The 86309-nt window shown below is 39.9% G+C and carries 78 protein-coding genes, 2 tRNA genes and 1 other RNA gene; all 81 read left to right on the top strand.

The window, feature by feature from the left end; translation table 11 throughout:
- Positions 1-556, top strand: a 556-nt coding sequence (locus KKH91_07005; protein ID MBU0952549.1) for a phosphatidylserine decarboxylase, incomplete at its 5' end; no start/stop codon positions are given.
- Positions 557-619: 63 nt separating this feature from the next.
- Complete coding sequence (pssA, locus tag KKH91_07000; GenBank protein MBU0952548.1) at positions 620-1405, top strand: CDP-diacylglycerol--serine O-phosphatidyltransferase; 786 nt, start codon at positions 620-622, stop codon at positions 1403-1405.
- Positions 1406-1414: 9 nt separating this feature from the next.
- Positions 1415-2992: a 2-isopropylmalate synthase gene (locus KKH91_06995; GenBank protein MBU0952547.1), complete on the top strand. Its 1578-nt coding sequence runs from the start codon at positions 1415-1417 to the stop codon at positions 2990-2992.
- Positions 2989-4248 (top strand): 3-isopropylmalate dehydratase large subunit, encoded by a 1260-nt coding sequence (gene leuC, locus KKH91_06990; protein MBU0952546.1) that lies wholly within the window; start codon positions 2989-2991, stop codon positions 4246-4248. The genes KKH91_06995 and leuC overlap by 4 nt, the downstream gene beginning before the upstream one ends.
- Before the next feature lie 154 nt (positions 4249-4402).
- Positions 4403-4894, top strand: coding sequence for a 3-isopropylmalate dehydratase small subunit (gene leuD / locus KKH91_06985; protein ID MBU0952545.1), 492 nt, complete (start codon positions 4403-4405; stop codon positions 4892-4894).
- A gap of 32 nt (positions 4895-4926) precedes the next feature.
- Positions 4927-5985 carry a 3-isopropylmalate dehydrogenase gene (locus KKH91_06980; protein MBU0952544.1) on the top strand — a complete coding sequence of 353 codons (1059 nt, stop codon included), beginning with the start codon at positions 4927-4929 and terminating at the stop codon, positions 5983-5985.
- Positions 5986-6016: 31 nt separating this feature from the next.
- Positions 6017-7060, top strand: a complete 1044-nt coding sequence (locus KKH91_06975) for an aspartate-semialdehyde dehydrogenase (GenBank protein MBU0952543.1) — start codon at positions 6017-6019, stop codon at positions 7058-7060.
- An 88-nt stretch (positions 7061-7148) separates the two neighbouring features.
- Positions 7149-7847, top strand: a complete 699-nt coding sequence (locus KKH91_06970; GenBank protein ID MBU0952542.1) for a ChbG/HpnK family deacetylase — start codon at positions 7149-7151, stop codon at positions 7845-7847.
- 55 nt (positions 7848-7902) lie between these two features.
- The gene (locus KKH91_06965; protein MBU0952541.1) at positions 7903-8652 is read left to right on the top strand and encodes a hypothetical protein; all 750 of its coding nucleotides are present in this window, start codon (positions 7903-7905) and stop codon (positions 8650-8652) included.
- Positions 8652-9215: a sigma-70 family RNA polymerase sigma factor gene (locus KKH91_06960; GenBank protein MBU0952540.1), complete on the top strand. Its 564-nt coding sequence runs from the start codon at positions 8652-8654 to the stop codon at positions 9213-9215. The genes KKH91_06965 and KKH91_06960 overlap by 1 nt, the downstream gene beginning before the upstream one ends.
- An 89-nt stretch (positions 9216-9304) precedes the next feature.
- The gene (locus KKH91_06955) at positions 9305-9808 is read left to right on the top strand and encodes an isoamylase early set domain-containing protein (protein MBU0952539.1); all 504 of its coding nucleotides are present in this window, start codon (positions 9305-9307) and stop codon (positions 9806-9808) included.
- Positions 9809-9962: 154 nt separating this feature from the next.
- Positions 9963-16760, top strand: coding sequence for a carboxypeptidase regulatory-like domain-containing protein (locus KKH91_06950; protein ID MBU0952538.1), 6798 nt, complete (start codon positions 9963-9965; stop codon positions 16758-16760).
- A 42-nt stretch (positions 16761-16802) separates the two neighbouring features.
- The gene (locus tag KKH91_06945) at positions 16803-18227 is read left to right on the top strand and encodes a FecR family protein (GenBank protein ID MBU0952537.1); all 1425 of its coding nucleotides are present in this window, start codon (positions 16803-16805) and stop codon (positions 18225-18227) included.
- Between the two features lie 92 nt (positions 18228-18319).
- On the top strand, positions 18320-19540 hold the full coding sequence (locus KKH91_06940; GenBank protein MBU0952536.1) for a hypothetical protein: 1221 nt from the start codon (positions 18320-18322) through the stop codon (positions 19538-19540).
- Positions 19541-19577: 37 nt separating this feature from the next.
- A complete protein-coding gene (locus KKH91_06935; GenBank protein MBU0952535.1) occupies positions 19578-20516 on the top strand; it encodes a PorV/PorQ family protein in 939 nt (312 codons plus the stop codon).
- Between the two features lie 102 nt (positions 20517-20618).
- A complete protein-coding gene (locus tag KKH91_06930; GenBank protein ID MBU0952534.1) occupies positions 20619-21218 on the top strand; it encodes a hypothetical protein in 600 nt (199 codons plus the stop codon).
- Between the two features lie 45 nt (positions 21219-21263).
- Positions 21264-21336 (top strand) — tRNA-Ile (locus KKH91_06925).
- A 5-nt stretch (positions 21337-21341) separates the two neighbouring features.
- Positions 21342-21415: transfer RNA gene (locus KKH91_06920), tRNA-Val, on the top strand.
- Between the two features lie 21 nt (positions 21416-21436).
- Positions 21437-22162 carry a hypothetical protein gene (locus KKH91_06915; protein ID MBU0952533.1) on the top strand — a complete coding sequence of 242 codons (726 nt, stop codon included), beginning with the start codon at positions 21437-21439 and terminating at the stop codon, positions 22160-22162.
- A gap of 13 nt (positions 22163-22175) precedes the next feature.
- Positions 22176-22482: RNase P RNA component class A (rnpB, locus tag KKH91_06910), an RNA gene on the top strand.
- A gap of 119 nt (positions 22483-22601) precedes the next feature.
- Entirely contained in the window at positions 22602-23027 is a 426-nt protein-coding gene (mraZ, locus tag KKH91_06905; protein ID MBU0952532.1) for a division/cell wall cluster transcriptional repressor MraZ, read from the top strand.
- A 4-nt stretch (positions 23028-23031) separates the two neighbouring features.
- Positions 23032-23919 (top strand): 16S rRNA (cytosine(1402)-N(4))-methyltransferase RsmH, encoded by an 888-nt coding sequence (gene rsmH, locus KKH91_06900; protein ID MBU0952531.1) that lies wholly within the window; start codon positions 23032-23034, stop codon positions 23917-23919.
- A gap of 63 nt (positions 23920-23982) precedes the next feature.
- Positions 23983-24273, top strand: a complete 291-nt coding sequence (locus tag KKH91_06895; GenBank protein MBU0952530.1) for a hypothetical protein — start codon at positions 23983-23985, stop codon at positions 24271-24273.
- Positions 24257-25969 carry a penicillin-binding protein 2 gene (locus KKH91_06890; protein ID MBU0952529.1) on the top strand — a complete coding sequence of 571 codons (1713 nt, stop codon included), beginning with the start codon at positions 24257-24259 and terminating at the stop codon, positions 25967-25969. The genes KKH91_06895 and KKH91_06890 overlap by 17 nt, the downstream gene beginning before the upstream one ends.
- Positions 25944-27443 (top strand): UDP-N-acetylmuramoyl-L-alanyl-D-glutamate--2,6-diaminopimelate ligase, encoded by a 1500-nt coding sequence (locus KKH91_06885; GenBank protein ID MBU0952528.1) that lies wholly within the window; start codon positions 25944-25946, stop codon positions 27441-27443. Before KKH91_06890 ends, KKH91_06885 begins: the two co-directional genes overlap by 26 nt.
- Positions 27425-28801 carry a UDP-N-acetylmuramoyl-tripeptide--D-alanyl-D-alanine ligase gene (locus KKH91_06880; GenBank protein MBU0952527.1) on the top strand — a complete coding sequence of 459 codons (1377 nt, stop codon included), beginning with the start codon at positions 27425-27427 and terminating at the stop codon, positions 28799-28801. Before KKH91_06885 ends, KKH91_06880 begins: the two co-directional genes overlap by 19 nt.
- On the top strand, positions 28801-29886 hold the full coding sequence (gene mraY, locus KKH91_06875; GenBank protein MBU0952526.1) for a phospho-N-acetylmuramoyl-pentapeptide-transferase: 1086 nt from the start codon (positions 28801-28803) through the stop codon (positions 29884-29886). Before KKH91_06880 ends, mraY begins: the two co-directional genes overlap by 1 nt.
- A gap of 2 nt (positions 29887-29888) precedes the next feature.
- Positions 29889-31241: a UDP-N-acetylmuramoyl-L-alanine--D-glutamate ligase gene (murD, locus tag KKH91_06870; protein ID MBU0952525.1), complete on the top strand. Its 1353-nt coding sequence runs from the start codon at positions 29889-29891 to the stop codon at positions 31239-31241.
- 3 nt (positions 31242-31244) lie between these two features.
- Entirely contained in the window at positions 31245-32354 is a 1110-nt protein-coding gene (gene ftsW, locus KKH91_06865) for a putative lipid II flippase FtsW (GenBank protein ID MBU0952524.1), read from the top strand.
- A complete protein-coding gene (gene murG, locus KKH91_06860) occupies positions 32351-33451 on the top strand; it encodes an undecaprenyldiphospho-muramoylpentapeptide beta-N-acetylglucosaminyltransferase (GenBank protein MBU0952523.1) in 1101 nt (366 codons plus the stop codon). Before ftsW ends, murG begins: the two co-directional genes overlap by 4 nt.
- A gap of 92 nt (positions 33452-33543) precedes the next feature.
- Positions 33544-34923 (top strand): response regulator SirA, encoded by a 1380-nt coding sequence (locus KKH91_06855; protein MBU0952522.1) that lies wholly within the window; start codon positions 33544-33546, stop codon positions 34921-34923.
- A gap of 49 nt (positions 34924-34972) precedes the next feature.
- Positions 34973-35716, top strand: a complete 744-nt coding sequence (surE, locus tag KKH91_06850; GenBank protein MBU0952521.1) for a 5'/3'-nucleotidase SurE — start codon at positions 34973-34975, stop codon at positions 35714-35716.
- 17 nt (positions 35717-35733) lie between these two features.
- The gene (uvrB, locus tag KKH91_06845) at positions 35734-37764 is read left to right on the top strand and encodes an excinuclease ABC subunit UvrB (protein MBU0952520.1); all 2031 of its coding nucleotides are present in this window, start codon (positions 35734-35736) and stop codon (positions 37762-37764) included.
- Positions 37739-38599, top strand: a complete 861-nt coding sequence (nadC, locus tag KKH91_06840) for a carboxylating nicotinate-nucleotide diphosphorylase (protein ID MBU0952519.1) — start codon at positions 37739-37741, stop codon at positions 38597-38599. Before uvrB ends, nadC begins: the two co-directional genes overlap by 26 nt.
- Before the next feature lie 267 nt (positions 38600-38866).
- Positions 38867-39049 carry a hypothetical protein gene (locus tag KKH91_06835; protein ID MBU0952518.1) on the top strand — a complete coding sequence of 61 codons (183 nt, stop codon included), beginning with the start codon at positions 38867-38869 and terminating at the stop codon, positions 39047-39049.
- An 82-nt stretch (positions 39050-39131) separates the two neighbouring features.
- Positions 39132-40244 (top strand): 3-dehydroquinate synthase, encoded by a 1113-nt coding sequence (gene aroB / locus KKH91_06830; protein ID MBU0952517.1) that lies wholly within the window; start codon positions 39132-39134, stop codon positions 40242-40244.
- Positions 40245-40277: 33 nt separating this feature from the next.
- On the top strand, positions 40278-40379 hold the full coding sequence (locus tag KKH91_06825; protein ID MBU0952516.1) for a DUF433 domain-containing protein: 102 nt from the start codon (positions 40278-40280) through the stop codon (positions 40377-40379).
- A gap of 28 nt (positions 40380-40407) precedes the next feature.
- Complete coding sequence (gene rsxC, locus KKH91_06820) at positions 40408-41736, top strand: electron transport complex subunit RsxC (GenBank protein ID MBU0952515.1); 1329 nt, start codon at positions 40408-40410, stop codon at positions 41734-41736.
- Positions 41733-42608, top strand: a complete 876-nt coding sequence (locus KKH91_06815; GenBank protein ID MBU0952514.1) for an RnfABCDGE type electron transport complex subunit D — start codon at positions 41733-41735, stop codon at positions 42606-42608. The genes rsxC and KKH91_06815 overlap by 4 nt, the downstream gene beginning before the upstream one ends.
- On the top strand, positions 42586-43140 hold the full coding sequence (locus tag KKH91_06810) for an FMN-binding protein (GenBank protein MBU0952513.1): 555 nt from the start codon (positions 42586-42588) through the stop codon (positions 43138-43140). Before KKH91_06815 ends, KKH91_06810 begins: the two co-directional genes overlap by 23 nt.
- Positions 43124-43735, top strand: coding sequence for an electron transport complex subunit RsxE (gene rsxE / locus KKH91_06805; protein ID MBU0952512.1), 612 nt, complete (start codon positions 43124-43126; stop codon positions 43733-43735). Before KKH91_06810 ends, rsxE begins: the two co-directional genes overlap by 17 nt.
- Positions 43725-44318, top strand: coding sequence for an electron transport complex subunit RsxA (locus KKH91_06800; GenBank protein MBU0952511.1), 594 nt, complete (start codon positions 43725-43727; stop codon positions 44316-44318). Before rsxE ends, KKH91_06800 begins: the two co-directional genes overlap by 11 nt.
- Positions 44319-44332: 14 nt before the next feature.
- Positions 44333-44983 (top strand): 4Fe-4S binding protein, encoded by a 651-nt coding sequence (locus tag KKH91_06795; GenBank protein MBU0952510.1) that lies wholly within the window; start codon positions 44333-44335, stop codon positions 44981-44983.
- 51 nt (positions 44984-45034) lie between these two features.
- Entirely contained in the window at positions 45035-45814 is a 780-nt protein-coding gene (rpsB, locus tag KKH91_06790; protein MBU0952509.1) for a 30S ribosomal protein S2, read from the top strand.
- Positions 45815-45868: 54 nt separating this feature from the next.
- Positions 45869-46477, top strand: a complete 609-nt coding sequence (gene tsf, locus KKH91_06785) for a translation elongation factor Ts (protein MBU0952508.1) — start codon at positions 45869-45871, stop codon at positions 46475-46477.
- Positions 46474-47193, top strand: coding sequence for a UMP kinase (pyrH, locus tag KKH91_06780; GenBank protein MBU0952507.1), 720 nt, complete (start codon positions 46474-46476; stop codon positions 47191-47193). Before tsf ends, pyrH begins: the two co-directional genes overlap by 4 nt.
- Before the next feature lie 21 nt (positions 47194-47214).
- Positions 47215-47769, top strand: a complete 555-nt coding sequence (gene frr, locus KKH91_06775; GenBank protein ID MBU0952506.1) for a ribosome recycling factor — start codon at positions 47215-47217, stop codon at positions 47767-47769.
- A complete protein-coding gene (locus KKH91_06770) occupies positions 47769-48488 on the top strand; it encodes an isoprenyl transferase (GenBank protein MBU0952505.1) in 720 nt (239 codons plus the stop codon). The genes frr and KKH91_06770 overlap by 1 nt, the downstream gene beginning before the upstream one ends.
- A gap of 49 nt (positions 48489-48537) precedes the next feature.
- Complete coding sequence (locus tag KKH91_06765; GenBank protein ID MBU0952504.1) at positions 48538-49380, top strand: phosphatidate cytidylyltransferase; 843 nt, start codon at positions 48538-48540, stop codon at positions 49378-49380.
- Between the two features lie 8 nt (positions 49381-49388).
- On the top strand, positions 49389-50540 hold the full coding sequence (locus KKH91_06760) for a 1-deoxy-D-xylulose-5-phosphate reductoisomerase (protein ID MBU0952503.1): 1152 nt from the start codon (positions 49389-49391) through the stop codon (positions 50538-50540).
- Positions 50534-51595: an RIP metalloprotease RseP gene (gene rseP / locus KKH91_06755; GenBank protein ID MBU0952502.1), complete on the top strand. Its 1062-nt coding sequence runs from the start codon at positions 50534-50536 to the stop codon at positions 51593-51595. The genes KKH91_06760 and rseP overlap by 7 nt, the downstream gene beginning before the upstream one ends.
- Positions 51596-51613: 18 nt before the next feature.
- Positions 51614-52675, top strand: coding sequence for a flavodoxin-dependent (E)-4-hydroxy-3-methylbut-2-enyl-diphosphate synthase (ispG, locus tag KKH91_06750; protein MBU0952501.1), 1062 nt, complete (start codon positions 51614-51616; stop codon positions 52673-52675).
- A gap of 10 nt (positions 52676-52685) precedes the next feature.
- Positions 52686-54410: a proline--tRNA ligase gene (locus tag KKH91_06745; protein MBU0952500.1), complete on the top strand. Its 1725-nt coding sequence runs from the start codon at positions 52686-52688 to the stop codon at positions 54408-54410.
- A 132-nt stretch (positions 54411-54542) separates the two neighbouring features.
- Positions 54543-55892 carry a transcription termination factor NusA gene (gene nusA, locus KKH91_06740; GenBank protein ID MBU0952499.1) on the top strand — a complete coding sequence of 450 codons (1350 nt, stop codon included), beginning with the start codon at positions 54543-54545 and terminating at the stop codon, positions 55890-55892.
- Positions 55858-57918, top strand: coding sequence for a translation initiation factor IF-2 (infB, locus tag KKH91_06735; protein MBU0952498.1), 2061 nt, complete (start codon positions 55858-55860; stop codon positions 57916-57918). The genes nusA and infB overlap by 35 nt, the downstream gene beginning before the upstream one ends.
- Positions 57915-58301 carry a 30S ribosome-binding factor RbfA gene (gene rbfA, locus KKH91_06730; protein MBU0952497.1) on the top strand — a complete coding sequence of 129 codons (387 nt, stop codon included), beginning with the start codon at positions 57915-57917 and terminating at the stop codon, positions 58299-58301. The genes infB and rbfA overlap by 4 nt, the downstream gene beginning before the upstream one ends.
- On the top strand, positions 58280-59263 hold the full coding sequence (locus tag KKH91_06725) for a bifunctional oligoribonuclease/PAP phosphatase NrnA (GenBank protein ID MBU0952496.1): 984 nt from the start codon (positions 58280-58282) through the stop codon (positions 59261-59263). Before rbfA ends, KKH91_06725 begins: the two co-directional genes overlap by 22 nt.
- A 1-nt stretch (position 59264) precedes the next feature.
- Positions 59265-60155 carry a bifunctional riboflavin kinase/FAD synthetase gene (locus KKH91_06720; protein MBU0952495.1) on the top strand — a complete coding sequence of 297 codons (891 nt, stop codon included), beginning with the start codon at positions 59265-59267 and terminating at the stop codon, positions 60153-60155.
- A gap of 23 nt (positions 60156-60178) precedes the next feature.
- Entirely contained in the window at positions 60179-60412 is a 234-nt protein-coding gene (gene rpsO, locus KKH91_06715; GenBank protein MBU0952494.1) for a 30S ribosomal protein S15, read from the top strand.
- A 6-nt stretch (positions 60413-60418) separates the two neighbouring features.
- Entirely contained in the window at positions 60419-62479 is a 2061-nt protein-coding gene (locus tag KKH91_06710) for a polyribonucleotide nucleotidyltransferase (GenBank protein MBU0952493.1), read from the top strand.
- Positions 62476-62931, top strand: a complete 456-nt coding sequence (locus KKH91_06705) for an acetyl-CoA carboxylase, biotin carboxyl carrier protein (GenBank protein MBU0952492.1) — start codon at positions 62476-62478, stop codon at positions 62929-62931. The genes KKH91_06710 and KKH91_06705 overlap by 4 nt, the downstream gene beginning before the upstream one ends.
- Before the next feature lie 3 nt (positions 62932-62934).
- Complete coding sequence (locus KKH91_06700) at positions 62935-63135, top strand: winged helix-turn-helix domain-containing protein (protein ID MBU0952491.1); 201 nt, start codon at positions 62935-62937, stop codon at positions 63133-63135.
- Positions 63132-65351 (top strand): DNA translocase FtsK, encoded by a 2220-nt coding sequence (locus KKH91_06695; GenBank protein MBU0952490.1) that lies wholly within the window; start codon positions 63132-63134, stop codon positions 65349-65351. The genes KKH91_06700 and KKH91_06695 overlap by 4 nt, the downstream gene beginning before the upstream one ends.
- Positions 65348-66049, top strand: a complete 702-nt coding sequence (locus KKH91_06690) for an outer-membrane lipoprotein carrier protein LolA (protein ID MBU0952489.1) — start codon at positions 65348-65350, stop codon at positions 66047-66049. The genes KKH91_06695 and KKH91_06690 overlap by 4 nt, the downstream gene beginning before the upstream one ends.
- 5 nt (positions 66050-66054) lie before the next feature.
- On the top strand, positions 66055-66648 hold the full coding sequence (gene pgsA, locus KKH91_06685) for a CDP-diacylglycerol--glycerol-3-phosphate 3-phosphatidyltransferase (GenBank protein MBU0952488.1): 594 nt from the start codon (positions 66055-66057) through the stop codon (positions 66646-66648).
- Positions 66645-67100 carry a phosphatidylglycerophosphatase A gene (locus KKH91_06680; protein MBU0952487.1) on the top strand — a complete coding sequence of 152 codons (456 nt, stop codon included), beginning with the start codon at positions 66645-66647 and terminating at the stop codon, positions 67098-67100. The genes pgsA and KKH91_06680 overlap by 4 nt, the downstream gene beginning before the upstream one ends.
- A gap of 107 nt (positions 67101-67207) precedes the next feature.
- On the top strand, positions 67208-68281 hold the full coding sequence (gene recA / locus KKH91_06675) for a recombinase RecA (protein MBU0952486.1): 1074 nt from the start codon (positions 67208-67210) through the stop codon (positions 68279-68281).
- A complete protein-coding gene (locus tag KKH91_06670) occupies positions 68278-68904 on the top strand; it encodes an MBL fold metallo-hydrolase (GenBank protein ID MBU0952485.1) in 627 nt (208 codons plus the stop codon). The genes recA and KKH91_06670 overlap by 4 nt, the downstream gene beginning before the upstream one ends.
- Positions 68901-69791, top strand: a complete 891-nt coding sequence (gene xerD / locus KKH91_06665; protein MBU0952484.1) for a site-specific tyrosine recombinase XerD — start codon at positions 68901-68903, stop codon at positions 69789-69791. Before KKH91_06670 ends, xerD begins: the two co-directional genes overlap by 4 nt.
- A gap of 80 nt (positions 69792-69871) precedes the next feature.
- The gene (locus tag KKH91_06660) at positions 69872-70858 is read left to right on the top strand and encodes a MoxR family ATPase (protein MBU0952483.1); all 987 of its coding nucleotides are present in this window, start codon (positions 69872-69874) and stop codon (positions 70856-70858) included.
- On the top strand, positions 70859-71749 hold the full coding sequence (locus KKH91_06655) for a DUF58 domain-containing protein (GenBank protein MBU0952482.1): 891 nt from the start codon (positions 70859-70861) through the stop codon (positions 71747-71749). It abuts the gene before it with no gap.
- On the top strand, positions 71746-73824 hold the full coding sequence (locus tag KKH91_06650; protein MBU0952481.1) for a VWA domain-containing protein: 2079 nt from the start codon (positions 71746-71748) through the stop codon (positions 73822-73824). The genes KKH91_06655 and KKH91_06650 overlap by 4 nt, the downstream gene beginning before the upstream one ends.
- A gap of 1 nt (position 73825) precedes the next feature.
- On the top strand, positions 73826-74560 hold the full coding sequence (locus KKH91_06645; GenBank protein ID MBU0952480.1) for a DUF4159 domain-containing protein: 735 nt from the start codon (positions 73826-73828) through the stop codon (positions 74558-74560).
- 1 nt (position 74561) lies between these two features.
- Positions 74562-76727, top strand: a complete 2166-nt coding sequence (locus tag KKH91_06640; GenBank protein ID MBU0952479.1) for a hypothetical protein — start codon at positions 74562-74564, stop codon at positions 76725-76727.
- A 127-nt stretch (positions 76728-76854) separates the two neighbouring features.
- Complete coding sequence (locus tag KKH91_06635; GenBank protein MBU0952478.1) at positions 76855-77799, top strand: glycosyltransferase family 2 protein; 945 nt, start codon at positions 76855-76857, stop codon at positions 77797-77799.
- Positions 77800-77821: 22 nt separating this feature from the next.
- Positions 77822-78952: a glycosyltransferase gene (locus KKH91_06630; GenBank protein ID MBU0952477.1), complete on the top strand. Its 1131-nt coding sequence runs from the start codon at positions 77822-77824 to the stop codon at positions 78950-78952.
- Positions 78952-82293: a DUF4175 family protein gene (locus KKH91_06625; protein MBU0952476.1), complete on the top strand. Its 3342-nt coding sequence runs from the start codon at positions 78952-78954 to the stop codon at positions 82291-82293. Before KKH91_06630 ends, KKH91_06625 begins: the two co-directional genes overlap by 1 nt.
- Positions 82290-83561: a tetratricopeptide repeat protein gene (locus tag KKH91_06620; protein MBU0952475.1), complete on the top strand. Its 1272-nt coding sequence runs from the start codon at positions 82290-82292 to the stop codon at positions 83559-83561. Before KKH91_06625 ends, KKH91_06620 begins: the two co-directional genes overlap by 4 nt.
- 75 nt (positions 83562-83636) lie before the next feature.
- A complete protein-coding gene (locus tag KKH91_06615) occupies positions 83637-85235 on the top strand; it encodes a hybrid sensor histidine kinase/response regulator (GenBank protein ID MBU0952474.1) in 1599 nt (532 codons plus the stop codon).
- Positions 85236-85265: 30 nt separating this feature from the next.
- Positions 85266-85637, top strand: a complete 372-nt coding sequence (locus KKH91_06610) for a response regulator (GenBank protein MBU0952473.1) — start codon at positions 85266-85268, stop codon at positions 85635-85637.
- 6 nt (positions 85638-85643) lie between these two features.
- Complete coding sequence (locus KKH91_06605; GenBank protein ID MBU0952472.1) at positions 85644-86306, top strand: CpXC domain-containing protein; 663 nt, start codon at positions 85644-85646, stop codon at positions 86304-86306.
- Positions 86307-86309: the final 3 nt, after the last annotated feature.

The raw sequence follows: 86309 nt of genomic DNA, 5'->3' as shown, positions 1-86309 counted from the left end.
TATTTTGACAAGGTTACACTGGTTCTTTTATGTTGTTGCTGCAGTTTTTTTGTTTTTAACTATTTTCCTGCTTATATTTTTCCGCGACCCGGATAGAAATATAATCCAGGATGAAAAGCTGATACTTTCTCCTGCGGACGGTACAGTCCTGAATATAGTCAAAACCGGCGGCCTGCAAACTGTTGAAATATTTATGTCGCCGCTCAATGTTCATGTTCAGAGAGCCCCTGTTGATGGAACTGTCAGTTTGGTCAAGTACAAAAAGGGCGCTTTTCTTCCGGCATACGTTCCTAAAGCCTCAGATTTGAACGAACAGAACGTTATAACCATTAAAAACAACGTTTTAGCGTTAGATGTGAAACAAATAGCAGGAGTGATGGTCCGCCGTATTGTCAGTTATGTTAAAGAAGGCGATACGGTTGTTCAAGGGCAGCGCATTGGGATGATAAAATTCGGTTCTCAGGTTGATATAACCTTCCCTGAAAATGTAGATATTAAGGTAAAAGTAAAAGAGAAAGCAAAAGCAGGGATCACGATAATCGGAGAAATTAAATAGGAAGTACCCCATACACTTCTTAGCGTGTAGCATGGGGTATTAAATAGGACATAAGAGGTAATTATGGGTTTTGGAATTTATATAGCGAGTATCTTTACCGTAGGTAATCTTGGTATGGGTTTTTATTCGATTATCAGTTCAGCCCAGGGGAATTACTCTACAGCTGCCTGGCTGATAATGGCAGCCATGGTTTTTGACGGATTGGATGGAACTATTGCCAGGGTCACCAAAACAACCAGCTACCTTGGTATAGAACTTGATTCTTTTGCCGATATTACTTCTTTTTGTATAGCTCCGGCAGTGCTGATGTATTTCCTTGTCCTAAAAGACTATAAACTCCCTGGTCTTGCCGTGGCATTTCTGTTTGTCGTTTTTGGAGCTCTCAGGCTTGCAAGATATAATATTAAATCCTTTGAAGCGAAATCTTTAGTCACATATTTTGAAGGCTTGCCCAGCCCGGCGGCAGGCGGAATTCTAGCTTCAATTGTGCTTATATTTGGTGTTTTTCAAAAATTCGAACAAGGCGTAACTACGAAAACAATACCCCTGGTAACCGACAGGGTCCCTTATATATTCCAGTTTATGCCGTTAATTATGCTGGTGTTAGGCTTTCTTATGATTACTAAACTTCGTTATATAAGTTTTTCAAAATCAAAGATTTTCAAAAAAATATCACTGAGAACGTTCATTTTGATAGTAGTAGGAGCGCTGCTGATATTATCTTACCCGGAGAACATGATCTTCATAATCTTTTCGATCTATGTTCTTTCGGGGGTAATCGAATTTTTGTGGAGAATAAATAAAATGCAGCACGAAAAAAGGCGCGAGAAATTGAATGGGGATCAATAAGGAGAAAAAATGAAAAACAAAATTATAATATTTGATACTACACTCAGGGACGGGGAACAGTCTCCCGGAGCCAGCTTGAATGTAGAACAAAAAATCGAAATAGCTCACCAGCTTGCAAGGCTTGGTGTAGATGTAATGGAAGCAGGTTTTCCTATTTCCAGCCCGGGCGATTTTGAAGCTGTAAAAGCCGTAGCTAAAGAAGTAAAAGGGCCTATTATTGCAGGTTTGGCCAGGACTATAGAAAAAGATATTGAGGTTTGCGGTATGGCGATAAAGCCTGCCAAAAGAGGCAGAATCCATACGTTTATTGCGACCAGCGATATCCATCTTAGGTACAAACTTAAAAAGAGCCGCGAAGAAGTTCTTGAAATTGCAAAACGCGCGGTAAAATATGCCAGAAAGTTTACTGATGACGTAGAGTTTTCGGCTGAGGATGCGGGCAGAAGCGATTTTGACTATCTTTGCAAAATTGTTGAAGAAACAATTAATGCCGGCGCTACAACGATAAATATACCGGACACGGTAGGTTATGCGATTCCAAATGAATTCGGCAGCACAATTAGAAGACTTATCGAAAGAGTTCCTAACATTCATAAAGCTGTTTTGAGCGTGCACTGCCACAACGACCTCGGTCTTTCTACAGCAAATTCTATTTCAGCTGTGATAAATGGAGCCAGGCAGGTTGAGTGTACTATCAACGGAATTGGTGAGCGCGCAGGTAATTGCAGCCTTGAAGAAGTGGTAATGATTCTTAAAACGAGGCAGCAATTGCTAAAAAGCTACGGGATAATTCTTCCCGGTATAGACACTACCCAAATCTACAAGACAAGCAAGCTTGTTTCAAGCCTTACCGGCATTTCCGTACAGCCCAATAAGGCTATAGTGGGCTCTAACGCTTTTGCGCACGAAGCAGGAATACATCAGGACGGGGTACTTAAAAAAAGCCTTACTTATGAGATAATGACCCCTCATTCCGTCGGAGTTCCTTCAAATAATCTCGTCCTTGGCAAACATTCAGGCAGGCACGCTTTTTCCAAAAGGCTTGCCGAACTTGGTTTGAAAGTCGATTCAAAGAATATCGACTCTCTTTTTGCAAAGTTCAAAGAACTTACTGACAAGAAAAAATGCGTATTTGATGAAGATATAGCAGCCCTCGCTGAAGAAAAACTTGCCGGAGAAACGGAATTATTCAAACTTGAATATTTCCATACTTCATCCGGTTCAGGCGTAATACCTACAGCGACAGTTAAGTTGGGTTTTTGCGCGAATAAGAAAAATATAAGCCTGCAAGAAGCAGCTTACGGCGACGGCCCTGTAGATGCGGCTTATCATGCTATAGACAAAATCGTATCAAAAGAACTTAAATGGAAATCTGTTCCTAAGTTGATAGATTATACTATTCATGCGGTTTCAGGCGGAAAAGACGCTTTGGGCGAGGTTATAGTAAAAGCAAATTATTCCGGAATGACTTTTACGGGCAGAGGTTCTTCTACGGATATTATTGAAGCAAGTATAAAGTCGTACTTGAACGTGATAAACAAAATAGCACATGCAAAATTTAAAAAGGGAAGCGTGAAGCCTATATGAAACAAACTATAACGCAAAAAATATTGGCAAAACACTCAGGAAAAAAAGAAGTCCATCCGGGTGAATTTATCGATGCAAATGTGGATATTGCTCTTGGAAATGACATTACTGCGCCCCTGGCAATTAAGCAGTTCAGGGAAATCGGAGTGAAGAGTGTCTTTGACAAAAATAAAGTTGTAATAGTCCAGGATCATTTCACGCCGAACAAAGACATAAAATCCGCTGAACAATGCAAGTTCGTAAGAGAATTTGCGCATGAACAAAAATTGAAAAATTTCTTTGATTGCGGCTCAGTCGGGATAGAACATGTATTATTGCCGGAACAGGGCCTTGTCGGGCCCGGGCAGGTTGTAATAGGCGCGGACTCTCATACCTGCACTTATGGCGCATTAGGGGCATTTTCAACAGGCGTAGGTTCCACAGACCTGGCGGCCATCTGGTCCAGAGGAAAGGTATGGCTTAAGGTTCCGGAGACAATCAAGTTTGTCTATAAGGGTAAAAGGAAAAAATGGGTTTATGGCAAAGACCTGATTCTTTATACAATCGGAAAAATCGGTGTTGATGGAGCAAATTACAAATCAATGGAATTCACAGGCGAGGTAATAAGAAGCCTTCCCATGCCGGAAAGGCTTACCATGTCCAACATGGCTATCGAGGCTGGCGGGAAAAACGGTATTATCGAGCCTGATGAAATCACTTTGAAATATGAAAAATCAAGGTTTAAAGGCAGGATGGAACTTCACAAATCCGATGCTGATGCGCAATATTGCGACATCGTAGAAATAGATGTTTCTAAAATGGATCCTCAGGTCGCTTTACCGCATCTTCCTGAAAACTCAAAATCAGTTAAGGAAGTTAAGAATATTACAATAGACCAGTCAGTAATAGGTTCATGTACTAATGGCCATCTTGAAGATTTAGAGATAGCTGCAAAAATCCTTAAAGGAAAAAAAGTTCACCCTTATGTGCGCCTGCTTATTTTCCCGGCAACCCCGGCGATTTACATGCAGGCAATAAAAAAGGGATACATTGAAACTTTTATAAAAGCGGGGGGAATTGTTAATCCTCCGACGTGCGGGCCCTGCCTCGGCGGCCATCTTGGCATATTGACCAAAGGCGAAAGGTGTATTGCTACAACTAACAGGAATTTTGTCGGCAGAATGGGTGATCTTGAAAGCGAGGTTTATCTTTCAAACCCCGCTGTAGCTGCAGCAAGCGCTATAAAAGGCAAAATAGCAGGCCCGGAAGAGGTATAAAATGGCAGAAAGACAGGAAGCAAAAATAGTCAGAAAGCCCCTGAAGGTAGTTGTATACCTTTAAAATGAAATTTATGAACCTTAACAAAACGCGCATTTTGGCTATAAGCCCGGAATCAGAACAAGAGGAGTAAGCGAGTAGGGGGGGAATAATATGATAACTGGAAAAGCAATAAAATATCGTGACAATATCAACACTGATGAAATAATTCCTGCAAAATTTTTAAACCTTCGGGAAAATGATGAATTGGGCAGGCATTGCATGGAAGGGATAGATTTAGATTTTTCAAAAAAAGCTAAGAAAGGCGATATTATTGTAGCCGGAAGGAATTTTGGATGCGGATCTTCAAGAGAACATGCGCCTGTTGCCATTAAAGCTGCCGGAATTTCGTGTGTGATAGCAGAATCTTTTGCCAGAATTTTTTTCCGCAACTCAATAAATATCGGTCTGCCGATTATTGAATGTAAAAAAGCCGCACAAAACATAAGCGAAGGCGATAATATTGAAGTAGACCTTCAAAACGGGAAAATAAAGAACCTCACGAAAAATGAGGAATATGCTTTCATTGCTTTCCCTGAATTTTTGCAGAAGATTATTAATTCGGGCGGTTTAATACCTTACCTGAAGCGCGCTGTAAACGCATAAAAAATTTATCTTAAGAAAGAGAGGAAGAAAAGATGAAGACTTACAAGATTGGAGTATTGCCAGGAGATGGAGTAGGCCCGGAGATTATCCATGAAGGAATGAAAGTGCTGGAAGCTTCTTTAAAGAAAGAGAAGGTAACCTGCGAGTATGTTGATTATGATTTTGGCGCAGAAAGGTATTTAAAAACAAATGAAGTTTTGCCTGATTCAGCTCTGGATGAATTCAGAAAACTTGACGCGATATACCTCGGGGCTGTGGGAGACCCGCGGGTAAAACCGGGTTTGCTGGAAAAAGAACTGCTTCTGAGAATCAGGTTTACGCTGGATCAATATATAAATCTAAGACCCGTCATCAATTACCCGGGAGTATGGGTTCCTGTAAAAGACAAAACTGATAAGGAAATAGATTTCGTAGTAATCAGGGAAAATACAGAAGGCCTATATTGCGGCATCGGCGGCGTTTTTAAAAAAGGAACCACTGATGAAGTTTCTACCCAGATTGAGCTCAATACTTATAAAGGCGTTGAAAGATGTATCCGTTATGCTTTCGAGTACTGCAAAAAACGCAATAAAAGAAAAAAACTTACCATGGTTGATAAATCTAACGTGTTAACTTACGGCCACGATTTATGGATAAGGACCTTTGATACAGTTGGAAAAAAATATCCGGAAATAACAAAAGACCATGCTTATGTTGACGCTGCCTGCATGTGGATGATAAAAAATCCGGAATGGTTTGATGTTATTGTAACCAACAATATGTTCGGTGACATCATTACAGATCTGGGTGCCATGGTCCAGGGCGGGCTTGGTGTTGCTGCCGGCGGAAATATTAACCCGGAAGGTGTTTCAATGTTTGAACCAATCCACGGTTCTGCGCCTAAGTATACCGGAAAAAATGTAATCAACCCTATTGCCACAATAGCAGCCGGAGCGATGATGATGGAAACTCTCGGCGAAACAAAAGTTGCCGACAACATTGACCGCGCAATCAGAAAAGTGCTTGCCAGCGGCAAAGTTAAATCTATGGATGCAGGCAAGATGGGATTCTCGACTTCAGAAATTGGTGATTTAATAGCAAAGGAAATATAAAATGAGTCTGGGGTATTAAGAAGGTAATTAAATGGATAGAAAATACGGAGTTGGAGTGGTCGGCATAGGTTTAGTCGGCTCGGAAATGGTAAAAGTACTCGAGCAGCGTAACTTCCCTGCAAGGGAAATAAAGATATTTGCTACTCGCGAAAGAGAAGAAGAAATCAACGGAAAAAAATATAAAGTTGAAATAGCAAATGATAACTCTTTTAAGGGGCTTGATGTCGTGCTATTTGCAGGAACTGAAGGTTCAAAAGGCGCTTCAAAACAGTGGGGTTGGAAAGCTGTGGAATCCGGCGCCTATGTTATTGATAATGGCGACGATTTTAGAATGGATGGCCGCTGTCCGCTGGTAGTTCCTGAGGTTAATGCTCACCATTTAAGTAAAGACAAAAAATTTATTGCAAACCCAAATTGCTCTACCATACAAATGGTGGTTGCTTTAGCGCCGTTACATCGTTATAGCAAAATAAAAAGAATAGTTGTTTCGACATACCAATCTGTATCAGGTACCGGCAGAGCAGGTGTTCGGGAGCTTTATGAACAGTCCAAAGAAACCGCGGATTCGTATCCCGATATTAAAGTAGTGAAAACAAAACCCGCTGCCTATCCTCACCAGATTGCTTTTAATGTTATTCCTCAAATAAGCGGCATAAGCGAAGACCCTGCTTTTTCTAACTATTACAAAGAAGAAATTAAAATGGTGAAAGAAACCAGGAAAATACTTGATGCTCCGGGGCTGAAAATAACCGCCACTTGTGTAAGGGTTCCAGTTTTTTCAGCGCATTCAGAATCTATAAATGTAGAATTTGAGAAAAAAATTACTGCCGCGCAGGCCAGGGAAATCCTTTCGCAGGCTCCGGGAGTAGTGCTTATGGATTTGCCGGAAAAAAGCATATACCCAATGCCTCTTGCTATTGGCGGCAAGGATGAAACCTTTGTCGGTAGAATTAGGGAAGATGTTTCCTGCGCCAACGCGCTGGACTTATGGGTTGTAGCAGACAACGTCAGAAAAGGCGCTGCGCTTAACGCAGTTCAGATAGCAGAAACATTAATTTCAAAAAAACTATTGTAGTTTTTTGCTGTTACATGTTTTTAACAACAACAGTATTTTTAAAATAACACTTGAAGTTTTGCGGAACTCGATATATAATGAGATTGGCATGAAAAAGATAATAATAAACGCAGACGATTTCGGGTTAACAGCTAAAATCAATCAGGGGATAATCTCTGCTCATAAAAACGGTGTTGTTACCAGCACGAGTATAATAGCTTCTGATTACTCGTCTGCGTTTGATGACGCTATAAGATTAGCTAAAGAAAACCCAAATCTTGAAGTAGGTATCCATATAGAACTTGATAAGTTTTTCAATGTTGACCAGACAAAAGGAGTTGTTTACAATTGGGTAACCGAACCGGCTCCGGTTGAGCAAGTAAGAAATGAAATCAGAAGTCAGATTGCCAGGCTTAAAAATGCAGGAATTAACCCTCCTCACATAACAAGCCGCCATCATGTTCACTTAAGAAATGAACTTATTCCCGTTGTCGTTGACGTTGCCAGGGAACAAGGCATTAAAATAATCAGGTTTGCCAGGAGATTTTTCTCTCACAACGGCGATTTCAACAGGCATAAAGCGTTAATTGAGCAAAATCAGATTATATTTCCTGAACATTTTATTGAAGGCTGGTATTGGGGTAATATTGATGAAAATTTTTCCGTGGCAGAACTTGCCACTCATCCGGGTTATGGCGAGCTTTGGAGAGAATATGAACTCACGGCTTGCTGCAATCCCCAGCTGAAATCTTACCTTAACGAAAAAAATATCCAGTTAATAAAATTTCTAGATCTTCTTAACCAATAAACCTCGCTAATAAACCAATCTCAAAGGTAAAAAGTTGAATCTCTGGAGGAACACGATGAACAAAATAATGATTAGGGTCTTTTTATGGGTCGTTTTATTTTTTACGGCAATTCATGCAAATGCAAGTGCAAGTGAAATTAAGAATTTTCTATCCGAAAAATCCCAATTCACCCCGGGCCAAATAACCCAAATAGATTCGCTTATTAACCTCGCTATAAGCGAGAAATTACCTGAAGATTATTTGTCTTTAAGAACCCGGGAGGGGATAGCTAAGAATGTTCCTTTTGAAATTCTTTCAGAAGTGATAAAAGAAAAAACTCTTACGCTAAGAATTTCCAGGGAACTTTTAAACTCGCGTTTCGAAGCCAAATATGTAAATAAAGAAAAGATTAAATTGCTTGCGGAGTATCTTGACAGGGGGCTTACTATAAATAGTTTTAATGAGCTTACCAGGGAAGCAAAATATAAAAATGTGAACATTGATAAAACACTTGATTTGTTAAATTTGTTTATTCTGCTTAAAGAAAAAAATGTCGAGCGCAAATATGCCGCTGCAGTATTTGTGTCTTTGCTGGAAAAAGATTTTTCGATAAAACAAATTAATGAGGCTGCAGAATTATTTATTTTCGCATTTACAAAAAAAATTGAATTTGATGAAGCTCAGGAAATAATATTAAGCGGTATAAAATCAGGAAAGAGTCCGTCTGAAATAAAGGGCCAGTTCAGAAAAAAGATATTGAAGGAAATAAAAGAAGAAATGAAAGAATATGATAAGGATAAAAGGCTTTTGGAAGGAACTCATTGATGGATGAACAAAAGATAAAGGTATATATTAATGAAATCCTTTCAGGGAATCAGGATTCATATAAATTCCTGATAGAGGAATACAAGAATTCTGTTTACAATCTTGTATTTAAGTTTTGCGGTAATTGCAACGACGCAGAAGATATTACCAGCGAATCTTTTGTAAGGGCTTATAAAAATATAAAAGCGTACAATATTGAGCGGTCCTTTAAAAATTGGCTGTTTTCAATAGCAGTAAACGCTGCAAGAGATATGCTTCGGAAGAAAAAAAATCTGACCGCTTCAATTGATGCATCAATATTTTTAGAAGAATCTGAAATCAGGGTACAGTTTAGTGATGAGTCAGGGAACCCGGAAACTTTGCTCTTTGATAAGGAAGAAGCTGAAAGAATATTAGCCGCTATAAATGTTCTTCCTGAAAAATACCGGATTGTAATTATATTGAGATATCTGGAGAATCTTTCTTATGAAGAAATATCAAATATAATACAAAAACCGCTTGGTACCGTGAAGACCCGTATACATAGAGCGCAAAAAATATTATCAAAAAACCTTCCTGAATAGCTGTTACCTGCCTGTTACAAGCATTGCTAATTTATTCTTGGTGAAACTTTTATCGTTTTCAAACGTATATATAGGTGAAGGGAGGATGAATGACAAATCCAGAAATCGAAAAGAAACTAAGTATACTGCCTTCCTATCTAAAAAAACAAAACGCACCCGCATATTTAACCTCCAAAATTATTCAAAGGCTTTCACTTCTGGAAAAACCAAGACAAACAGAAGGGTTTTCTTTTTTTGTATTAAGATGGAGTTTGGCAATTGCAGCATTATGGATAATCGGCATATCGCTTTTCTTCAAAATGGATACTATAAATAAGGTAAAAGTGAAATTTGTCGTAATAAACCGGAATGCCGAAACAATTTCTATTGTAGGCGATTTTAATAAGTGGGATAAAAACGCAAATAAACTTATTAAAAATGGCGATAAGTGGTTGCTTGAAATGAACCTGCGGCCCGGAAGATACCAGTATATGTTTGTTGTAAATGGAAGTGACTGGGTGACTGACCAGAAAGCGCGGGAAATAATTGATGATGGTTTCGGGCAGTCCAATTCGATTCTTGATACAAATAGCGCGCAAACGGAAAAAATATAAAAGTGATTTTTGTCACACTGTGTTGACAGAATAAGAAAAGCAGGTTATAATAATGGCAGACATGATTAACAAAAACACACCGGTATTTAACTCGCAAAAAAACCAAACTAATCTATATCCTGGATTAAATCAATCTTATTTTAGGAGGGAAAAAATGTTTAAAAAACTATTTTCCGTAATGTCTGTCGTATTTTTCGTAGGTATCTTTTCAACAGCTATGGTGAATGCCGACCCGGTTACACTCGCAAGTGATAACCAGGCAGTAGATTTTGACACGCTTCCAGACATATTAACATTTCAGCCATGGTCGACAGCTTCATCTGATTTGCACTTGTTTTTCAATACAACTTACGATTTCTTGGAAGTAAAACATGAAGACGGTATTAAAGATTTGGGTATTGTCGCTTCGTCGGCAGCTTTTGAAGGCATAAACACTTATGATCCCTCAGGCGCAACTGCAACTGCGCAGCCTTTGCAGGGACATGCCTATACATTTAAAACCACAGATAATATCCCAGTTAAAATTCTTATTCAAAGCGCTACACCAACAAGCCATGGCGCTGTAACTTTTATTGCGGCATGGAATTATATGGCGGGCGGATTTACTATTTCCGGAACCATTTCAGGTGTTTCAGGTCCCTTGGCCGGTGTTCCAGTATCTTTGTCAGGCACTGTAAATAAATATGAAAAAACTGATGATGGCGGGGCGTATTCATTTACCGGGTTAGCAAATGGCCCATATATGATTACAGCGGCACTCGCGGGTTATAATTTTGAACCATATTCACACAATCCGGTTATTGCCGGTTATGACTTGTCTGGAATGAGTTTTTTTGGGACGGTTAATGGCGGCGATAATCAAACGGGCCCCAATAAGATTTTTGGTAATATAAATTTCAACGGCGCTTCGACCACAAAAATTTATGCAAGAGCAGGATTTGGAGACCTGAATGGTATTTACCAACAGATAGGCGCCGGATTCAATAGAAATGGCGCTGGATATTATGACCTGCTGAGTCTTCCTGATGGCAATGGATATTATGTAGAAGTATTTGCAGATTTAAATAATAACAATATGCCTGATATGGGCAGTGAACCCAGAATCATCCTGGGGCCGTATAACCTTAACAGCGGGAATATGCAGCAAAGAGTTGATGTTACCCTTCAGCAACAAGCCTCGCAGGATGTTCAGGCTAGTACTGTTATGGTTACCATTAAAGGAAGGGTGCACTTAAACACAGATATGGCTACTCCTTTTGGCGATGTTGCTATTTCTTTGATGGACCCGGGGGAATATGGCAATGGCGGAGATTTTAATAGTTATATATTCGTCGCAAGTGTTACCTCAAATGGTTCTTACTCCGGGACCACCCCTGAGGATTATAATTTTGAATTCGCCCCTATGAATGTTAAAGTTTCCTATGCAGGCAATCCGTACAACTATCAGTTAAAAGCAAATAAAGCCGGTTATAAAATATCCTACCAGGGGCAATCTTTTATAGGTTCGGATGCATCCACAGAAAAATATTTTGATATCAACCTGGCCCCGAAACCGGAAGTTTCAATTGCAAACCTAAAAATTTCTCCGACAATCATCAGCCCTGATAACGATGGAATAGACGATCGAACCCAGATTTCTTTCACTTACAAGGTTAAAACAAATATGCCGTCTGGTGAAAATGGCGCAATAATGAAGTTTGTTGTTGATACAAATGGTAAAGCCGGATTCCAGCCGATGAATAACAACATTTTTATTTACACAACAGACAACAGAAGGTTTATGAAGAAAAATCCTACTGATTTCATCGATATGCAGAGGCCTGATTATTCAAAATTAATCGGCCCTATCAGTCAAGAGCAATACGGTCAATTCGCGTCATTGTTTGATTCAACCCTGGATTTTTGGACTGATGGCTGGTCCATGACTTGGGATGGGACAGATTTCTTTACTCAGGATTTTCTTATGAGTTGGGAAGGAAGAGACAATGCAGGAAACCCCTTAAAGAATGACAACTTCGCCGCATCACTTATGGTTTTTGACCAACAGCAGGATGTAGACGCAGTACCAAATTTTTCAACAAGCATACAGATTACTATAAAAACTTCAGTGATCTATGGTTTAGTTACTGACGCAAATGATGCCCCTCTTCCAGGTGCTAGAATTCAGGCAAACGGCCCTATGGGCGGAAGCATGGCTTTTTCAGGCAAAGACGGAAGTTTTGTTGTTGCCGGATTAAGGCCCGGAGATTTTAATCTTGAAATTTCAAAAGATGGTTATATTATGGCGCAGTTGGGCAATTCACCTAACCCGGGAATCAAAGTAACTGCCGGTGGCGCAACCAATGCCGGGACAATTGAGCTTAGCCAGGGAATTACATTATCAGGGTTGGTTAATTTGCCAAATCCTCCAAAAGCCGGCGAAATGGCAAATCCTTATGGCGGTGGCGGGATGATTTTTGACCTTTGGGGAAACGTTGAAGTGTGGAATATGAACGGCCCCGGCTGGTACAGAAGTGATTTCAGAATACCTCTTTCTTCGACTCTATATTTATCAAGTATAACAGCTTCTTATAACATTTCTCTTGAACCCGGGATTTATAGCATGAAAATCAGAGTTCCCGGATATGCCTCACAAGATGAAACAGTAGAAATAAAAAGTGCGGGTGTTACAAAAGATATCAGTTTAGTGAAATCAGTTCAGGCAAGAGGTATTGTAAGCTTGCCGAGTCTCTTTCTTTCAACTGCATCAGCACAGGAGTTTCTTGATGAGACCGGAAGGAATAATCTCTGGATTAATCTTAGTGTTGAATCTTTTGACAGAAAAAGCAGAACCGGTACTTGTGTTGGTTTCCAGCAAAACGATCTGCTTAATGGGGCCACAGCCGCTGAATTTACTCTCGACGGCCTTCTGAAAAACACGTCTTACCATCTCTATGTAGAATCCGCAGGTACATTTGCGTGCAGTAAAATTGATTTTTATTCAGGCAACCCTGATTTGGGGACAATTAATCTTTCCTTCGGAGTTACTTTAACCGGCGCAATAATCATACAGGATGACATAACCGCCCTGATGTCTAATAACAACAATAACGGCGATAATAATGGCGGCTGGCCCAATGGCATGATGAACATGCCCCCGGCAGGTGTTCCTATACAGTTAGGGTTGAGGTCCATGCAAGATAATTCATGGAATTGGAATCAGGTTTACATAACAACCATCAGTTTCCCGTCAATTGCTAACTATAAGGTAAGAGGCCTTTCTTCCGGGACTTACGAAATTGACCTTGAGGGAATTGGTGATGTTGATGTAACTCCTGACGCTGAGCATAGAACAGTGTTTGTTGGATTAACTGATACAGTCAATCCTAGCACTATAACGCTTAAAAACCCAACAGGTACATTACGCGGCAAAATAATAAACAATTCGGGAAAGACCATAGTTATGAACAAGATTACTGTAATGATAGCTTACCCAAAGGCAGATGGCGGAAAGCCCAAGTTTGCAGTGCCTGATGCTAACGGAAATTTCACTGTAACAGATCTTCCTACTGGCCAAGCGGTTATTTGGACATCTGAATTTGCCACACCTCCTGGCGAAGGAAATCTATTTGGTATTCCATCAGGAAATTCCGGAACTTCGTGGATTTTACTGAATACCCAAAGCGGAACAACAACTTACCTGAATATTGACCTAAAACCCGCTTCAACTTTGTATATCAAGGTTTACGGGACTACAGCAATGCTCGATGATATTTATGCAAAAACTACCACATATACTGGTGTTCAGTCACAAAACCGTATGGGTTTTGGATTGGCGCGCGTCCAATCATTATTTATGAGAAAGGTTGCAGAAGACCTGGTTTCTTCAATGCAGCAAAAATATGGATTTATGCCGGAAGTTCAAATGAAAATGCCTGGCGTAAAAGAAATATCTGTTACGGCTGCATTTTCTGATAGGGGCTCTGATGCAAATGGTACTTTCATAAGGTTTGTAGCAAACGGCCTTGAACAAGGTGTTTACTACGCTTATCCTTTAGTTAACAGGGATCTCTATTCTAGCGGCAATGAGAAGGCAGTAAACTACCCTTATGCCTGTATTCCTTCGGAGACTTTCCAGCTCTTGGGAGCAAATGAAACGAAAGAAGTTGTTTTCACCATGTCTGCCGGTGTAAGTTTAACCGGTTCAATCAAAAGGCCTCAAGCTGGTGTTTCAGAAACTATATCAGTTTCACTCAGAAAACCTTCTACCGGTGAAACTATTGCAACAACTTCTGTTGATTTCTCATCCGCAAATAGTGTAAATCTTACTTCAAAATCCTTTGGTTTTGAAAAAGTATCTCCTGGGAAATTTATAATCGTTGTTCAGGCGCAAAATTATAAAGTTTACAGTAATAGCATCGAAGTTTCTGCTTCAGCGTTAGCCTTACCCCAGATTGAATTGAAAAAAGGCGCTTCAATTATCGGTTCTCTTTTTGATGAGACCGGTAAAGCCGTAAGCCAGAATGTGCTTGTGGAATGCTGGGCTTATCCTTTTGTTGATGGTTCTTACAGAGCTACAAATCAGCCAGGAGTTACGATTTCTTCAGAAACTTCCAGTTTGGGCCAGTTTACTCTGCCTAACCTTCCCGGCGGTACTTACATGTTAAAGATTACCCCTGAAATTGGCGCAAAAGTAAACTATATGGTTACCTCAAAAGCTGGTATTACGGTTCCCGAGAGCCAGTCTGATGTTGACGTTGGAACAATAAAACTTAAAAATGGAACTTCAATTTTAGGAAAAGTATTTGGCAAAGGAAATGTTGCCCTATCAGGAGTTCAAGTCAGGGCCTATCCTTCAAGTGTGCAAGACAAACAAGGCAATAAAATAAATGCAACTTCAGACGATAAGGGTATTTTTTCACTCAGAGGGTTAAATGCATCGATTAAAAGCTGGGAAGTTAAAGTAAATGTGCGCCCGGATGATCCTACAAAGTTCACCGATGTTCAGAAAAAATACGGTGTAAAAATATTGGTTGTAAAGGATATAACAACAGCTGCTTCGGTAATTAAAAGCGGTATTGCCTCAGTTTTCCTGGAAGAAACAAATGCAAAAGTTCAGGGTACAGTAGTTACTCCCGGTGGTGAAAAGCTTATTATGCCGTTCCAGATTGAAGGATTGCAGTTTGAAGATTATCCTGCGGCGCTGGTGTTACTGCAGTCGCAGTCAGACCTTTCCAGCGGCGACCCGATGTCAGGCATGAAGATAATAACAAATGTTGACGGTTCCTTTGAAATAAAAGGGCTTGTAGCAGGCAAATATTCAATAAAAGTATTTGCAAAAGGATTTGCAACCTACAGGCAGGACATTACTGTAGAAGCTAATAAAACATTGGATGTCGGTAATCTCGCTCTTACAGCCGGGTTATCAGTCGGCGGGACCATCAGGACCCAGGTAGGGACTAAAATATCGCAATCTGATGCTTCTATCGTAGTCGCTGCTACAAAAGATTTTTCAAAAATAGTATTCGGCGCGCTAACAATCAACCCTGTAACCTTAGAAGTTGACAGATATGATATTTACGGTGTAGAACCGGGCGTGCAGTATTATATTGTGCTTGTACAACCGGAGTTTAATAAAGTTTTTGTTGATCCGGGTATCGTTACCGTGGCTGTTTCTTCAGAAACAAAAAATGTTATTTACACGCAGTATGCTCCGAACTTTGAAACGAAGTCATTTAAATTAACTCTGCCTATCAAAGCATTCAAGGATATTGGTTTTACAAGAATAAATATTCCATTGGGTTCTAGCGAAGACTTGATAGATATTGCCAATCTTCCCAATGAAATTGATCTTTACTATATCTACGGTTATGCCACTGAGCCTTTAAAGGAAGAGAGCATCACTGAAGTAGTTACAACAATGACCACTTCAGGTGTTTTAAGGCCGCTTTCGACCGCAGAAGAAAAATTTGCTGACAACAGAAAAGAATTCCTTTTTGTTTACATTCCAAACGGTCAGGAAATTACTAATGGTTACTTTCAGCTTAAATTCACAGGTACAAGCTCTAAGGGTTTGACCGGCGAAGCGGAATATAAATTTTATCTTGGTGAAGACGGTAGAAGCGAAAAGATTATCAACCCGATGGTAGGAGGAAACCTTACTCTTGGTTCGGGTGATGAATCCGGTATAGATGTCCCTGCGGGTTCAATTGATGATGAAGTTGCGTTAACAAGCGGCACAAAAGCTTTCTGTGCCAAATACAATAATGAAACAGTTGGTGCAACCAAACTCGGCAAATATTCCAGAAAATCTTTCTCTTCTCCAATCACATGTTTCAGTGCGGATAAACCAGGTGTTCAGCTAAGCGACATTTATGAAATGCAGGTTCGTTTAGTGTCCGGGCCTTTGGCAACAATTTCACAAAATACTCCGATATCTGTCAAAATCCAGATTTCAACTTCGGCTCTAGACTATAATGAGGCAGACCTTAAGTTGTATAATTACAATGAAACAACTAAAAAATGGGATGCTGCAACAGGGACTCCTACAATTGACTGGTCCAAGTTTACATTAAGCTTGGGTGTAAAACATATGTCCAAGTTTGCAGTATTCTATGTTGCAGGCGGTGGTAATGGCGGTGGAAGTGCAGACGCAGCAGCCCTAACCATGAAAGATGCTTATGTGTACCCAAATCCTTTGAAGGGCGGGAGTTTAACTGCAGATGCAATCTATCAGGCCGTAGCTATTACTTTCAAAAAACTTACTGCTGAAGCAAGGCTTAAAATATTCAATATTGCCGGCGAATTGGTATTTGATAATGTAAAGGCAAATGACGCTGCCGTCGATACACTCATCTGGGATACAAAGAACAAGAGCGGTGAAAAGGTAGCCAGCGGCGTATACGTTTACCTGCTTACCAATCCAAAAGACAGTACTGATAAAAAAATAGGTAAGTTAGCGATAATTAGATAAGGAAAAACCCTGCATTGTCAGGGTACGCAAAGAGAGGGTATTATGAAAAACAAACTAATGGTTATTGCAGTCTGTTTATCAATGTGCGCAAGCTATGTATTCTCAGCCAAAATAGCAAAAGTTGTTGTCAGTGAATCGCGCGGCAAAGTAACGGTTAAAATTAATAAATCATCCGGCTGGATAAAGTGTTATCCAGGCATGCTTTTAGATGAAAATGCAACAATAAAAACTGATTCAAGGAGTAAAGCGACTATCATTCTTTATGATGGCAGCAGGATATCAGTAAACCCCAAATCAGAATTGTTATTAAAAACCTTGACCGACGGCCAAAAAGTCTTAGAACAAAAATCAGGCAAAATCAGGTTCAAAATAGCAAAACTCCTTCAAGGAAGGACTTTTGAGTGCAAAACTCCTACGGCTGTCTGCTCTATCCGGGGCACTGATTTTACACTTGATGTAAATGATAACAATGAAACGGAATTGAAGGTTTTTGAAGGCCTTGTAGCCGCAGCTAAATTGGACGGTACTGGCGGGGAATTCCATGTGGGAGCCAGCCAGAAAATGAGCTTTGTAAAAGACTTGCCGCCTAATGCGCCGACTTCTTTCAGCGGTGATGACAATAAAGATGAATCAAATTCCCGCAAGGAAGAGATGAAACTTGCTGTTAAAGCAGAAATCAATATGGACTTGTCCCAAGAAGCTGTTCAACAGATGGCAGCTCAGGAAATGAAGCTTGCACAATATCAAGAAGGTAAAACTGTTATTGATGTTTTTGGTAAAAGAGTAAGAATAGAAGAATACTTGGTTCGTGGCGATGAAGTAGGCCTGCAACCAAATCAAGTAAAGCTTGTGGTTGTCAATAGCAGAAAGGACAGGTTTGACTGGTATCAAAGAGTTGCAACATTCAATGATGTAGTGCCTGCAGATATGAAACTTGCAACAAAATGGATGGATTGGACAAAAGGCGCTACACTGCCAAGTTATTATACAGTTGCAAATGATATGGGTGCAAGCAATACAGTGGATAACATCAAATATGGCAATGCAGGTGGTTCTATTGTAGCTGGGGTGGATGATCCTTGGCAGCTTCAATACACTAATTTTTACTTCAAGATTAAAGATTCAACAATGTATAATGGAGCTCCTCTGGCACCAGTGAGAACTGTTTACCCGGATAAAATAGAGGATGTTGTTCCTGGTTTTGGAAGCGGCATGATAACAACCACCTTTCCTGACGGTGACAAAATGCATTCAAAACAAGATACTACTTTTTCCGGGATATCATATTCAGAGGATTATTACTCTTTGGATGATTATGGCAAAGTACCGGATTCGGAAACCTACTTAAAAGACCCTATGAAATATAACATGGAAGCTGTTTTTAAGTATGATAATTTTACCGGAAAAGATAAAAAGATAGATTTATGTGTTGCTCCTAAGCTATTTACAAGTGCTGGAATAAAGTAAAAAAACTTTGTATAATAATTTAGGCGATTACCAGTACGGACTGAACTGGTAAATTTAAGATTGGCTAATGTTTTTATAAAGGGGAATTTATAATGCTGAAAAGAATTGTTTTTTTTGTTGTTGCCGTGATTTGTTTTGTTTTGCCGTTATCTGCTTCAGATATTACCACTGTTTTCAATGTAAAAGCTCTTTTAGGGCAGTATGCTTTTGAAAAAGAATCAGGTTCGTATAATGGGAACTTGAATATTGATTTTGTTCCTGCTATCAAATTTAGTGATAAGTTTTCTCTTTTGCCTGCTTTTTATCTTGGATATAATGGCGTAAAAGATGTAACGGAATTAGTAGGTGGTGGTACTTTAGTCCAGCAATCAGCTGATTACAATATAGCGCTAAAACCGATTATCAATTTATCTAAAAATGTAAAATTAAGGGCAAAAGTCGGTTATATGAACCAACTATTTCAGGAAACAACTGACGAGACTTGGGGGAAGGGTTTGTTTGATTATAATAAAGTAACGGCAGGCGCGGATATTTCGCATAAGAACATTACAGCTGGATACAGTTGCTATACAATTGTTTTTCCTAATTACAACACTTTAGCTGAAACAGAAACCAAAGAAAAATACGGATCAGAACTCTCCAGTAGTTCTGTAGGGAAAAAGATTTTGGATTTTTCAGCGAGTGAAATTTCAGCTTACGGTAAGATTTATCCTTTGGATAGTTTTGTTATTGATTGGTCGTTCGGTTACAATTTAAAAAGTTTTGCTGATCAAAAAGTCATCACGGAAATAGTTAATGTTTATAAACCAGAAAATAGAGCTGATAATAGCATTGCGGTTAGCGTATTCCCTTCGATTGCGTTGATTCCTGCTGGACCGGTAACGTTATTAGGCGGGTTAAATGTGTCTATGATTAATTACAATTCCACTCAAAATCATTACAACGTAAAAGCCACTTCACAGGATAACCCTTATACGCCAAAATATTATGATTATTCAGAAACTCAGATAGCGCCAGTTGTTAGTTGTTCTTTTAATACAATTCCTCTTAAAGTTGACTTGTCCTATCAAATGGGTTCAAGAAAATACACAGAGCGGTTAGCGCAGGATTCAGCAGGCACCAATTTGGCGGATAAGACAAAAACTGACACAAATTATCTTTCTCTCGGTTTGACTTATCCATTATTTGAGAAAATGAGTCTTAAAATGTTGGTATCGCAATTTAATTCTGTTTCAAATATGAAATACGAACAGGTTTACAGATATAATTACACCACGAGTAATTATTTTGTAGGGGTAACGTACGAATATTGATAGAAGAACCTATAAATTTGGATAGGGGGTGTTAGAGATGTTTAAAAAACTGAGTTTAGGATTTTTAGCAGTGTGTTTTGTTGTAAGTATTTCTTTCGCAGGCGGGAAAGGTACTGCAGGAGGCCAGTTTTTAAAGATTATCGGCGGAGCCAGGCCGGCTGCTCTTGGCGGAGCTTTTGGCGCAGTTTCTGATGATGTCAACAGTATCGGCGCAAATCCAGCAGGTTTGGCTTATCTGCCTAAATCTGAAGCGGCTGCGACCTATACGGTTTGGTTTCAGGATATAAAATACAATTATTTGGCGTTTGGCATGCCTACAAAGATGGGTACGTTCGGGCTTGGGATTAATATGCTTTCAGTCACAGGCATTCCCAAAACTGATAATATCGGAGCTTATGTCGGCGGCTCTACTGCTGAAACCGCAACGAAATTCGGTGAAAGCGATACAGCCATAACACTTGCTTATTCGAAAGTTCTTTCGGACAGTTTAGGATTAGGTTTAAATTTGAAGATTATAAATATGTCCATTGATGACAAAAGCGCTTCAAGTTTTGCGGCAGACCTAGGCTGTTTGTGCAAAGTTTCACCAAAGCTGGATTTAGGTTTGGCTTTGCAGAATGCTGGCGGCACGATAAAGTTTATTGATGTTGCAGACCCGCTTCCTATGAATTTGAAAATTGGTTCAAAACTCCAGGCAACTGAGAAACTTATGGCTGCATTCGACGTTAATTATGGAATCAGCGACAGCGTTTCCACTGCAAATCTTGGAGTAGAATATGCCCTTGCACTTGGGGATAAAACCAAACTTCCTGTAAGAATTGGGTATAATTCAGGTTTAGCAGATGCTGGCGGCACCGCAGGTATTTCTGCCGGTGTCGGGTTTACTCTTAAGGATTCCTTCGGTTTTGATGCTACCTGGGCTCCTTATGGAGACCTTGGCGACACAATGAGAGTAGGATTAAAATATAGTTTCTAATACACCCAATTTATATATTATCCCATTATTACGTAATAATGGGACTTAGCACTGTGCCCAGAGATGACCTCCTACCAAATGGGGGTCATTTTTTAAATAATCATGAAAAAACACATAATCATTTTTTTAATTATTTTTATTTTCAGCAGTTGCCTGATTTACGGGCAAGATATTCTTATTACAAACATCAAAATTAGTAATACAAATGGCACTACCCAGGCTGAAATAGACTTGAATGACTTAATAAAAATCAAGGGAATCAACATTAAAAAAAATGAAGGTAAAACATTATTGGAATTCCCAAGTTACTCAACGAAAACCGGCAGGGTTTATGAACAAGTGAAAATATTAAGCAAGACTCTTTATAGCCAAATTATTGAAGCAATAAATAAACCGGCGGAGAAAGCCGCTAAAAATTCAAATCAGGAAATGGGTTTTGAAATCTCAAAATTTTATAAGTATAATAATTCTAAATCAAAACTTAAAGTATTTGCGGAAGTTGCTTTTGGTCAGGCAATATCAATAGAATGCAAGATATTTGAAGGCAAATCAGGCCCTTGGGTAGGCTGGCCTGAAAGAAAAGAAGGGAAGAATTGGGTAAAAATAGTATTGTTTAAGAAGGAATTTAAAGAAAAAATTGAAAATGTTCTTTTACAGCGGTATACTGCCTTAAAAGATGAGTCCAGCCAGGGTTGGGAATAATATTTGACAACAGGGTTTTTTTTGAATATAATTAAACTCGATTTTGGGCTCCTAGCTCAGCGGTCAGAGCGGTTGGCTCATAACCAATTGGTCGGGGGTTCAAATCCCTCGGAGCCCAGTTACGGACGACTAGCTCAATTGGTTAGAGCGTACGGTTCACATCCGTAAGGCCACAGGTTCAAGTCCTGTGTCGTCCAATTAAAATTATCGGGGAAAAAGTGAACGAAAAACTAAATCAGGATCTGGAATTACTAATTAAGCTTCAGGAAATTGACCTCGAATTAGATAGATACCAGGAAGAATGTATTTTTATTCCTGCGGAAATAGAGAAACAAAAAGAAGAAATTGGTGCCATAAAGCAGAGATTTGAAGAAAAAAAGAAAAACATCAAAGAAATGCAGGCCAAGTATAAAGTTCTTGAGCTGGATATTGCCTCCAAAGATGAAGCAATAAAAAAGCAGAAGACAGACCTTAATGTAGTAAAAACCAATGAGCAATACAAGGCCCTGCAATCACAGATTTCAAAAATCGAGCAGGAAAAAGGCCAGATAGAAGAAGAAATCCTTAAAGCCATGGATGAAATAGATACTTTTAATAAAAATGTAAAAGACGAAGAAAATAAAATAAAAATTGAAGAAGGCATAGTAAACGATAAAATTAAAATATTGGAAGAAAAAAAGAAGGAATTTGAAAATAAATTTACAGGTTTGGAACAGGAAAGAAAAACCATAGCGGATACTGTTTCACCGTCTAACCTTAAAAAGTATGAGCATATCCGCAGCAAGGGAAAAGACGGGCTGGCAATTACTTCTATCGAGAATGAAAATTGCGGCAGCTGCCATATAAAACTGACGGCTCAGATTATCAACGAAGTTGCAAAAAATCAGGCATTGATTATTTGCGACAATTGCTCCAGAATTCTCTACATACCTAAACCAATCTAATCCAAAAATATAAGGGGATGAACGAAGGGTTGCTCTGATCCCGCAAGGGCATTGGAGAGGAAAGTCCGGGCTCTCTTCTTTGTTCAATAGCAATATTGAACGAAAAAACAGGTAATGGGTAATACCCATACGCCGTAAGGCGCGAGGTGCGAACAGAAACGACCCGGTTAAGTCCGGCTGAAACGGCTAAATCCTTACTTGGGTGCAAGTCCAGAAGTAGTAGGACGCATGATCCGGGTGGCAACATCCGGACAAGAGAAATAACCCTTGTTTCCTCGAAAGAGGAGATACAGAACTCGGCTTACAGTTCATCCCTTTATTATTTTTGCCCGCCAAAAAATTATTAAAATCAAAACTCAAAAATTCCCCTTGATTTATTTAAAATCCTATAGTATAATAGTGGAGTGAAGTGGTTAATAGTGGATATTAATGGGGAGCTATGGCTTTTACCGGACAATACAAACACGCGATAGACAACAAAAACCGCTTATTCATTCCCGCAAAATTCCGCCAGGGAATTAAAAATTTTTATGTGACTATAGGCCTTGACGGCTGCCTCTATCTTTATCCTGAACAATCCTGGAATAAATTAATAAATAAGTTTGAAAACCTTTCATTGAAAAACAAAGCTCATGAGCGCGCTTTTAAACGCGCTTTTTTTTCGGTCGCAATAGACCTGCAGGCGGATAAAATGGGGAGAATTCTTATCCCTCAGGATTTAAAAAAACAGGCAAAAATAAATAATAAAGTTATTGTCGTAGGAGTGCGCGACAGGGTTGAAATCTGGTCGCAGGAATCCTGGAATAAATATTATAGCAAAGCCCAGGGTATATTTAATAAGTTGGCTCCTGAATTGGAAATATAATCCTATGGCGGAGCATGTTCCAGTTCTTTTAAACGAAGCAGTTGAATATTTGAACGTAAAGCCCGGAGGAATTTACGTAGATGCAACCCTGGGGTTAGGCGGATATGCTAAAGAAATCCTGAAAAAAATAGGCCCTGGGGGGCTGTTAATAGGGGTGGATAATGACAAAGAAACAATTGTGCTGGCAGAGAAAGAAATTCAGAAAACTGCTGAAAGGTATCAGGTCGTCAATGATAACTTTGGAAACCTTGAAGAGATACTAAAAAACACGGGATTTCCGAAAATTGACGGCATCGTTTTTGACCTGGGTGTTTCAAGTTATCAACTGTCAAAACCGGAGCGTGGTTTTAGCTTTAATTCAAAGGGCCCGCTCGACATGAGAATGAATACAATAGGCCATTTGACGGCGTTTGAGGTTGTTAATGGTTATCCACAAGAAAAGTTAACTGAAATATTTAAGGATTATGGCGAAGAAAGATGGGCAAAAAAAATCGCAGAAAACATAGCTCAAGCTAGGCAGGGGAAAAGCATAGAAGATACTTTAGAATTATCAGAAATAATAAAAAGCACAATTCCAAGGAGATTTTGGGAGAAACATTTACACCCTGCAACCCGGGTTTTTCAGGCCATTAGAATAGAGGTAAACTCAGAGCTGGAAAATCTCGAGAAAGCTTTAAATGCATCACTTGAATACTTAAAAAATGGGGGAAGAATAGTTGTTGTTTCCTTCCATTCGCTTGAAGACAGGATAGTTAAACGATTTTTTCAGGAAAATAGCGATAAATTCGAAATATTGACCAAAAAACCTGTTTTGCCGGCATCCGGCGAAATAGCGATTAATCCAAGAGCCCGCAGCGCAAAATTGCGCGCTGCTATTCTGAGGTTGTCCTGAAAAATGCAGAAAACCTGTTTATCGAATCACCTTCGATAAACAGGCCGCACCCTGGAACCTACTATGAAAAAAGGGCCTTATAACTATTTTGGGCTGACAGCGCTGATTTTTTTTGTGGCTATTATCTATGCGTGGGAACAAATAGAATCTGTAAGAATGCAGTACAAAATCAATAAACTCAACGAAGAAAAAATAAAGGAAAAGGAAACCCTTTCAGATTTGCAAATATTGTACTACAAAATGGAATCGCTTGAAAGACTCGACGATATAGCAAAAAAAATGAAATTCGCTACGCCGAAAAAAGAAAATACTATTTACTTGGATTCAACGGGCGCCAATGAAAATCATAAATAAAAGAATGGCAGCTGTATTCACAATCGTTTTAGCGGTTTATTCCGTGCTTTTTGTACGATTGTTTTATTTACAGGTATGGAACCATCAAAAACTGCAGCAATTAGTAGAACAGCAGGTGATTGAGAAGAAAATCCAGAATCCTTTCAGGGGAATAATTTACGACAGAAACAAACATACTCTTGCAATGAATGTAAAATCTTATTCTTTTTCAGCTAATCCCGGAGCGATACAGGACAAAAATGTTTTTTCCAGAGATGTGGCCCGGATGGCGGGAATCAGTTCAAATGAGGTTCTGAAAAAAATAAGCAAGGACAGTAATTTTGTCTGGATAAAGCGGCAGGTTCCGGCCGACGAATCTAAAAATGTCGAACAGGTTAAAATTGACGGGCTCGTGATACAAAAGGAAACAAAGAGGTACTATCCTTACAAGAATCTGACTTCACAAATAGTGGGTGTTGTTGGTATTGACGGGCAGGGTTTGTCCGGGATAGAATATTTGTATGATAATCTGGTCAAACAAAAAAAAGTGACCGAAATATTTAACCGTGATGGTTTGAAGCATGAATTAAGGCTTTCTTCCGAAAAAAATTTAAATTCGCCAAACATAGTTTTATCCATTGATACGACTTTACAATATATTGCCAGCAGGGAACTTGAAAACGCTGTTAAAAAATACAGGCCGGCCAATGCTTACGTAATTATTCAGGATCCTAAAAATGGAGAAATTTTAGCTGTTGCAAACTACCCTAATTTTGACCCGAATGTTGAAGGGTTTACGTCAGAAGACCTGATTATACCGCCGATTCATAAAGTATATGAACCCGGCTCGACATTTAAAGTGGTAACTGCGGCGGCAGCTTTAGCTGAAAATAAATTTAATATGAGTGATGTAGTATTTTGTGAAAATGGAAGCTATAAATATCAGGACATTGAAATAAATGATCATGAAAAATACGGGTATCTTTCTTTAGAAGGCATAATGGCCTACTCGTCAAACATAGGTTTTGCCAAAGTCGGCATTGAACTGGGAAGAGAGAAAATATATTACTGGATGAAACAGTTCGGTTTTGGCAATTATACAGGCAGCAGCATTCCGGGGGAGCAAAAAGGGCTGGTTTTCAATCCTTTCAGCTCCAGGTGGTCCATGGTTTCAGCTCTGACTATTTCTTTTGGCCAGGGGATAGGTGTTACCGGCTTGCAGCTTATAAACGCATATTCTTCAATTGCCAACGGCGGTATCCTTTATGAACCCCAGATAGTTAAATCGATCATCGATAATAACGATAAAGTTATGTGGTCAAACAAGCCGAGGGTAATAAGAGAAGTTTTGCCTGTAGAAATAACTGTAAAATTAAAAAAAATGCTTAGGGATGTTGTTGATTATGGTACCGGTAAATTGGCAGGTGTTGAAGGTTACACGGTTTGCGGAAAAACAGGCACGGCTCAAAAAATAGACCCAAAAACAAAAAAGTATTCGACTTCTAAATATGTTGCTTCCTTTTGCGGTTTTCTTCCTGCAGAAGACCCTCAGCTGACCATACTGGTAGTTTTGGACGAACCTAAATCAAATTATTGGGCAAGTGATGTAGCCTGCCCGGTTTTTTCACACATAGCCAAGGAATCAATAAACTACCTTAACATTCCAAAAATAGACGCCCAAGGGGCGCGTTATGACCTTACTAAGCTCACTTATTGAAGGTTCAGCCTATAAATTAACAGGCAGGGCCGATATTGATATCACCGGTATAACATACCATTCAAAAAAAGTCTGTTCGGGATATATTTTTGTCTGCCTGCAGGGCCAGCATACAGATGGTGCCAGGTTTGTCAGCGAAGCTGTTACAAATGGCGCTGCGGCAATAGTAACTGACAGAGAATTAGACGATATCAAAGATACCGTTCAAATCGTTGTTCCGAATGCTCTTAAAGCACTTTCTTTTTTATCTGCAAAATATTATGATTTTCCTTCGAAAAAACTGAATGTAATCGGTGTCACGGGAACAAACGGGAAAACAACCATAACTTACCTGCTTGAATCGATTTTTGAAACTGCCGGTATGCCCGCATCAGTAATCGGCACTATTAATTATAGGTTTGGAAAAGAAATAATTTCACCTGATACCACAACTCCCCTGTCTTCTGACCTGCAATTTTTACTTGATAAAGCAGTAAAGAAACAAATAAAAACTGTACTGATGGAAGTATCTTCCCATGCCCTCAGCCTTAATCGCGTTGATTTTGTTGAGTTTGATGCCGCAATTTTTACTAATCTAACCAGGGACCACCTGGATTTTCATAAAACTTTCGAAGAATATTTTGCCGCAAAACTGAAGCTTTTTAAACTTCTGGAAAAAGAGGGTGAAAAAGACCGGATAAAATTTGCTATAATCAACAACGACGATACCTGGGGCGAAAAAATCCCGGGATTAATAAAATGCAAAGCTATAACCTGCGGTCTTTCACAAAAATCTGATGTTTATCCTGCTGAAATAAGGTACGAGGCCTCCGGAACATCCTTCGATTTGCACAGCGGGGATTTGAAGCTTAGAATAAAGTCAGAATTAATCGGCAAGCATAATATTTATAATATTCTGGCGGCCTGTGCCTGCGCGCTGAATTTTGGCATAATGCCTGAATCAATAGTGAAGGGCATAGAAAATCTTAAATCAGTTCCGGGCAGGCTTGAAAAAGTTGATTGCGGGCAGCCGTTCACAATTGTCGTAGATTACGCACACACTGATGACGCGCTGAAAAATGTTTTAACAACTTTAAAAGAAATTGTAACAGGGAAAATAATTACCCTTTTTGGCTGCGGAGGCGACAGAGACAGGTCAAAGCGCCCCATCATGGGAGAAACGGCAGTTACACTCAGCGATTACGCAATAGTTACAAGTGACAATCCCCGTTCAGAAAATCCGGAAAAAATTGTTTTCGACATTGAAGTCGGCATAAGAAGAGCCGGTAAAGAAAATTACGAAATACAACTCGATAGAAAAGAAGCAATTAAAAGAGCTCTGCAAATTGCGAAAAAAAACGACATTGTTTTACTTGCGGGGAAAGGCCATGAGAATTATCAGATAATTGGCCAGCAAAAAATTCATTTTAGTGACAGAGAAGTTGTTGAAAATGAATTACTGAATGGTCTAAAAAAATGGAAAAAATTACATTAAAGGAGCTGATCAATGCTACTGGAGGAAAGTTCATTTTCGGCGATCCTGATTCTAATATATTAAATGTATCAACCGACACAAGACATGTCCATTCGGGAGACATTTTTTTTGCTTTAAAAGGCAAAAACTTTGATGCTCATACTTTTATTGGAAAAGCAATAGAAAAAGGCTCGTCCGGCCTGGTTCTGGCCAGGATGAGTGAAGAAATAAGCAAATATTTTCCAAAAATTCCCTCTGTTGTTATCGTAAAGGATACTTTAAAAGCGCTGGGTGATTTTGCCAGTTATTATAAGAAAAAAATTGCGCCTGTGACTATTGCAATAACAGGTTCAAGCGGTAAAACCACTACAAAAGAAATAATTTATTCAATTCTAAAAAATAAAGCCCCGACCCTGGCGAGTTTTAAAAATTACAATAACCTTATAGGTGTTCCTCTAACGCTGTTTAATCTTAAGCAAGAACACAAATATTGTATTCTTGAGCTTGGTGTTTCGGTTCCGGGTGAAATGGATAGGCTTGCTGATATAGCTTGTGCAGATGTTGGTATAATAACGAACATTGGAAAAACACATTTGGAGTATTTGGGCAGCCCTGAACAGGTTTTTCATGAAAAAAGCAAACTTTTTGCCTCATTGCCTGTGAAAGGTGTTGCCGTTATTAATATTGATGACCCTCTTTTAGTGGGTTTAAAATCGAGTTTAAAATGCAAAATGGTCACTTATGGATTGATTGACAGTGCAAATGTCAGCGCTTATGATATTCAGATCGGCGAAGGCCGTACGTTTTTCAAATTGAAGCTAAACAAAGAAATAATTGACATCAATCTTTCTTTACCCGGAAGGTTTAATGTTATGAATGCGCTGGCCGCTGCTGCAGCGTGTTTTTCGTTGGGTGTAGACAATAATATCATAAAAAGAGGGCTTGAAGAATTCACTGGAATCGACATGCGTATGGAAAAAATAGAATCTCCTTCAGGTTCTTTATTAATAAATGACGCTTATAACGCAAATCCTGATTCAATGCGCCAGGCTATTTCTTATTTTGTTGAAGGCTATCCGGGTAAGAAAAAGATTGTCGTGATAGGGGACATGCTTGAGTTAGGTAAATATGCAGAAAATGAACACAAACTCCTTGGAGATTTTTTAGCAGGGCTCCCTTTAGAAAATATATACCTTTATGGGAACATGATGAAGCAGGTAAAAGAAAACAGCAAATTAAAAAATGTCCGGCATTTTAACGACCAGGAAGGACTGCTATCTGTTTTGAAACGAAAATTAAATAAAAATACCGTAGTTTTATTCAAGGCCTCGCGCGGAATGGGGCTGGAAAAAACCATTGGTAAAATTTTGAGGCCGTAATGCTATATCATTTGTTATATCCGTTAAAAATATATTTTTCGCCCTTAAATGTTTTGGAATACATAACCTTTCGTTCAATATCTGCGATAATAACCTCGCTGTTAATAAGTTTTATTTTTGGGCCAAAAATCATCAATTACCTGAAAAACAAGCAATTTTTACAGTCGATAAGGACTGACGGACCTCAGACACACTTGAAAAAAAATGGCACTCCTACAATGGGGGGATTGATAATCCTTATTTCACTGGTAGTATCCACTATTCTTTGGGCTAAGCTTGATAACAGGTTTATTCTCTGGATTATTGCGGGAATGGTCTGGTTTGGTTTGCTGGGTTACATGGACGATTATACAAAAATAGTTAGAAAAGACAGCAAAGGATTAATAGCCCGATGGAAACTTGCAGGACAGTTTACTTTTGCGGCCGCTGTGTGTATTTACCTGTACTTTTATCCTGCTAATTACCAATATGCGACAAGCATCAACATTCCTTACCTTAAGGAAGTTTTTATAGATCTTAGAATTTTCTATTTACTGTTCGCTATGGTTGTTATTGTAGGCGCATCTAACGCTGTAAACCTTACAGACGGCCTGGATGGACTGGCTATCGGAAATATTATAATCGCAGGGATAGCTTACGCAATATTCGCTTATATAGCCGGCAATGCAAAGATGTCACAATATCTAAGAATAATTCCTGTGAGCGGAGCAGGTGAATTGACGGTATTTCTTTGCGCAATGATTGGTTCAGGGCTTGGATTCCTCTGGTTCAACGGCTATCCGGCTGAAGTTTTTATGGGAGATACAGGTTCCTTGTTTTTAGGAGGGGCTATAGGATTGGTAGCAGTTTTTATAAAGCAGGAATTAATATTTATTGTTGTCTGCGGTGTCTTTTTTGCGGAAATAATATCCGTGGTTTTGCAGGTTTTTAGTTACAAGAGATACAAGAAGAGAATATTTAAAATGGCCCCATTGCATCACCATTTTGAGCTTTCCGGATGGGTCGAGACAAAAGTTACCGTAAGGTTCTGGATTGCAGGCATCATACTGATGTTAATCGCAATGAGCTCTCTTAAATTGAGATAGTTATGTTTCCATACAAGAAAGCATCTATTTTGGGGTTAGGAAAAACAGGAATAGCAACAGCAAATTTCCTATACTCAAAAAAAGTTGAAGTATTTGTTTCGGAATCAGCGGACAAAGATAAAGCTGCAGGGAATTTAAGTCTCCTAAATGAAAAAATAAAATATGAAATTGGCGGGCATACAGAAAAAATATTCAACTCAGGGCTGATTATCAAAAGCCCGGGAATCCCTTCAGATCTGCCAATTCTTTTACGGGCCAAACAGAAAAACATCAGGATTTTAAGCGAAATAGAGCTGGCTGCCAGCCTTATTAAACCGAAACTGCTTGTAGCAATCACTGGAACAAACGGAAAAACAACCACAACCATGATGGTAGGGGAAGTATTCAAGTCTTCCGGTTTTAAAACAGTTGTAGCCGGCAATATAGGCATGCCTTTGATCAGTTTCGTCGATGATATAAATTCAGACACTGTAGTAGTTGTAGAAGTATCGAGTTATCAGCTTGAGGATACGGAAAAATTCAAACCGGGTATTGCCTGCATATTAAATATTACCCCGGACCATCTGGAACACCATAAAACGATGGAGAATTATATAAACGTTAAAGAAAATATATTCCGGAACCAGACGAAAGAGGATTATTGTATTCTGAATTATGATGACGAAAATTGCAGGAAAATGTCAGGAAAATACCATTCTACCGTTGTGTTTGTAAGCCAGAAGCAAAGGCTTAAAGCGGGTATTAGCTATGACAGCGTATCAAAAGAAGTTTTTATCAGCCTGCCGTTTTTAAAACCCAGTAACTATCATTTTTCTTTGAATTTAATCATCCCGGGCAGGCATAATATTGAAAATGCGCTTTTTACGCTTTCAGCTGGTATTTTGGCCGGGATAGAACCGGAGTTAATCAAAAAGACATTGGAAAGCTTCCAGGGTGTTGAACATAGGCTTGAATTGGTAAGAAAAATAAACGGAATAAAATACATTAATGACTCAAAATCGACAAATGTCGATTCCACTTTTGTTGCATTAGAGTCTTTCAGCGGAAATGTTATTCTTATTATGGGGGGCAGGCATAAGGGCGCTTCTTACACGCCCCTAAAAAACCTTGTCAAAGACAAAGTAAAAAAACTGTTATTGATTGGAGAAGCGGCAGAAATAATTGAAAAAGACCTTACGGAAACCTCGGAGATTATAGAAGTCAAAACATTAAAAAATGCAGTAAAAATTGCGTCGGAAACTGCTAAACCTGGGGATGTGGTTTTGTTATCGCCAGGGTGCAGTTCATTTGACCAGTTCGATAACTTTGAACAACGCGGTTCGGAATTCAAAAAACTGGTAAATTCTTTAAACTAAACTATGTTCGCAAAATTGCAGGAAGCTGATTATAAACTTTTATTTGTTGTGTTTCTGCTGGTATGTTTCGGCATTGTTATGATATATTCCTCAAGCGCTATCATGACAGGAGAAAAAAGAGCTGACCAGTTTTTTTTCCTGAAAAAACAAATTCTGTGGACGCTGATAAGCCTGGTTTTTTTTCTTTTTTTTGCTTCACTGAATTACAGGTATTTGCAGAAAGTATCCACTGCCGCAATAATTACCTCAATAATTCTTTTGATTGCCGTGTTAATAATAGGAAAATCGGTTAAAGGGGCCAGGAGATGGATTCATCTGGGTCTGATTGATTTCCAGCCTTCAGAATTTGCAAAATTTGCCGTAATACTATTCGTGGCTGATTTCATAGACAAAAATAAAAGCAAATTAAAGGATTTCGTTAAAGGTTTTTTGCCTCCTATAATCGTAGCTTGCGTTGCCTCTTTCCTGATAGCCCTGGAACCGGATATCGGGATTCCTTTTATCATCATTACTGTGACTATGATAGTGCTTTTTATCGGCGGCGCAAGAATTATGCACCTGCTGGCATTGTTTTTATTGGCTGTACCAGTGTTATATTTTGAAATTTTAAGTAAACCTTACAGGGTAGCGCGTTTTTTTGCTTTTATGGACCCATGGAAACATGCGCAATCATCAGCTTACCAATTATGCCAGTCACTAATGTCTTTGGGATCAGGCGGGATTTTCGGTAAAGGCCTTGGCGGCAGCGAGTTGAAAAAATTTTATCTGCCGGAAGCGCATACAGACTTTATTTTTTCAGTTATCGGCGAAGAGCTGGGGATATTAGGTACCATTGTTATAGTAGGGTTATTTGCGTATTTTTTGTATAGAGGAATAAAGATTGCTCAAAAGGCCAAGGATTTATTCGGGATGTTGTTGGCCTCCGGGATTACATTATTGATTGTTTTACAGGCTTTTTTTAATATGGCAGTCTGTTCAGGATTGCTGCCTACAAAAGGTATCGCATTGCCGTTTTTTTCCTATGGCGGCACTTCATTGATTCTTACAATGAGCGCAGTGGGCATTTTAGCAAATATCTCGCGCAACAGAGGGAAACTCACGGTGTTTAGATGAACAAGAACATATTAATCGTAGCTGGCGGGACTGGCGGGCATATCTACCCGGCTATAGCTCTTGCAAAAATATTGCAAAAAAGAGGTTTTTCAATCAGCTTTGTCATAGGCCAAAGAGATAAATGCGTAAATATCATAGAAAAAGAAAACTTTAATTATTACAGGTTGAATGTTTCGGGGATGCCCAGGAAATTTTCGTTTAAATTTGTGTTTTTTCTCTTCAAACTTTTTGTTTCAATATTAACTTCTTTCCTGCTTCTAAAGAAAACAAAACCAGCCCTGGTGCTTGGTTTGGGCAATTATTTATCTTTTCCGGTGTTATTTTCGGCAAAAATAGCCGGAATTCCTACCGTAATACATGAACAAAATTATCTCCCCGGAATTGCAAACAAAGTACTGTCGAAAATGGCAGCGAAAATAATGATCAGCTTCCCTGAATCAATAAAGTATTTTGACGAAAGTAAAACTGTTTTTACCGGAAATATAGTCAGGAAAGAAATTCTTGAAGGTTTAAATACTAATACTCCCGAAAGCTTCAATGCTGATGCCGGCAAATTTAAAATACTTATTTTTGGAGGCAGCCTGGGGGCTCATGCAATAAATCAGTTGATGGTTGATGCTCTGGGAGCGCTTGAAAAATATAAATCAAAACTGCAGTTTATGCATCTGGCCGGCGAAAAGGATATTATCCGGGTAGAAAATTCATACAAGGAAAAAGGGTTTGATGCAAAAGTAATGACTTATCTTCATAATATCGGAAGTGCTTATGCATTCTCTGACTTGGTTGTCTGCCGCGCAGGGGCAACAACTGTAGCGGAACTTATAGCTTTAAAGAAGCCGGCCATACTTATACCATTTCCTTATGCAACAGAAAACCACCAGAAGTTTAATGCTGATTATCTTGGGAACAATCATGCAGCCGTGGTAATAGAAGAAAAATCTTTAAGCCCGCAAAAACTTTCCATGCTTTTGTCGGAATTTGTAGAAAATCCCGGCAAGCTTCTTTCTTATAAAAAAGCATTCGATAACATTACCGCTTTCAAATCCCTGAACCCCGAAATAGTCATGGTTGATACAATCGTCAACCTGATAAAATAGGAACGCTTCCACAAAATTATGCTTACGTTATCAATACCTTTTCCTGCTTTTTGCTGGAATCTTTCTCCTAATTATTGTATAATTTCCGCACGATGCCAAAGCAGCAATTCCTCTTTCCTGAAACAAAAATAGAGAGTTACAAAATAAAAAAGATAATTAAAAGAAACGGGTCTATAGTGTCCTTTAACCGTGAAAGGATACTAAACTCGATTTTGAAAGCTGCGCTTGCTGTCGGCGGAGGCGATAAAGAACAGGCTAGTGAACTGGCTGACGAAGTAATAAAAATGATGAGTGAATTATACCCGCAGGCTTCTACGCCAAGCGTTGAAGAAATCTCAGACCTTACCGAAAAAGTGCTTGTAGAAGGCGGCCATTTCAGAACGGCAAAAGCATATATTCTTTACAGGCATAAACATAGTGAACTTCGCGAAAAAAAGGAATCTTCAATAATAATTGAGGATAATGTCCCTTATAAAAATCTCTTAAAGGTTTTCAGCTGGAATGTTGACCATAACTGCGATACAGTAAAAAAACTTAACAAGAGGGTTAAAAGCGCGAATTTCAGGACTTTAATCAGGGATTCTGAAAAAACCTACCAGGACGAAATAAATTCAGTAGCAAAAAAAATAATCAAAAATAAGAATAGAATCAGGATTGCTATTGTTGCAGGACCTTCCAGTTCGGGGAAAACAACCACTACCATAAAAATAGGCGAGATACTTCAAAAAGAAGGTGTAACTTTTTCGTTGATGAATCTGGATAACTATTTCAAAAATCTGGATGAACATCCAAAAGATGAATATGGCGATTATGACTTTGAGACTCCGCATGCCCTGGATTTGCTGTTGGTTAACAGGCATCTTGACCAATTGCTGGAAGGAAAAACAATAAAATCGCCTAAATATGATTTTAAAACAGGTCTACGGACACTAAATGCAGTAGAGTTCAGCCTTAAACCGGGTCAAATTCTTTTAATTGACAGCCTTCACGGTTTATACGACGAATTGTCTTCAAATATTCCAAAGGAACTGAAATTTAAACTTTATATAGAGGCTATGTGCCAGTTGAAAGATGACTCCGGGGAATTTGTGCGCTGGGCTGATTTGCGCATGTTGCGCCGGATGGTCCGTGATTCCTGGCACAGGGGTTATGACCCCGGTAAAACTGTAGGCCACTGGCATTATGTGCGCAGAAGCGAAATGAAATATATTGTGCCTTTCATAGGAAAAGTTGACCACGTTTTCAATAGCGCTCTTGCTTATGAGCTTCCTGTTTACAAAAAGTATCTTTTTAAATACTTTCCTTCAATAATCAGGGAATACGAATCCGACCCGAAAAAAGTGGACGCATTTATCCGGGCAAAACGTGTTTATGAGTTATTAATGCAGATTGAAGAGCTTAAAGACGATTCTGTAATACCAAGAAGATCGCTTTTGCGTGAATTTATTGGCGGCAGCACCTACAAGTATTGATGCAAGCATTAATGCTTGCATCAAATAATTTGCTATACTGAATTAAATCATGAAAAGAATACTTGTTTCAAATGATGACGGGATTTTTGGTATCGGGTTAAGCCCGTTGGTAAAAGAAATTTCCAAACTGGGAAAAGTTTTTGTTGTAGTCCCGGAAAAAGAACAATCTGCCGTAAGCCATTCTATGACTTTGCGCGGGCCTGTGCGCGCAAGGCAAATTTCTGGAAACACTTATGTGATGGACGGCACACCTGCAGATTGCGTAAGGTTCGGAATAATTCAAGTGGGTTCCAGAAATATAGACCTTGTTGTTTCTGGAATTAACTTTGGTTCAAATCTTGGTGTTGATATATTTTATTCCGGAACGGTAGGCGCTGCAAGAGAAGGAACATTTATGGGCATACCTTCGATAGCAGTGTCGCTAGTGAGCAGGACAGGAAAAAATTTCCAGACTGCGGCTAAATTTGCGGCCAAGCTGTCAAAAAATGTTTTAAACGGGGAATTTGAAAAAAACATCCTGCTGAACATAAATGTCCCCGATGTTTCTGCAGGCAGAATTAAAGGTATTGAAATAACCACGCTGGGCAAAAAAATATATGACGACACCATAGAAACCAGAAAGGACCCTTACGGCCTAAATTATTACTGGTTGAAAGGTAAGGTGGTTGCAAACGAAAACAAACCCGGCACGGACATCTATGCTGTGGAAAAAAATAAAATATCCGTGACACCTTTAACGCTAAACGGCACTGATTTTGAAGCCGTAGAAAAATTGAAGGAAATAAAAATTTAACTTTTCGAAGACAATAAATGTTCAAGCTAGTTTCTGATTTTAAACCGGCAGGCGACCAACCGGAAGCAATAAAACAGATTATTTACGAATATGAAAGATGCCGTAGGAACAGTCAGGTTCTTCTCGGCGTTACAGGGTCTGGTAAAACTTTTACCATGGCCAATGTTATTGAAAAACTGCAGAAACCAACCCTAATCATCTCGCACAATAAAGTCCTTGCCGCACAGCTTTATGCAGAATTCAAGCAATTCTTTCCTGAAAATGCCGTAGAATATTTCATATCCTATTACGACTATTACCAGCCTGAAGCCTACGTGCCCCAGACTGACACATATATTGACAAAGATGCTTCAATAAACCAGCATATCGACCGGTTAAGATTAAAAGCTACTGCCTCGCTTCTTGAAAAAAAAGACGTGGTGCTTGTTGCCTCCGTTTCCTGTATCTATAATATCGGTTCACCGTCAGACTTCGAGGAGTTATGCGTTTCCATTGATAAAGGCGCAGTTAAAAAACGGGAATTGCTGCTTAAAGAATTGGTAGAAATCCGTTATGAACGCAATGATATAGCTTTTGAAAGAAGCAAATTCAGGGTTAGAGGCAATGTTGTTGAAATTTGGCCTGCCTATCTTGAAACTGCTTTAAGAATAGAATATGACGAAAATGTTATAAAAAGCATTGTAGAAATAAACCCGGTGACCGGAAGAAAAATCCTGGAAAAAGACAAGACATTAATTTATCCGGCAAGCCACTTTGTAGTTACCCAGCCGAAATTTGAGGAAGCATTAAAAGCAATTGAAGAAGAATTGGGACAGAGGCTTGATTGGTTCAGAAAAGAAGGAAAATTATTGGAAGCGCAGCGGCTTGAGATGCGCACAAAGTATGACATGGAAATGATGCGTGAGACCGGTTTTTGCCATGGGATAGAAAACTATTCAAGGTATTTCGCCGGCAGGCGGCCGGGTGAACGGCCTTACTGCCTTATTGACTACTTCGGAAAAGATTTTCTTACTATAATTGACGAATCCCACGTTACTATACCCCAGGTTTATGGAATGTACGAAGGCGACCGTTCCCGTAAAAAAGTCCTAGTGGATTTTGGTTTCCGCCTTCCTTCAGCGATGGATAACAGGCCGCTGAAATTCGCTGAATTTGAAACTCTGTTGGATAAATCTCTTTATGTTTCTGCAACTCCCGGCAAATACGAGCTGAATAAAACAAAAGGCGTTATTGTAGAGCAAATAATCAGGCCGACAGGTCTCGTTGACCCGGAAGTTGTTATAAGGCCCGTAAGTACGCAGGTTGAAGACCTGATTAAAGAAGTTGAAAATTGCGCCAGGCTCAAAGAAAGGGTTCTTGTAACAACCCTGACAAAAGCTATGGCTGAAGACCTGGCTGAATATTTAGAAGAGAAAAACCTGAAAGTAAAATATCTTCACAGCGAAATTGACGCTTTGCAAAGAATAGAAATTTTGAGAGATTTAAGAAAAGGTGATTTTGATTGCCTGGTAGGGGTGAATCTTTTAAGAGAAGGTCTCGACCTGCCTGAGGTAGGGCTTGTGGCTGTATTGGATGCGGATAAGGAAGGTTTTTTACGCTCTGAAACCAGCCTTATACAGGTTTGCGGCAGGGCGGCCAGAAATATTTCAGGAAGAGTAATACTCTACGCAGATACCATAACCGGTTCTATAAAGAGGGCAACGGATGAAATGAACCGCAGAAGAAAAATACAGTCTCAATATAATATAGACCAGCACATAACGCCCAGATCTATTATCAAGGGAATACGGGAACTTGAAGAATTTCAGTATAAATCCAAAACTGAAGCTTTATCGCTGATAAGAGAAGATGGAATAGAATTTTCAAATAATAAACAGTTGCCGGTATTGATGAGGGAAATCGAAGAAAAAATGAAGCAGGCTGCAGATAGCCTGGATTTTGAGCTGGCTACGGCTTACCGCGATAAAATGTTTGAAATTAAAGAAATGATGGCTCATAAAAGGGCCGGAGGAGCTGGTATAAATGAAACTGGACTTAAAAAAGTGTAATCCTTTGATTAAAAGCGCGCTGGCTGAAGATATAGGTACCGGCGACATTACGGCCTTGAACCTTATTTCACCTACCTTAAGAATTTCGGCAAAAATTATTGCCAAGGACCAGGCAGTAGTTTCGGGGCTGGCTGTAGCCAGGCAGGTTTTTAAACTTCTCGATAAGAAATGTGTCTGGAGGGCAAAATTCAGCGACGGGGACACTATAAAAAAAGGCAGGACTCTCGCCGTTGTTTCAGGTTTGGCAAGAGCCATTCTTTCCGGCGAAAGGACTGCTCTTAATTTTTTAGCGCACCTGAGCGGCATAGCCACACATACAAATAAATATGCCAGAAAAATAAAAAAAACAACCGCGGAAATTTATGACACAAGGAAGACAACGCCCAATTTAAGAGTGCTTGAAAAATATGCTGTAATTTGCGGCGGCGGCGTAAATCACCGTATGGGCCTTTACGACATGGCCCTGGTAAAAGATAATTATATCAGTATTTACCGCTACGGCAGGATACCTTCCTACCAGCTTATTTCTTCCCTGAAGAGTAAATTGCCTTACGGCATGAAAATCGAATTTGAAGCGGATAATATGCGCGATGTGGAATTAGCGGCCGCAAATAATGTTAATATTATAATGCTTGATAATATGGACATTAAAACTCTGAAGAAAGCAATAAAGTTCATAAAGAAATCGAAAAAAAATATTGAAATAGAGGTTTCCGGCAGGGTGAACCTTAAGAATGTGGCCAGAATTGCAAAGCTGGGAGCAGATAGGATTTCTGTAGGTGAAATCACTCACTCATCTCCGGCCGTAGATTTTTCACTAGATATTGTAAAATAATCGCATGAAATACCTGAAACATTATGCGTAAAAAATTGTTAGTAATTTTCACAGCTTATTTGTTCATTCTTATTGCTTTCCAGCTGCAAAAGAAAAAAAATTTCCACTGAATGACGATTGGGTATACTCATATTCCGTAAGCCATTTTATAGATACCGGGAATATTAAAATAAGCGATTTGCAAAATTATTTCTTTTTTGCTAAAAAAAGCCACTAGATACAATTAAACCTATGTAGGTGAAACTAAAAAAAGGCTGGTGGAGAAACATGGCAGAGATTCTTGTTGTAGCAAGTAAAGTAAAAAAGCTGGTAAAAGAAAGCGGATTGCGCACAAGCCCGAGCTATCTTGATGTGCTTTCAAAAAAAGTTGAAGAGATGATCAAGGCTTCAACAGAGAAAGTAAAAGCAGACGGCAAAAAGAAAACCCTCGGTTCAGAAGATTTAATATAGGTTCAATACCTGATTTATAGGTTTAAATAAACAGCCGCTATCCTTTTGATTTTGTGGGTTTATTTTTTTATTGCAGGGACCAATGTCAAAAACCATTGTTTTAAAAACAAATTCCTCCAGCTATAAAATAGTTATTGGATCAAATCTAGCACACACTCTTGCCGCTGATATCAAAAAACTCAATATTGCAGAAAGTGTTTTCATAATAAGCAGCCCGAAAATATTCGGTTTATACGGCAAAGCCGTCAATTCAGAGCTGAAGCGTTCCGGTATTAACGATATTGGTTTTGGGATTTTTCCGGACGGTGAAAATAACAAATCCTGGCTTAATTACGAACAATTATTGGGAAAAGTTCTTGATTTTGATAACGGCAAAAAGAAAAAGATGACTGTTTTAGCGTTAGGCGGAGGAGTAGTGGGGGATATGGCGGGATTTGTTGCTTCTTCATACCGCAGAGGCGTGCCTTTCGTTCAAATGCCTACCACTTTGCTTTCTGCTGTAGATTCAAGCATTGGCGGAAAGACCGGTATTGATTTTAGAAGGAAAGGGAAAATAATAAAAAATATAGTAGGTTCTTTCTATCAACCCAGTCTAGTACTGACAGATATTTCATTTCTCAAAACATTGCCGAAAAAGGAATTACTAAACGGTTTGGCTGAAATTATAAAGTACGGTGTTATTAAAGAAGCGGAACTATTCCATTTTATTGATAAGAACATTGCGCAAATACTTGATTACGGGCCGGAAGCCCTGGGGTATATTATAGGAAAATCAACCAAAATAAAAAGGGATATAGTCCAGTTGGACGAAAAAGAAACAAAAAATATACGGATAATACTTAATTATGGCCATACTGTAGGGCATGCGATCGAAGGGGCGGGGAATTTCAAAACGAGCCATGGCGAAGCTGTCGCAATTGGAATGGTGTGCGAAGCGGAAATTTCTTTCAAGCTTGGATTGCTGGCTGAAAGTAAATGTTTGCAAATAGAAAGATTAATTGCAAAAGCCGGCCTTCCTGTCAAAATAAAGGGTTGTACCGTAAGTTCCTTAATGGAAATAATGAAATATGACAAGAAATTCCGGAAAGGCCAAAACAAGTTTGTCCTGCCGGTTGATATAGGAAAAGTGACCGTCAAAACCGGCATCCCAAACCAAATAATCCGTTCTGTCCTTGAAAAAAGATTAATAAAATAATGGAAAAATAGAATTGAATTCAATCCTAATATTATGGGCGGCAAGCCTGTTAGTAGGGGGACAAGAGTTCCCGTACAGGTTGAAGGATACCACCACCAAGACATGGTTAATGAACTCCTGTCTTCCTTGCATTAATAAGTATAAATTTATATAATTCTGAATTATGCCAAATCTTACCTTTAAGGGAGGAATTTTTCCACCTTTATTTAAAAAAACAACCGAAGATATAAGAGTAAAAGCAACAGCCCTTCCAAAGAAAGTTGTAATTCCTTTAAATCAGCATTTTGGAGAAACCGCGCTTGCTATAGTAAAAAACGGCGATTATGTACTAACCGGGCAAAAAATCGGGGAAGTACGTGGAAACATTTCTTCTACCATACACTCAAGCATTTCCGGCATTGTCAGGGACATCGGCCCCTACAACCATCCATTCATAAATGAGCCTGTATTATCCATTATTATAGAATCGGACAATAAGGATAACAAAATTGAAACAAAAAAAACTCACTGGGATTATTTCCGTTATTCGCACGACGAGCTTATTAAAATTATCCAGGAATCCGGAATTGTAGGCATGGGCGGAGAGGGTTATCTTTCAAACCTGAAGCTTGCCTTGTCAAAAGAAATTGATACTTGCATACTCAACGGCTGCGAATCTGAATCCTATATAACCTGTGACGACAGGCTTATGCGTGAAAATGCCGGGGAAATTGTTGAAGGTTTAAAAATATTGATGTACATCCTGGACGTCCACAAAGGGTTTATTGCAGTTGAAGAAAATAAAACAGAAGCGATAAAGGCCCTCAGAAAAGAAGTTTTTACCGTGCCGAATATAACTATAAAAATCTTAAAATCAAAATACCCGCAAGGGGCCCAAAAACAACTTATAAAAGCAGTCCTTAACCGTGAAGCGCCTTCAAATGTAACTTCTTTAGACACCGGCGCAGTTGTCTGGAACGTAGGCACAAGTTACGCTATCGAGCAGGCCGTAGTAAAAAATATGCCTCTGATTTCAAGAATCGTAACCGTGGCCGGGAACGATATTAAATTTCCCGGAAATTATAACGTCAGAATCGGTGCGCTTGTTTCGGATTTGCTCTCCCAAAGCGGCTACGTTGCTTCGTCCGCTGCCTTGCAGCGGCCGGTGAAACTGATTATCGGCGGGGCTATGAAAGGGACCGCTCAATTTACGGCTGATATTCCAATTGTCAAGAACACTTCCGGGATAATAGTAATTCAACAGGAAGAAAAAAACATACAATATGAATTTGATCCGTGCATAAGATGCGGCAGGTGTATTGACGTTTGTCCCATGAAATTAATGCCTAACTTTCTGAGCGTTTACTCGGAGAATTCTCTTTGGGGAGAGTGCGGAAAATTATTCCCTGAAGAATGTATAGAATGCGGCTGCTGTTCTTATGTTTGTGTAGCAAAAAGGCCCATGGTCCAGCAGATAAAACTGGCTAAAGGGAAAGTCCTGGGAAAACAATGAACCCGTTATTTGTTTCTGTTTCGCCACATATTAGATCTGAAAAAACAATCAGGCATGTGATGCTGGACGTACTCTTTGCATTGTTGCCTTCAGTTATAGCGGGCGTTATTTTTTTTGGAAAGGATTCTTTGTTGATTGTTTCAACCAGCGTGTTATTTTGCTGCTTGACTGAAATTGTATTTGAAAAAATAGCTAAAAGAAAAAACACTATTAATGACCTTTCTGCTGTAGTGACAGGAATTATTTTTTCCCTTACTCTGCCAGCGTCAGCTCCTTTGTGGATAGTCGCTTGCGGGGCAGTTTTTGCAATATTGATAGGTAAACAATTTTTTGGCGGTATTGGCCACAATCCATTTAACCCTGCGTTAATTGCAAGGGCTTTTGTCCAGCTTTCCTGGTCAAAAGAAATTGCCGGTATTCCGGCTTCTTTAGAGATAACTAAATTTAATATGTTCTTGGGGAATATGCCGGGAGCCCTGGGTGAAGTTTCAAAAATTGCAATTATAGCCGGTGCATTGTATTTAATTTTTCGCAGACAAATTACCTTACATGCGCCCTTGAGCTTGGTTGTGACAGTTGTTCTTTTATCAATAGTTACAAGAAATAATCCGCTTTTTCAGGTTTTAACCGGAGGACTGTTATTAGGCGCTGTTTTTATGGCAACGGACCCGGTAACAACGCCTGTTTCAGGAAACGGAAAGATTATTTTTGGTATCGGCTGCGGACTGCTGACAATGTTAATAAGATTGAAAGGCGCTTTTCCGGAAGGAATATATTATTCGATTTTAATAATGAATATGTTTACGCCTGTTATCGATAAAGTCACCAGAAAAAAAGGTTTGGGGTCTGATGAATTCAAAAATACTTATTAAAACAGCTGCCTCATCCTTAAAACTGGCTTTTCTTTGCATGATTTCAGCGTTACTAATATCACAGCTATATCTTGCAATTGAACCGGTAATAAAACAGAGAAAAACTGAAACTTTAATTTTGTTATACAGACAGGTTCTTCCTAATTCAGCTTGGTTTGAAAATAAAACAGCCGGTAACAGAGAATTTATTGCAGGGTTCGACAAACAGCATGTACAAAGAGGGAAAATCGTAAAGTTAAATGTGCGCGACTACAACGGCGATATTGAAATTTTATTCGGAGTGGACCAGGAAAATAGAATATTGGGAATAAAAATATTGAACGCAGATTTTAGAATTAACCTTGAAGATGATTCTTCAAAAAGTGATTTTTTCAAGAAATTTATAGGCTTAAAATTTCATGACCTGAAGCTTGAAAAAAACGGAAAAGATATCAGCATAATTCCGGGTGCAGACGTTTCTTCAAAGGCGTATATAAAAGCGCTTAAAAAAGCAGTGGAGGAAGTAGAATCAATCAATGCTACAGAACAGTAATTTAAATGCTTTTCTTTCAAGAATATGGCGGGCTAATCCTGTCGTTGTCCTGATGGTAGGCCTGTGCCCGGTATTGGCAATTACGACTACAGCTTATAACAGTATAGGCCTGGGCGCAGCTGTTTCCTTTGTTTTAATATGTTCAGGGTTAACGATTTCGCTTATTAGAAAATTTGTTCCCAATGAAATAAAAATACCTGCATCTATGGTAATAATAGCGTTTTATACGACGTTCGTTGATTATTTTATCCAGGCCTATTTTATTGAACTTTCGGCATATTTGGGTATTTTTATACCGCTTATTATGGCAAATTGTTTACTGCTGAACAGTTCTGAAATATTTTATTCTGTGAAAAATTCCACAACTCATTCTTTTCTGGATGCGGCCGGTTTCAGTATTGGATTCTCAATAGTAATCTTGCTGATCGGATCCCTGCGGGAAATATTAGGAAGCGGGGCTTTTATGGGCCAACAACTTTTTCAGGAGCCCGTGAATGTTATGGTTTTGCCTGCGGGAGGGTTTCTTCTCATCGGAATCCTGCTTGGTATCTTAAACTGGTTTCGTTCTAGGTTTTCAGAAAAAAATGATAAATAATACCACAAACCCAGTATTGATTTTTTTAAGTGCTTTTGTTGTAAATAACATAGTCCTCATAAGGACTATAGGCTTATGTTCTTTTTTTAGCATGTCGAATAGCCTTAAAAGTTCGTTGAACGCAGCCGTGCCGATAGTATGCGTTAATCTGGCAGCCACTATTTTATCCTGGCTGTTTTATAACTTAGCGCTTATTCCTTACAAACTTGAATACCTGAAATTGGTATCATTCGTACTCATCATAGTTTTATTGGTTCAAATTCAGGAATTTATATTAAAAAAAGTTCTGGCAAACTATTTTTCGACAGCCGGAAACAGCCTGTCCGTTATTACGGCAAATTGTATAATTCTGGCAGTTTTGTTGTTAAATACCGAATATAAGCTTGACCTGGTTAATAGCATTATTTACAGTTTGGGTATTGCTTTTGGGTATGTTCTTGCTATAATACTGTTTGCCGGAATGAAAGAACGGGTTGGATCCGCGCCGATTCCAAAAGCATTGAAGGGTTACCCGATTGAATTTATTCTTGCCGGGCTTATGTCAATTGCAATATTAGGTCTGCGCGGTTTGTTTGGGTTGTAAACAGGCGATTATTTATGGATTATTCTCCGATTTTGATTCTTGGTGCGTTAGGTTTTACGGTTGCATTAGTTTTGACGGGCATACATTGTTTTCCGGGTTTCGAGTCTGTGCATTCAGGGAACGGGGCCTGCGAAGATCCCAAACAGAATCCGGAAAATATTTCTGCTGTTATTTATTGCGCAGGGGGAAACAACTGTTCCGACAAGTATGCCTATCAGGGCGTAGAAACCTGTTTTGCAGCCAGCAAAATTTTCAGGGGCAAGAAGGAATGTATTTACGGATGTATAGGTTTTGGCGATTGCGCACAAGCCTGTGCCGAAGGCGCAATTTCGCACGTTAAAGGCGAAATACCCGCGGTAAACAAGAACACTTGTACCGGTTGCGGCCTTTGTGTTAGCGCCTGCCCAAAAAAAATAATTTCACTTGTTCCTTCTAAATATGATGTTCATATTAAATGTTCTTCCCTGAACGCCGGCAGGTATGTAAGGGAAATTTGCGCGACAGGTTGCATTTCATGCGGTATATGTGTTAAAATATGTCCTACAAAAGCCATAAAGATTGAAAATAACCTGGCGGTTGTAAACTATAATAAATGCAGCAATTGCGGTTTGTGTGTTGAACGATGCCCTGCAAATACGATTGAAAGAATTTTACCAGTAGTATGAACAATACTGATAAAAATAAAACTTAAGGGGAAAGAGGAGGAAGTAAAAAGTATGTCATCCATCACGATGAAGTCTTTGCTTGAAGCAGGAGTGCATTTTGGGCATCAAACCAGACAATGGAATCCCAAAATGAGCAAGTTTATTTTTTGTGAGCGCAATAAAATACATATTATTGACCTTCAAAAAACCGTAAAGGAACTAAAAAGAGCGTATAAATTTGTCAGAGATATGGTAGCTTTAGGCAAGCCGGTGCTTTTTGTCGGGACCAAGAAACAGTCAGCGGATGTTGTTGAAACGGAAGCAAAAAGATGCGGAGCTTTTTTTGTTTCAAAAAGGTGGCTTGGCGGAACCTTAACAAATTTTGCAACTATTCGAAAGTCCGTCAATAGGCTTAAAGAACTTGAAAAAATGAAAGAAGAAGGAATTTTTGAATTACTTTCGCCTAAGGAAAGAAGCAAAAGACAGAAAGAAATGATGAAACTGGAGAGTTCTCTCAGGGGAATAAAAAATATGGGGCAGCTTCCAGGGGTAATGTTTGTCGTAAGCCCGACCGACGAAGATGTTGCTGTCCAGGAATCGAAAAAAATGCATATACCCATTGTTGCCATCTGCGACACAAATTCCGACCCGGATATCGTAGATTACCCTATTCCGGGAAATGACGATGCGGTGCGCGCTATCAGCCTTTTCTGCTCAATAATTGCAGACGCTGTTATGGAAGGAAAGGGAACCCTGGACCAGGAAGGCCAGGCGGTAAAGCAGACAGGCGAATTTGGAATTCCGGATGAAGAGCTTGCAAAAGAAGTAGAACTAAACGAAACGAAAGGATAAATAATACCCAATACTCTTCCTAAGCGAGTGGCATTGGGTATGAAAGAGGAGACAATGGCAGAAATAAACGTTGAACTAATACAGAAGCTGCGTGCGACTTCCGGCGCAGGAATGGTAGATTGTAAAAAAGTGCTTACAGAAACGTGCGGTGATCTTGACAAGGCATTGCAGTTATTGCGCGAGAAAGGCATGACTCAGGCTTTAAAAAAAGCCAACAGGGAAACAAAGAACGGCTTAATTGCTTCTTATATTCATTCAGGCGACAGGATAGGCGTGCTGCTTGAAGTGAATTGTGAAACGGATTTTGTTGCGAAAACAGACGAATTTAAAAAACTGGTGAAAGAAATTGGCCTGCAGGTAGCTGCGGCAAATCCTTTCTTTGTTTCCAGAGAATCCATTCCACAGGATGTGATTGAAAAAGAAAAAGAAATATACCGTAAACAGGTATTGGCTGACGGAAAACCTGAAAAAATTGTTGATAAGATTGTCGAAGGAAAGCTTGAAAAATATTTCCAGCAAGTATGCCTGCTAGACCAGCCCTATATCAGGGATTGTTCGGGCAAAGAGAAAATAAAAGATATGGTTACCGCGGCAATCGCGAAAACCGGAGAAAATATTGTCGTAAGGAGATTTGCAAGGTTTCAATTGGGCGAAGAACTATGAAACAGCCCTGTTTGAAATTTAAAAGGGTTATTCTGAAACTTTCGGGTGAAATGCTTGCCGGAGACAAGAGATTTGGCATCGCCCCTGAAATGTTGGATAAAATTTCTAATGAAGTCAAACAGACAGCAAAATTGGGCGTTGAACTTGGGATTGTTATCGGCGGCGGCAATATCTGGCGCGGCGCTGAAGAAAGAATAAAAGGGCTGGACCGCGTTACCTCGGATTATATGGGAATGCTGGGAACTGTAATGAATGCCCTTGCGCTTCAGAACGCTTTTGAATCTGCAGGGGTGCCTGCAATAGTGCAGTCAGCGATCGAAATAGGAAAACTTTGTGAACCGTTTTCAGAAAAAGCCACAGTAAAATATTTCCAGATGGGAAAAGTAGTTGTTTTTGCCGGCGGAACAGGTAACCCTTACTTCACTACTGATACCACTGCCGCACTGCGGGCGGTAGAACTTAAAGCAGATATTCTTTTTAAAGCGACAAAAGTTGACGGGGTGTATACTTCCGACCCGATGAAAAACCCTTCCGCAAAAAAATATTCCGAAATATCATTCATGGAAGCCATAGAAAAGAAATTAAAAATAATGGATATAACCGCGTTTTCCCTTTGCATGGAAAATAAGGTTAAAATAATGGTATTCAACCTGCAGAAATGGGGGAATATCGTCCGTGCCCTGAAAGGCGAGAAAATAGGCACAATAGTGCATTGATTTTAAAAGGGGAACACAACAATGATTGACAGCGTAATAAGCCAGGCTGAAGATTTTATGAAAAAAACTATTGAAAGGTTCAAACAGGACACCTCAACCTTGAGAACCGGGCGCGCCAGCCCCACTTTAATTGACGGAGTAAAAGTTAACGCTTATAACTCCATAATGCCGCTTAACCAGGTGGCAGGTATTTCAGTACCCGATGCTAAAACAATAGAAATCAGGCCCTGGGACGCAACAGTGATACCGGCCATTGAAAAAGGAATAGCGCAGGCTGCCGTAGGCCTTAATCCGGTTAACGACGGGAAAGTAATCAGGCTGGTTATTCCGCCTTTAACGGAAGAGCGTAGAAAAGATTTTGTAAAACAATTAAATAAAATGGCGGAAGAATACAGGGTTTCTATAAGAAATGACCGCCATAAAGCGATAGAGCAGATTAAAAAAACTGAAAAAGAAAAAAAGATTACTGAAGACCAGAGATTCAAGGGTGAAGATAGGCTTCAAAAAACCACAGAATTTTACATCAAAAAAATTGACGAAATCCTTATTGCCAAAGAAAAAGAGATTATGTCTTAATGGATATAGCAAAAGAGTTATTTGACAAAATAGACAAAAAAAAGCTGCCCTTGCATATCGCTGTAATTATGGATGGCAACGGCAGATGGGCAAAAAAAAGAAGATTGCCAAGGGTTTTCGGGCATAAAGCCGGTGCAAAAACCGTTAAAGAGATAATTAAAGCTGCAGATAACATAGGAATAAAATACCTTTCCCTTTATGCTCTTTCCACTGAAAACTGGCTCGCGAGGCCTGTTCTTGAAGTGAAAGCCTTGATGAATATTTTGTATGATTACCTCAAACAGATAAGCGAGTTGAAAGAAAATGAGTTCCGGCTGGTTATAACCGGAGATACATCAAAATTTCCAGATAGGATACAGGAAGAAATAAGAAAATCCCAAAAATATACAGCCGGTTGCAAAAAAATGGTTTTGAACCTGTGTTTGAATTACGGTTCAAGGCAGGAAATAGTTGCTGCTTTTAATAAAATGGCGGAAGCCGGTATTAAAAAAACGGATGAAGAAACACTATCAAAATATTTATTTACCGGTAGTCTGCCCGATCCTGACCTGCTTATACGCACTTCAGGAGAACAGAGGGTTTCAAATTTTTTTCTCTGGCAGATAGCTTATTCTGAAATTTATTTTACAAAAGTGCTCTGGCCTGATTTTGATACAGCCGAGTTATATAAAGCAATTATTGATTACCAGTCGAGAGAAAGGCGTTTCGGAGGGATATAGTACCCCATACGCTTCCAAGCGCGTAGCATGGGGTATTAAATAGGAAAAAATGATTCTACCAAGGCTTTTGACAGCGATTATAGGGATACCCATTATACTGCTTGCCATACATTTCGGAGATGTTCCTTTTTTTATTCTTGTAATTATCATTGTTCTTTTTTCGCTTCAGGAATATTTTTTCATAATCGACAGGACGCAATTCAACCTGCAAAAAGCAAACGGTTATATTTTCGGTTTGCTGATTATGCTTGCCATATATTTTAACGGGTCAAAAATTCTTAGCCCGGCCCAGAGCCAGTTAACCTCTATAGTTTTCACGCTGGCTTTACTCGCTTTTTTTTGTTACGAAATACTGCGTATTGGATTTTCCAACAGGACTGAAGTAAACGGGTCTATTATAAGGATTGCACTTACTCTTTTCGGCCTTTTCATTATTTCCTGGACCTTTGGGCACATACTATTGTTAAGAGATATCAACCCTAACGGAAATAAGTATTCATTTTTCCTGTTTTTGCTGATTTGGATAGCTGATACAGGCGCTTATCTGGTTGGGAAAAGGTTTGGCAGGATGAAATTAGCAGAAAAAATCAGCCCGCAAAAAACGGTAGAAGGCGCTCTGGGCGGCATTGTAATAGGTATAATATTTGCCCTGGCAATGTGGAAAATATTTGCGCTTAAAGAATTAAAGTTAATAGAAGTTATCGTTGTAAGTTTTTTTATTATTGTAATCGGATTTATCTCCGATCTTTCCGAATCGCTTTTGAAAAGGGATGTGGGTTTAAAAGATTCCGATGTTCTTTTGCCGGGACATGGCGGAATGCTTGACAGGTTTGATTCCTTCATATTTGCCGCGCCGTTTTTTTATTATTATCTCACCATTTTTCACAAATGACCTCAATTATGAAAAATTTGGTTATTTTAGGTTCAACGGGTTCCATTGGCATTCAGGCGCTTAATGTCGCCAGGCACCTGAAAGATGAATATAAAGTTACGGGGCTTTCCACTTTTTCAAACATCGAGTTACTGGAAAGGCAAATTAAAGAGTTCAACCCGTCCGCAGTATGTGTAGGTTCGCCCGGTGATGCTGATCTACTTCGCGAAAAAATATCAAAAAAAATAGAAATATTTCACTCAAACAAAGGCCTGGAAACTCTCTCAGGAATGGATGAAGCGGACATTGTACTAATTTCTGTAGTGGGCGCTGTAGGCATATATCCCCTGGTTTCAGCAATCAAATCAAATAAAACAATCGCGCTGGCTAATAAGGAATCTCTCGTTATAGCTGGAAATTTAGTCAATGGATTGCTGAAGAAGCATTCGGCTACAATTATTCCTGTCGATAGCGAGCATTCAGCCATTTTTCAATGCCTTAAAAATGAAGACATAAAGAACGTTGATAAACTCATAGTTACCGGTTCAGGAGGGCCTTTCTATAAGAAAGATATTGATTTTGAACATATAAAAGTGGAACAAGCCCTTAACCATCCCCGATGGAAAATGGGGAGAAAGATTACGATTGATTCAGCCACGCTTATGAATAAAGGGCTTGAAATAATTGAAGCGCGCTATCTTTTTGATATATCTTTTGAAAAGATTAAATTACTGATTCATCCGCAATCAATTATCCACTCGCTGGTTGAATTTATAGACGGGTCAGTAATAGGGCTTTTTTCAGAACCAGATATGCGCCTTTCAATACAATACGCCATTACTTACCCTGAAAGGCATAAAACAAAAATTAAACCTTTGGACCTTGAAGTTATAAGGACACTGGAGTTCTATCCGCCTGATATAAAAAAATTCCCCTGCTTAAAACTGGCTCTTAATGCCGGAAAAATAGGCCATACCATGACCTCTGCCCTTAATGCTGCAAATGAATCGGCCGTAGAAGCATTTTTGAAAAAGAAAATAAAGTTTTCAGATATTCCCATAGTAATTGAAAAAGTTTTAAATAAGCATAAAATGATAAAAAATCCCGGGCTCGACGAGATTCTTGAAACCGACCGATGGGCACGGAGAGAAGCCGGAGTAAGGGGAGGAGTTCAATGTTAGGCGCTTTGGCGGTAATATTTACGTTTGGGATAATAATTTTTCTGCATGAATTAGGGCATTTTGTTTCCGCAAAAATGGTCGGGATGAAAGTGGAAAAATTTGCATTTGGTTTTGGCCCTGAAATTGTTGGGAAGACTGTGGGTGAAACCAGATACGCAATATGCTGGGTGCCTTTAGGCGGGATGGTAAAACTTGCCGGAGGAATGGATAATGAGTCAAAAGGCGATCCCGGGGAATTTTTTGCAAAACCCTGGTACAAAAGGGTGTTGGTTGTTGCTTCAGGGCCTTTAATGAATTATGTTCTGGCACTCGTATTCTTTTTTATTGCCATTTACTTTTGGGGACTAGGAGTTCCTACAGAAAAGCCGGTCATTGGCGAAGTAAGAGCAGGATATCCTGCTGCTAAAGCCGGCATTAAATCCGGGGATATGATAATCTCTATAAACGGACAGAAAATAAAACTTTGGCAGGACGCCGCGGAGATTATACATAAACAGGCGCAAAAGAAACTTGTTATAAAAATCCGCAGGCATAATGAAGTTTCGAGTTTTGAAATTACGCCGCAAATGGATAAGGATTTTAAAGTCGGGGTTATTGGAATTATGCCCGATGTTCAGATAGAAAAGGTCGGCATGGCAAAATCATTCCTGATATCAGCCGCTCATACAATTGAAATAAATATCGTATTTTTTGTTTATATGTGGGACAGGATAACAAAGATGGAAAAGCCCGAGGTTTCGGGCCCTATCGGTATTGCGCAAGTTATAGCCCAGACAGCAAAAGTGGGATTTTCAAACCTGTTGATATTAATAGGAAGAATTTCCGTAATGGTAGGATTGATGAATCTTCTGCCTATTCCGATTTTTGACGGCGGGCATATAATGTTTTTTACCATCGAGGGTTTGATAACCAAAAAACGCGCGAGTAATAAAGTTATTGAGACTACCAATTATATCGGATTGACAATTATCGTTTTATTGATGGTATTTGCATTTTACAGTGACTTCGAAAGAATCGGCTTGTTTACATTCACAAAAAAATTCTTCGGGTATTGATTATTAGCAAACGGAAAAATGTTTAAACATAAAAATACCAAAAAAGTAAAAATAGGCTGTGTTACGATCGGCGGCGGTCTGCCGGTTGCTGTGCAATCAATGGCTAATACTGATACCCGCGATGTCCGTTCTACTGTGAATCAGATAAAAAGATTGGAAAAAGCAGGGTGTGAAATAGCGCGCGTTGCTGTGCCTGATCTTGAATCAGCAAGGGCTATCAAAAAAATCAAGAAAAATATTAATATTCCCCTGGTTGCGGATATCCATTTCGATTATAAACTTGCTCTTGAGGCTGTCAATCAGGGTGCAGATAAAATACGTATAAACCCGGGCAATATCGGTTCAAATGGAAAAACGAAACAGGTTGTTTCTGCAGCCAAAAATGCAGGTATTCCCGTCAGGATAGGAATAAATTCAGGTTCAGTAAAGAGGATTACCGGTGTTCTAACTGATGATATGGTAACAACTGCGCTTGATTATGTAAAAATGTTTGAAGATTGGGATTTTAGGGATATTGTGCTCTCCTTAAAATCAAGCGATGTTCTCACTACAATTGCATCTTATAAGGCGCTTGCCGAAAAAACAAATTATCCTTTGCATTTAGGCCTGACTGAATCAGGCCCTCCGGGGGTTGGTACCGTTAAATCGTCATTGGGGATAGGTATTTTGCTTTACGAAAATATCGGCGACACAATCCGGGTTTCGCTTACGGGGGATCCTGTTGAAGAAGTCAAAGTGGCTTTCCAGATCTTGCAGACTTTAAACCTGCGCAATTACGGTATTGACCTTATATCCTGCCCAACCTGCGCCCGCTGTAAAATAAATCTTATTAAAGTTGTTAGAAGTTTTGAAAAAGAGTTTTCGAAATTATCCCCGCCCTGCAAAAATGGACGGGCTCCGCTGAAAGTTGCTATTATGGGTTGTGAAGTCAACGGGCCCGGCGAAGCAAAACACGCTGATATAGGTATTGCCGGCGGGAAAAATACCGGACTGCTTTTTAAAAATGGAAAAGCCATAAAAAAAGTCAAACCAGAAAATTGGGTAAGTACACTAATTAAAGAACTACAAAATTTAGTATGAGGACTAATAAATGAAACTATCAAAACTCTTTTTACCGACATTGAGGGAAGTTCCATCTGAAGCAGATACGATTTCAAGCAAATTAATGCTGCGATCAGGAATGATTCGCAAGCTTTCCAGCGGTATCTACGAATGGCTGCCTATCGGTTTGAGAACTTTAAAAAAAGTTGAACAGATTGTCCGCGAGGAGATGAATGCAATCGGCGGACAAGAAGTTTGGCTGCCTTTGCTTATGCCGAAAGAATTGTGGGAAGAAACCGGCAGGTGGAACATTTATGGCAAGGAGCTTTTTCGTTTGAAAGACAGAAAGGATTCGGAGTTTTGTTTAGGGCCTACGCACGAAGAAGTAATTACGGATATTGTACGCAAGGAAATTCGTTCCTATAAACAACTCCCCGCGATGTTTTACCAGTTTGGCGTGAAATTCAGGGATGAAATCCGCCCGCGTTTCGGAGTTATGCGCGCCAGGGAATTTTATATGAAGGATGCGTATTCCTTCCATGCGGACGAAACGGATGCTGAAAAATATTATCAGGAAGCTTTTGAAGCCTATAATAAAATCTGCAGGAGATGCGGGTTTAAATTCCGTGCAGTTGAAGCAACATCAGGAGCCATAGGGGGGAGTTTCTCCCACGAATTTATGGTTCTTGCGGAAACCGGTGAAGAAGAGATTGCCTGGTGCGAGTGCGGATATGCCGCAAACCTTGAAAAAGCGGAATGCGCAAAATCGGACGATGCAGCCCAGTCATCAGTCCCATTCTCTCTAGAAGAAGTCCACACGCCCAATATGAAGACTATTGATGATGTTGCCAGCTTTTTTAAAACCTCTCCACAAAACTTTATTAAGAGTATAATCTATCTGGCAGATAAAAAACCGGTAATGGTTTTAATACGCGGTGATTATGAAATAAACGAAAATAAAGTAAAGGAACACATTGGCTGTTCTGAATTATTTTTAGCCGACCCGGCAACAGTAGAAAAAGTCACCGGCGCCCAGGTAGGTTTTTCTGGTCCGGTTAACCTTCCAATTTCAAACTCCGCCGCGGAGAAATTTCAAATTGTGGCAGACTATTCGGTAGAATGCATGGTTAATTCCGTTGTGGGGGCAAATAAAAAGGATTTTCATTTCAAAAATGTCAATTTAAAGAGGGACTTTCAGCCTGAACGTTTCTACGATTTAAGAAAAGCAGCCAAAGGCGACAGCTGTCCCCGCTGCAAGAAATTAAAAATCGATTTTTCCCGCGGGATTGAAGTAGGACATACCTTTAAACTTGGCACGAAATACTCAAAATCAATGAAGGCAAATTTCCTGGATGCCCAGGGCAAAGAGCAATTGTTTATTATGGGTTGTTATGGTATAGGTGTTTCAAGAATAGTAGCCGCCTGCATTGAACAGATGAACGATGAAAACGGCATTATTTGGCCTGCAAATATAGCCCCGTTTCAGGTTATCCTGGTACCCATTGATTATAAGGAAGCAGCAACTAAGGAAGCAACCGATAAAATATATAAACAACTTGCAGATGAAGGCTATGAGGTGCTTTTGGATGACAGAGATGAGCGCGCCGGGGTCAAATTTAAAGATGCCGATCTTATAGGAATTCCTGTAAGGATAACTATAGGTGCCCGCAACCTGCCCGATAAAATCGAGTTTAAATTGCGTACCGGAAAAACTTCCGAGCTTATACCACTCAATGAAATTATGGCTAAAATCAAATCTTCAAGCTTCTATTGATATTCTTTTAAATATATAGTATCATTATTTATCTGAATGTCACTGAATATTAAAAAGTGGCTGATATGCATGCCACTTTTTTTATGCTTTATTCGCTTATATGAACCCAATTAATCCACATTAGGAGCAATCATGTCAGAATCAAAAGGTGAACTGTTGCCGGTACTGGAACAGATAGAAAAAGAAAAAGGCATTAAAAAAGAAGAAATTCTCAAAGTAATAGAAGGGGCGCTTGTTTCCGCTTATAAAAAACATGTAGGCAGGGATGTCAACGTCGAAGCAAGCGTTGACCAGGAAACTGCCCTCGTTAAGGCTAATGTTGTAAAAAAAGTTGTAGCTGCGACAACGAACCCAAATCAGGAAATTTCTCTCTCGGACGCAAAAAAAATTAATCCTGATATAAAGCTGGATGAGGAAGTCAGGATCCCTCTTGACACGCAGGAATTTTCAAGAATTGCCGCCCAGACAGCCAAACAGGTTATTATCCAAAAAATACGCGAATCGGAACGCGCCAGCCTGTATGATGAATTCAAGGCCAAGGAAGGAAGCATAATAAGCGGAGTAGTTTATAAAATCGTAGACAATAACATAATTATTGAAATCGGAAAATCCGAAGGCATACTTCCCGTGAGGGAACAGGTCCAGACCGAAAGATTCAGAGTCGGCGAGCACATGAAGATTATGATTGTAGCCGTGGAAAAGAGCCCGCGCGGGCCCAGAATTCTTCTTTCGAGAAACCGCCCAGAACTTGTAAAAAGGCTTTTTGAAAATGAAGTCCCTGAAATATATGAAAAAGTAGTTGAGATAGTCGCAGTAGCCCGGGAACCGGGGTTGCGGTCAAAAATAGTAGTAAAATCAAACAACCTGAAAGTTGACCCTGTCGGCGCATGTGTGGGAATAAAAGGTTCAAGAGTGAAACCGATTATTGACGAACTAAGGGGTGAAAGAATTGACCTCGTGCTTTATTCCAACGACTCTCAGGCTTTTATTGCATCGGCTTTTTCTCCGGCCAAAGTGCTGTTTGTCAATGTAACCGACAAAGAACACAAAAAAGCGGAAGTAATCGTTAAAGACGATATGCTTTCTTTGGCTATAGGCAAAAGAGGCGCAAATGTAAACCTTGTCTGTAAACTTACCGGCTGGAGAATAGATGTACGCTCTGAAAGCCAGAAAAAGGCAGCTGCCCAGGAAAAAGCGACCATTACTGTTGAGGAATTGAGCAAATTACCCGGCGTCGGCAAAAAGCTTGCTGATGTATTATTAAAGACAGGCTGGACCCAGATAGACAGAATAGCAAAAGCAAAAGTTGAAGATTTTACCGTCTTGCAGGGTGTAGGCGAAAAAACTGCTCAGAAGATAATTGATTCAGCTAAAGAGTTTCTTGAAAAAAAACAGGAAGCCCCTGTAGTTGAAAATAAAGAAGATACCAAACCAAAAGAGAAGGCAAATGACAGTAGAAAAGAAAAAAACAAAGACGAGTAAAGAAAAGCTTCCAAAAGAGCCAAAAAAGGCACCCAGCGAAAAGAAGCCTGCAAAAAAGGTTCCTGCGGTTGCGCCTGAACCTCTTAAAAAACGCGGCAGGCCAAAAAAAGCAACTCCTGTTGAACAACGCTCTCCGGAAAAGAAAGAAGAAAAAAAAGAAACTGAAAAAGTTGTCAAAAAAGAAATACCACAGGCTCCACCAAAACCGGCAGTTGTTGAGCAGCCAGTTGCGGTTGTGCCAAAACCGGTTGTTGTTCCGGTGAAACCTGTGCCCAAACCCATTCTTCCAAAAATAAAAATTAACGAACTCACTACTGTAAGAGAAATTGCCGAAAAAATAGCTAAACCGGCTTCCGAATTAATAAAGAAATTAATGTCGCTTAAAATAATGGCTACAATAAACCAGAAGCTTGACCAGGATATTGCAACTATCCTGGCAAACGAATTTGGTTATGATACGGAATTTGTTCCGTTATACTCGGAGGATTCAGTCGACGTAAAAGAGGATCCTGCAAAATTAAATCCCAGGGCTCCTATTGTTACGGTTATGGGACATGTAGACCACGGAAAGACAACATTGCTTGACACTATACGCAAAACAAAAGTGACTGAAAAAGAACATGGCGGAATTACACAGCATATCGGCGCTTACAGAGTACATAACCCGAAAGGTGATATAGTTTTCCTTGATACTCCCGGCCACGAAGCTTTCACTGCCATGAGGGCTCACGGTACAAAAATAACGGACATTGTGGTCCTTGTAGTAGCTGCAGATGACGGTATAATGCCCCAGACTATCGAAGCTATTGACCACGCGCGTTCAGCCAGCGTGCCGATAATTGTGGCTGTAAACAAAATAGACCTGGCAAAAGCAAATCCGCAGATAATTAAGCAGCAGTTGGCGCAGCATAATCTCGTCCCGGATGATTGGGGCGGCGACACCATGACTGTAGAAATATCTGCAAGGAATAATATAAATATTGACAAACTAATTGAGACCATTCTTTTTAAGGCCGAACTGATGGAGTTAAAAGCAAACCCGAACAAGCCTGCCCAGGGAATAATCATCGAATCTCAATTGAATCCTCAACGGGGACCGATCGCGACAGTGCTTGTACAGGGCGGGACGCTTTCAGTTGGGGACGCTTTTGTTTCAGGCATGACATCCGGAAAAGTAAGGGCTATGATAAATGAATTTGGAAGCAGGATTCAAAAAGTAGGCCCTAGTACGCCGGTTGAAATACTGGGTTTCAGCAGTTTGCCTCAGACCGGAGATAAATTTGTCGTTGTTAAGGACGAGCGCCTTGCTAAGGAGATAGCTGAAAAAAGACAGAACATGGTTACAAGGGGCAAGAGCGGCACTCAGAAAAAAGTTACCCTGGAAGACCTGGCTACAAAAAAAATAAAACAGCTTAACATAATTTTAAAAACTGATGTGCACGGCTCATACGAGGCCATACGCGATGCCTTGGCCAGGATAACTCATGAATCGGTAGAAATAAATATTGTTCACATGGGCGTCGGCGCTATAAATGAGTCTGATGTTAATCTGGCTATTGCTTCGGATGCGATAATTATTGGTTTTAATATCCGCCCTGACCCGAAAGCAGAAGCCTTTGCAGAAAAAGAAGGTATCGATATAAGGATTTATAGGATTATTTATGAGCTTATCAGCGACATAAAGAAAGCCCTTTCCGGCCTGCTTGAAGCCAAGATAAAAGAAGTTGTTGCCGGCCATGCTGAAGTTAGAAAAACATTTGTTGTCAGCAAAGTGGGCACGGTAGCCGGATGTATGGTAACCGACGGAAAAGCCCAGAGAATTGCAAGAATAAGGGTTTTAAGGGATAACGTGATTATTTGGGACGGCAACATGAATTCCTTGAAAAGGTTCAAGGATGACGTCAAGGAAGTTGAAAAAGGTTACGAGTGCGGTGTTTTTCTTGAAAATTACAACAATATAAAAGTGGGCGACATTTTTGAATTTTATGTTCAGGAAAAAGTAAAACAGGAATTAAGCCAGGAATGAACCAGCAATATAAACGCGCAGACAGATTAGGAAAATTAATACAGAGAGAAATTTCAAGAATAGTAACGGAAGAAATCAGGGACCCCCGTTTGGGGTTTGTAACTATAGCAGGCGTAGAACTTACTGATGATTTGTCCTTTGCCAAAGTGTTTTACTCGGTGCTTGGCGACAAAAAAGAGAAAGAACTTTCAACCAGGATACTTACCAATGCGACAAAATATGTCCGCAGGCGCGTAGGAGAGGAAGTGATAATGCGCAAGGTGCCTGAAATAAGGTTTGGTTTTGACGAGACCGTAGAAAAAGCGTCCAAAGTATACGAAATCTTAAACGTAATTGAAAGAGAAACGCAAACCGAAGAAAAATGCAAGAAGAAAAAAAAGTAATTGCAGATAAGATAATCAAGATATTTGAAAACAACCGGACATTTTTAATTTCAGGGCATATACACCCTGACGGCGATACGGTCGGCTCGGAGCTGGCTTTAGCTTCCTGGCTCAGGAAAAAAGGCAAAAAGGTTGACATTATCAGCACCGACCCGATTCCCAAAGAATTTAATTTTCTTTCGGGAATAAAGAGGATTCTCAGCAAAATAACCAAAAACAGAAGTTATGACGTAGGGGTATTGCTGGAATGCCCGGATGTTACCAGAGTCGGCAGCTTTGTGAATGATGTGAATTTTGGTAAAATGGTCAATATAGATCATCACCCGGAACCTGTTAAAAAGACGCTGAAAAGCGATTGTTCTCTGATAGACCCGAAAGTTTCTTCCTGCTGCGAACTTATTTACTTTATTATGAAATGCGCTTCCTACGTTCCTTCAAAAAAAGAAGCAGTTTGCTTATATACCGGAATTATCACAGACACTGGCCGTTTCCAGCAGGCAAACACAACTCCGGAAGCTCTTGAAACAGCCGCTGATTTATTTAGGCTAGGGGTAGACCCGGTTCAGGTTTACCGGAATGTTTATGCCGCTAAAACCGGCGCTAACCTGAAACTTTTGGGAAGCGCTTTGGGCACTTTGGAAATTGACGGGAATGTTTCTTATATGAAAATTACCTGTACAATGTATAAAAAAACGAATTCTTCGCCCATGGATTCCGAAGAAATAATTAATTACGCTGGCAAGGTTGCCGGGACAAAAGTATTCGGGCTTTTCCGCGAAGTATTAGGTAAAAAAAAATCGGTTAAGATAAGCCTTAGGTCTTTCGATAAAGCTGATGTGAATGCTGTTGCAAGAAAATATGGCGGCGGCGGGCATTTTCATGCTTCAGGTTTTGAAGTTAAAGGCGCGATACAAGAAGTTATAAAGAAAGTTCTGCCTTCGCTTAAAGCAGCTGCAAGATGATATGAAGAAATCAGTAATAACGATCGGTTTCTTTGACGGTGTCCACCTGGGACATAGGAAACTGATTGCAACTGCGATTGACGAAGCGAGAAGAAGTGGTTTTAAGGCAGTTTTGCTTACTTTTGACAGGCACACAAAAAAAAATATGTTGTTAACGCCTATAAATGAGAAACTTAAACTCTTAAAACTCTTTAAACTTGACGAAATAGATGTAGTTGAATTTACGCAGAAATTCGCAGACATGTCAGCTGAAAGTTTTGTTGAAAAGTATTTGGTAAAAAAACATAATATGGGCAAATTAATAACGGGCTACGATTTTAAGTTCGGGAAAGACAGGCAAGGCGATAAGCCGCTGCTCGGGAAGCTTGCAAAAAAATATGGCTATAACCTTATCTCTGTAGGGCCGGTTGCCGTAACTGACAGAAAAACAGGAAAAAAAATCATCGTATCGTCTTCGTATATCAGGGAATGTATTTCCCGGGGCAATATTAAATTTGCCAATGAGTTGCTTTGCGGCCATTATTCGACAGATGGCAAAATAGTTAAAGGCGGCGGAATAGGTGCAAAACTGGGGTTTCCTACTGCGAATATTGAAACACAGAACAATAAACTGCTTCCAATGGGTGTTTTTGCGGGTTATGTTTTAATTGATGGAAAACCGCATGCTGCTGCAGCGAATATAGGTTATAACCCGACAGTAACAGATAAACATGAAATCAGGTTTGAAGTTCACGTAATTAATTTTAAAGCTTCATTTAAGCCCGGTGATATTTTAAGGTTTTATTTTACGGATAAACTTCGGGACGAGAAAAAATTTAAGGATTTGGAAGAGTTAAAAAAACAAATTAAAAAGGATATCAAAAAACTTTTAAAGGAGGAAGAAAAGTGTTAAAAAAAGAAACTAAAAAAAACGTAATGGAGAAGTACAAAACGCATAAAACGGATACAGGTTCGTCAGCCGTGCAGATTGCAGTGCTTTCAGAAAGGATCACGGAACTGAATGAACATTTTAAAAAGAGCCCGAAAGATTACACGTCCCGCAGAGGGTTCCTGAAATTAATCGGGCAGAGAAGAAGATTAATGAATTATTTAAAAAAATCAAACCCGGCACAGTATAAAGAACTTACCGGAAAACTAGGAATTGGATAAAAGCTAATGAAAAAAGAAATTGAAATCGGCGGTAAAAAAGTAACTTTAGAAACTGGTACTGTTGCAAAACAGTCTGACGGTGCGGTAATAGCAAAGATGGGAGAAACCACTGTGCTTGTAACGGCGGTAATGAGCGAAAGAGAATTACCGTTTGACAGGCAGGGTGATTTTGTCCCTTTAACGGTAGATTACCGTGAAAGAACCTACGCCGGAGGCAAAATCCCCGGAGGTTTTTTCAAAAGAGAAGGGCGCCCGCGCGAAAAAGAAACATTGGCCTGCCGTTTAATAGACAGGTCTATCCGTTCTATTTTTCCTTTGGGATTCCAGAATGAACTGCAGGTAACGGTCATAGTCCTGTCCAGCGACACCATGAATGATACCGATGTAATATCGGTTATAGGCGCTTCAACTGCCCTTATGATCTCAGATATTCCGTTTGACGGACCTATTGCCTGTGTAAAAGTCGGCATGATCGACGGGCAGTACATTTTCAACCCGACTTACGAAGAACAGACTAAGAGTTCTCTCGATCTGGTAATTTCGGGAACAGGCGAAAAAGTCCTGATGCTTGAGATGGGAGCCAAGGAAGTTTCTGAAAAAGTTATTATCGATGCCCTGGAAGCGGCAAAACCTGTACTTAAGCAGCTTTGCGACTTGCAGAAAGACCTTCAAAAGTCAGAGGGCAAGCCAAAGAAAACCCTTAAGCCCGCACAGCCAAACCAGGAACTTTGCAGCGACGTAAAAAATATAGTCAAAGACAAAATAAAAGATTTTGTAAAATTCGAAGAAATATACAAACAGGCGCTTGAAGGTTTAAAGAAAAAATTCGGCAGTGAGCCAGAAATGGCGGCCCAGATAAAAGTCGTGTTCGAACGGATTTACAGGGACGAAATCAGAACCTTCATAATGGCCACGAAAAAACGCCCGGACGGAAGGAGTACTGAACAAATCAGGGACATCTCCTGTCTGGTAAGCTTTCTTCCAAGACTTCATGGTTCGGCTCTATTTACCAGGGGCCAGACCCAAGCACTTGCTACAGTAACTTTGGGAACGCCTTCAGATATGCAGATAATGGAAGAACTTGAAGGAGAATTTAAAGAAAGATTTTTACTCCACTACAATTTCCCGGGTTTTGCTACTGGGGAAACTAAAATGGACCGCGGCCCATCGCGCAGAGATATTGGCCATGGAGCTCTTGCAAAACGCGCGCTTTACCCCATTCTCCCAAACGATACAGATTTTCCTTACACAATCAGAGTTGTTTCGGATATTCTTGAATCAAACGGTTCTTCTTCAATGGCCTCGGTTTGCAGCGGCTCCCTTGCGCTTTTTGATGCAGGAGTGCCTATGAAATCAGCAGTCGCAGGCGTATCTATAGGTTTAATAACCGAAGGCGATAAGTACCTGCTTTTAACTGATATTCAGGGCCTCGAAGACCATATCGGCGACATGGATTTCAAAGTTGCCGGTACAAAAAACGGCATAACCGCTATTCAGCTGGATCTCAAATTAGCAGGAGTTGAAACCAGTATTCTTGCTGAAGCTCTTGAACGCTCAGCCGGAGCCAGGACAAAAATTCTTGAGATTATGAACAAAGAGCTGGATGCTCCAAGGTCAAACCTATCCGCTTATGCGCCTCGCATGCTGATATTGCAGATTCCTCAGTCAAAAATCGGCGGCCTTATCGGCCCCGGCGGGAAAAATATCAGGCAGATACTTGAAGAAACAGGGACCCAGATTGATATAGAAGACGACGGCAGAGTGTTTATTTCCAGCACCGATGAAAAAGGAATCGACCTTGCCCGCCAGAGAGTTGAAGCTTTGACGGCGGAAGTGGAAATCGGGAAAATCTATAAAGGCAAAGTAGTAAAAATAATGGATTTCGGCGCTTTTGTGGAAGTAATTCCAGGAAAAGAAGGCCTGGTTCACATCTCCCAGCTTGACGAACATCGTGTAAATAAGGTCACTGATATTTGCAAAGAAGGGGATGAAATGATAATCAAAGCCCTTGAGATAGATAACCAGGGCAGGCTTGTATTATCAAGAAAGGCGGCATTGAAAAAATGAAAAACACTGATCCTAAAAAAGAAATGATTGAAACTCTTTATCAGCTGGCCTTGCAGGAAAGGTTGGAAGAAATTGAATTCAAGGACAAGGATTTCTATGTTAGGATTAAAAGGCCGGGAAAAAAGATAAAAACCGTAGTCCAGCAGGTTGAAACGGTCCAAATATCCGAAACACCGCAGGCGCCTGCAGTACCAGCATCGTCGGCTGAGCCAGTTTATGACCAGACTATAAAATCGCCTTTAAATGGGGTTTTTTACCGCGCTCCTTCGCCGACATCTCCTACTTATGTTAAAGAAGGCGATGTGGTTGATCCCGGCGCTACTCTTTGCATCATAGAGGCTATGAAGGTTATGAATGAAATCAAATCAGAAAAGAGATGCAAAATAGTCAAAATATTAGTTGAAAACGGCAAATCCGTAAATTCAGGCCAGGATCTTTTTGTATTGGGGTAAACTATGGAAGAAACTATCGGTATACAAGCTGGAAAAATATGGCATTACCTTGCCAGCCATGAAAAAGTTGACGTGCTCAAATTGAAGTTCGACCTGAAACTTAATAATTCAATGCTTTTCATGGCTGTCGGCTGGCTTGCGCGCGAGAACAAAATAAGAATATCCCAGGAAAACGAAATATATTTCATCTCTCTGGCAAAATGAACAAACGCTACCGCAGCAAAATTCAAAACAGCATCTTCCAGGTAAAAGCAAAAACCAAGAATAATAAATCCAGTGTTTTAAAAGCAATAAACCTGCTCGTGCTGGGTGTTGCCATGCTTTATTGCGTGGTAATGCCTGAACAATCAGGTATTACCGGCAAGTGGTTTGCCAAGCAGCTTGGTTTTCTCTTCGGAAAAGCAGCCATAGTGTTGGCCGTATTTCTAATTGTTTTTTTCATTGAGCTTTTTAAGTTTAAAAAAATCAAAGCCCTGCGTCTTGTTGTGGGTTTTGCCATTTTTCTTGCCTCCTGTGCTTTATTGTCCATGATCGGTTTTTTTCAAAACACTAATTATGGCGGGAGGACAGGAGTAATAATTCGAGATTTTTTTATGAGATTGTTCGGGCCGGCCGGTGCTACAGTTGTTCTTTCGATTGTATTCATTTACACTTTATCTGTATTTTTCAATATTTCATTACTGGAAGTTTTTAGGTATATATTCAAAAGCATAGGCGCCGATCTAAAGGAATGGCAGTCAACCAAGGAAAAAGTTAAAAAAACGAAATCCGAAAGAGTGGTTGTTTCGCCGAAAAGATTAGTTCAGCCTGAAGCGACGTCTCAAATACCCCGCGTTGCGCCCAGAATAATAGAACAACCAAAATCAACTTTAGCGCCTCAAGAAACAACAAGAAGGGAAAAAAATGAAAAGCCAAAAGTTGAAAAAGCCGCATTGGATAAATCTCCTGCCGCGGCGGCAGTCGATCAAAAACAAATTGAGGCTTACAAACTTCCTCCATTAGACTTACTTGCAACTACGCCTCAGATCGACCAGGAATATAAACATGAAGTACTGATCCAGAAAGCCGCCATACTGGAGCAGACCCTTGCAAGTTTTGGCGTTTTGGCAAAAGTAAATGATATAGTCCCCGGCCCGACAGTAACACGTTTTGACCTGACACCGGATACGGGTGTAAAAATCCAGCAAATAACAATTTTAAATAATGATTTGGCAATGGCAATGAGAGTGCCAAGTATAAGGATGGTTGTTCCCGTGCCGGGAAAAGGCGCAGTAGGAGTAGAGATTCCTAATCCTAAAGGAAGGATAATCGGCATAAGGGAAATATTTGATTCCAATGAATTTCAGTCCGCAGGTTCAAAATTAAGTATAGGTTTGGGAAAAACTTCCGACGGAAGGCCTGTTGTGGCAGATATCATACCAATGCCTCATTTATTGATTGCAGGCGCTACAGGTTCGGGTAAAAGCATTTGCATACATTCAATCCTCACTTCTATTCTGTATAAAGCGCGTCCGGATGAAGTAAAATTCATGTTAATAGACCCGAAACGCCTTGAACTGTCGGCTTATAACGGATTACCGCATATATATGACCCTACAGTGTCTCCAGATAAAGCGCAGGTAATAACAAACCCGAAACACGCGGCTAAAGCTTTAAGTTCCCTAGTCAGGATTATGGAACAAAGGTACGAAAAATTCGCCAAGGCTAATGTAAGAAACATAGACGGTTATAATGAATACGCCAAGAAAAATAATGAAGTAAAAGAGTTTTACATTGTTGTTATTATTGACGAACTTGCTGACCTTATGCTTATGATGGCAAAAGAAGTTGAAGATAATATCCAGCGCCTGGCGCAAATGGCACGTGCCGTGGGTATTCACGTATTGCTTGCCACGCAGCGCCCTTCCGTTGATGTTATTACCGGTGTTATAAAAGCAAATTTGTCTTCCAGGATTGCATTCCAGGTTCTTTCAAAAGTTGATTCAAGAGTTATTTTAGACAGCATGGGAGCGGAAGAGTTGTTGGGCAGGGGGGATATGCTTTTTCTTCCCACCGGCGCCCCGAAACCGGAGCGTATCCAGGGTTCCTATGTTTCTGAAAATGAAGTTGAGTCCATAGTTACATTTATCAAGAAACAGGGCCTGCGGCCTTCCTATGATGAAATTATTAAAAAAGAAACTGAAGGAGCCGGCGCGAAAGATGAAAAACTTGAAGATTATATAAAAGAAGCTTTAAAATTGGTGCAGGAAAGAAAAAGAGTGTCGCAGGATTTATTGAAAGCGCACTTCGGATCTTCTGCCCGCGCTACAGATATCTTGAGCCGGCTCGAGATGAACGGGTTTATTTTCAAGCCCGAAGGCACAAACAAATGGCAGATTAATTTTGATAAAATAGAAGAGTATTTTACCAGCGACAAATGAAAAAGTTATTAGTTATATTATTTTTGTTTAGTGCCGCATTATCCGTGGTGAACGCTGCCTGGCAAAAACCTGTTTTGGATACTATTACCGCTAAAATGGCGGAAAATGAAGCCAATCTTAAATCAATCCAGATAGAATTTTCCCAGGAAATGGACCTCAAAATCGTAAACGAAAAAAATGTTTTTTCAGGACAGTTATTTTTTAAAAGCCCGGATAAAATATATTACCAGACTTTCACTTCCACTGCCAATGACCGGGCAAAACAGATCATTGTTTCAAACGGCGATAAGTTATGGTTTTATAACATCGAAGGCAATCAGGTTTTTGTCGACAAATGGAAAAACTGGAAGGGAATAGGCTATTTTCTTCCCGGGCTCTATAACCCCAAGGGGAAGATAACGGACCTTAAGAAACAATATGGTTTTACTCTTGATTCTGAAGATGAAAAAAATTATGTCCTGCTGCTTATGCCGAAAAAGAAACTCAAAACTGCCCTTGAACCGCAATTAGGCGGTAATTTCAGGTTTTATTTGTGGATTTCAAAAACAGATTATTTCCCTGTGAAAAGCAGGTTCGAAGCAGAAAATATTACTGCAACTACGGAAATAACTTCATATAAAATTAATCCTGAAGTGTCTAACTATAAATTTGATTTCAAAATCCCGGCAGGCGCAGAGGTTTTAAGGTTATTTAAGTGAAAAGAATAAATTTGGCTACTAGGTTTACTTTACTGCGCATTCTACTCATCCCGTTTTTTATGGTCTTTATGTTCGTTGATAACGCATGGACCCGCGCTTTCGCACTGGTAATTTTCATTATTGCCGGGCTTACCGATGCGTTTGACGGCATGTTAGCAAGAAAGTTCAAGCTTGTAACGAAATTCGGTATTTTTCTTGACCCGCTGGCTGACAAACTTATTATTTCTGCTGCGCTTATTTCCTTTGTCAGTCTGAAGGAATTGCACATTCCTGCCTGGATGGTGGTGTTTATTATTTCTCGGGATTTTATTATTACCGGTTTAAGGTTGCTGGCTCTTTCGCATGACAGGGTTATAGCCGCAGATAAAACAGGGAAATTTAAAACAACATCCCAGATTATAGGTATCATTGTTATTCTTTTAATTTTAATATTGAATTCTTTCAAGAAACATGTATTAATGACCTATCCTTTTATGGCTGAAATTCTTTCACATGCGCCGTTTTGGATTATGGCTTACGTAACTGCCCTGACAATTTATTCAGGAATATCCTATCTTTACAAAAACCGCGACATCCTTGTTTTAGACATGCAGAAATGAGAAAAAAAATATTAATTGCGCTTTCTTCTGGGCTCGGTACAGGCTATAGCCCCGTAGCTCCGGGAACTTTTGGAACGCTTCTTGCGTCTATATTGTACCTGCTGGTTATGCCTCGAAATATTTACGCCTATTGCACGGTTGTGGTAATACTGGGTTTTGCAGCAGTTTTTATTTCAGCCGAAGCGGATAAGATTTATGAATCTGAGGACAATCCCAGGATAGTTATTGATGAGATAGCCGGGCTTTGGGTAACAATGGCGTTTATTCCAAAAACTGTTGAGTTTCTTGTTATAGGTTTTGTTCTTTTCAGGTTTTTTGATGTTGTTAAGCCTCTCTATATCAGGCAAATTCAGAAACTTAACGGCGGGTGGGGAATTGTAGCGGATGATGTTTTGGCGGGTATTTACAGCAATATAATTTTACAGGTGTTATTGAGAACGTGGCTGAAGTAAATTTCTTGACTTTAAGAGTTTAAAAGGGTAGAATTTAAGTAATAAAAATTTATAGCCCCGTTTTTTCCTTTAAGGGGAAACGGGATCGCTACACGGGAGAGTGTGTTATGGCTAAGGACGAAAAATTAAAAGCACTTGAATCTGCAATCACGCAGATTGAGAAAGATTTCGGCAAAGAAGCAATAATGAAATTGGGCGAGAAGTCGCCAAGAATGATGGTAGAAGTGATTCCAACCGGCGCTCTTCCTTTAGACGTGGCAATAGGTGTAGGCGGAGTTCCCAGAGGCCGTGTAGTTGAAATATTCGGGCCGGAATCGGGTGGAAAATCAACGCTGGCAATGATTATAGCCGCCCAGGCGCAGAAGCTTGGCGGTATATCGGCTTATATTGACGCTGAACACGCTTTTGACCCTACTTATGCTAAAAATCTCGGGCTTGATGTAGAGAACCTTTACATTTCCCAGCCGGATTCCGGAGAACAGGCGCTTGAAATTACGGAACGTTTAGTCCGTTCAGGCGCAGTTGATGTTATAGTTATAGATTCTGTTGCGGCTTTAGTGCCAAAAGCTGAAATCGAAGGGGAAATGGGCCAGGCGTCCATCGGGCTTCAGGCGCGCTTGATGTCCCATGCATTGCGGAAACTTACTTCCTGTATATCAAAATCAAAAGCAGTCGTGATTTTTATTAACCAGATCAGGCATAAAATCGGCATAATGTTCGGCAACCCGGAAACAACTCCGGGAGGCCTGGCATTGAAGTTTTACTCCTCTATTCGCCTGGACATCCGCTCAATAGAAAAGATCAAAAGGGGCGATGAAATAATAGGAAATAGAGTCCGCGTAAAAGTTGTTAAAAATAAAGTTGCGCCGCCGTTTCGGCAGGCGGAGTTTGAAATAATCTTCGGCCTTGGAATTCCGCGCGAAGGGTTCCTTATCGATATGGGCCTTGATAACCAGGTTCTGGAAAAAACAGGTTCCTGGATTATATTTAAAGGCGAAAAAATTGCACAGGGTTATGACCAGGCAAAAATTTATCTTAAAGAAAACCCCGCAATCTGCGATGAGTTGGAAGCCGCGATAAAAGCAGTGGTGTTTCCTTCAAGTATCGCAAAAGAAGAAGCTAAGGAAGAAAAATCCAAAGAAGAAAAACAGGGGAAAGAAAACCCCAAGAAACATAAATGAGCAGCCTGCTCATAAAATCTATCACGGTCGGCCCGATACAGACCAATTGTTATTTGTTGATAGATGAAAAATCAAAGCAGTGCCTTGTAATAGACCCCGGCGATGAGCCGGAAAGAATAATCCAAGAGATTCAAGCCAGTAAGCTCATCCCGGTTGGAATAGTAAATACCCACGGCCATTACGACCATATCGGCGCCAATTCTCAAATAAAGCAACTCTATAAAGTACCTATCTATATTCATAAACTTGATGCAGATTGCCTTACCAACCCGTCAAAAAATCTATCTGGATTGTTGGGATTGCCGGAAAAATCGCCTTCGGCTGATGTTATCCTTGAAGAAGGCAGTGTTATTGATTTTGAAGGCAGCCAGTTAAAAGTAATTCATACTCCGGGCCATACAAAAGGCGGTATCTGCATAATCGGGGACGGTTTTGTGTTCACGGGAGATACCCTTTTTTGCGAATTTGTCGGCAGGTGGGACCTGCCCGGTGGGGATGAACAAGTTTTGAGAAATTCTCTGGAAAAACTGAAAGTGCTTCCAGAGAATTATAAAATTTACCCGGGGCATGATAACCAATGCACTATCGGCGGCGAACTAAAGCATAACCCTTATTTAAAATGACAAACCAGGAACTTTTAGAATCCTTTCTGCAATACCTTTCTGTTGAAAAAAACCTCGCTAAAAATACCGTTCTTGCCTATGGCAGTGATTTGAAAATATTCCTCCAGCACCTGGCGACAATTAAAAAACACGTATTTGAAGTTCATCAGGATGATATTGTCAGCTACATAATGGAAAGGAAATTTGAAAAGGATGCGCCCTTAAGGGAAAAATCGATTTTCCGTTTGATAGAATCACTGCGGCATTTTTATAAATTTCTTATTATCGACGAACATATCAACATAGACCCTACCATAAACGTAAGGCTGCCAAAAATTCCTTCACGGCTACCTCAGGTGTTGAGTATCGATGAAATGAAACAATTGCTTAATACTATGCCTGATAAAAACGAACGGGACCTGAGGTATAAAGCGATGTTTGAACTGCTTTATGCATCCGGGCTAAGGGTTTCGGAGCTGGTAGGTCTGCAGATGGGGGATATTGATTTGAAGGTTGGGTATGTGCGGGTTACGGGCAAGGGGGGCAAAGAGCGGATTGTTCCCGTGAGTAAAAGAGCGATTTACTCTATTGAAAAATATCTTGAGTTCAGGCAAAAGAAATATCCTGCGGCAAAAGCGATGTTTGTGAGTAAGTTGGGCAAGAGTTTGAGCAGGATTGAGTTTTGGGAGCAGATTAAGAAGTACGCGCTAAACGCAGGGATTACGCGTAAAATTTCACCGCACAGTATCAGGCACGCTTTTGCAACGCATTTGCTTACAGGAGGGGCTGATTTGCGTTCCTTACAGGAAATGTTGGGGCATTCAAGCATTTCTACTACGCAGATTTATACCCATGTTGACCGTGAACATTTAAAGGAACTCCATAAAAAGTACCACCCAAGGGGATAGAAGTTATTTATGATTTTAAAAAGCCGAACAGCAAAAATACTATTTGTAATCTTATTAAATCAAATCATCAGGAGTTAACAATGCCAACGCAAAAAAAAGATTTGGAACTTGTGGAGAAGCTGGTTAATGGTCACCGGATGATTGTTGAACAGCTCAAAAAAGTAATAATCGGGCAGGAGCAGGTAATTGACGAACTGCTCATCGCGCTTTTTGCGCGCGGGCACTGCATGATCGTCGGCGTGCCGGGCCTGGCAAAAACACTGTTAATATCAACATTGTCGGAAATTCTTGACCTGCAATTTAAAAGAATCCAGTTCACCCCTGATTTGATGCCCTCGGACATCACTGGCACAGAAGTAATCGAACAGGATGACTCTGGAAAAAGAAACTACAGGTTTATCAAAGGCCCGATTTTTGCAAATATCATTCTTGCCGATGAAATAAACCGCACACCGCCCAAAACCCAGAGCGCGCTTTTACAGGCCATGCAGGAATACAAAGTAACCTCAGCCGGGCAGACTTATTCGGTGCCTCTGCCTTTTTACGTTCTTGCCACGCAAAACCCGATAGAACAGGAGGGGACTTATCCTCTTCCTGAAGCGCAGTTAGACAGATTCTTCTTCCAAATAAATATAGATTACCCGCAGGAAAACGACGAAAAACAGATACTCGTCCAGACAACAGGTTTAATAAAACCTCAATTAAAAAAAGTGCTTGACGCAGACGAAATCCTTGCCTTGCAGGACATTGTCCGCAAAGTTCCCGTAAGCGATAACGTAATTGATTACACAACAAAATTTGTCCGCTCAACAAGGCCTAAAGACGAAGCATCACCTGATTTTATAAAAAAATGGGTAAACTGGGGCGCAGGGCCGCGCGCAGGCCAGACATTGATTCTCGGCGCAAAAGCCAGGGCAATTCTTGACGGAAGATACGCAGTGTCCATTGAAGACGTCCAGGCGCTGGTTTATCCTGCGCTAAGGCACAGAATTATCCTGAACTTCCAGGCCGAAGCCGAAGGCGTAACTGTAAACGAAGTCATTAAAAAATTGCTTGAATTGAAATAGATGGCAACAAAACTAAAATACTTAGATCCGGCAACTTTATTAAAACTGGGAAAACTGCCGTTAAGGGCGAAATATGTTGTTGAAGGCGTAATTTCCGGCATGCATAAAAGCCCTTCAAAGGGCTATTCCCTTGAGTTCGCCCAGCACAGGGAATACAGCCAGGGCGATGAACTGCGCCACATAGACTGGAAAGTTTTCGGAAGAACTGATAGGTTTTTTGTAAAGCAATACGAAGAAGAAACCAACCTCCGCGCCTATATCCTGCTGGACACTTCTAACTCCATGGCATTCAAATCTGAAAATAATATTGACAAATTTACCTATGGCATCAATTTAGCCGCGTGTCTTTCCTATCTGCTCCTGCGGCAGGAAGATTCTGTCGGTTTAACTGTCTTTGACGAAAAAATCGGTAAATTCATAACACCCAGGGCGCAATTTGACCAGTTTTCAAATATAGTTAAGACGCTTGAAAATATCTCTCCAAGCTCAACAACAGGGATTTCGAAAGTTTTAAATGAATTCTCCAGCCACCTGAAGCGCAGGGGTTTGATAATGCTTATTTCGGATTTATTTGATTCTCCGCAAGAGGTTATCCGCTCACTCAAGCAGCTGAGGTTTAAACATCACGACGTGGTTGTATTCCAGTTATTAGACCCCCAGGAGTCAAATTTTGATTATTCCGGGCCCGTAATTTTTGAAGGTTTGGAGACTCCCGATTCAGTCCAGACTGAAACCGACGATATCCATACCCAGTATAAAAACCTTTTTGACCGGTTTATTGATGAATACAAAACCGGTTTTCGCAGTTCGGGAATTGACTATTACCCAATAATGACGAATACGCCTATTGAATTGGCTCTATGGTCATTCCTCGCAGGCCGTAAAAAATGAACTTATCTTTTCTCAGCACGGGTTTTTTATATTTACTGCCTTTATCTCTGCTCCCAATAGTTATCCATCTGTTTTTCCGCAGAAAACCCAAACATATAAAATTCAGCTACCTCAAGTTCATAAAACTCGCTGCCAATAATGTAACCCCGAGAAAAAAACTCCAGCAGTGGCTCCTTCTTTTAATCAGGTGCCTCATATTGTTGTTCCTAGGCCTTGCCTTTGCCAAACCCATAGGTTACATTGGGGGAGTAAAACAGGAAAATAAAAACAAAAATATATTCATTTTAATTGACACGTCGTATTCGATGAGCCTTAATTCATCCGGCCAATCTACTTTTAATTCTTCAAAGGACCTGGCAATCTCAATAATCGACAAGTTGATCCCGCCAAAGCAGAGAGCAATTAATAAGCAAATAGGCGTTATACTCTTTTCAAACTATGTAGAACAATACACCGGCCTAACAAATGACACTGAATACTTAAAGAAGTTCATTTTACAGGCCCAGCAAAGTTATAATCCTACGGATTTAGTTCCTGCGTTTAAATACGCTTACGAGCTTTTTTATGAACAGCCCGATACAAACCGGGCCATTATCGTTATTACAGATATGGCAAAGCACATTGTTGCCGAAGACAATGCCCTTATATCAGACGGCGTTGAAAAATATAATTCAAATATCCAGGTTATTTTTGTCGACGCCCAGAATAATACGGTTGATAACATTGCCGCAGAAAAAACAACCCTGCTTGAAGAACCGCTGAGGTTAAATGTGGATATAGAAAACTTTTCAGGTTCTCAACAGTTAATACCCGTAAATTTGTCGATCAGGGACAAAAAGGTCTGCGACAGCACTGTCAGGCTGGATCCTAAAAAAGTAACAAGCTATGAAATCAATTTCACTGAAAAACAACAGGATGAGATTTACGGCAATGTAACAATACAGGAAGACGCTTTAAATATAGATGACGCCTGCTATTTTGTTTATCCGATCAAAACCCAGAAAAGAGTTTTAGTAGTAGACGGCGACCCTAAATTTGGTTTTGGCGTCAACAGCGAATCTTATTATGTTAACACGTCATTAAGCGGAATAGAAAACGACAGGTTTTCAGTTAAAGTCTGCAATCTGCAGGAATTTGAAGATGAAAATGAAATAGACAAATACGACAGCCTTATATTATGCAATCTTGAAGAAATCTCGGAAAAAAGTGTTGGCCTCATTGCAAAGTTCTCGGACGCTTCGAGGCAAAAAACCGTCCTGCTTTTTCTTGGGGATAAAGTTAACCCTGAGAATTATCCAGGGTTACTCAATGAAAATATCGGCACGATCCAGGAATCCCAGATGTACATTGCTGACTATAAGAATGCCGTAAATCTTTTTAAAGATATCGATAATTTTGAGCTTGATAAAGTAAAAGTGACTAAATACTTCAAGTTGAACACAAGTTTCTCGAACGTTCTTCTGCAATTGGATAACGGCGATCCGCTCTTGATAGAAAAGACCATGAATAATTCCAAGTTATTCATTTTCGCATCTACTGCAGACCGAGAATGGACTAATATGCCTTCTAAACCGTTTTTTCCGTACTTTATCAGGTCTATTATTGAATCCACCTCGCTGGTTGCCGACAAAAAAGAAAGCTATATTTTTAACGCAGGCCAGCCGATAAAATTCACCCCGGAATTTAGTTTCACTTCCGCCGTCTTTATGCTGCCTGGCGGTGAGACGGCTCCGGCAAAAATAACGCCTAAAGCGCCCTTGAGGGAAATATCCCTGGACAAAACCCAGAAACCCGGAATTTACGAACTGCAATTATTTTCCAATTCAGGAAAAGTTTCAAAGTATTTTGCTGTTAACCTTCAAAACATTTCTTTAGAGAGCAGCCTGGAAAAGATTGATACAGGTAAATTAAATAAGAAGTTTCCTAAAACCAGGGTTTCTTTTTTGAAAGCGGATAAGGATGTCCAGCAAAAAATATTCACAATAATTGAAGGCAAGGAACTGAGTAAAGAATTCTTTATTTTGATTCTTGTGCTATTACTGCTGGAAGTCATTTTGGCAAACATAAGGATATGACATGAAACAGATAATAATCATTTTTTCAGTCATTTTTCTAGTGATAACAACGGGTTTCGCTTCGCAGTCAAACCGCCTTGTATTTACCCAATTGCAATACAACGGCGATTGGGACCCGTATTATTCGGAATATCCAGATATACTTAATTTCCTTACTTTAACCACCAGTATTGAAGTGCTCCCGGAAAGGCGCGTGGTGAAATTAAATGATGACCTGCTATTTTCTTCTCCCTTATTGATTATGCTCAACAGCGGTAAATTCAGCGGGTTCTCCCAGTCAGAGCGCGATACGCTTAAAAAATACATTAACGGCGGAGGCATCCTGTTCATAGAAGACTCAACCGGCAGCAAATACTCCGATTTTGACAAAAAAATCCGCAAAGAGCTTGAATACATCCTGCCGGATAAGCGTTTAACAAAATTGCCTAAAGAGCATGCCTTATTCAGGGCTTTCTATTTACTGCGCGGCCTGGCCGGCAGATACATAACCAACAACTATCTTGAAGGCATAGATTTATCAGGCCGGACGGCAGTAATATATTCAGAAAACGATATGTTTGGCGCGTGGGTACGGGACAGATTTGGGAATTATTTCCTTGAATGCGTACCGGGGGGCGAAAACCAGAGGTTTGAGGCGCAGAAACTCACTATCAACCTGCTGGTATTCAGCGTTACAGGCACATACAAGAATGATTTTATACATAAAAAATTTATTGAAGAGAAACTAAGAAGATAAAATGCTGCTGACCAACCCGGGCTTTATAACTGTTTTTTTGATGGTTTTAGTTTTTGTTATCAGTTGTATAGTGATAGCCAGAAAAAAAACAACAATAAAATACCTGCTGATAGCGCTGAGGCTGTTGTCGCTGCTGACGTTAATATTCCTTATTTTCGAACCCACGCTGCTTTTTTACGAAAACAAAACCAAACCCCGCATTGCCGTGCTTGTAGATACTTCGCGCAGTATGGGCTTCTCAGGAAGAATAGGCGCAGTAAAAAAATTCTTCAATAAAAACCTTTCGCTTATTCAAAAATATTTCATCACTGATTTCTACCAGTTCTCAAAGAACACAGGTTCAATTAAAGATATTGAGCTGAAAAACCTTGAGGCCAGGGGCACGGCTACAGACATCACAGCCGCATTGGACAATGTATGCGCCAGCAATAATTATGACGCTGTTATGCTTTTATCGGATGGCATTAATAACTCGGATAAAAACATTAAGAACGTATATAGTTCCATCAAAGTACCCGTAATAGGACTGTATCCGGACGAGCCTGACGCGCCCAAAGACCTTGTTTTAATTGATATTAAAACCGCAGGTTTCGTATTTAAAAATGTGCCGACGCAAATAACAGTAGGTTTCTATAGCAGCGGTTTTCAGGGAAGAGAAGTCAAAATCTACCTAAAAAAGGGCAAGGAAATACTGGCTTCAAAGCGCAAAACAATCGACGGCTCTTACCAGGAAGTCAGTTTTGACTTTACTTCCGCTAAAATCGGCCTTGAAACTTATTCGATAGAGCTTGAACCGCTGCCCGAAGAAACAGTCCTTTCAAACAATCACAAAGAATTTAATATCGAAACCATAAGGGAAAAAATCCGCGTGCTTTATATCTGCGGCCAGCCCAGCCCGGAATATTATTATTTAAGGCATTTTATTAAATCAAACCCTTCCTTTGAACTCGTTTCTTTTGTAATCCTGCGCAACCCGGAAGATGTGGCAGTAGTGCCGGACGAACAGCTCTCGCTGATTCCTTTCCCTGAGAGGGAAATATTTACGCGCGATTTATATGATTTCGATGTTTTTATTTTGGAAAACTTTAATTCCGCAAAGTTTTATATTCCTTCAGAATACATGATAAACATAAACAGGTTCGTTAAAGAAAAAAACGGCGGGTTTTTAATGATTGGGGGAAATAGCGCCTTCGGAAAAGGAAGTTATAAAAATACCCGGATGGAAGAAGTTATTCCTGTAATTATGGATGACCCGTCCGAGCCTTTTGAAGAAGGTTTGTTTAAAATAAAACTGGCAAATTACAACCACCCCATTGTAAATATTACAGATGATCAACCCAGCCTGGACCAGGCCTGGTCAGCCCTGCCTGAGCTTGACGGGTGCCAGCGTTTAAGGGCAAAGCCCGGTTCAACTGTACTTGCAGTCAATCCCTATTTAAAACTGGACGGGCAAAATGCAGTTTGTATGGCTGTGCAGGAAATAGGAAAAGGCAGAAGCATGGCAATGGGCATTAATACTACCTGGCGCTGGTTGCTGGGCAAAGCGCAGGAAGGCAAGAGCGGCTCACAATACACTAAATTCTGGGAAAATGTTCTTTACTGGTTGAGCGGAAGCGAGCAAACCAGGGAATTCAGGATTTCTGTTGAGCAAAAAAAGTATATTCCTGACGAAGAGATCAAGTTTAAGCTGATTATACTCAGCGAAAAGCTAAAAAAATCTGTACCTGTTGTAACGCTGGCTGACCCGTTATCCAGATTGACACAGATAGAAAACCTGACTAAAGTTCCTGAAGGGTGGGTCGGCCGCTTTACGCCGTCAACTACCGGCAAATATGAAATTAAAGCGCAGATAAAAACCACAGGCGCCTTAAAAGGTTCTATGATTTCAGAAGATAAAAGATCAGTGATTGTTATGGCTGATGCCAATACCGAGGATTATGATTTGCAGGTCAACGACAAATTGATGAAAGAGATAGCTTTAAATACAAAAGGCATTGCTTCAACATTGGATGATTTTTCTATAAATGATATGAATCAGGCTGTAGGTAAGAATATTCACCCGGTTATTAAGAAGCAATTGTCATTAGCCTTGTTCCCGGGTTTTTATTTTGTTATATTTTTATTGCTGGCAATTGAGTGGATAATCCGCAGGCTAAAGGGATTATAATAAAGTAATTGCAGATTCTGTTTTTGTATATGACCTCACTGACAAACCGGCAGGCTTGAAGAAATTAAGAGATTTAACACACTAATATTAAAAATGCTATAATGCATAATGAAAAGAGGTGCAATAAATGGGAAAAACTCTAAGTATTATAATTCCTGTCTACAACGAAGAAGATAACATTAAACGGCTTTATCTTGAATTGAAGGAAGTTATTGAAAAAATTGATTATAAAACCGATGTTGTATTTGTAGATGACTCGTCAAAGGATAGAACCTGCGATGTTCTGGATGAAATTGCGAAAGAAGACAAGAAAATTAAATTGATACGGTTCAGTAAAAATTACGGCCAGACTGCCGCTATATCCATGGGTATACGCAATTCAAACGGAAATATTATTGTGCTTATGGACGGCGACCTCCAAAATGACCCGAGGGACATACCTCTTTTGCTTGAATTAATAGAAGAGGGTTATGATGTAGTCAGCGGCTGGAGAAAAAACCGGCAGGATAAACTGATTACCAGAAAGTTTCCAAGTTTGGTGGCTAATTCGATAATCTCATATTTTACAGGTTTGAAAATACATGATTTTGGCTGTACTTTAAAAGCCTATGAACGGGAAGTTTTGGGAAAATACGCTATTTACGGTGAAATGCACCGCCTGTTGCCTGCTTATTGCTATTGGCAGGGCGCAAAAGTAACGGAAGTTGTAGTCAATCACAGAAAAAGAATACACGGCAAATCAAAATATGGGATTAACAGGACCCTTAAAGTTGTGCTTGACTTGCTGGTGATTAAATTCCTGCTTTCTTATCTAACCCGGCCCATTTACATTTTCGGGGGAATAGCGCTATTTTTGTTTTTGGCAGGGTTCGTTATAAATGGTTTTGTAATAGTAAGGAAATTCTTTTTTCAAGGCGACTGGTTAAGCCCTTTGTTTTTTATAGGGTTCCTGTTATGGTCTGTCAGCGTTATTTGTTTGCTGTTAGGCCTGGTAATGGAAATTGTGGTAAGGTTTTACCTTGAATCCAAAGAGGAATTGCCTTTTAAAGTATCAAAAAAGGTTAATTTTTAATTAAATCATTCCGGAGGGGTAAATGTCGAAAAAAGTTCTATTGCTTACTGCCAGTTACGGCACGGGGCATGGCACAGCAAGCAAATTTGTTCAAAAATCATTAAATGAACTTTTCAAGGATGAAATTGAAACGAAGATAGTTGACTTTCTTAAAGTTAATTCAAAAGAAGGGCGCATCCATATTTTTGAAAAGATTTATAACTGGACGATGGAAAAACCGCATGTCTGGGATTTTATATTTGATATTTCAAACGGGCAGCTTGCCCATTTCTATTTTACTAACATTTTCCCGAAGTTTTTTAAAAATATGTTTGATATCTTTGACGCCGAAAAACCCGACTTGTGCGTCACTTCGCATCCTTATTGGAATTTCATAATTGACCTTTACAATAAAACAAGAAAAAATTCTAAAGAAAAAGCGTTGAGATATATATGCATAGTAACGGATTCCACCGAAATACACAGGACCTGGGTAAGCGAAAACACAATGAATTACATGGTTTGCGACAGTGAATCCAAAGAACTCATGATAAATAAATATAAAGTTCCCGCAGAAAAAATACGCATTACCGGTTTCCCTGTAAATCCTGACCTGGGAAAACCCCTGGACCGGGACGCTTTTTTACGCAGTTTGGAACTGAACCCGAAAATGCTCACTCTGCTTTTTGTTGTAGGCCTGGGAGATGTGAAGAAATTTATCCGGATAATTGAGTATCTTGCAGGTTCGAAAAGCAAGAATTTTCAGGTGATTATAATCACCGGGAAATATAAAGTAATTTATGACGAGCTTGCTAAAAAAACTTTCGAACATCCGACAAAAGTAATCGGCTGGACTGACAAAATGCCGGATTTTATCAGATCCTGTGACCTGGTAATTTCTAAATGCGGAGGAGCTATTGTGATGGAAACCCTTGCCTGCGGCAAGCCGGTTTTTATTCCGGTTTTCACCCCCGGCCAGGAAAGGGGAAATGCAATGCTGCTAAAAAAACATGGTTTTGGTTTTGTTGAAGAAAAATATGAAAAAATAGCGGGCCTTTTGGATAACATAATTTCAAATCCTAAAACCGTATATGACATGCAATCCAAAATACAGCAATACAGCAAACCTTTTGCTTCCCAGGACATAGCCAGGTTTATCAAAACAATCATTTGATGGCCGATAACCTGAATTCTTTCCTTCAAGCAGTCAAAAAAAGAAGAAATACTTACATATTATGCGAGCATGCCCTTTTTTTCATCGTAGTCAGTGTATCCAGCCTTGTTTACCTCTCGTTTCTTGATTACTGCCTGCCTTTAGCGCAAGCATTCAATTATGTTTTTTGGTACATATTTTTAGCGCTTTGTATATTTACCATACTGCGCGGTTTTGCAATGGCTAAAATAAAGCCGGAAGAAATCATACTGGAAATACAGAATAAAATTCCATTTTTGAAAGACAGTTATTTAAATGCCTGGCAGATAAAAGACAAACTTCCGCAGGCAGAATCGATGGGAATTTCGGTTGAGTTGTCCGAAGAATTTATTGCCTCTACCAGCAGGGCACTAAACCCGGTTCAATTGAGAAAAATAATTAATTTTAAGGATTTATCCTGGTTTGGTTCTTCGCTGATTGCGCTGGCCCTTATAATATGTTCTTTTTGGCTGAAAACTCCGGAAATACTAAGAGATAATTCACTAAAGTTTATTATGCCTTATAACTCAATAGAGTTTGACAAGTATGTTAAAGTGTTCCCGGGAAATGCCAGCCTGCCGTTAGGAAGCGATTTCGAAATTTCGGCAGTTATTCCGGAAAATTCTTCATACCAGCCGCAATTATTTATAAGAATGAACAATTCCGATTGGCTGCAGGCAAAAATGAACCAATCCCAGCACAGGTTTGTTTCCGATAAAATCCACCTGATTTCAAAGGTAAATTATTACATAAAATGGAAAGCGTTGAGAAGCTCCAATTATTCTGTTGTGCCGGTACCTTTGCCTAAACTGGGCGATTTCCATATTACGTACTATTTTCCTTCCTACACGGGGATGACCAGTAAAGAGGGCAAAATGTTCGGCGACAGGCCCCTGCTTCTAGGCGCCAGGATAGAGTTTAGCGCTGCTGCAAATAAAACCTTAAAAAATGCAGCTTTACTGGCCAATTACGGAAGAAAAATACCTTTAAGAATTAGTTCCGGAAACAAAATAAAGGGAGAGCTTATTATAGAAAAAGACGGGGAATGCTGGTTTGAGCTTATACCTGAGGACGGTGTTATTGACCCGTCTCCGGCGCATTATCCTCTATTCATTACCAAAGACAGAGAGCCAAGGATAACTATTCTTTCCCCGGCTGCAGACCTTCTCGTAGCACAGGATGCTAAACCAAAAATAGTTTATAAAGCCGAGGATGATTTTGGCGTTTCAAATATTGAATTAAGGTGGTCCGTAAAAAATTTGGGGATAGCAAACAAAACGCCGGAAAAATCCATGGAAATTAAAAGATTAAATTCGGTAAAGAATGAACTCACGGATGAATATGAATGGGCTTTATCGGAAATTGACGTAAAACCAGGAGACATAATTTCTTATTTTCTCAAAGTATATGACAATGATACGATTACCGGCCCGAAATCTTCCCTGTCGGACATATATACCCTGGAAATTTATAATTATGAAACCGAGCACGCAAAGGTTGAGGAAGGGTTAAAAAAATTCCGCGAAGATATGCTTAACGTCCTGGGCGAGCAGATAAGCACAAAAGAAAAACTTTGTAAACTGCTCAATGACCAGGCGCAGAAACTCACTCCTGAACAGAATAAGGAGTTAATGGACAGCCAGGAAAACATAAAGAAGCATACTAACGACGTAAATGAAAACCTGAAAGAAATACTTGATAAAATGGAAAATGACCCCTATACAAATTACCAGATATACCAGGAACATAAGGCTTTAAGCGAATCTTTGGAACAGCTTTCAAAAAACCAGATGCCCAATGCGCAGAATTCCCTTTCACAAAAAGATTATCCTTCAGCAAAGAACACAATGGAAGACATAATTAAAAATCTCGAAAAAATGAATCTGATCGCAGAAGATGTGCTTCAGTACCAAAAAATGGAAGACCTTATCAATTCAGGCAATAAACTCAATGATTTGGCTCAGGGTTTGGAAAAGGGGCTGCAGTCCCCCCAGAACTCCGAAAATATGAAAAAACTCAACGAAGCGCTTGACGCAATAAAAGAAACAATGGACAAAATGAATGAATTGATGAAGAAAATGCCGCAGGAACTGCCTGAAGAATTTATTAACCAGCAGGCCGTAAAGGATATTAATACCCAGCAGATGCAGAATTCCGCTGACAATATCAGGGACGCTTTGAGTAAAAACAATATGGAGCAGGCCCTTAAAGAGGTGCAAAACCTATTGAAACAGATGCAGAAAATGCTTAAAACCATGCAGGACGCCAGCAATTCCGTGGGATTTGGTTCTGCGGACAAAAAGATGGACGAGCAGGTGCGAAAAAGCACTCTTGAGCTGGGTGAAATAATTTCACAGCAGAAACAGGTCATAAATGACACCCAATCGATGGAAAATATCCGCCAGGACAAAATTTCCAAAGAGCAGGAAAAAATTCTTGAAAAACTGGCTGCATTGCAGAGAGAAGCGATAAATAACACGCACAGGATGATTGATTTAAGCGGGAAAATAAATTTGCCGGTTATAAACGGAAATTACAGGTTCCAAATGCCGGATTGCATCGGGCCCATGGAAAAAGTATACAAGGAACTGTCAATTAAACGTATTGTTAAATCAAAAGAATGGCTGAAAGATATAATCGCAGCGGTTGATTCCTGCGGACAGTTAGTAGAGGGGTATTCAACCAAGATTTCTACAAATCAAACTGAATTATGGAACGGCTATTCAAAAATAAAAACAGGCACAATCGAAATAAAACATTCCGAGCAGGAAATTTTGAAAACTTTAGAATCAGAAATTCAGCCGGATTTTTCCGAACCCGAAAAAGCTCAGATGCGCAATATTTCTGAAAAACAAAACAAACTGAAAAATCGCGCGCTGGATTTGGACAGAAACATCCAGGACCTCTCCCGCAAAAGCGCCGCTATTACTCCTGAGATTTCCTATAACCTGCGCAGGGCTGCGCATGAAATGACAAATGCAGAAAGCAATCTTAACGGCTCAAAATCAAAGGAAGCCCTGCAAAGCGAGCAGAAAGCCCTCGACTGTCTTACCGGGAGCGGAGAGTCAATGAACTCTGCCGGTGAAAGCATCAGCATGATGGTGTCAAAGTTCAATAAACCGATGGCTATGCCGATGCAGCGCAAAAGCAATATGTCCGGGGGCAACGCGGGAGTTAAATCCGGAGCTGTAGAACTGCCTGATATAAATGATTACCTCCCGCCTAAAGAATACAGGGAAGAACTTATAAAAGCTTTAAAAGAGAAATACCCTCAAACCTATGAACAGGTTATAAAACAATATTATAAGAAGCTGACAGAATGAAAAAATTGATATTCTTTTTATCTTTCATGATCCTTCATTTCAATATATTTGCCCAGGAAACCCCTGAATACCTGGCAGGCCTGCGCAATTACGCTAAAGACTTTAAGGAATATGAAATAGGCCATTTCAAGGTGCGCCTTACGGACAATGATTTAATATTAAAACCTTACCTGGAAGAAAATCTTGAAACAATATATCAGCATATAGGCAAAATTTTTAACTGCTTTCCGCAGGACAAGGTTCTTATTGAAGTCTATCCTTCAAGGGAAAGTTTCGCTTTTGCTTCTACCCTTGGCGATGAAACCGTTGAAAGATCCGGAGCCATAGGAATATGCAAATTCAACAGGCTTATGCTGGCGTCGCCTTCAACCCTGCCCCAGGGTTACCGGTGGATTGATACCATCTGCCATGAGTATACGCATTTTATCATTAACCGGGTTTCAAATGCCGGCTGCCCGCTCTGGCTGCACGAAGGAATTGCGCGTTACTATGACACTTCCTGGCGAAAAGACCCGCCGCAATATATGACTTCAGGCAACGCCAACGTTTTTGCTGACGCTATAAAACAAAATAAATTGATACCTTTTTCCCGAATGGCGCCTTCAATGGTTTATTTGAAAGACCAGGATGAAGTGAACCTGGCTTTTATTGAGGTTTCCAATTCCATAGATTTTATGAACAAGAATTATCCTGAAAAAATCGTGAAATTACTCCAGAATATGGGCATCGGGGATAACTCGGAAGAAAAAGCGTTTAAAAACGTGCTGGGCTGCAGCATAGATAAATTTGAAAAGCTCTGGCAAAAAAATATCAGAAAACTTTCAATACAAAAAACTGCCGGAGCCGTTTCCGACAAAATCCGCTGGAAAAAGTATAATGAAGTGGACGAATTTGTGGGGGTTAACGCGAGAGATTATGTGAGATTGGGGGATAGGTTCAAAAAAAATAATAATTTTGAAGTGGCTCTTATACAATATAACAAAGCTCTGGCACTTGAACCTTTCAACCCCGTAGTCTTATATAAAAAAAGCAGAACCCTGCTGTCTTTAGGCAAAATAGACGATGCCGAGGCCGCCTTAACGGCCTGTATAGATAAAAATCCCAATTATGTCTCGCCGTATGAATTGTTGGGGGAGCTCTATTTAAACAAAAAGAATTTCAAAAAAGCCCGGGAAATGCTAATCGAAGCGGCTAGTATTAACCCGTTTAACCCTTTTAGCCGGGCGAACCTGGAATTTGCTAAAACCCAAATCAAACAAAACCCTTGATTTTTTCTCGAAAATGGTGTATTATCCATTGTCGGTGTTTTTAGCTGTCATTTCTGCGACAAAAAGGAAACCCGTGTGCTTAGTGAAAGAATTCTTATAGTTGACAGCGACAAATCAATAATTTCATCCTGTAAATCAGTGCTTTCAACTGAAGAATACAGTTTTGATATATCTTCTTCAGGCGAGATGGCTTTAAACTGTCTTAAGAACAACAGCTACGACCTGGCCCTCGTGGATATCGAGTTACCTGACATGGACGGCCTTGAATTGCTCAGCAGGATAAAAAGGGAATATAGCGACCTTAACATTATTGTCATCAGCGGGCAGGGGACGATTCAAAAAGCTGTTGAATCGATGAGATTGGGAGCCCAGGATTATATTTCAAAACCATTTTCGAAAGAAGAACTGAAATCGATTGTCAAAAGGAGCCTTGAATACCGGAGGCTCTCTTCTGAAATTTACGGGCTTCAAATAATAAAAAAATTATACCGCGCAATTATAGCCATAAGTTCTTTAATGAATGTGGACCGGGTGCTTCATCTTATCCTAGAATTTGCCTGCGGGATTGTCAGGGGCGATTCCGGCACAGTGATGATGCTTAATGAAAGGACCCAGGAACTTGAAGTAAAAGTTGAATTTGCCTTAAAAGGCGATATTATTAAAGCGAAAAATGTTAAAGTCGGAGAAAGTGTTTCCGGCTGGGTGGTTGAGCATAATGAGCCGCTTCTATTGGTGGGGGAAGTCAAGAAAGACACCAGGTTTAAAAATATCGCTTTAAGGCCTGAAGTAAAATCAGCGCTTTGCGTGCCGATAAAGATAAAAGATAAAATAGTCGGCGTGATAAATGTCAATACGACGACTTCTCCGCATATTTTCGGCCATACGGACCTGGAACTCCTGAAACTTTTTGCGGAAGATGCAGGCGTAGCCATCGAAAATGCGCAGCAGGTCTATGAACACCTGGCTGAACTCAATAAGCTTAAAACCGAATTCATAGCAACCGTATCCCATGAATTACGTACTCCGCTTACTGTAATAAGCTGGACTGTTAAAAATTTGATGGATGGTGTTTTTGGCCCGTTAGACGGCGTTTATATTAAATGGCTGAATGAAGTAAATAAAAACTCAGAACAATTAATCAACCTTATAAACAACCTTCTGGACCTTTCGAAACTTGAGGCGGGTAAAGCTGAGATTAAGAAAATAAACCTGAATATAAATGATTCAATAAAAGAAACGATAAATAAAATGGCAGTTTTAGCAAGAGAAAAAGATTTAAAAGTAAGTTTTGAATTTGATAAAGATCCTCTGCTGGTTTATGGCAACAAAGACCGGCTGGAACAAGTAATAAGCAATATTTTAATGAATGCCGTTAAATTCAATCAAATTGGCGGCGAAATAAAAATAATCAGCCAATTGGACAAGGGGAAAACCAGGATTTCTATTTCTGATACGGGAGTCGGCATAGACCCGATAAACCTGGAAGTTATTTTCGAAAAATTCAGGCAGATAAAAAAAGACGAGTTTGAAATAAGCAGGGGCTTAGGGATAGGCCTTTCCATTGCGCGGGAAGTTATAACCCAGCATCAGGGAAAAATATGGGCGGAAAATAATAAAGATAAAGGAAGTAAATTTATTATTGTATTGCCTTCAGTTATTTCGGATAAAAAATAAACTAGAGCCAAAAGGAACGGATGGATTAAAATGCAAAAGAAAATACTTATAGCAGATGATGAACAGATTTTGGTTGAGATATTAAAGGCAAGGCTTGAGCGGAATTATACTGTCATTACGGCAAATAACGGTGAAGAAGCCCTTAAGCAAATTTCACTGGAGAAACCAGATTTACTGATTCTGGACCTTTTGATGCCTAAAAAAACAGGGTACAATGTTCTCTCAGAAATTGTTACAGAAGGAATTTATGTAGAAAAAGTGCCTAAGGTTATTATTCTCAGCGCCAGAGGCAAAGAGATTGATGGCGGCCTGGGCCAAAGACTGGGCGCTGATGCATATTTTGTAAAACCCTTCCAATTAAGCGAACTTGAAGCCAAAATTGCTGACCTCCTGAAGGATTAAAATTTTATGTCGTTAACAGTTTTTGAAGAAGTTAAATGCCCTTGCGGTGAAACTTTCCGTACGGAAGTTGTAAGTTCAATAAATGTCCAGCAGAACCCTGAAATGCGGGATCTTTTGCTGGGCGGGGAAATAAATATTCTTAAATGCCCCGCCTGCGGCGATTTTTTTTATGTAGAACATTTTATTCTTTATATAGACACCCCAAATGAACTTATTGCATTTGTGTACCCGGGAGAGAATGAAAAAGACCGGGAGACCTATGAAATGAAAATGCTGGAGGATTTTGTTACTGCCCAGGATGCCCTGGAACCCGGGCAAAAAATAAATTACACCCCGGTGCTTATATTCGGGTTGGATTCTCTGGTCGATCTTTTAAATTACGAAGACAGAAGAAAAGACGAAGTTGACGTGGTAAAATTTGTCTGCAAGACAAATTCGATTGATCAGATAAAATTAAAAATTGCGCAGGCCAGGGAAGTTAACCTTCCTGAAGTGCTTCCTTCTTTCGGCGGGTTAACCAATACGGAGAAAATTTCAAAAGAAGCAGTAATAGCAGGAATAAATAAAGTATTGGCCCTGTCGCCGGGTTTGAAAATTTATAAGGAGATTTTAAAAAGAATTGCCGGTGAAACAGATTGGGATATCAAAAAACTTCTTAAAGTTGCTTAAATC

It is taken from the genome of Elusimicrobiota bacterium (genome assembly GCA_018816525.1).
Classification (GTDB): Bacteria; Elusimicrobiota; Endomicrobiia; order CG1-02-37-114; family XYA2-FULL-39-19; genus OXYB2-FULL-48-7.
This window is presented reverse-complemented; position numbering and strand designations above follow the sequence as displayed.

Coding starts and splice junctions, on each gene's coding strand:
- pssA (MBU0952548.1), top strand. CDS start 620: ATGGGTTTTGGAATTTATATAGCGAGTATCTTTACCGTAGGTAATCTT.
- KKH91_06995 (MBU0952547.1), top strand. CDS start 1,415: ATGAAAAACAAAATTATAATATTTGATACTACACTCAGGGACGGGGAA.
- leuC (MBU0952546.1), top strand. CDS start 2,989: ATGAAACAAACTATAACGCAAAAAATATTGGCAAAACACTCAGGAAAA.
- leuD (MBU0952545.1), top strand. CDS start 4,403: ATGATAACTGGAAAAGCAATAAAATATCGTGACAATATCAACACTGAT.
- KKH91_06980 (MBU0952544.1), top strand. CDS start 4,927: ATGAAGACTTACAAGATTGGAGTATTGCCAGGAGATGGAGTAGGCCCG.
- KKH91_06975 (MBU0952543.1), top strand. CDS start 6,017: ATGGATAGAAAATACGGAGTTGGAGTGGTCGGCATAGGTTTAGTCGGC.
- KKH91_06970 (MBU0952542.1), top strand. CDS start 7,149: ATGAAAAAGATAATAATAAACGCAGACGATTTCGGGTTAACAGCTAAA.
- KKH91_06965 (MBU0952541.1), top strand. CDS start 7,903: ATGAACAAAATAATGATTAGGGTCTTTTTATGGGTCGTTTTATTTTTT.
- KKH91_06960 (MBU0952540.1), top strand. CDS start 8,652: ATGGATGAACAAAAGATAAAGGTATATATTAATGAAATCCTTTCAGGG.
- KKH91_06955 (MBU0952539.1), top strand. CDS start 9,305: ATGACAAATCCAGAAATCGAAAAGAAACTAAGTATACTGCCTTCCTAT.
- KKH91_06950 (MBU0952538.1), top strand. CDS start 9,963: ATGTTTAAAAAACTATTTTCCGTAATGTCTGTCGTATTTTTCGTAGGT.
- KKH91_06945 (MBU0952537.1), top strand. CDS start 16,803: ATGAAAAACAAACTAATGGTTATTGCAGTCTGTTTATCAATGTGCGCA.
- KKH91_06940 (MBU0952536.1), top strand. CDS start 18,320: ATGCTGAAAAGAATTGTTTTTTTTGTTGTTGCCGTGATTTGTTTTGTT.
- KKH91_06935 (MBU0952535.1), top strand. CDS start 19,578: ATGTTTAAAAAACTGAGTTTAGGATTTTTAGCAGTGTGTTTTGTTGTA.
- KKH91_06930 (MBU0952534.1), top strand. CDS start 20,619: ATGAAAAAACACATAATCATTTTTTTAATTATTTTTATTTTCAGCAGT.
- mraZ (MBU0952532.1), top strand. CDS start 22,602: ATGGCTTTTACCGGACAATACAAACACGCGATAGACAACAAAAACCGC.
- rsmH (MBU0952531.1), top strand. CDS start 23,032: ATGGCGGAGCATGTTCCAGTTCTTTTAAACGAAGCAGTTGAATATTTG.
- KKH91_06895 (MBU0952530.1), top strand. CDS start 23,983: ATGAAAAAAGGGCCTTATAACTATTTTGGGCTGACAGCGCTGATTTTT.
- KKH91_06890 (MBU0952529.1), top strand. CDS start 24,257: ATGAAAATCATAAATAAAAGAATGGCAGCTGTATTCACAATCGTTTTA.
- KKH91_06885 (MBU0952528.1), top strand. CDS start 25,944: ATGACCTTACTAAGCTCACTTATTGAAGGTTCAGCCTATAAATTAACA.
- KKH91_06880 (MBU0952527.1), top strand. CDS start 27,425: ATGGAAAAAATTACATTAAAGGAGCTGATCAATGCTACTGGAGGAAAG.
- mraY (MBU0952526.1), top strand. CDS start 28,801: ATGCTATATCATTTGTTATATCCGTTAAAAATATATTTTTCGCCCTTA.
- murD (MBU0952525.1), top strand. CDS start 29,889: ATGTTTCCATACAAGAAAGCATCTATTTTGGGGTTAGGAAAAACAGGA.
- ftsW (MBU0952524.1), top strand. CDS start 31,245: ATGTTCGCAAAATTGCAGGAAGCTGATTATAAACTTTTATTTGTTGTG.
- murG (MBU0952523.1), top strand. CDS start 32,351: ATGAACAAGAACATATTAATCGTAGCTGGCGGGACTGGCGGGCATATC.
- KKH91_06855 (MBU0952522.1), top strand. CDS start 33,544: ATGCCAAAGCAGCAATTCCTCTTTCCTGAAACAAAAATAGAGAGTTAC.
- surE (MBU0952521.1), top strand. CDS start 34,973: ATGAAAAGAATACTTGTTTCAAATGATGACGGGATTTTTGGTATCGGG.
- uvrB (MBU0952520.1), top strand. CDS start 35,734: ATGTTCAAGCTAGTTTCTGATTTTAAACCGGCAGGCGACCAACCGGAA.
- nadC (MBU0952519.1), top strand. CDS start 37,739: ATGAAACTGGACTTAAAAAAGTGTAATCCTTTGATTAAAAGCGCGCTG.
- KKH91_06835 (MBU0952518.1), top strand. CDS start 38,867: ATGGCAGAGATTCTTGTTGTAGCAAGTAAAGTAAAAAAGCTGGTAAAA.
- aroB (MBU0952517.1), top strand. CDS start 39,132: ATGTCAAAAACCATTGTTTTAAAAACAAATTCCTCCAGCTATAAAATA.
- KKH91_06825 (MBU0952516.1), top strand. CDS start 40,278: ATGGGCGGCAAGCCTGTTAGTAGGGGGACAAGAGTTCCCGTACAGGTT.
- rsxC (MBU0952515.1), top strand. CDS start 40,408: ATGCCAAATCTTACCTTTAAGGGAGGAATTTTTCCACCTTTATTTAAA.
- KKH91_06815 (MBU0952514.1), top strand. CDS start 41,733: ATGAACCCGTTATTTGTTTCTGTTTCGCCACATATTAGATCTGAAAAA.
- KKH91_06810 (MBU0952513.1), top strand. CDS start 42,586: ATGAATTCAAAAATACTTATTAAAACAGCTGCCTCATCCTTAAAACTG.
- rsxE (MBU0952512.1), top strand. CDS start 43,124: ATGCTACAGAACAGTAATTTAAATGCTTTTCTTTCAAGAATATGGCGG.
- KKH91_06800 (MBU0952511.1), top strand. CDS start 43,725: ATGATAAATAATACCACAAACCCAGTATTGATTTTTTTAAGTGCTTTT.
- KKH91_06795 (MBU0952510.1), top strand. CDS start 44,333: ATGGATTATTCTCCGATTTTGATTCTTGGTGCGTTAGGTTTTACGGTT.
- rpsB (MBU0952509.1), top strand. CDS start 45,035: ATGTCATCCATCACGATGAAGTCTTTGCTTGAAGCAGGAGTGCATTTT.
- tsf (MBU0952508.1), top strand. CDS start 45,869: ATGGCAGAAATAAACGTTGAACTAATACAGAAGCTGCGTGCGACTTCC.
- pyrH (MBU0952507.1), top strand. CDS start 46,474: ATGAAACAGCCCTGTTTGAAATTTAAAAGGGTTATTCTGAAACTTTCG.
- frr (MBU0952506.1), top strand. CDS start 47,215: ATGATTGACAGCGTAATAAGCCAGGCTGAAGATTTTATGAAAAAAACT.
- KKH91_06770 (MBU0952505.1), top strand. CDS start 47,769: ATGGATATAGCAAAAGAGTTATTTGACAAAATAGACAAAAAAAAGCTG.
- KKH91_06765 (MBU0952504.1), top strand. CDS start 48,538: ATGATTCTACCAAGGCTTTTGACAGCGATTATAGGGATACCCATTATA.
- KKH91_06760 (MBU0952503.1), top strand. CDS start 49,389: ATGAAAAATTTGGTTATTTTAGGTTCAACGGGTTCCATTGGCATTCAG.
- rseP (MBU0952502.1), top strand. CDS start 50,534: ATGTTAGGCGCTTTGGCGGTAATATTTACGTTTGGGATAATAATTTTT.
- ispG (MBU0952501.1), top strand. CDS start 51,614: ATGTTTAAACATAAAAATACCAAAAAAGTAAAAATAGGCTGTGTTACG.
- KKH91_06745 (MBU0952500.1), top strand. CDS start 52,686: ATGAAACTATCAAAACTCTTTTTACCGACATTGAGGGAAGTTCCATCT.
- nusA (MBU0952499.1), top strand. CDS start 54,543: ATGTCAGAATCAAAAGGTGAACTGTTGCCGGTACTGGAACAGATAGAA.
- infB (MBU0952498.1), top strand. CDS start 55,858: ATGACAGTAGAAAAGAAAAAAACAAAGACGAGTAAAGAAAAGCTTCCA.
- rbfA (MBU0952497.1), top strand. CDS start 57,915: ATGAACCAGCAATATAAACGCGCAGACAGATTAGGAAAATTAATACAG.
- KKH91_06725 (MBU0952496.1), top strand. CDS start 58,280: ATGCAAGAAGAAAAAAAAGTAATTGCAGATAAGATAATCAAGATATTT.
- KKH91_06720 (MBU0952495.1), top strand. CDS start 59,265: ATGAAGAAATCAGTAATAACGATCGGTTTCTTTGACGGTGTCCACCTG.
- rpsO (MBU0952494.1), top strand. CDS start 60,179: ATGGAGAAGTACAAAACGCATAAAACGGATACAGGTTCGTCAGCCGTG.
- KKH91_06710 (MBU0952493.1), top strand. CDS start 60,419: ATGAAAAAAGAAATTGAAATCGGCGGTAAAAAAGTAACTTTAGAAACT.
- KKH91_06705 (MBU0952492.1), top strand. CDS start 62,476: ATGAAAAACACTGATCCTAAAAAAGAAATGATTGAAACTCTTTATCAG.
- KKH91_06700 (MBU0952491.1), top strand. CDS start 62,935: ATGGAAGAAACTATCGGTATACAAGCTGGAAAAATATGGCATTACCTT.
- KKH91_06695 (MBU0952490.1), top strand. CDS start 63,132: ATGAACAAACGCTACCGCAGCAAAATTCAAAACAGCATCTTCCAGGTA.
- KKH91_06690 (MBU0952489.1), top strand. CDS start 65,348: ATGAAAAAGTTATTAGTTATATTATTTTTGTTTAGTGCCGCATTATCC.
- KKH91_06680 (MBU0952487.1), top strand. CDS start 66,645: ATGAGAAAAAAAATATTAATTGCGCTTTCTTCTGGGCTCGGTACAGGC.
- recA (MBU0952486.1), top strand. CDS start 67,208: ATGGCTAAGGACGAAAAATTAAAAGCACTTGAATCTGCAATCACGCAG.
- KKH91_06670 (MBU0952485.1), top strand. CDS start 68,278: ATGAGCAGCCTGCTCATAAAATCTATCACGGTCGGCCCGATACAGACC.
- xerD (MBU0952484.1), top strand. CDS start 68,901: ATGACAAACCAGGAACTTTTAGAATCCTTTCTGCAATACCTTTCTGTT.
- KKH91_06660 (MBU0952483.1), top strand. CDS start 69,872: ATGCCAACGCAAAAAAAAGATTTGGAACTTGTGGAGAAGCTGGTTAAT.
- KKH91_06655 (MBU0952482.1), top strand. CDS start 70,859: ATGGCAACAAAACTAAAATACTTAGATCCGGCAACTTTATTAAAACTG.
- KKH91_06650 (MBU0952481.1), top strand. CDS start 71,746: ATGAACTTATCTTTTCTCAGCACGGGTTTTTTATATTTACTGCCTTTA.
- KKH91_06645 (MBU0952480.1), top strand. CDS start 73,826: ATGAAACAGATAATAATCATTTTTTCAGTCATTTTTCTAGTGATAACA.
- KKH91_06640 (MBU0952479.1), top strand. CDS start 74,562: ATGCTGCTGACCAACCCGGGCTTTATAACTGTTTTTTTGATGGTTTTA.
- KKH91_06635 (MBU0952478.1), top strand. CDS start 76,855: ATGGGAAAAACTCTAAGTATTATAATTCCTGTCTACAACGAAGAAGAT.
- KKH91_06630 (MBU0952477.1), top strand. CDS start 77,822: ATGTCGAAAAAAGTTCTATTGCTTACTGCCAGTTACGGCACGGGGCAT.
- KKH91_06625 (MBU0952476.1), top strand. CDS start 78,952: ATGGCCGATAACCTGAATTCTTTCCTTCAAGCAGTCAAAAAAAGAAGA.
- KKH91_06620 (MBU0952475.1), top strand. CDS start 82,290: ATGAAAAAATTGATATTCTTTTTATCTTTCATGATCCTTCATTTCAAT.
- KKH91_06610 (MBU0952473.1), top strand. CDS start 85,266: ATGCAAAAGAAAATACTTATAGCAGATGATGAACAGATTTTGGTTGAG.
- KKH91_06605 (MBU0952472.1), top strand. CDS start 85,644: ATGTCGTTAACAGTTTTTGAAGAAGTTAAATGCCCTTGCGGTGAAACT.